106 protein-coding genes, 6 tRNA genes, 1 other RNA gene, 1 pseudogene and 1 riboswitch (1 of these 115 running past the window's edge) are annotated in these 114,205 nt (G+C 73.3%); of the genes and pseudogenes, 61 read left to right on the plus strand and 53 right to left on the minus strand.

All coding sequences use genetic code 11. The features are described from left to right. Positions 1-71: 71 nt before the first annotated feature. A complete protein-coding gene (locus ACRYR2_RS03715; RefSeq protein ID WP_432561480.1) occupies positions 72-539 on the minus strand; it encodes a GatB/YqeY domain-containing protein in 468 nt (155 codons plus the stop codon). Between the two features lie 58 nt (positions 540-597). Here ACRYR2_RS03715 and ACRYR2_RS03720 point away from each other — a divergent pair, with 58 nt between their 5' ends. The 4 genes from ACRYR2_RS03720 (at position 598) to ACRYR2_RS03735 (ending at position 3,969) form a co-directional block, all read left to right on the plus strand. Then, positions 598-1,524 carry a metallophosphoesterase gene (locus tag ACRYR2_RS03720; RefSeq protein WP_432561481.1) on the plus strand — a complete coding sequence of 309 codons (927 nt, stop codon included), beginning with the start codon at positions 598-600 and terminating at the stop codon, positions 1,522-1,524. A 66-nt stretch (positions 1,525-1,590) separates the two neighbouring features. Beyond that, positions 1,591-1,664, plus strand: a tRNA-Pro gene (locus ACRYR2_RS03725). Between the two features lie 353 nt (positions 1,665-2,017). Next, entirely contained in the window at positions 2,018-2,581 is a 564-nt protein-coding gene (locus tag ACRYR2_RS03730) for a hypothetical protein (protein ID WP_432561482.1), read from the plus strand. Beyond that, a complete protein-coding gene (locus ACRYR2_RS03735) occupies positions 2,578-3,969 on the plus strand; it encodes a hypothetical protein (protein ID WP_432561483.1) in 1,392 nt (463 codons plus the stop codon). Before ACRYR2_RS03730 ends, ACRYR2_RS03735 begins: the two co-directional genes overlap by 4 nt. A 77-nt stretch (positions 3,970-4,046) precedes the next feature. On the opposite strand, the gene ACRYR2_RS03740 is transcribed toward ACRYR2_RS03735, so the two are convergent. The 6 genes from ACRYR2_RS03740 to ACRYR2_RS03765 are packed head-to-tail and all read right to left on the minus strand — an operon-like array spanning position 4,047 to position 9,149. Continuing rightward, the gene (locus ACRYR2_RS03740; protein WP_432561484.1) at positions 4,047-5,210 is read right to left on the minus strand and encodes a site-specific integrase; all 1,164 of its coding nucleotides are present in this window, start codon (positions 5,208-5,210) and stop codon (positions 4,047-4,049) included. Then, entirely contained in the window at positions 5,210-5,410 is a 201-nt protein-coding gene (locus ACRYR2_RS03745) for a helix-turn-helix domain-containing protein (RefSeq protein ID WP_432561485.1), read from the minus strand. Before ACRYR2_RS03745 ends, ACRYR2_RS03740 begins: the two co-directional genes overlap by 1 nt. Before the next feature lie 31 nt (positions 5,411-5,441). Beyond that, entirely contained in the window at positions 5,442-6,932 is a 1,491-nt protein-coding gene (locus ACRYR2_RS03750; RefSeq protein WP_432561486.1) for a replication initiator, read from the minus strand. Next, on the minus strand, positions 6,929-8,428 hold the full coding sequence (locus ACRYR2_RS03755; protein WP_432561487.1) for a hypothetical protein: 1,500 nt from the start codon (positions 8,426-8,428) through the stop codon (positions 6,929-6,931). Before ACRYR2_RS03755 ends, ACRYR2_RS03750 begins: the two co-directional genes overlap by 4 nt. Then, positions 8,428-8,727 (minus strand): hypothetical protein, encoded by a 300-nt coding sequence (locus ACRYR2_RS03760; RefSeq protein WP_432561488.1) that lies wholly within the window; start codon positions 8,725-8,727, stop codon positions 8,428-8,430. Before ACRYR2_RS03760 ends, ACRYR2_RS03755 begins: the two co-directional genes overlap by 1 nt. After that, positions 8,727-9,149, minus strand: a complete 423-nt coding sequence (locus ACRYR2_RS03765; RefSeq protein WP_432561489.1) for a plasmid replication, integration and excision activator — start codon at positions 9,147-9,149, stop codon at positions 8,727-8,729. Before ACRYR2_RS03765 ends, ACRYR2_RS03760 begins: the two co-directional genes overlap by 1 nt. A gap of 144 nt (positions 9,150-9,293) precedes the next feature. Here ACRYR2_RS03765 and ACRYR2_RS03770 point away from each other — a divergent pair, with 144 nt between their 5' ends. Next, positions 9,294-10,028: a DUF5919 domain-containing protein gene (locus tag ACRYR2_RS03770; protein ID WP_432561490.1), complete on the plus strand. Its 735-nt coding sequence runs from the start codon at positions 9,294-9,296 to the stop codon at positions 10,026-10,028. 22 nt (positions 10,029-10,050) lie between these two features. Beyond that, positions 10,051-10,527, plus strand: coding sequence for an NUDIX domain-containing protein (locus ACRYR2_RS03775; RefSeq protein WP_432561491.1), 477 nt, complete (start codon positions 10,051-10,053; stop codon positions 10,525-10,527). On the opposite strand, the gene ACRYR2_RS03780 is transcribed toward ACRYR2_RS03775, so the two are convergent. The 8 genes from ACRYR2_RS03780 to ACRYR2_RS03815 form a co-directional block, all read right to left on the minus strand. Next, positions 10,515-11,078 carry an HD domain-containing protein gene (locus tag ACRYR2_RS03780; RefSeq protein ID WP_432561492.1) on the minus strand — a complete coding sequence of 188 codons (564 nt, stop codon included), beginning with the start codon at positions 11,076-11,078 and terminating at the stop codon, positions 10,515-10,517. The genes ACRYR2_RS03775 and ACRYR2_RS03780 overlap by 13 nt on opposite strands. 359 nt (positions 11,079-11,437) lie before the next feature. Beyond that, positions 11,438-12,598 carry a class I SAM-dependent methyltransferase gene (locus ACRYR2_RS03785; RefSeq protein ID WP_432561493.1) on the minus strand — a complete coding sequence of 387 codons (1,161 nt, stop codon included), beginning with the start codon at positions 12,596-12,598 and terminating at the stop codon, positions 11,438-11,440. A gap of 322 nt (positions 12,599-12,920) precedes the next feature. Continuing rightward, on the minus strand, positions 12,921-13,631 hold the full coding sequence (locus ACRYR2_RS03790) for a restriction endonuclease (protein ID WP_432561494.1): 711 nt from the start codon (positions 13,629-13,631) through the stop codon (positions 12,921-12,923). Between the two features lie 302 nt (positions 13,632-13,933). Continuing rightward, a complete protein-coding gene (locus ACRYR2_RS03795; RefSeq protein ID WP_432561495.1) occupies positions 13,934-14,293 on the minus strand; it encodes a hypothetical protein in 360 nt (119 codons plus the stop codon). Continuing rightward, positions 14,290-15,069 (minus strand): sporulation protein, encoded by a 780-nt coding sequence (locus tag ACRYR2_RS03800; protein WP_432561496.1) that lies wholly within the window; start codon positions 15,067-15,069, stop codon positions 14,290-14,292. The genes ACRYR2_RS03795 and ACRYR2_RS03800 overlap by 4 nt, the downstream gene beginning before the upstream one ends. A gap of 132 nt (positions 15,070-15,201) precedes the next feature. Next, positions 15,202-16,005 carry an ABC transporter permease gene (locus ACRYR2_RS03805; protein ID WP_432561497.1) on the minus strand — a complete coding sequence of 268 codons (804 nt, stop codon included), beginning with the start codon at positions 16,003-16,005 and terminating at the stop codon, positions 15,202-15,204. Further along, positions 16,002-17,030: an aliphatic sulfonate ABC transporter substrate-binding protein gene (locus ACRYR2_RS03810; RefSeq protein WP_432561498.1), complete on the minus strand. Its 1,029-nt coding sequence runs from the start codon at positions 17,028-17,030 to the stop codon at positions 16,002-16,004. Before ACRYR2_RS03810 ends, ACRYR2_RS03805 begins: the two co-directional genes overlap by 4 nt. An 89-nt stretch (positions 17,031-17,119) precedes the next feature. Beyond that, positions 17,120-17,860: an ABC transporter ATP-binding protein gene (locus ACRYR2_RS03815; RefSeq protein ID WP_432561613.1), complete on the minus strand. Its 741-nt coding sequence runs from the start codon at positions 17,858-17,860 to the stop codon at positions 17,120-17,122. Positions 17,861-17,923: 63 nt separating this feature from the next. Next, positions 17,924-18,013: riboswitch (SAM riboswitch) on the minus strand. Between the two features lie 95 nt (positions 18,014-18,108). Between ACRYR2_RS03815 and ACRYR2_RS03820 the strand changes: the two are divergent. The 4 genes and pseudogenes from ACRYR2_RS03820 to ACRYR2_RS03835 all read left to right on the plus strand — a co-directional run bounded on the left by ACRYR2_RS03820 (position 18,109) and on the right by ACRYR2_RS03835 (position 23,091). Continuing rightward, positions 18,109-18,779 (plus strand): annotated as a pseudogene (locus ACRYR2_RS03820) (YqjF family protein). A gap of 151 nt (positions 18,780-18,930) precedes the next feature. Next, the gene (locus ACRYR2_RS03825; RefSeq protein ID WP_432561499.1) at positions 18,931-20,286 is read left to right on the plus strand and encodes a hemolysin family protein; all 1,356 of its coding nucleotides are present in this window, start codon (positions 18,931-18,933) and stop codon (positions 20,284-20,286) included. After that, positions 20,279-21,289, plus strand: coding sequence for a hemolysin family protein (locus ACRYR2_RS03830; protein ID WP_432561500.1), 1,011 nt, complete (start codon positions 20,279-20,281; stop codon positions 21,287-21,289). The genes ACRYR2_RS03825 and ACRYR2_RS03830 overlap by 8 nt, the downstream gene beginning before the upstream one ends. A 23-nt stretch (positions 21,290-21,312) precedes the next feature. After that, positions 21,313-23,091 (plus strand): prolyl oligopeptidase family serine peptidase, encoded by a 1,779-nt coding sequence (locus tag ACRYR2_RS03835; RefSeq protein ID WP_432561501.1) that lies wholly within the window; start codon positions 21,313-21,315, stop codon positions 23,089-23,091. Positions 23,092-23,099: 8 nt separating this feature from the next. Here the strand turns inward: ACRYR2_RS03835 and ACRYR2_RS03840 are convergent, their stop codons facing one another. Then, a complete protein-coding gene (locus ACRYR2_RS03840; RefSeq protein ID WP_432561502.1) occupies positions 23,100-23,366 on the minus strand; it encodes a hypothetical protein in 267 nt (88 codons plus the stop codon). A gap of 51 nt (positions 23,367-23,417) precedes the next feature. On the opposite strand from ACRYR2_RS03840, the gene ACRYR2_RS03845 reads away from it, so the two are divergent. Then, positions 23,418-23,777, plus strand: a complete 360-nt coding sequence (locus ACRYR2_RS03845; protein WP_432561503.1) for a hypothetical protein — start codon at positions 23,418-23,420, stop codon at positions 23,775-23,777. Positions 23,778-23,781: 4 nt separating this feature from the next. Here ACRYR2_RS03845 and ACRYR2_RS03850 read toward each other — a convergent pair whose 3' ends face one another. Next, complete coding sequence (locus ACRYR2_RS03850) at positions 23,782-24,327, minus strand: TetR/AcrR family transcriptional regulator (protein ID WP_432561504.1); 546 nt, start codon at positions 24,325-24,327, stop codon at positions 23,782-23,784. A gap of 82 nt (positions 24,328-24,409) precedes the next feature. Here ACRYR2_RS03850 and ACRYR2_RS03855 point away from each other — a divergent pair, with 82 nt between their 5' ends. Then, positions 24,410-25,450, plus strand: a complete 1,041-nt coding sequence (locus tag ACRYR2_RS03855) for an aldo/keto reductase (RefSeq protein WP_432561505.1) — start codon at positions 24,410-24,412, stop codon at positions 25,448-25,450. Here the strand turns inward: ACRYR2_RS03855 and ACRYR2_RS03860 are convergent. The 3 genes from ACRYR2_RS03860 to ACRYR2_RS03870 all read right to left on the minus strand — a co-directional run bounded on the left by ACRYR2_RS03860 (position 25,429) and on the right by ACRYR2_RS03870 (position 28,513). Further along, the gene (locus tag ACRYR2_RS03860) at positions 25,429-26,682 is read right to left on the minus strand and encodes an Nramp family divalent metal transporter (protein ID WP_432561506.1); all 1,254 of its coding nucleotides are present in this window, start codon (positions 26,680-26,682) and stop codon (positions 25,429-25,431) included. The genes ACRYR2_RS03855 and ACRYR2_RS03860 overlap by 22 nt on opposite strands. A gap of 152 nt (positions 26,683-26,834) precedes the next feature. Beyond that, positions 26,835-27,299: a GNAT family N-acetyltransferase gene (locus ACRYR2_RS03865; RefSeq protein WP_432561507.1), complete on the minus strand. Its 465-nt coding sequence runs from the start codon at positions 27,297-27,299 to the stop codon at positions 26,835-26,837. Then, complete coding sequence (locus tag ACRYR2_RS03870) at positions 27,296-28,513, minus strand: MFS transporter (protein ID WP_432561508.1); 1,218 nt, start codon at positions 28,511-28,513, stop codon at positions 27,296-27,298. The genes ACRYR2_RS03865 and ACRYR2_RS03870 overlap by 4 nt, the downstream gene beginning before the upstream one ends. Before the next feature lie 216 nt (positions 28,514-28,729). Between ACRYR2_RS03870 and ACRYR2_RS03875 the strand changes: the two genes are divergently transcribed. Continuing rightward, complete coding sequence (locus ACRYR2_RS03875; protein WP_432561509.1) at positions 28,730-30,271, plus strand: apiosidase-like domain-containing protein; 1,542 nt, start codon at positions 28,730-28,732, stop codon at positions 30,269-30,271. Position 30,272: 1 nt separating this feature from the next. Here ACRYR2_RS03875 and ACRYR2_RS03880 read toward each other — a convergent pair whose 3' ends face one another. Both ACRYR2_RS03880 and ACRYR2_RS03885 read right to left on the minus strand, forming a co-directional pair. Further along, complete coding sequence (locus tag ACRYR2_RS03880) at positions 30,273-31,835, minus strand: alanine/glycine:cation symporter family protein (RefSeq protein ID WP_432561510.1); 1,563 nt, start codon at positions 31,833-31,835, stop codon at positions 30,273-30,275. Positions 31,836-31,913: 78 nt separating this feature from the next. Beyond that, positions 31,914-33,548, minus strand: a complete 1,635-nt coding sequence (locus tag ACRYR2_RS03885; protein ID WP_432561511.1) for an ABC-F family ATP-binding cassette domain-containing protein — start codon at positions 33,546-33,548, stop codon at positions 31,914-31,916. Between the two features lie 33 nt (positions 33,549-33,581). Between ACRYR2_RS03885 and ACRYR2_RS03890 the strand changes: the two genes are divergently transcribed. From ACRYR2_RS03890 to ACRYR2_RS03910, 5 genes are all read left to right on the plus strand, one after another. Next, positions 33,582-34,346, plus strand: a complete 765-nt coding sequence (locus ACRYR2_RS03890; RefSeq protein ID WP_432561512.1) for a class I SAM-dependent methyltransferase — start codon at positions 33,582-33,584, stop codon at positions 34,344-34,346. Positions 34,347-34,444: 98 nt separating this feature from the next. After that, entirely contained in the window at positions 34,445-34,783 is a 339-nt protein-coding gene (locus tag ACRYR2_RS03895; protein ID WP_432561513.1) for a hypothetical protein, read from the plus strand. A gap of 59 nt (positions 34,784-34,842) precedes the next feature. Next, on the plus strand, positions 34,843-36,531 hold the full coding sequence (locus ACRYR2_RS03900; protein ID WP_432561514.1) for an NAD(P)/FAD-dependent oxidoreductase: 1,689 nt from the start codon (positions 34,843-34,845) through the stop codon (positions 36,529-36,531). 20 nt (positions 36,532-36,551) lie between these two features. Next, positions 36,552-37,919, plus strand: coding sequence for an ATP-binding protein (locus tag ACRYR2_RS03905; RefSeq protein ID WP_432561515.1), 1,368 nt, complete (start codon positions 36,552-36,554; stop codon positions 37,917-37,919). Further along, positions 37,916-38,266, plus strand: a complete 351-nt coding sequence (locus ACRYR2_RS03910) for a UBP-type zinc finger domain-containing protein (RefSeq protein WP_432561516.1) — start codon at positions 37,916-37,918, stop codon at positions 38,264-38,266. Before ACRYR2_RS03905 ends, ACRYR2_RS03910 begins: the two co-directional genes overlap by 4 nt. Positions 38,267-38,269: 3 nt before the next feature. Here ACRYR2_RS03910 and ACRYR2_RS03915 read toward each other — a convergent pair whose 3' ends face one another. Next, entirely contained in the window at positions 38,270-39,703 is a 1,434-nt protein-coding gene (locus ACRYR2_RS03915) for a GntP family permease (RefSeq protein WP_432561517.1), read from the minus strand. A 129-nt stretch (positions 39,704-39,832) separates the two neighbouring features. Between ACRYR2_RS03915 and ACRYR2_RS03920 the strand changes: the two genes are divergently transcribed. Continuing rightward, positions 39,833-39,973, plus strand: a complete 141-nt coding sequence (locus ACRYR2_RS03920) for a hypothetical protein (protein ID WP_432561518.1) — start codon at positions 39,833-39,835, stop codon at positions 39,971-39,973. Here the strand turns inward: ACRYR2_RS03920 and ACRYR2_RS03925 are convergent. Continuing rightward, a complete protein-coding gene (locus tag ACRYR2_RS03925) occupies positions 39,939-40,520 on the minus strand; it encodes a hypothetical protein (RefSeq protein ID WP_432561519.1) in 582 nt (193 codons plus the stop codon). The two genes, ACRYR2_RS03920 and ACRYR2_RS03925, sit on opposite strands and share 35 nt — an antisense overlap. Positions 40,521-40,575: 55 nt before the next feature. Between ACRYR2_RS03925 and ACRYR2_RS03930 the strand changes: the two genes are divergently transcribed. Then, entirely contained in the window at positions 40,576-41,850 is a 1,275-nt protein-coding gene (locus ACRYR2_RS03930) for a uracil-xanthine permease family protein (RefSeq protein WP_432561520.1), read from the plus strand. On the opposite strand, the gene ACRYR2_RS03935 is transcribed toward ACRYR2_RS03930, so the two are convergent. The 7 genes from ACRYR2_RS03935 to ffs all read right to left on the minus strand — a co-directional run bounded on the left by ACRYR2_RS03935 (position 41,843) and on the right by ffs (position 49,367). Beyond that, the gene (locus ACRYR2_RS03935; protein WP_432561521.1) at positions 41,843-42,850 is read right to left on the minus strand and encodes a potassium channel family protein; all 1,008 of its coding nucleotides are present in this window, start codon (positions 42,848-42,850) and stop codon (positions 41,843-41,845) included. The two genes, ACRYR2_RS03930 and ACRYR2_RS03935, sit on opposite strands and share 8 nt — an antisense overlap. A gap of 369 nt (positions 42,851-43,219) precedes the next feature. Next, entirely contained in the window at positions 43,220-44,293 is a 1,074-nt protein-coding gene (locus ACRYR2_RS03940; protein WP_432561522.1) for an aspartate-semialdehyde dehydrogenase, read from the minus strand. Continuing rightward, a complete protein-coding gene (locus tag ACRYR2_RS03945; protein WP_432561523.1) occupies positions 44,290-45,582 on the minus strand; it encodes an aspartate kinase in 1,293 nt (430 codons plus the stop codon). The genes ACRYR2_RS03940 and ACRYR2_RS03945 overlap by 4 nt, the downstream gene beginning before the upstream one ends. Before the next feature lie 82 nt (positions 45,583-45,664). Further along, a complete protein-coding gene (locus ACRYR2_RS03950) occupies positions 45,665-46,258 on the minus strand; it encodes a DUF5063 domain-containing protein (RefSeq protein WP_432561524.1) in 594 nt (197 codons plus the stop codon). Beyond that, the gene (recR, locus tag ACRYR2_RS03955) at positions 46,251-46,850 is read right to left on the minus strand and encodes a recombination mediator RecR (protein WP_432561525.1); all 600 of its coding nucleotides are present in this window, start codon (positions 46,848-46,850) and stop codon (positions 46,251-46,253) included. Before recR ends, ACRYR2_RS03950 begins: the two co-directional genes overlap by 8 nt. A 47-nt stretch (positions 46,851-46,897) precedes the next feature. Next, positions 46,898-49,084, minus strand: coding sequence for a DNA polymerase III subunit gamma and tau (locus tag ACRYR2_RS03960; protein WP_432561526.1), 2,187 nt, complete (start codon positions 49,082-49,084; stop codon positions 46,898-46,900). Between the two features lie 186 nt (positions 49,085-49,270). Then, positions 49,271-49,367, minus strand: an RNA gene (gene ffs / locus ACRYR2_RS03965) — signal recognition particle sRNA small type. A gap of 131 nt (positions 49,368-49,498) precedes the next feature. Here ffs and ACRYR2_RS03970 point away from each other — a divergent pair. From ACRYR2_RS03970 to ACRYR2_RS04000, 7 genes are all read left to right on the plus strand, one after another. Then, positions 49,499-49,583 (plus strand) — tRNA-Ser (locus ACRYR2_RS03970). 130 nt (positions 49,584-49,713) lie between these two features. Continuing rightward, entirely contained in the window at positions 49,714-50,013 is a 300-nt protein-coding gene (locus tag ACRYR2_RS03975) for a type II toxin-antitoxin system VapB family antitoxin (protein ID WP_432561527.1), read from the plus strand. A gap of 41 nt (positions 50,014-50,054) precedes the next feature. Next, complete coding sequence (locus tag ACRYR2_RS03980; RefSeq protein WP_432561528.1) at positions 50,055-50,690, plus strand: LytR C-terminal domain-containing protein; 636 nt, start codon at positions 50,055-50,057, stop codon at positions 50,688-50,690. A gap of 70 nt (positions 50,691-50,760) precedes the next feature. Continuing rightward, positions 50,761-51,324, plus strand: a complete 564-nt coding sequence (locus ACRYR2_RS03985; protein ID WP_432561529.1) for a toxin-antitoxin system HicB family antitoxin — start codon at positions 50,761-50,763, stop codon at positions 51,322-51,324. Then, complete coding sequence (locus ACRYR2_RS03990; protein ID WP_432561530.1) at positions 51,321-52,175, plus strand: DUF4097 family beta strand repeat-containing protein; 855 nt, start codon at positions 51,321-51,323, stop codon at positions 52,173-52,175. Before ACRYR2_RS03985 ends, ACRYR2_RS03990 begins: the two co-directional genes overlap by 4 nt. 54 nt (positions 52,176-52,229) lie before the next feature. Further along, a complete protein-coding gene (locus ACRYR2_RS03995; RefSeq protein ID WP_432561531.1) occupies positions 52,230-53,201 on the plus strand; it encodes an ATP-binding cassette domain-containing protein in 972 nt (323 codons plus the stop codon). Beyond that, positions 53,198-54,022 (plus strand): ABC transporter permease, encoded by an 825-nt coding sequence (locus ACRYR2_RS04000; RefSeq protein WP_432561532.1) that lies wholly within the window; start codon positions 53,198-53,200, stop codon positions 54,020-54,022. The genes ACRYR2_RS03995 and ACRYR2_RS04000 overlap by 4 nt, the downstream gene beginning before the upstream one ends. A 54-nt stretch (positions 54,023-54,076) precedes the next feature. On the opposite strand, the gene ACRYR2_RS04005 is transcribed toward ACRYR2_RS04000, so the two are convergent. From ACRYR2_RS04005 to ACRYR2_RS04015, 3 genes are all read right to left on the minus strand, one after another. Continuing rightward, positions 54,077-54,163: transfer RNA gene (locus ACRYR2_RS04005), tRNA-Ser, on the minus strand. Positions 54,164-54,191: 28 nt separating this feature from the next. Beyond that, positions 54,192-54,641 (minus strand): tRNA adenosine(34) deaminase TadA, encoded by a 450-nt coding sequence (tadA, locus tag ACRYR2_RS04010; RefSeq protein WP_432561533.1) that lies wholly within the window; start codon positions 54,639-54,641, stop codon positions 54,192-54,194. 35 nt (positions 54,642-54,676) lie between these two features. Beyond that, on the minus strand, positions 54,677-55,216 hold the full coding sequence (locus tag ACRYR2_RS04015) for a tRNA adenosine deaminase-associated protein (RefSeq protein WP_432561534.1): 540 nt from the start codon (positions 55,214-55,216) through the stop codon (positions 54,677-54,679). A gap of 116 nt (positions 55,217-55,332) precedes the next feature. Here ACRYR2_RS04015 and upp point away from each other — a divergent pair, with 116 nt between their 5' ends. The 3 genes from upp to ACRYR2_RS04030 all read left to right on the plus strand — a co-directional run bounded on the left by upp (position 55,333) and on the right by ACRYR2_RS04030 (position 57,107). Continuing rightward, entirely contained in the window at positions 55,333-55,968 is a 636-nt protein-coding gene (gene upp / locus ACRYR2_RS04020) for a uracil phosphoribosyltransferase (protein ID WP_432561535.1), read from the plus strand. Between the two features lie 183 nt (positions 55,969-56,151). Next, on the plus strand, positions 56,152-56,313 hold the full coding sequence (locus ACRYR2_RS04025) for a hypothetical protein (protein WP_432561536.1): 162 nt from the start codon (positions 56,152-56,154) through the stop codon (positions 56,311-56,313). A 56-nt stretch (positions 56,314-56,369) separates the two neighbouring features. Continuing rightward, on the plus strand, positions 56,370-57,107 hold the full coding sequence (locus ACRYR2_RS04030) for a PH domain-containing protein (RefSeq protein ID WP_432561537.1): 738 nt from the start codon (positions 56,370-56,372) through the stop codon (positions 57,105-57,107). A gap of 96 nt (positions 57,108-57,203) precedes the next feature. Here ACRYR2_RS04030 and ACRYR2_RS04035 read toward each other — a convergent pair whose 3' ends face one another. The 3 genes from ACRYR2_RS04035 to ACRYR2_RS04045 form a co-directional block, all read right to left on the minus strand. Next, positions 57,204-57,725 carry an Lsr2 family DNA-binding protein gene (locus tag ACRYR2_RS04035; protein WP_432561538.1) on the minus strand — a complete coding sequence of 174 codons (522 nt, stop codon included), beginning with the start codon at positions 57,723-57,725 and terminating at the stop codon, positions 57,204-57,206. A gap of 627 nt (positions 57,726-58,352) precedes the next feature. After that, positions 58,353-58,425, minus strand: a tRNA-Arg gene (locus tag ACRYR2_RS04040). A gap of 168 nt (positions 58,426-58,593) precedes the next feature. Further along, a tRNA-Ser gene (locus tag ACRYR2_RS04045) sits at positions 58,594-58,684 on the minus strand. 46 nt (positions 58,685-58,730) lie between these two features. Here ACRYR2_RS04045 and ACRYR2_RS04050 point away from each other — a divergent pair. The 8 genes from ACRYR2_RS04050 (at position 58,731) to ACRYR2_RS04085 (ending at position 65,840) form a co-directional block, all read left to right on the plus strand. After that, positions 58,731-60,806 carry a penicillin-binding transpeptidase domain-containing protein gene (locus tag ACRYR2_RS04050; protein ID WP_432561539.1) on the plus strand — a complete coding sequence of 692 codons (2,076 nt, stop codon included), beginning with the start codon at positions 58,731-58,733 and terminating at the stop codon, positions 60,804-60,806. Positions 60,807-61,252: 446 nt separating this feature from the next. Further along, positions 61,253-62,395: a septum site-determining protein Ssd gene (gene ssd / locus ACRYR2_RS04055; RefSeq protein WP_432561540.1), complete on the plus strand. Its 1,143-nt coding sequence runs from the start codon at positions 61,253-61,255 to the stop codon at positions 62,393-62,395. Further along, positions 62,392-63,570, plus strand: coding sequence for a TadA family conjugal transfer-associated ATPase (locus ACRYR2_RS04060; RefSeq protein WP_432561541.1), 1,179 nt, complete (start codon positions 62,392-62,394; stop codon positions 63,568-63,570). Before ssd ends, ACRYR2_RS04060 begins: the two co-directional genes overlap by 4 nt. After that, positions 63,567-64,166 carry a hypothetical protein gene (locus tag ACRYR2_RS04065; protein ID WP_432561542.1) on the plus strand — a complete coding sequence of 200 codons (600 nt, stop codon included), beginning with the start codon at positions 63,567-63,569 and terminating at the stop codon, positions 64,164-64,166. Before ACRYR2_RS04060 ends, ACRYR2_RS04065 begins: the two co-directional genes overlap by 4 nt. Next, the gene (locus ACRYR2_RS04070; protein ID WP_432561543.1) at positions 64,163-64,780 is read left to right on the plus strand and encodes a type II secretion system F family protein; all 618 of its coding nucleotides are present in this window, start codon (positions 64,163-64,165) and stop codon (positions 64,778-64,780) included. Before ACRYR2_RS04065 ends, ACRYR2_RS04070 begins: the two co-directional genes overlap by 4 nt. Before the next feature lie 153 nt (positions 64,781-64,933). Further along, positions 64,934-65,128: a DUF4244 domain-containing protein gene (locus tag ACRYR2_RS04075; RefSeq protein WP_432561544.1), complete on the plus strand. Its 195-nt coding sequence runs from the start codon at positions 64,934-64,936 to the stop codon at positions 65,126-65,128. After that, the gene (locus tag ACRYR2_RS04080; RefSeq protein WP_432561545.1) at positions 65,125-65,472 is read left to right on the plus strand and encodes a TadE family type IV pilus minor pilin; all 348 of its coding nucleotides are present in this window, start codon (positions 65,125-65,127) and stop codon (positions 65,470-65,472) included. The genes ACRYR2_RS04075 and ACRYR2_RS04080 overlap by 4 nt, the downstream gene beginning before the upstream one ends. Continuing rightward, entirely contained in the window at positions 65,469-65,840 is a 372-nt protein-coding gene (locus ACRYR2_RS04085; protein ID WP_432561546.1) for an Rv3654c family TadE-like protein, read from the plus strand. The genes ACRYR2_RS04080 and ACRYR2_RS04085 overlap by 4 nt, the downstream gene beginning before the upstream one ends. On the opposite strand, the gene ACRYR2_RS04090 is transcribed toward ACRYR2_RS04085, so the two are convergent. Continuing rightward, on the minus strand, positions 65,804-68,200 hold the full coding sequence (locus tag ACRYR2_RS04090; protein ID WP_432561547.1) for a DEAD/DEAH box helicase: 2,397 nt from the start codon (positions 68,198-68,200) through the stop codon (positions 65,804-65,806). The two genes, ACRYR2_RS04085 and ACRYR2_RS04090, sit on opposite strands and share 37 nt — an antisense overlap. A gap of 201 nt (positions 68,201-68,401) precedes the next feature. On the opposite strand from ACRYR2_RS04090, the gene ACRYR2_RS04095 reads away from it, so the two are divergent. The 9 genes from ACRYR2_RS04095 (at position 68,402) to ACRYR2_RS04135 (ending at position 82,540) form a co-directional block, all read left to right on the plus strand. Further along, the gene (locus ACRYR2_RS04095) at positions 68,402-68,770 is read left to right on the plus strand and encodes an STAS domain-containing protein (RefSeq protein ID WP_432561548.1); all 369 of its coding nucleotides are present in this window, start codon (positions 68,402-68,404) and stop codon (positions 68,768-68,770) included. 31 nt (positions 68,771-68,801) lie between these two features. Continuing rightward, a complete protein-coding gene (locus tag ACRYR2_RS04100) occupies positions 68,802-69,230 on the plus strand; it encodes an ATP-binding protein (protein ID WP_432561549.1) in 429 nt (142 codons plus the stop codon). A 103-nt stretch (positions 69,231-69,333) separates the two neighbouring features. After that, positions 69,334-71,694: a sodium-translocating pyrophosphatase gene (locus ACRYR2_RS04105; protein ID WP_432561550.1), complete on the plus strand. Its 2,361-nt coding sequence runs from the start codon at positions 69,334-69,336 to the stop codon at positions 71,692-71,694. A 27-nt stretch (positions 71,695-71,721) separates the two neighbouring features. Next, positions 71,722-73,230 carry a DUF7059 domain-containing protein gene (locus ACRYR2_RS04110; RefSeq protein WP_432561551.1) on the plus strand — a complete coding sequence of 503 codons (1,509 nt, stop codon included), beginning with the start codon at positions 71,722-71,724 and terminating at the stop codon, positions 73,228-73,230. 196 nt (positions 73,231-73,426) lie between these two features. Further along, positions 73,427-76,282, plus strand: coding sequence for a type I DNA topoisomerase (gene topA / locus ACRYR2_RS04115; RefSeq protein ID WP_432561552.1), 2,856 nt, complete (start codon positions 73,427-73,429; stop codon positions 76,280-76,282). Between the two features lie 338 nt (positions 76,283-76,620). Next, a complete protein-coding gene (tmk, locus tag ACRYR2_RS04120) occupies positions 76,621-78,675 on the plus strand; it encodes a dTMP kinase (RefSeq protein ID WP_432561553.1) in 2,055 nt (684 codons plus the stop codon). Then, the gene (locus ACRYR2_RS04125; RefSeq protein WP_432561554.1) at positions 78,672-79,841 is read left to right on the plus strand and encodes a DNA polymerase III subunit delta'; all 1,170 of its coding nucleotides are present in this window, start codon (positions 78,672-78,674) and stop codon (positions 79,839-79,841) included. The genes tmk and ACRYR2_RS04125 overlap by 4 nt, the downstream gene beginning before the upstream one ends. Positions 79,842-79,853: 12 nt before the next feature. Then, positions 79,854-81,392, plus strand: coding sequence for an alpha/beta hydrolase (locus ACRYR2_RS04130; RefSeq protein ID WP_432561555.1), 1,539 nt, complete (start codon positions 79,854-79,856; stop codon positions 81,390-81,392). A 5-nt stretch (positions 81,393-81,397) separates the two neighbouring features. Beyond that, positions 81,398-82,540, plus strand: a complete 1,143-nt coding sequence (locus tag ACRYR2_RS04135) for a sensor histidine kinase (RefSeq protein ID WP_432561614.1) — start codon at positions 81,398-81,400, stop codon at positions 82,538-82,540. Between the two features lie 9 nt (positions 82,541-82,549). Here the strand turns inward: ACRYR2_RS04135 and ACRYR2_RS04140 are convergent, their stop codons facing one another. Next, complete coding sequence (locus ACRYR2_RS04140) at positions 82,550-83,536, minus strand: helix-turn-helix transcriptional regulator (RefSeq protein ID WP_432561556.1); 987 nt, start codon at positions 83,534-83,536, stop codon at positions 82,550-82,552. 230 nt (positions 83,537-83,766) lie between these two features. Here ACRYR2_RS04140 and ACRYR2_RS04145 point away from each other — a divergent pair, with 230 nt between their 5' ends. Further along, positions 83,767-83,997, plus strand: a complete 231-nt coding sequence (locus tag ACRYR2_RS04145) for a hypothetical protein (RefSeq protein ID WP_432561557.1) — start codon at positions 83,767-83,769, stop codon at positions 83,995-83,997. Positions 83,998-84,004: 7 nt separating this feature from the next. Here the strand turns inward: ACRYR2_RS04145 and ACRYR2_RS04150 are convergent, their stop codons facing one another. Next, positions 84,005-84,565: a helix-turn-helix domain-containing protein gene (locus ACRYR2_RS04150; protein ID WP_432561558.1), complete on the minus strand. Its 561-nt coding sequence runs from the start codon at positions 84,563-84,565 to the stop codon at positions 84,005-84,007. Positions 84,566-84,613: 48 nt separating this feature from the next. Here ACRYR2_RS04150 and ACRYR2_RS04155 point away from each other — a divergent pair, with 48 nt between their 5' ends. The 3 genes from ACRYR2_RS04155 to ACRYR2_RS04165 are packed head-to-tail and all read left to right on the plus strand — an operon-like array spanning position 84,614 to position 87,075. After that, complete coding sequence (locus tag ACRYR2_RS04155) at positions 84,614-85,339, plus strand: class I SAM-dependent methyltransferase (protein ID WP_432561559.1); 726 nt, start codon at positions 84,614-84,616, stop codon at positions 85,337-85,339. Beyond that, positions 85,336-86,259: an NAD(P)/FAD-dependent oxidoreductase gene (locus ACRYR2_RS04160; RefSeq protein WP_432561560.1), complete on the plus strand. Its 924-nt coding sequence runs from the start codon at positions 85,336-85,338 to the stop codon at positions 86,257-86,259. The genes ACRYR2_RS04155 and ACRYR2_RS04160 overlap by 4 nt, the downstream gene beginning before the upstream one ends. Positions 86,260-86,301: 42 nt before the next feature. Beyond that, a complete protein-coding gene (locus tag ACRYR2_RS04165; protein ID WP_432561561.1) occupies positions 86,302-87,075 on the plus strand; it encodes an alpha/beta fold hydrolase in 774 nt (257 codons plus the stop codon). Here the strand turns inward: ACRYR2_RS04165 and ACRYR2_RS04170 are convergent. Both ACRYR2_RS04170 and ACRYR2_RS04175 read right to left on the minus strand, forming a co-directional pair. After that, on the minus strand, positions 87,058-88,104 hold the full coding sequence (locus tag ACRYR2_RS04170; protein WP_432561562.1) for an alpha/beta fold hydrolase: 1,047 nt from the start codon (positions 88,102-88,104) through the stop codon (positions 87,058-87,060). The genes ACRYR2_RS04165 and ACRYR2_RS04170 overlap by 18 nt on opposite strands. A gap of 54 nt (positions 88,105-88,158) precedes the next feature. Beyond that, positions 88,159-88,235, minus strand: a tRNA-Thr gene (locus tag ACRYR2_RS04175). 141 nt (positions 88,236-88,376) lie between these two features. On the opposite strand from ACRYR2_RS04175, the gene ACRYR2_RS04180 reads away from it, so the two are divergent. Then, on the plus strand, positions 88,377-88,970 hold the full coding sequence (locus ACRYR2_RS04180) for a DedA family protein (RefSeq protein WP_432561563.1): 594 nt from the start codon (positions 88,377-88,379) through the stop codon (positions 88,968-88,970). On the opposite strand, the gene ACRYR2_RS04185 is transcribed toward ACRYR2_RS04180, so the two are convergent. From ACRYR2_RS04185 to ACRYR2_RS04195, 3 genes are all read right to left on the minus strand, one after another. After that, positions 88,939-91,590 (minus strand): putative bifunctional diguanylate cyclase/phosphodiesterase, encoded by a 2,652-nt coding sequence (locus ACRYR2_RS04185; RefSeq protein ID WP_432561564.1) that lies wholly within the window; start codon positions 91,588-91,590, stop codon positions 88,939-88,941. The genes ACRYR2_RS04180 and ACRYR2_RS04185 overlap by 32 nt on opposite strands. 125 nt (positions 91,591-91,715) lie before the next feature. Beyond that, the gene (locus tag ACRYR2_RS04190) at positions 91,716-94,313 is read right to left on the minus strand and encodes a putative bifunctional diguanylate cyclase/phosphodiesterase (RefSeq protein WP_432561565.1); all 2,598 of its coding nucleotides are present in this window, start codon (positions 94,311-94,313) and stop codon (positions 91,716-91,718) included. Positions 94,314-94,415: 102 nt separating this feature from the next. Next, positions 94,416-95,432: a zinc-dependent alcohol dehydrogenase gene (locus ACRYR2_RS04195; protein WP_432561566.1), complete on the minus strand. Its 1,017-nt coding sequence runs from the start codon at positions 95,430-95,432 to the stop codon at positions 94,416-94,418. 185 nt (positions 95,433-95,617) lie between these two features. Between ACRYR2_RS04195 and ACRYR2_RS04200 the strand changes: the two genes are divergently transcribed. Further along, a complete protein-coding gene (locus ACRYR2_RS04200; RefSeq protein WP_432561567.1) occupies positions 95,618-96,796 on the plus strand; it encodes an acyltransferase family protein in 1,179 nt (392 codons plus the stop codon). Here the strand turns inward: ACRYR2_RS04200 and ACRYR2_RS04205 are convergent. Next, a complete protein-coding gene (locus ACRYR2_RS04205) occupies positions 96,765-97,112 on the minus strand; it encodes a hypothetical protein (RefSeq protein WP_432561568.1) in 348 nt (115 codons plus the stop codon). The genes ACRYR2_RS04200 and ACRYR2_RS04205 overlap by 32 nt on opposite strands. 327 nt (positions 97,113-97,439) lie before the next feature. Between ACRYR2_RS04205 and ACRYR2_RS04210 the strand changes: the two genes are divergently transcribed. The 3 genes from ACRYR2_RS04210 to ACRYR2_RS04220 all read left to right on the plus strand — a co-directional run bounded on the left by ACRYR2_RS04210 (position 97,440) and on the right by ACRYR2_RS04220 (position 101,766). Then, a complete protein-coding gene (locus tag ACRYR2_RS04210) occupies positions 97,440-98,777 on the plus strand; it encodes a bifunctional o-acetylhomoserine/o-acetylserine sulfhydrylase (RefSeq protein WP_432561569.1) in 1,338 nt (445 codons plus the stop codon). Positions 98,778-98,881: 104 nt separating this feature from the next. Next, complete coding sequence (gene metX, locus ACRYR2_RS04215) at positions 98,882-100,048, plus strand: homoserine O-acetyltransferase MetX (protein WP_432561615.1); 1,167 nt, start codon at positions 98,882-98,884, stop codon at positions 100,046-100,048. 146 nt (positions 100,049-100,194) lie between these two features. Continuing rightward, positions 100,195-101,766, plus strand: coding sequence for a methyl-accepting chemotaxis protein (locus tag ACRYR2_RS04220; protein ID WP_432561570.1), 1,572 nt, complete (start codon positions 100,195-100,197; stop codon positions 101,764-101,766). 10 nt (positions 101,767-101,776) lie between these two features. On the opposite strand, the gene ACRYR2_RS04225 is transcribed toward ACRYR2_RS04220, so the two are convergent. From ACRYR2_RS04225 to ACRYR2_RS04240, 4 genes are all read right to left on the minus strand, one after another. Beyond that, positions 101,777-102,469, minus strand: a complete 693-nt coding sequence (locus tag ACRYR2_RS04225) for a DivIVA domain-containing protein (protein ID WP_432561571.1) — start codon at positions 102,467-102,469, stop codon at positions 101,777-101,779. After that, positions 102,466-103,575, minus strand: a complete 1,110-nt coding sequence (locus ACRYR2_RS04230; RefSeq protein ID WP_432561572.1) for a globin domain-containing protein — start codon at positions 103,573-103,575, stop codon at positions 102,466-102,468. The genes ACRYR2_RS04225 and ACRYR2_RS04230 overlap by 4 nt, the downstream gene beginning before the upstream one ends. 8 nt (positions 103,576-103,583) lie before the next feature. Beyond that, positions 103,584-104,273: a globin domain-containing protein gene (locus tag ACRYR2_RS04235; protein WP_432561573.1), complete on the minus strand. Its 690-nt coding sequence runs from the start codon at positions 104,271-104,273 to the stop codon at positions 103,584-103,586. A 177-nt stretch (positions 104,274-104,450) separates the two neighbouring features. Further along, a complete protein-coding gene (locus ACRYR2_RS04240) occupies positions 104,451-105,827 on the minus strand; it encodes a cation:dicarboxylate symporter family transporter (protein ID WP_432561574.1) in 1,377 nt (458 codons plus the stop codon). Positions 105,828-105,945: 118 nt separating this feature from the next. On the opposite strand from ACRYR2_RS04240, the gene ACRYR2_RS04245 reads away from it, so the two are divergent. Together ACRYR2_RS04245 and ACRYR2_RS04250 are read left to right on the plus strand one after the other, a co-directional pair. Then, positions 105,946-107,487, plus strand: a complete 1,542-nt coding sequence (locus tag ACRYR2_RS04245; protein ID WP_432561575.1) for a sensor histidine kinase — start codon at positions 105,946-105,948, stop codon at positions 107,485-107,487. Beyond that, entirely contained in the window at positions 107,484-108,182 is a 699-nt protein-coding gene (locus ACRYR2_RS04250) for a response regulator (protein WP_432561576.1), read from the plus strand. The genes ACRYR2_RS04245 and ACRYR2_RS04250 overlap by 4 nt, the downstream gene beginning before the upstream one ends. 138 nt (positions 108,183-108,320) lie before the next feature. Here ACRYR2_RS04250 and ACRYR2_RS04255 read toward each other — a convergent pair whose 3' ends face one another. Next, positions 108,321-110,093, minus strand: coding sequence for a putative bifunctional diguanylate cyclase/phosphodiesterase (locus tag ACRYR2_RS04255; RefSeq protein ID WP_432561577.1), 1,773 nt, complete (start codon positions 110,091-110,093; stop codon positions 108,321-108,323). Positions 110,094-110,188: 95 nt separating this feature from the next. On the opposite strand from ACRYR2_RS04255, the gene ACRYR2_RS04260 reads away from it, so the two are divergent. Further along, positions 110,189-111,061, plus strand: a complete 873-nt coding sequence (locus ACRYR2_RS04260; RefSeq protein WP_432561578.1) for an SMP-30/gluconolactonase/LRE family protein — start codon at positions 110,189-110,191, stop codon at positions 111,059-111,061. Positions 111,062-111,139: 78 nt separating this feature from the next. Here the strand turns inward: ACRYR2_RS04260 and ACRYR2_RS04265 are convergent, their stop codons facing one another. Continuing rightward, positions 111,140-111,583 carry a MerR family transcriptional regulator gene (locus ACRYR2_RS04265; protein WP_432561579.1) on the minus strand — a complete coding sequence of 148 codons (444 nt, stop codon included), beginning with the start codon at positions 111,581-111,583 and terminating at the stop codon, positions 111,140-111,142. A 196-nt stretch (positions 111,584-111,779) separates the two neighbouring features. Here ACRYR2_RS04265 and ACRYR2_RS04270 point away from each other — a divergent pair, with 196 nt between their 5' ends. Further along, positions 111,780-113,075, plus strand: a complete 1,296-nt coding sequence (locus tag ACRYR2_RS04270) for a C40 family peptidase (protein WP_432561580.1) — start codon at positions 111,780-111,782, stop codon at positions 113,073-113,075. A gap of 81 nt (positions 113,076-113,156) precedes the next feature. Here ACRYR2_RS04270 and ACRYR2_RS04275 read toward each other — a convergent pair whose 3' ends face one another. Continuing rightward, on the minus strand, positions 113,157-113,678 hold the full coding sequence (locus tag ACRYR2_RS04275) for an inorganic diphosphatase (protein WP_432561581.1): 522 nt from the start codon (positions 113,676-113,678) through the stop codon (positions 113,157-113,159). Positions 113,679-113,886: 208 nt separating this feature from the next. Here ACRYR2_RS04275 and dacB point away from each other — a divergent pair, with 208 nt between their 5' ends. Further along, positions 113,887-114,205, plus strand: the beginning of a protein-coding gene (gene dacB / locus ACRYR2_RS04280; protein ID WP_432561582.1) for a D-alanyl-D-alanine carboxypeptidase/D-alanyl-D-alanine endopeptidase. It continues 1,115 nt past the right edge of the window; the window shows 319 of its 1,434 coding nt (coding positions 1-319); the start codon lies at positions 113,887-113,889; its stop codon lies beyond the right edge, outside the window.

The raw sequence follows: 114,205 nt of genomic DNA on the forward strand, positions 1-114,205 counted from the left end.
GCGACCGACCACGCGGCCCGCGGCGCACGACGCGCCGCGGGCCGCGGTCGTGAACGGCCGCCCGCGGTGCCTCAGGCCTGCAGGCGCGCCCGCACCACTCCCGACAGCCGCTTGCCGTCGGCGCGGCCGGCGACCTTCGGCTTCAGCTGGGACATCACCGCACCCATGGCGCCCATGCCCGTCAGACCCTCGCCGGTGGCGACGAGGACGGCCTCGTCGACGAGCTCGGCCAGCTCCTCGTCGGTCAGCGGGGTCGGCAGGTACGTCTCGATGATCTCCAGCTCGCCGCGTTCGCGCTGCGCCTGCTCGCCCCGGCCGGCGGCGTCGTAGGCCTCGGCGGCCTCGCGGCGCTTCTTCGCCTCGCGCTGCAGGACGGTGACGACCTCCTCGTCGGTCAGCGTGCGGGCGGACTTGCCGGCGACCTCCTCGCCGCGGACCGCGGTCAGGACCATCCGCAGCGTGGCCGAACGCAGCTCGTCGCGGGCCTTCATGGCCGTCGTCAGGTCGGTCTGCAGGGAGTCCTTGAGGGTGTCGCTCATGCGGGCGATCCTGCCACCCCCGTCGAGCGGTTTCCGGACCGCGCGCGAGGATGAGCGGATGCCCACTGCAGCGCGCGTCGTGAAAGCCCTCGCCGGCACCGCCGGGGTCGCGGCCCTGGCCGGTGCGGCCGGGATCGGGTACGCGGCCGGCTACGAGGTGCGCGCCTTCGCACTGCGCCACGCCGTCGTGCCGGTCCTGCCGCCGGGGAAGGCGCCGGTGCGGGTCCTGCACCTGTCCGACCTGCACCTGGTGCCGCACCAGCACCGCAAGCGGGCGTGGGTGGCGGCGCTGGCCGACCTCGAGCCCGACCTCGTCGTCGTCACGGGGGACAACCTCGCCGCCCAGGACGCCGTCCCCGCCGTCCTGGAGACCTACGCGGGCCTGCTGCCCCGGCCCGGCGTCTTCGTGCTGGGCTCCAACGACTACTGGGCGCCGAAGCCGCGCAACTGGTCGCGCTACCTGCTCGGGCCCTCGCAGGCGCACGCGAGCGACGAGGCGGTCCCGCTGCCCACGGCCGACCTCGTGCGCGGCTTCACCGACGCCGGCTGGGTCGACCTGGACAATGCCCGCGCGCGGATGGGCGTGGCCGGGCTGGACGTGGAGTTCGTCGGCGTCGACGACCCGCACCTGGGCTACGACCGCTACGACGACGTCGCCGGGCCCGCCGCGACCGACGCCGACCTGACCGTCGGCGTCACCCACGCCCCCTACCGGCGCACCCTCGACGCCATGACGGCCGACGGCGCGGGCCTGCTGATCGCCGGGCACACCCACGGCGGGCAGCTGTGCGTGCCCGGCGTCGGCGCCCTGGTCACCAACTGCGACCTGCCGCGGGCGCAGGCCTCGGGGCTGTCCCGGTGGTCGTCGGCCGGGCACGACGCCTGGCTGCACGTCTCGGCCGGGCTGGGCACCTCGCCGTACGCGCCGCTGCGCTTCGCGTGCCGGCCGGAGGCGACGCTGCTGGAGCTGGTGCCCCGCCGCTGAGGCTGGTCCGGACCACCCCCGGCGGTGGGCTATCCTTCTGGAGGTCGATCCGCGAGGAACGGCCATCGGGGTGTGGCGCAGCTTGGTAGCGCGCTTCGTTCGGGACGAAGAGGCCGCAGGTTCAAATCCTGTCACCCCGACCGGCAAGACCGCAGGTCAGAGGCCCGGAACCGCGAGAGCGGGACCGGGCCTCTGACGTTGTGAGTGACTGACTGAGTGACTACCTACGGTCCGCGCGACTGAGACAGCAGCAGCCTTCCCAGGACGGATGCTGTGTGCAGCGACGAGGGTGCGCCTCGGAGAGCAGGCTCCGCGGCTGCGAGTAGCCGACCGTTGTCGTGGGTGTGCGAGCAACAGGTGGGTAGCGCTTATGCCGTGGAACGTGTCAGGGTCGTTCCCATCACAGGCCAGGGCTACGAGGTGAAGATCACTCCGTCGGGACCGAGCGTGTGTTGAAGCAGGACTGTCATCTGACACCCGCTAGGTTGGAAGTATGGCGAAGGAGACAGCGCAGGAGCGTGGGCGAAGAGGGGCAAAGACCGCGCAGCGCTGGCTCGAAGCCACGACCTTTCTCGAGCTTCCTCTTAACTCTTACAAGAACGAACGTCAGTGCACGGTGACGTGTTTGGATGGCACGGAAAAAACATTCGACCTCACGGGGTACTTCTACGATGAGGACCATACCCCGGTTTCAGTCGAGGTCAAGAATGTTACTGGGGACGATCATTTACGTGAGCAATTCGAGGAATTCCTTACGGTTGCGTATAGTTCGACCGCTAAACACGATGAAGGTCGAAATTTCATGTGGGTGTCATGGCACCCGTTTGGTCCCATGAGTCGCTGGGCGCACCTGACGTCAATGAGCGAAATCCAGAACGCCATCAAGAACAACGACAGTCTCTTGAACGGCAATTCGATTGATCTCGACGTCTTGCGGAAGGTCTCTGAACGCACCTGGGTGCTGACGTTCAACGATCGCCAGGAGCAGCTATCCCTTGACGCTGACGAGCTCGCGCACGTGCAAGCATTGCTCAAGAGGAAGAAGTCGACGCTATGACTTTCACTGAGGCGCTCAGTGCGGCAATGGACGTCACTGATGGCCGTGAGTACATCAGTAGAGTTAAGCGCGTAGTGCGAGAACGCCTCGAAGATCTGGATCAGACGGCCGTCGTCGAGGATACACATTACTTCAACCATTCTGCCATTCCAGATTTCTCCTTGTCTTGGCCGGGGGAAAGTGGTCAGCGCAGCGTATTTCTGCGCGACTCCTATGACTCCATCGCCGCCGGTAATGATGAGAGATACCTTGCTTCTCTCGAGCCGGTTCTGCTGTCGCTCGATGCGACTCCTAGCGCTATTTCCGACGCGCCGGTCCTCGATGATCCCTCTTTGTCGTCTCAAGTCAACGAGCGGCGAGAAAGCTCCCCGCAAACTTTGGTAACTGATGTAGCGGCGGTGGACGTCCTAGTCGAGGAGTCGAGCGACGCTTCACCCCTTGGCGCATTGGTGCGCTCGAATTTTGTTCGAGGGGCTCGGGGGCATATCGACAAGGCTCGCGCCAGTGAACTGGTGAACACTGGCTCTCCGGATCTCGTCACTGACCGCTCGTCGTTGATCCGTGACTCATTCAGTGCTGACGCTGCGCTGCGCATCACAAGAACCGCACGACTCATTGACCGTGCGCTGGGTCAAGAAGGCTCGGTGGGGGACCTCGCAGGGGAACCAATCAGTGGCCGCCTCTCTCTAGCGGAACTCCGGTCGTTGTTGCCCTGGCTCCTCTCGCAGCCTCGCGCTGTTGAAAACCGAGGCTTCTGGCGTGAGCTTGGCGGGCTCATGGATTTTTCCGACCTCGAGCGCATGCGGAACGATTTGGGTGCGTTGGACGTCACCCCTTTGATTAGAGCGAACAGTGACGTGTGGCTCGCAAAGTGGGCGTACCTTGGCCTTGCGGTGCCGACTACCGAGCAGATTGAGCGTGCGCAGCCCCTGTGGTCTTTCGCCGGAGGTCGTCTCGGCGTTGACATTGGCGATGAGCGACTCCACCTGGCAAGTAATGGCACAGGACTTGGCTCCCGTCCCAGCTCGTCGGCGGCTCGGTGGGAAGACGTAGCAGGTCAATTGGAGAGTTTTCGACTCAGTGGCGTGACCCTGCAAGGTATCAGGCGGTCTGTCGCTATCGAGGCTGGTCAAACGGACGACATTCGGCGTGACGTCGATGAAGTCACCACATCGCTAGATGATCAATATCATCTGACGCGGGTTCGCGTCAGTATCCCTCCGGCAACTGACGGCCACGAGGCTGCGGAGATCGAAGTTGATTTCGGTGGTCAAGTTGCTAAATCCACCGGGGGCGCCAGCATCCAGAGCATCTTCTCAGTGGTGGGCAAAATTCTCAAATTCCGCGACCCGATCCCGGAGGAATTAATCCGACGCTTAACCTCTTGAAGGCGATCGTGAGGCGTGGCGATGCCCTAAGGGCTGTTCCGGGTCGTCTGACATGTGCTCACCTGAGATGCGAGGAGTCAGTCAGGAGAAGATGCGAATAGTTGATCCATGATGACCGCCCCTGACTGCATCACTGGACGAATCTGCTTGCGGTAAACCAGCTCAGTAACGGCCGTGCTGCTGTGCCCGACAAGCCGAGAGATCTCCTCCAGCGGTACCCCGCTGTCCGATAGTAGCGACACGAAGCTGTGCCGGAGCTCTCGCGGCGTCCAATCAGCGGCGTCTACATTCGTGGCGGTCGCAATGGCCGACCGAAAGTCACGACGAATGTGCGCTGGGTCGAGAGGTGTCCCAATCTTGGACGTGAAAACCAGCCCGGTCTCGACCCACCGCGTCCCGGCCATGACTCGATCCCGCTCTTGCTGAGCACGCTGAGCGTGCAGGGCCTCGATGCACCGCTGCGGAAGAGCAAGCGTCCGCCGCGACTTGCGAGTCTTGGTGTCCCCACCGGCCCGCACCGAGCGCCACACTGCGACGTGCGCCGGGACGGGCGGGGTACCGTCGGGTCGGCCGACGAGGTCGACGTGGTCCCAGCGAAGCGCCCTCAGCTCCTCGGTGCGGGCCCCCGTCAGCATCGACACGATGACGTACCCTCGGAGCCGCGTCGGCTCCACAGCTCGCAGCACTGCCTCTGCTTGGGCCATCGTTAGGGCCTTCGACGGCCGGCCACCCCGCCCCTGTGGCACGCTGCAAAGGGCAACGACGTTCCGCTTGACTTTGTCTCGCGCCATCGCCCGCTTCACCGCCCGGTTCAGCACCGAATGGATCCCCTGCAATGTGCGGGTGCTGAGTGTCTGCGCCTTCCGGGCCAACCAGCGGTCAACGTCCTCCGCGCTAAGGTCGCGAAGCCGACGAGCGCCCATCTCTGGGATGACGTGGGTCCGTGCGAGGATCCGGTTCGTCGTGATGGTCGTCTCCGACCGCCCATGTAGGCCGTAGGTGAGCCAGTCCTCGACAGCCTGGGCCACGGTGTAGTCGTTCGGGGCGATGGCCAAGCCGTCGTCACGGTCGCGCAGCACCTCCTTTAACTTTGCCCGGGCTTCGGTCTTCGTCCGGCCACTGCCACGCTTGACGATGCGCTTCCCCGCGGGCGTAAAGCCGAGGCTAATGCTGGCGATCCAGCGCTGACGCTTCTCGTCCCAGTGGAGCCCGCCCTCACCCCGGCCACGACGGGTAGGCATCAGGCTGCATCCTCGAGGGAGGCGATGTACTCGACCAGTGCCTCGTGAGGAATGAGCCGGGTGCGCCCCTCGTGCACGGAACGGAGACGACCGGAACGCAGGAGCTCAAAGACGACGCTGCGACTCAAGCTGAGCGCGTCGGCAGCGTCCTGCACGCGGTAGAGAAGGCGGATAGGAGGGGTGCGCTGCTCGTGGTTCATCGTGGGCCTTCCGAGTGTTGTGGGGTGAAGGTCAGAGCCGCAAGGCGCGGCGGGCGCGGGCTCGGCCATCGGCCGACTCACGGGCTTGCGCGGCGGCGGTGGCGGCCAGGGCGGCATCTCCAGCGGTCAGCCAGCCGATGCCGTCCAAGGACCAGGAGCTGACGACCAGCGTCGAGTCCTCAACCTCAGGTGGTTCCACTGCGGCGTCCCGTCCCAGCGACGGGGCAGTACGGCCCGTGAGACCGTTGCGCAGCTGCTGCATCGACCACCGTTTCCGCGCCGACCGGAGCCGACCCAAGGTGGTGGAGTAGCGGCGGGACTTCGTCGAGAAGTGCCCGCGGAACCCAAGCATGGCTCCCCACTTGGCCAGCGGCAGGTACTTCGGACCGCCGCTCTGGGCGAGTTGCTGCACCTCGGCGAGCAGGCGGCAGACGTGCTCGACGATGCCCATCCGTCGTGCCGCGTCGGCGTCACGCAGGCCGGGCGGTAGCCCGAAGTCGTCGCACGCCTTGGTGGCGTACTTGGCGATGTAGGCCGCGACGGTTTCGGGGTGCAGACCGTCGTCGGGGTGGTTGGCGCGGCCCGTCTCGCGGGTCGCCGAAGTGGTGATCGCGCGGGCATCGACCTGCGTCCCGAACCGCAACCGGCGCAGCTCCCCACGGGCTTCGGTGGCGGGAGCGTCGAACCAGACCCGTGCGGCAGCGATGTGAACGAGTTTGCACAACTGCTGCGGGCTCACGTGGATCAGCGGACGAGGGAACTCCTGCGTCGCAGTCGGCGGCCCGTCGAGCCGGATGAGGGCGTGGAAGTGCACGACTCCGCGGCGCTGGAACTCGGCGACCTTGGCGAACGAGAGCCGCACCAAGGCGTGCGTCTCTTTCTGCGTCAGCCCCAGGTGCGCGGCCAGCGCCCGGCGCAGCGTGATGGTGAACCGCCGCCACAGTTCCGGAGACCACCACTGCCACACCACGTGCCCGGTGTAGTCGTAGCACTCCGGGCACAACGGCTGACCGAGGCGGCGGTCACCGTCGGCGTGGACGGTGCGGCAGCCCACAGGGTTTCCGTGTTCACACACCGCGTACGTCGAGCGGGGCCGGCACACGCTCGGACGACCGTTCTTGCGACGCAGGCCGTGAACCGCGCCGAAGGACGGGGCGGTGAGGGTGACGAACACCAGCGGGTGCGTGGCCACCGACTCCGGAACACCCTTCATCCCTCCCGCAGCACCGGCAGCGAGCAGGTGCCACATGTCACCCTTGTACTCGTGAGAGCACGACGGGCAGACGCTGGCGCGACGGTTGCCGCAACGGGTGTAGAGCACCCCGTCCGGTTCGTTCGCGGAGTCGTATGTCGACAACACCTCCCCGGTCGCGCGGTCCACGGTGGTGGCCTGCCCACGCAGGCGGACGGGGCGGGCGCAGTGCCCGCAGTTCGCGGCCTGCTCGGCCCACCGGTCGAAACCAGAAGACAGCAGTCGCCGTCCGACTTCCGCCTCCGTGGTGGGAGACAGCACGTCGTTCACGCCGCACCCTCCTGACGACTCCGGTCGGTCGTGTCCTCAGTGGAGTCGACGACCGAGAACACCGGGCGCGACGTGGGCGTCCCGCGGGGGGCGTACGAGCGGGCGAGCTTGGTGATGGCCTGGTCGTCGTAGTACGCGGCGCGGACCCGGACAGGTTCACGGACGCCGTCGACCTTGACGTAGGCCACGCCGGGGGAGGTGTCGGGGATCTGGTGGCACACGGCCCCGGACTCCCGCGCACCCTCGCCCAAGACCATGTCGACCTGAGCCTTCTCATCCAGGCGCATCGCGACCTTGGTCGGGAACAGGTTGCGCAGGCCCAGGACCTCCTTGCGGGGGTCCTGCAACGCCGCGACCAGCACGACACCCGGTGCCCGTCCCTGGGTGGCGATGACGGCCAACGCCTTCTCGGCCCGGTCGCGGAGTTTTCGATCGGGGGTGTACGCGGTGAGCAGCGCGACCTCGTCGACTAGGACGACGAGCAGAGGTTCGCGGGTCGTCGGCTCGTGGCGGCGGGAGGTGCCGGCCATCCGGGCGGCCCGCTCGGACATGAGCACCGCGGCGTCCTCGAGCAGTTGCACGCCGTCCTCGACGGTGGTCGCGAACCGGGTGAACAGGTCCCGGCCCGCCTGCAGTTCCATCCCCGCCTTGCCGTCGACCGCCCACACCTGCACCAGCCCGTCACGGATGCCCCCGGCGATGCCGCCGAGCAGTGACCACACCACCGAGCCCTTGCCGGCTCCGGTGACGCCGACCACGAGGACATGCGTGCCGGCCAGTCGCAGCAGCCACAACTGGCCGTCCTCACGCAGCCCGACCGGAACGGCGGAGGCGTCGAGGACGTCGGGGACGGGCAACGGGTCGACGACCCGGGCGAGGGGGTCGCCGTAGAGCCAAGTGATAGTGCCAGCGCGCGGACCGGTTCTGCGGACCCGGCACGACCACGCCCCACACGCCGCGCCCAGATTCTCCGCTGCGCCGGCGAGGTCGTCGACGGTCTGCCCGGCTACAACCTGCACCCGCCCGGTCAGGACCAGGTGCTCCTGAGAGGCCCACCGCAGCCGGGACAAGCCGGGCGTCCACGACTGCCGCAGCCCCGAGCGGCGGTCGGTGACAGTCATCGCCAGGCCCACCCGTTCACACAGCGCCGGCCAGTCGCGCTGGATGGTCCGTCGCTTGCGCCGCCGCCACATGGGTTGGGCGACGAGGTGGGAGTACGAGCGAGGCCAGGCGAGCCGCCACACCCCCAGCGCCACCACGAGGACCGCGACGACGATCCCGACCAGGAGCAGGTGGTCGCGGGTGTACGCCCACCACCCCGTCACCAAGACGGCAGCGACCAGCGGGAAGCGCCACACGAGCTGGGCGACCGTGGTGACCATCCACCAGGCCAGGGACAGCAACGACAGGATCAGTTCCACGAGCCAGTCGTCCAATCCCGTGCTGCTCTGCTGGGACGGCCGGTGGGTCACGACCCCCTGCGGACGGCCACCCATCACGCCACCTCCGGGGTGCGCAGCCGGGCACGGCCCGCGGGGTGCCGGGACACCGACCGCAGTCGGGCGGCTTCCTCAGCCGCGACGGTGGCCAGGTAGCGGCACTCGGCCGCTTCTTGGGGATCAACCGGTCCGTAGTGCTCGGCGAGCTGCCCGAACAGGTCGGCCTTGCGCGCGAACCACGCTGCCCGCTGCGCCAGGGGCGTCTGCGAGCCGGGACGAGCGCGCAGGAGCGCTCCGATCTGGGTGGCGATGCTGTCGCGGCTGCTCTGCTCCTGCTGGAGCTGTTCGGGGCGCATCAGGCGGCCTGGCCAGCGTCGGGCTTCGCCGCGGTCTTGCCGGGGGCGGTCATGCCCGTCGCCTTCAGCGACCACGCCAGGCGGGGACGAGCGCGGTTGGTGTCGATGTAGGGAGTCGCGGTCAGACCGGTGAACACCACGGGCCGGAAGGGCAGGCCCGGCAGCGGGGCCGGCGGGACGGGCTGGTGCTCGGCCATGACCTTGACCACGACTTCGGCCTGTCCGCGGCGAGCTTCGGGGTCGGCGTCGACGACGCGGACCGCCCACAGCCGTTCCCCGGTGTTCTTGTCGCGAGATTGGAAGTCGACCTCCCCGGCCTGGCGGCGGTCGAAGTCCTGGACCTGCTCGACCTCGCCCACGACGTACGCGCCGTGCGGGAAGACCAGGTCCTGGCCCAGCGGAATCGCGCCTTGGATAGCCATGTCCTTCTCCTCGTGATCGTTGCTTGTCACGGCTGTTCGCCGTAATCACGAGTTCACCGGTGTTGGCAGGACGCTTGTACGTCCCTAAGGGACGTTTTGGGACGTCTTGGGATAGTCTCAAAACGTCCCGATGAGGAGGAGGACATGGAGAACGAGCGTCTGCGCAGCGCTATGGTGCGAGCGACCGTCACAGTGGAGGACGTCCACCGCAAGACTGGAGTCGACGAAAAGACTGTGCAGAGGTGGCTCAAGGGCCGGGTGCCGCACCAGCGTCACCGCTGGACGCTCGCCAAGCTCGTGGGCGAGGACGAGGCGTACCTCTGGCCAAGCAGCGAGACGCGCTTGGACGGGGGAGCCGGGAGCACCGCAGAAGTCGTGGCGGCCTACGCCCACCGCGCGGATGCCCCGAGTGCCCTGTGGACGCGGTTGATCGACGACGCCAGGAGGTCGGTGGACATCCTCGGCTACGCGGTCCAGTTCTTGCCCGAGCTCTACCCGGCCCTGGGTACACGGCTCGTCGCCAAGGCCGGCGACGGCTGCCGGGTCCGCATTGCCGTCGCTGACCCGGACAGCGCGGAAGTCGCCGCCCGCGATGCCGAGGAGCAGCTGGGAGGAGGGATTGCGCCGCGCATCCGGTCCTCTTTGCGACACCTGGACGCCTGCGTCCGGTCGGAGCTAACAGACGTCCGCTACCACCGCACCGTCATGTACAACTCGATCTTCCGCTTCGACGACGAGCTCCTCTACACGCCGCACGTCTTCGGACGCCCCGGCTACGAAGCACCCCTGTTCCACCTTCGCCGGGTCGGCCAAGGCGGAGTCTTCGACAACCTCGTGCAGCACATGGACGACGTGTGGGGCACCGCGACGCCCATCTAATGGCCCCACCTACCCTTTCCGGATGCCTCGTGTGGACCACTACCAAGACCCCGACGCCCCTCGTCCGAACAGCCTGGTGCCGGCCGCCAGTGTGGTCGTCGTCCAGGACGGCAAGGTGCTGATGCACCGGCGGCGGGACACCGACCGGTGGTCGATCCCCGGTGGAGGGATGGAGCCGGGGGAGAGCATCAAGGACACGGCCATCCGGGAAGCGCGGGAGGAGACCGGCTACGACGTGGAGGTCGATCGGCTCGTCGGCGTCTTCTCCGACCCAGGCCATGTCGTCGCCTTCGACGACGGGGAGGTCCGTCAGCAGTTTTCCGTCTGCTTCGCCGGCCACGTCGTTGGTGGCAGCCCACGACTGAGCGATGAGACGCGCGAAGTCGGCTGGCACGAACCCGGCGCTCTACGGTCGATGACCGACGCTCAGCTCCACCCGTCGATCCTGCTTCGCATCGAGGTCGCTTTGCGAAAGGACGAGGCCGCCTACATCGGCTGAGAGACCCCGATCAGCGCCTCGGCAGCGCGGTATTGCCGCCGTAGCTCCGGCTCGGCTCTCCTGAGGGCGCGAGTAACGATCGCCTCTGGGCCGTAGCGAGCTTCAACGTCGTTCAAGCGGGCCGCCAGCGTTATCGACTGCCCAGCCGGGCCCGTCGTCATGTCGCAATAGGTGAGCAGGTCACGCACGGGCGTCGCCTCGTCGGGGTAGCTGTCCATAAGCCCCGAGAGGCCTCGAAGCTCAGCCTCGAAGGACGCGCAGGAGTGGTGAGCCACCAGGCCCGCGACACGCTCGTGGCCCTGCGCACGCAGCCACGCGGCACCGTCCAACGAGTGGAAGCCCGTGTCGACCAACGGCTCCGCATAGCCGATGTCGTGGAGCCAGGCTGTGACGGCGAACAGCTCCCGATCGTCCTCCGGGAGCGCCTGGGCCACGCGAGCCGCCTGAAGGCCCACCGCCTGCACATGTGCCCACCGACGGGGGCTCGTACCAAGCAGCTCTTCCGCGACCTCGCGCGCTCGCCCGGGTGACAAAGGCAGCTTCTGCGACACCCCATCACACTAGGCAATGGGCTGGAGAACGTGGCGGCTCTGCCGTTGCTGTGAGAATTTTCTCTACTCCGTCAAGGCGGGCTCCGCCCGCCGCCGAGGCTGCGACCACGAGTGCCCTCACCACACTGCGCGCGGCCTGGCGGCCGTGCTCGCGTGGCTCGCGCACCCGGGTCAGCGTCGGGCAGCCAGGACGTCGTGCGTGACTCCCGCAGTGGCGAGGTCTGGCCGGCTGCGTAGTACCAAGGGCTCCCGCCCCTGGACCCCGGTTGCGCTGCACAGACGCGCGGACAGGTAGGCCGCATGGTCACCTTGGCACCCGCGCATCTGCACACCGCTCTGAACGCGCGGGGCCACGCACATCACTGCACTGGGTGCTTATCCAAGATTGCGACAATTTGCTGTTCCTCGACGGCTAGATGCAACTGCTTCATCGCAGTCACCGCCGCATGTAGAACGGCCTGGCGATCTGCGGCCAGTCGCCATACATCTAAGCGAGCGAGGAGCTTTTTAGTAATCGGCCTCTTGGAATCCCAAAATACGAGTGACTCGATGAAAGCCTGGCCCTGATCGCTACTGAGAAGCGCCCAGACTAATGCCGCCTCGGCGGGGTCTTGAAACGGCAGAAAGTAGCAGGTGTCGTCTAATACAACAGGCTTTTCGGCCATTGGGCCGACCAGTCGAAAGACCGGCTCCTTGTGTAGGCCAGAGACAGCAACCTTGTATGGGGCATATGTGTAGTCGCCATGACCAAATACAGAGAAGCGTGGCCTGTTTCGGTAGATGGATGATTTGCGACCGTCCAGGAGGGGGCCGTGTGAATCTAGGTACTCCCAAAGACGAGGAGCATCCTTCCGTAGAGTCTCGGTCTCGTCTCCAAACTTCTTCTGTGGAACGATAACCCACTTAGAAAGCTGTTCGTGACGGCCTCGAAAGATATCTGTACTTTTAAGAAGAGGATAGAGAAACTCTTCTTCGACGTCGACGCTCTGGCCAGTCTTTGACTTGGGTTCGGGAGTGGCCACCAGCTCGAAGACCGCCGAGGCATCGTGCTTCATCCCTGAACGCCACTCATACGTGCACTTAGTGTCGGCTGCTGCATTCTCCGTGTAGGCGTCAACGTCGGACACCCATTTACCGTCGACGACGCCGAATGAGTGACTCTTGGCGTCACTGTCAAGCGACTTGAAAACGTCTGCGACGTAGTTGCGGGACTCGACAGAGGTGTCTACTTCTACGACGAACCAGCACGCATCTACGCTGGCACCGAACCAACGCATTGCGTCAATTTCGTACAAAGCCGCCTTCGAGACGGGGATCGATGTACGCCACGCGTGCTCGATGACATTTCTTGCGACATGTGTCTTACAAAGCATTCCCAGCGTGACGCGAGTCTGGGACAGCTCCCGTAGAACCTTCAAGATGATGTATTCGCAGACGTCAAAGTTCGATCCGCCGAGCAGGGCGTCCAGCCCTTTGGCCCCCTTGAAGTTTTCCTTGGCCGGGACGTTTCCGCTGTCCATGCGGTTCAGCTCGGCAGAAGTCACCCAAGGGGGGTTCCCGATGACGGCTAGTGGCCCGGAGGTGGTCCATGAGATGTCATGGATTAGGTCTGTCTCAAAGATGTTTTGGTGCAGTGTTCGACCGTAACTTGAGGCAGAGTGCAAGTAGTCCTGCTGAATGTCGATTCCGAGTCGCTCGCTGGCAGGCAAAAGCTCTGCGGCCGCCTTAAGGAAGGATCCGTAACCGCAGGTCGGCTCCAAGATCCGAGACTGAGGATCTAGTTGCAGGCTTGCTAGGCATCTCTTGGCGAGGTCTTCGGGCGTTTGGAAGTCGCCGAACTCATTATTTGGCATTCAGGTCCTCCACGCCCGGCAGGGCGCCACTGGTAGCCAGGTTGATGGCTCGCGAATACTGCAACCGCCACTGTAGTGCATTGGAGATAGTAAGACTTCCCTGCTGAGGAGGTTCTTCCAGTAGGCGCTCAGCGAGCTGCCGGCGACTTACGTCATCTAGTGGCAGGTTCTTGTCCTGCAGCACCGCATCAATCTCCTCGACCTTAGCGTCACGGGCGAGCTCCGATCCGTCATCTGGACGGTTGATGATCTCAAGGAGCAAACGCGTAATTGTAGAGTCTGCGGTACGGATAGATTCGATAAAGATGACGTGCTGAATATCGAGGAAGGCATTCGCCGTAGTGCTATCGTCCCTCTTCTCGTAAACAAAGACCAGGAGGTCATAGCCTAGTCCGTAAATTTTTTGTGTGGCGTCATTGAAGGGACAGGAGGATTGCGGTTGGGCTCGCGACGTAACCTTGAGGTCAACGTTGATGCCTGGAAAATCAATGCCGCGTGCCGCATTGCCGACTTGATGTGTGTACTTGGCGGTCAAGTAGACCTTAAATTCTGCTTCAACGAACGTTCCAACCCGCTTGCCGTCTGTGACGCCGTACAGGGAAGGCAAGGGCGTCTTGCTTAGCTGGGCGGCGAAGAGCGCGGCGGACTTTTTGAAGTCCGTCAGCGAAAGGTTAGGCAGCTCAATTGGGATGGAACTCACGGTAACCTCCAGGGCGGACAGTTCGTAGAGCCTACCTAGTCCGAGGTCGTGACCATGGCTTCGCCACGTGATCTGCTCGTACAGGTCCAAGGAGTCTGCGCGTAAGGCCTTGCCCTAGTCCCCTGCAGCATCAGCGAGTGAGTGTCTAGGTGAGTGACAACCGGCTCGGGCGACCATGGACAAGCCTGGCCTGTAAGGGATCGATATAGCGCGAAGCTGGGGGCGAGCCGCGCTAAGGATCAGCTTCGGGACGAAGAGGCCGCAGGTTCAAATCCTGTCACCCCGACCAGCAAGACCGCAGGTCAGAGGCCCGGAACCGCGAGAGCGGGGCCGGGCCTCTGGCGTTGTGCGCAACTGTCCTCCAGCTGGGACGACAGAAGCAAGAGCCGGCCTCGCGACTGGACCTGGCCGCGATCTTCAACCCGGTCCCCGCCGCGTTCGTGGTGTTCGACACCGACCTCCGCTTCCTGACGGTCGACCAGGCCTTCCTGGAGTCGTCCGGCCGCACCCGGCCCGAGCTGATCGGCCGCGATCGCCACCCGGAAGTCCCGTCGCACGTGCCCCGGGCCCAGCGGGGTGCCGACCTTCGACGTGACGACCAGGCCGGTCTCGACCCACCGCGCACCCGAGCCGGTGTTCTGGCTGGGCCGCCCGGGGTTCACCAGCCCCAGCCGCGCCGGGCGCCCAGCTCGTGCACGGCGCGGTCCAGCGTCGCGGCCACCCGGGTCCGGTCGGTGTCGCCGTGCGACAACCGCAACCGGCTCACGACGTCGCGGCCCTCGGTGAGCAGACCACCGCGGCGGTCGGCCTCCAGGACGACGTCCAGGCCGTGGGCGTCGGCGAGGAAGGTGACCTCCAGCTCGTTCACCTTCCGCACGTGAACGGGCGGGGCGAACTCCAGCTCCTGGTAGAAGGGCAGGTCGGAGCCGCGCACGCGGCCCTTCTCCACGTCGGCGTGCTTGAACCGCCAGCCGAGGGAACCGAGGGCGTCGACCACGGCCTGCTGCACCGGCAGCGGCGCCACGGTGAGGCCGTCGAGGTCCCCGGGGTCGACGGCCCCGGCGATGACGAGCCGGGTCGCCACGCCGACGGCCACCCCGCGCAGGTGCCAGCCGCCGATCGCGGTGATCGGCGTCTGCCACGGCAGGGTCAGCGCGAACGGCAGCTCGGCCCGCTGCCCGGGCACGGTGGTGAACCCCGCGCCGACGCGGGCGCTGCCGAAGGCGACGTCCTCGCGCCACTCGGTGTCGCCGCTCTCGACCTCCACCCGGGCCTGCAGGACGACGACGACCTCCTGCACGTCCTGGGGCACCTTGCCGCCGGTCACGACGACCCGGCCCCGCACGGGCCCTCCCGGCCGCGCGACGTCGTCCTCCAGCACCGTGTCCACCGTCGCCGCACCCGCGCCGAAGCGTGCGGCCAGGTCGCGCAGAGCCATCTCGTCCTCCGTCCCCGGGCCGCCGGCCGGCCCCACCCGCAGGACGGCCGGGACGCGCGCTGCGTTCCCGGGGCGGGGACGACGGGGGCCCGGCCCCGCCGCAGCGGAACCGGGCCCCGGGGGAAGGGCGGGTCAGTCCCGCGACGCCTTGACCCGTCCCTCGACGAACCCGAGCACCACGTCGGACGCCTTGCCCAGCAGCGCGAGCAGGATGATCGCCAGCAGCACCTGGTCGGTGCGGGACGTGTTCTGCCCGTTGGTCATCTGGTAGCCGAGGCCGATGGAGGAGGAGATGAGCTCGGCGGCGACGAGGAACAGCCAGCTCTGGGCCAGCCCCAGCCGCAACCCGGACAGCAGCGCGGGCGCGGTGGCGGGCAGCAGGATCGAGGTGAACAACCCGATCCCGCGGCGGCCGTAGGCGCGGCCGACCTCGACGAGCGCGGGGTCGAGGTGGGTCAGGGAGGAGACCACGGTCGTGTAGACGGGGAAGAACGCCCCGATCGCGACGAGGGTGATCTTGGGGGGCTCCCCGAGCCCGATCCACAACCCCAGCAGCGGGACCCACGCCAGCGACGGCACCGCGCGCAGCGCCCCGAGGGTGGGGGACAGCAGGCGGTACGCCAGCCGGGACGAACCCGTCAGCCCGCCGAGGACGAGGCCCGCGGCGGCGCCGAGCACGAACCCGACGAGCACCCGCTGCACGCTGATGGCGATGTTCGTCTGGAGCTGACCGGTGGTCCACAACTGCTGCGCGGCGGTGAGGACGTCACCGGGCGGCGGGAGCTGGCTGGGCAGGAACATCCCGGCCGCGGTGGTCGCCCACCAGGCCGCCACGAGGGCCACGGGCACGACGGCCCCCAGCCACCAGCCGGGCCGGATCCGGCGCGCCGGGGCGTCCGGGGCGGTGGCGGTGGTGGTGGTGGTGGACGTGCTCACGACGCGGTGGCCTTCTGCGCGAACTCGGGCACGAGCAGCGTGTCCAGCGCCTCGTTCGCGGCGTCCTCGGAGGGCACGTCGCCGGTGGCGGCCATGAGCGGGACGATCCCGGCCAGCACCGTCCGCTGCGCCTCGCCGGGAACCCCGTCGAGGTCGAGCGTCGTGCGTTCCAGGACGCGGGCGGCGACCTCGGGCGACAGCTGCGCGGCGGTCGCGTACAGCGTCGCGAGGTCGGCGGGGTTCGCCAGCGCCCACGCGCGGGCCGTCGCGTAGGCGTCGACGACCTGCTGGACGAGGTCGGGGGAGTTCTGGATGAACTCCTCGCGGGCGTTGAGCACGCCGTAGGTGTTGAAGTCGACGTTGCGGTACAGCAGCTTCGACCCGGTCTGGATCTCGGTGGCCGCCATGTTCGGGTCCAGCCCCGCCCACGCGTCGACGTCGCCGCGTTCGAGGGCGGCGCGGCCGTCGGCGTGCTGGACGTTGAGGATCTCGACGTCGGAGCCGGACAACCCGGCCTGGGCGAGCGCCTGCTGGAGGAAGAAGTACGGGTCGGTGCCGGTGGTCGCCGCGATCTTCCTGCCGCGCAACCCGGCGACGTCGGTGACGGTGGAGTCCTTCCCGACGACGAGCGCGGTCCACTCCGGCTGGGAGTACACCTCGACGGTCTGCACGGGCGAGCCGTTGGTGCGGGCCTGCAGGACGGCCGAGCCGGCGGTGGAGGCCAGGTCGAGGTTGCCGTTGCGGAGGAACTCGTTGGCCTTGTTGCTCCCCTGCGACTGCTCCCACTGCACGGTCAGGCCGGCGTCCTCGAGGATCTTCTGCTCGCGCACGACGAGGCTGAGGGGGTTGTAGAGGGCGTAGTCGAGGCGGACCCGGTCGCCGCCGCCGGAGCCGCTGCCCGCGGTGGGGGCGGCGCTGCCGGAGGACGACTCGCCCTGCACGCAGCCGGCCGCGGTGAGGGCGAGGGAACCCAGGCCCAGACCGAGCAGGGCGCGACGGGTGGTGGTGCGGGGCAGCGTGGACACGGTTCTCCCGGGGGTGCGGTGGTGGCGGGTGCGCGGAGGGTCGAGGTGGGGCGGGGCCGGGCGGCGCGAGGGGTTCGGGCAGCGCGGGGTCAGGCGGTGCGGGGGACGCCGAGCAGGTCGAGCAGCTCGACGCGCAGCCGGGCGGTGGCGGCGTCACCGCGGTCGCGCGGACGGGCAGCGGGGACGGGCAGGTCGCGGACGATCCCCGCGCCCTCGCCACCGGTCCGTCCCAGGACGAGGACGCGGTCGGCCAGGTGCAGGGCCTCGTCGACGTCGTGGGTGACGAACAGCACGGTCGCGCCGGTCTCGCGCTGGACCTCGTCGAGCAGGTCCTGCATGCGCAGCCGGGTCAGCGCGTCGAGCGCGGCGAACGGCTCGTCGAGCAGCAGGACGCCGGGACGGCGCACGAGCGCACGCGCCAGCGCGGCGCGCTGGGCCATGCCGCCGGAGACCCGGCGCGGCCGGTGACCGGCGAAGTCGGCCAGGCCCACGACGTCCAGCCAGCGCAGCACCTCGGCCCGCCCGGCGGCGCGGGACGTCCCGCGGGGCAGCCCGAAGGCGACGTTGCCGGCCAGGTCGCGCCAGGGCAGCAACCGCGGTTCCTGGAAGACCACCGCGGTGCGCGGGTGGACGCCGCGCACGGGTTCGCCGGCGACCTCCACGGTGCCGACGGTGGGCGTGTCCAGGCCCGCGACCAGCCGCAGCAGCGTGGACTTCCCGCTGCCGGAGGCGCCCAGCAGGGCGACGGTGCTGCCGGCCTCGAGCGCGACGTCGATCGGGGCGAGGACCTCGTGGGCGCCGAAGCTGCGGCCCACGCCGCGCAACGTCACGGGGGCGGCGTCGACACGGGTGGCGGCCGCGGTGGACACAGGGGCGATCGACACGAGAGCTCTCCTCCATCGGCCCCGGCATGAGCACCACACCCCGAAGGGCGGTTGCTGCGGCGTCGACGAGCCAGGTCTCTCGGCCGCTCTGGATGGTGCATCCAGCCTAGAGCACAGTTGAGCGCGTGACCGACCAGCCCGGCATCGACCGCCTCCCGCCCACCGACGCCCCGCCGCTGACCGGGCCGGTGGTGATGCACCAGCACTGGGACGACGTCGCCTTCCTGCACTGGGCGGTCGAGCCGGCCGCCGTCGCGCCGCACCTGCCGCCGGGCACCCGGCCGGACGTCCTGGACGGCGCCACCTACGTGGGCCTCATCCCGTTCACGCTGCGCGGGGCGGGCCCCGGGCGGGGCCGGCCGTCCCGTACGCCGGGACGTTCCTGGAGACGAACGTGCGGATGTACTCCGTCGACGACGCCGGCCGGCGCGGGGTGGTCTTCGCCAGCCTCGACGCGGCGCGGCTGGCCGTCGTGCTGGGAGCGCAGGCGGTGTTCGGGCTGCCCTACCGGTGGTCGTCGATGCGGCACGCCGTCCGCGAGCGGGACGGGGCCAGGGAGCTGGTGTGGACGTGCCGGACGCGGGCGGGCGTGCGCAGCCGGATCGCCGTGCGGGAGGGGACGCCGACGGCCGACGACGAGCTGGGGACGTTCCTCACCGCGCGGTACGGACTGCACGTCGCCCGCCGGGGGACGACGCGCTGGATCCCCAACGAGCACGAGGCCTGGCCGCTGCGGACGGCCGAGCTGCTCGCGCTGGACGACGGCCTGGTCGGCGCGGCCGGGTTCGCCGTGGCGGGCGTGCCGGACCACGTCGCGTTCGCCCGGCGGGTGACGACGCGCTTCGGGACACCCGTCCGGCTGTGAGGGAACCCCCGGCCGGCAGCGTGCGTTCACCACTGCACACCGTTCCCGAGAACACGAGAGGACCGCCGCCGCCGATGTGCGACGACGATCACGACGACCCTTCAAGTACCAGCGCGAGCACCTGCACGCCCGACCACGGTGAGGTGGTCCGGTGACGGACGTGCTCGCCCTGCTCCTCGGGATCCTGGTGGTGTTCGGCATCACCGTGGCCACGGGGTACTTCGTGGCGCAGGAGTTCGCCTACATGTCGGTGGACCGTTCGGGCCTGGGCGCCCGCGCGGAAGCCGGCGACGCCGGTGCGGGCCGGGCCCTGGAGGTCACCCGCCGCACCTCCTTCATGCTCTCCGGAGCCCAGCTGGGCATCACCGTCACGGGCCTGCTCGTCGGGTACGTGGCCGAACCCCTCATCGGTGAGTCCCTCGGGGCGCTCCTGGGTGGGGTCGGCATCCCGACCGCGGTCAGTGTCGGCATCGGCGGTGTCATCGCCATCGTCTTCTCGACGTTCGTCCAGATGCTCTTCGGTGAGCTGTACCCGAAGAACCTGGCGATCGCGAAGCCCGAGCCGCTGGCCGTCCGGCTGAGCCGTTCGACGCTGGTCTACCTGCGCGTCTTCGGCGTGCTGATCAAGTTCTTCGACGCCTCCTCCAACGCCCTGCTGCGGGCGCTGAAGATCGAGCCGGTCCACGACGTCGAGCACGCCGCGACGGCCAAAGACCTCGAGGCCATCGTCGAGGAGTCGCGCGAGAGCGGCGACCTGCCGCCCGAGCTGGCGGTCCTGCTGGACCGGATCCTCGACTTCCCGCAGCGCGACGTCGAGCACGCGATGATCCCGCGCTCGCGGGTCGACACGGTCGACGAGGCCGACGACCTGGGGCTGGTGCGCGCGCTGATGGCGGTGGGCCACTCCCGCTACCCGGTGCTGTCCACCGGGGCCGGCGACGTCGTCGGGGTCGTGCACCTGGCCGACCTGCTCACCACGACGGAGGCCGACAGCGCCCACGTCACCCGGATCATGCGGCCCCCGCTGGTCGTCTCGACGTTCACGACGCTGCCCGACGTGCTGCGCCAGCTGGGCGAGACGAAGAACCAGCTCGCCTGCGTCGTCGACGAGTACGGCGGTTTCGCCGGCGTCATCACCGTGGAGGACCTCGCCGAGGAACTCGTCGGCGAGATCACCGACGAGCACGACGAGGACGACCCCGGGTACGTGCCCGTGGAGGGCGACGGCGTCTGGGAGATGTCCGGGGAGGTGCACGTCGACGAGGTCGAACGCTCGCTCGGGGTGGACCTGCCGCGCGGCGACTACGAGACGATCGCCGGGCTGGTCATGGCCACCCACGGCGGCCTGCCCGACGAGGGCGCCGAACTGGTCCTGGACCTGCCGGCCGACCCCGGTGAACCCGAGGCCGAACCCCGCACGCTGTCCGTCCGCGTCCTGACCGTCGAGCGGCACGTGCCCGCCCGGGTGCGGCTGGAACTGTCCGAGGAGGTCGTGGCCGGTGACTGACAACTGGCTCGTCGTCGTTCCGGCGACCGTGCTGATCGTCGCCGCGAGCGCGTTCTTCGTCGCGGTGGAGTTCGCCCTGCTGGGCGCCAAGCGGCACCGGCTGGAGGAGGCCGCCGGGACCGCTGCCGGCCGCGCCGCCCTGAAGAGCTCGCACGAGCTGACCGTGCTGCTGGCCGGGTCCCAGCTGGGCATCACGGCCTGCGTCCTGCTGCTGGGGGCCATCAGCAAACCGGCCGTGCACCACTGGCTGACCCCGGCCTTCGAGGCCCTCGGGATCCCGACGGTCGCGGCCGACGTCCTCGGTTTCGTCCTCGCGCTGTTCGTGGTGACGTTCGTCCACCTCGTGGTGGGGGAGATGGCCCCGAAGTCCTGGGCCATCGCGCACCCCGAGCGCTCGGCGATGCTGCTCGCCATCCCGATGCGCGCCTTCATGTGGGTGTTCCGGCCGGTCCTGAGGCTGCTCAACGCGGCCGCGAACGTCCTGGTCCGCCGGTCCGGCATCGAACCCGTCGACGAGAAGGCCACCGCGCACACGCCGGAGACGCTGCGGCACCTGCTGGAGCACTCGACGAACGTCGGGGCGCTCGACGCGAGGTTCTCGGCGCAGCTGTCCGGGGCGCTGGACCTCGAACGGCTGACGGTGCGCGACCTGCTGCGCGTGGGGGCGGTCCCGGCGTGCGTGCCGGCCGACGCGACGGTGGAGGACGTGCGGGAACTGACCCGGCGCACCGGGCACCTGCGCATCCTCGTCGGCGCCCCGCAGGCGATCACGGGGGTGGTGCACGTGCGCGACACCCTCACCGAACCCGCCGACGCCCCGCTGGCCCCGTTCGCCCGTGACGTCTTCACGCTGGACGCCGCGACGACGGTGCACGCGGCGCTGAAGCAGATGCGCGAGACGAGCAACCACCTCGCCCTCGTCACCGACGGCGCGCGCGTGGAGGGGGTCGTGACGATGGCCGACGTGCTGCGCCGGCTGTTCCCCCGCACCGTCGCGGCGTAGTTCGGCCGTGGCACGATCGGCCGGTGACTGAACCTGAGGTCCCCACCTGGGAGAAGCGGTTCCGCGCCGGCCGCGTCGGCCTGCCGGAGTGGGCCGAGGACGCCCCGGCCCGGTGCGTGGTCTACGCCACCGTGGCCGGGGTGCTCGAGGTGCACTCCTTCGACGCGGACTCGGGGGAGCTGCACCGGCTGACCGACCGGCCCGAGGGCACCTCCAGCGCCACCATCGACCACGCCGGGGAGTTCGTCTGGTGGTTCGACGACACCGCCGGCGACGAGTACGGCGTGTGGCGGCGGCAACCGTTCGCCTCCGCCCCCGGTGAGGGCGTGGAGGACCCGCTGGGGCTGCCGGCCGCCTACCCGGCGGGACTGTCGCTGGGCCGCAGCGGCATCGTCGTGGTGGGTTCGCAGGACGACGGGTACGGCACCCGGATCGACGTGGTCTCCGCCGAGGGCACGAGGCGGCTGTACGAGCACCGCGAGGACGCCTGGGCCGGTGACCTCTCACCCGACGAGCAGTGGGTGGCGATCGCGCACTCCGAGCACGGCGACTCCCGGCACCCCGACCTGCGGGTCCTGTCGCTGGCCGACGGCTCCACCGTCGCCGAACTGTCCGACGGACCCGGCAAGGGCGTCGCGCCGCTGGGTTTCTCCCCCGTGCGCGGGGACGCCCGGTTGCTCGTGGAGCACGAGCGGGCCGGCCGCGCCGAGCTGCTGGTGCTCGACCTGCGCACCGGCCGGGAGATCCAGATCGTGCTGGGCGTGCCGGGGGAGGTCGCCGGGGCGGAGTGGACGCGGGACGCGACCGGGCTGGTGGTGCTGGTCGACCACGAGGCGCGGACCCTGGCCCACCGGGTGGACCTGGGAACCGGTGTGGTGCAGCAGATCGGGCCCACGTCCGGCAGCGTCGGGGGCGCGACTGCCCGGCCCGACGGGGACGTGTGGCTGACGTGGTCGTCCTCGGCGCAGCCGTCGGTGGTGCGCACCCTGTCCGGTGAGGTGCTGCTGCGTGCGCCGGGTGAACCGGCGCCGCCGTCGGTCGACGTGCGGGACGTGTGGGTCGACGGTCCCGGGGGCCGGATCCACGCGCTGCTGCGGACTCCGGCCGGCGCGCAGGGCCCGTGGCCGACGGTGGTGGAGGTGCACGGCGGTCCCACCGCGCACGACACCGACTCCTTCCGGCCGTACTGCGCGGCCTGGGTGGACGAGGGTTTCGCCGTCGTGCAGGTGAACTACCGCGGGTCGACGGGGTACGGGTCGGCGTGGCGCGACGCGCTGGAGGCCCGCGTCGGCCACGTGGAACTCGAGGACATCGCCGCGGTCGCCGACCACCTCGTGGCGTCCGGGGTCTGCGATCCCTCGAAGCTGGTGCTGGCCGGGGCGTCGTGGGGCGGTTTCCTCACGCTGCTGGGGCTGGGGACGCAACCGGACCGCTGGGCCGTGGGGCTCGCGGGGGTTCCCGTCGCCGACTACGTCGCGGCCTACGAGGACGAGATGGAGGGGCTGAAGGCGTTCGACCGGTCACTGTTCGGCGGGTCGCCGGCCGAGGTTCCGGACAAGTACGCCGACTCCTCGCCCCTCACCTACGTCGACGCCGTGCGCGCCCCGGTGCTCGTGCTCGCCGGCCGCAACGACCCGCGTTGCCCGATCCGGCAGATCGACAACTACCTCGAACGCCTCGCGGCCCGGGGGGCGACCCACGAGGTGTACCGGTACGACGCCGGGCACGGGTCGCTGCTGGACGACGAGCGGGTGCGGCAGATGCGGGTCGAACTCGACTTCGTGCGGCGGCACCTGCCCTGACGAACGGGTCAGCGGGTTCCCTCCGGGCCGTCGTCACCGGGAACGGCCTGTGCGGCGTCGTCCTCGGAGATCCGCACGCCGGCCGTCGGGTCGCCCTGGCCCGTCCCGTCCGCGACGTCGTCCTGCAGGCCCAGCGGGTCCTGCGGGTCGCGGGCGGGGCTGGGCACCGGCCCCGAGCCGGTGGCCCGGGCGTTCTCCCGGCTGCCGCTGTCCTGCACGCGGCGGACCTCGGCGTTGTCCCGGGGGTCCACGTGGTCGGTGGTCTCATCGCTCATGCGCCCACCCTGCGGGTCCGGGAACGGGTCCGCCACCTCTAGGGTGAGCGCGTGAACACGACGTGGTGGCGCACCCATCCGGTGGCCCACCGGCTGCTGGCCGTGCTGGTCTGCGAACTCCTCCTGGCGGCCGTTCCCGGGCGGGGGTTCGGCGCGCTGCTGTGGCTGGCCGTCGACGTCTGGCTCGTGACACGCGTCCGGCGCAGCAGCTGGACCGCCTGGATCGTCCTGCTGGCGTTGTCGGTCCTGGCCGCCGGGTTCGGGATCGCCTCGGCGGTGCTGACCGGTCCCGCGTTGTCCGTGCTCGCGGTCGTGGGGCTGAACGTCGCGGTCTGCGCCCTGCTGCTCACCCCCACGGTGCGGGGGTGGGTGGGCCGGTCCGGGCTGCTGTCCCTGCCGGGGGAGCACTGACGCGTCAGGCGCGGTAGCGCATCCCGTCCAGCAGCAGGTCGATCGTCCGCTCGGTGAACTCCGGGTCCGGCGTCGACAACCGCGACAGCGTCGTGAGCAGTTCCGCGGGGGTGAGGCGGGCGGTGATCTCGCCGGCCTGCACGGCCGCGTCGAGCAGGGATCCCAGCGCCGGCTCGAACCGGCCCGAGAAGTACGCGGGCAGCGGTTCGAAGGCCGGGTCGCCGGAGTGCAGGGCCGCGGCGAGCCCGCGTTTGGCGGCGACGAAGCCGGTGAAGCGCAGCAGCCACCGCCGCAGCGCCTCGAACGGCGGGTGCTCGGCCGCGAGCAGCGGGGCCTGTTCGGCGCAGGCGTCGACCTCGTGCCGGAACACGGCGGTCACCAGGTCCGAGCGCTGCGGGAAGTGCCGGTAGACCGTCCCGACGCCCACGCCCGCCTTCGCGGCGATCTCGCGCACGGGCGCGTCAACACCGACGGCGGCGAAGACGTCGCGGGCCGCCACGAGCAGGGCGTCGAGGTTGCGTTGCGCGTCGGCGCGCACCTTCCGTTCCACTGCAGCCTCCCCTTGCGTAAGCGGAACATCGTTCCGTACAGTTCCGGACGATCGTTCCGCTTCATCTTCCCACGGAGGAACCGTGCAACACCGCCCTCTCGGCCGCACCGGCATCCAGGTCAGTCCCTACGCGCTGGGCGCCATGATGTTCGGCGCCGTCGGCAACCCCGACCACGAGGTGTCGATCCGGATCGTCCACCGCGCCCTCGACGCCGGGATCAACGTCGTCGACACCGCCGACGCCTACTCCCGCGGCGAGTCCGAGGAGATCGTCGGCAAGGCGCTGAAGGGCCGCCGCGACGACGTCGTGCTGGCCACCAAGTTCCACCTGCCCATGGGGGAGGACCCCAACGCGCGGGGGAACTCCCGGCGCTGGATCACCCGCGCCGTCGAGGACTCGCTGCGCCGGCTCGGCACCGACCGCATCGACCTGTACCAGGTCCACCGACCCGACCCGGACACCGACGTCGAGGAGACCCTGTCGGCGCTGACGGACCTCGTGCGCGCGGGCAAGGTCCGCGCGATCGGGACGTCGAGCTTCCCCGCCTCCGAGATCGTCGAGGCGCAGTGGGTGTCGGAGCGCCGGGGGCTGGAACGCTTCCGCACCGAGCAGCCGACCTACTCGATCCTGAACCGCGGCATCGAGAACGAGGTCCTGCCCGTCGCCCAGCGGTACGGCATGGGCACGCTCGTCTACTCGCCGCTGTCGGGCGGGATGCTCACCGGCCGCTACCGCAAGGGGCAGCGGGCGGACACGCCGCGCGCGAACAGGTTCCGCTACTTCTCCGACGAGCGCCGGCTCGACGTCGTCGAGGAGCTCATCGCCCTGGCCGACGAGGTCGGGGTGGCGCTGACCCACCTCGCCCTGGCGTTCGTCCTCGCGCACCCGGGCGTCACCTCGGCGATCCTCGGCCCGCGCACGCCGGAGCAGTTGGAGGACCTGCTCGCCGGTGCCGAGCTGGCGCTCGAGGACGCCGTGCTCGACCGGATCGACGCGATCGTCCCGCCGGGCACCGACGTCGGCCTGCTGGACATGCAGTACCGGACGCCGCCGATCCTCGACGCGGCCCTGCGCCGGCGCCCCCCTGCGCAGCGGTCGGCTCAGCCGAGGAACGTCAGGTAGAGCAGCGCGAGGTTCAGCGCCACGACGAGCCCGACGGCGACGGTGGCGAACACGCGGGTCCCCGGCCGGTTCACGTGCTCGCCCATGAGGTCCTTCGAACTCGTGAGCGCGACCAGCGGGATCAGCGCGAACGGGATCCCGAAGCTCAGGACGACCTGGGACACGATGAGCGCGCGGGTCGGGTCCACGCCGATGCCCAGGCAGACCAGCGCGGGGATCAGCGTCACCGCACGGCGCAGCAGCAGCGGCACGTCGATCCGCAGCAGACCCTGCATGATCACCGCGCCGGCGTAGGCGCCGACGGACGTCGAGGCCAGCCCGGAGGCCAGCAGGCCGATCGCGAACAGCAGTGCGGCCCCGGTGCCGAGGTGGGCCGAGACCGCGGCGTGCGCGCCCTCGAGGGTGTCGGTGCCCTCGACCCCGCGCAGCGCCGAGGCGGCCAGCAGCAGCATCGAGATGTTGACCAGCCCGGCCACGACCAGGGCCGCCACGACGTCGATCCGGGTGGCGCCCAGGACCCGGCGGCGCTGGGCGGGGGCGACGGCGCCGTGGTGGTCGCGGGCCATGGCCGAGTGCAGGTACACCGCGTGCGGCATGACGGTCGCGCCGAGCATGCTCGCGGCCAGCAGCACCGTCTCGGCGCCGTCGAAGCGGGGGATCAACCCCGCGGCCGCCTCGGCCGGGTCCGGCGGGGAGAGCACGACACCGGAGACGAACCCGACGACGATGACCGCCAGCATCCCGATGATGACGGCCTCGAAGCGGCGGACCCCGCGCCGGTTCTGCAGGGCCAGCACCGCCAGCGACACCGCGCCGGTGATGATCCCGCCGACCAGCAGCGGGGTGCCGAACAGCAGGTGCAGGGCCACCGCGCCGCCGATCACCTCGGCCAGGTCGGTGGCCACCGCGACCAGCTCGGCCTGCGCCCAGTACGCCAGGCGGGACCTGCGTCCCAGCCTGTCCCGCAACGCCTCCGGCAACGTCCGGCCGCTGACGACGGCGAGCTTGGCGGACAGGTACTGCACGAGCACCGCCATCGCGTTGGCGACGACGAGCACCCACAGCAGCAGGTAGCCGTACCCGGCACCCGCGGTGAGGTTCGCCGCGACGTTGCCGGGGTCGACGTAGGCGATGGCGGCCACGAACGCCGGGCCGAGCAGGCGCAGGAGGTTGCGGCGGCCGCCACGCGGTGCTCGGCCAGCGGGCGCGTCAGCGCGGGCGTCCGTCGTCATGGCGCCATCATGCACCAGAGTTCGGCGCACCGAACTTCGAAGTTGGCGGAACCCCCACCCCTCCGCGATCAAGGATTCAGCATCGCCGATCAAGGATTCAACGGCGAGTCGAATCCTTGATCGACGATGCTGAATCCTTGATCGCGGGGTGGTCAGAGGGGTTTGGTGTAGCAGACGCTGAGCGGGCTGTCGGCCCACGGCCCGAAGTTCTGCGCCGAGCGCGCGTACCCCAGCGCCTCGTACAGCGCCATCGCCTCGGGCTGCTTCGTCCCGGTCTCCAGGCGCACCAGCCGCGCGCCGGCGTCCCGGGCGGACGCCTCGTAGGCGGCCACCAGCGCCCGGGCCACCCCGCGCCCCCGGAAGCGTTCGTGCACGAAGACCCGCTTCATCTCGACCGTGGCCACCCACCCCGGCTCGTCGACGTCCTCGCGGGCGATGCACCCGGCCGGCTCGCCGTCCACCACGGCGACGTGGCAGACGGCGGCGGGGTCCAGCGGGTACTCGTCGTCGGGTTCACCGGGCTCGCGGTAGCGCCGGTTGAGCTCGGCGACCGCCGCCTCGACCAGGGCGTCGAGGTCGGGATCGCCGAGCTTCCGTTCGTGGATCTGGAAGGTCACCCGCCCACGGTGTCACGCACCTGGCGGCGCCGCTGCGAGGGGAGCGCGGCCACGAGCGGGTCGATCGGCGCGCGGCCGTTCTTGTCGACGCGGGTGGCCTCGGCCAGGATCAGCAGGCCCAGCAGGGCCAGGACCAGGGCGACCAGCGCGGGGGAGGCGTACCCGAACCCGGCGTCGATGACGAGGCCGCCGAGGAAGGCGCCCATCGCGTTGCCGATGTTGAACGCGGCCTGCATCGCGGCCGAGGCCATCGACGCCCCACCGCCGGCGGCCAGGATGCCGCGGGTCTGGATCGGCGCCGACATGACGAACCCGACGAAGGCGAACAGGAACACCCCGGCCGCCGCGACGACCCCGCTGTCCGCGAACAGGAACAGCAGGCCGAAGACGACCATCTGGGCGACGAACCCGGCCGCCAGCGTCCGGTACGGACGCCAGTCGGCCAGCCGGCCGCCGACGAGGTTGCCCAGCGTCGCGCCCAGGCCGAACAGCACCAGCACCCAGGAGACCGACCCCTCGGAGAACCCGGCGACGTCGGTCAGCAGCGGCGAGACGTAGCTGAGGACCGTGAACAGGCTGGCGAAGCCGACGGTCGTGATGAGCAGCGTCCACCACACCTGGCGGCGGCGGAACGCGGCGAACTCCGAGCGCAGCGAGCCCGTACGGGTCTCCACCTCCGGCACGATCGCCAGGATCGAGGCGATCGTCACCAGGCCGATGACCCCCACGAGCGCGAACGTCAGCCGCCAGCCCAGCTGCTGACCCACGTACGTGCCGGCCGGGACGCCGACGACGTTCGCGACGGTCAGCCCCGTGAAGACCAGCGCGAGAGCCTGGCCCTGCCGGCCCGCCGGGGCGATCTTGCGGGCCACGACGGCCGAGGCGCCGAAGAACGCCCCGTGCCCCAGGCCCGACAGGAACCGGGCGCCGACGAGGGTCTCGAAGCTGGGGGCGAGCGAGGTCGCGGCGTGGCCGAGGACGAACAGCACCATGAGGCCCGTCAGGACCTTCTTGCGCGCCCAGGAGTGGGTGAGGGCGGTGAGCGTCGGGGCGCCCACGACGACACCGAGCGCGTAGGCCGTGATCAGCCAGCCGCCGGTGGCGATGGACACGTCGAAGGTGTCGGCCATCTGCGGCAGCAGGCCCATGGCGACGAACTCGGTGGTTCCGATCGCGAAGGCGCCGATGGCGAGGGCCAGGAGGGCGAGAGGCACGGGCGTTCTTCCTCTGGAGCGGAGTGTGCGGGGGACTTCGAGCAGAGCGCCGTGGCCTGTCGACACCTCGATCATCGCGGTCGGTCCGGCCGTTGTTCCAACCGAACGGGGCTTCGCCCCGGAATCGTTGCCGGACAGGTGGTCCCGGGCGTGGCGAGATCACCTCACGGAGCCCTCAGCGAGCTGCGTGACCGCGCCGACCGGCACACTGCGGTCGTGACGACACCGTGGTCCCCGATCGAGCTGACCCTCACCGCGGAACGGGCGCACCCCGACCCGTACACCGGGGTCGACGTCGACGTGACGTTCACGCACACCTCGGGCCGGGTCGTGCGGCGCCCGGCGTTCTGGGACGGCGGGACGACCTGGCGGGTCCGGTTCGCCTCCCCCGGTCCGACGGGGCGGTGGTCGTGGACGTCGTCGGCGTCCGTCCCCGACGCAGGGCTCGCCGCCTCCGGGTCGCTGGTGGTCGAGGGGGCGGGCCGGGGGGTGTTCGGCCGGCACGGTTTCTGGCGCACCTCGGACGAGGGCCGGCACCTCGTCCACGCCGACGGCACCCCGGCGTTCCTGGTCGGCGACACGGCCTGGGCGCTGCCCTGGCGCGCCACCCTCGAGCAGGCCGAGGTCTACGCCGCCGACCGCGCCGCCAAGGGGTTCAACGCGGTGCTGCTCATGAGCGTCCAACCCGACACCGGCGCTCGCGGGCCGCAGGACCGCACGGCCGACGAGGGTTTCGCCGTCGCCTTCGACGACCTGCCCGACGGGACGCTGCGCCGGCTGCGGCCGGACTACTTCCAGTACCTCGACGCTCTGGCCGAGGTGCTGGCGCGCCACGGGCTGGTCCCGGTCTGGCAGCCGGTGTTCCAGGGGTTCGGCTGGAAGGGGCTGAGGACGGCCGGTGCGCTCGTCCCGCCGGTGGACTACGCGCGCTACTGCCGCTACCTCGTCGCCCGCTACGGCGCCCGGCCGGCCGTGTGGCTCGTCGGGGCCGACCGGTTCGGCACCGAGCCGCAGGTGCTCGCCGGTGGCCGGGAGGTCCAGGCGTGCGACGACTACGCCCAGCCCACCGGCATCCACTACAGCCCGTTCGCGGACAACCGTGCCCACCAGGACGCCGACTGGCTCGACTTCCAGTGGTGCCAGACCGGTCACCTCGGTGACCACGTCCCCGAACGTGTCGCCGACATGGCCCGCAACCGGCCCGCCAAGGCCGTCGCCAACGGTGAGCCGTCCTACGAGAACACCCGGCGCACGGGGTTCGCGGCCGGCTGGTGGCAGGGGCACGAGGCGTGGAGCAACTTCTGCGCCGGCGCCACGATGGGTGTCGTCTACGGGGCGGGCAGCCTGTGGCAGTGGCAGTTGCACCCCTCGGAGGAGGGACAGTCGCCGAGGTTCTCGGCACCCGGGGCGGGCTGGCGCGAGGCCCTCGACTTCGAGGGCTCGCGCTACCCGGGCGTGCTGAACCGCGTGCTGCACGGGTTGCCGTTCACCGGCGCCCGGCCGGACTGGTCGCGGACGGCCAACCCCCGCAACGTGCTCGTGCCGGGCGTGTTCTTCCTGGCCTACTGCCACGACGGGGGCGACCTGCGCATCGCGTTCCCCGACGGCGTCCCGCGCACCTACCGGGTCGTCGACCCCCGCACCGGTGAGGTGCTGGCGCGAGGGGAGCTGGGGGAGGACCACACCGTCCCCGACCCCGGTGGGGCGCCGCGCGTCGTGGTGTTCTGCGACGACTTCACGGGGTCGGGGATCGGGTGACCTACCCGATGAGCTGCTCGGCCTCGCGTTCCAGCGTTCCGTCGGCGCGCTTGGCCAGGTAGTCGCGCACCTCGGCCTTGACGACGGGGGCGAGCAGGTACAGGCCCAGGATGTTCACCAGGGCGCAGACGAACAGCATCGCGTCGGCCAGGTCCAGGACCGAACCGAAGGTGAGCACGGTGCCCAGGACGGTGAACAGGCAGTAGACGACCTTGAAGGTCAGCTCGCTGCCCCGGCTGCGGCCGAAGAAGTGGCACCACGCCTTCTGGCTGTAGTAGGCCCAGGTGATCAGGGTGGAGAAGGCGAACAGCGCGACGGCGAACGCCAGCACGTACGGGAACCACGGGATGACCGTCGCGAACGCGTCGGAGGTCAGGACGACCCCGTCGGCGCCCGTCTCCCCGGTCGAGGCGACCTCGGCGCGGGCGTCCAGCCAGCTCTGCGGCTGGGCGATGATGATGGTCAACGCCGTCATGGTGCAGATGACGACGGTGTCGCAGAACGGTTCGAGCAGGGCGACGAACCCCTCCGACACCGGGTGCTTGGTCTTGACCGCCGAGTGTGCGGTCGCGGCCGACCCGACCCCGGCCTCGTTGGAGAACGCCGCACGCTGGAAACCGACGATGAGGGCGCCCAGGACCCCACCGGCGACCCCCTCGGGGGCGAAGGCGCCGGTGAAGATCGACCCGACGGCGGCCGGGACGAGGTTCGCGTTGCCGACGATGACGATCAAGCAGGCGGTGACGTAGAGGATCGCCATGGCCGGGACCAGCTTGGAGGTCACCTTGCCGATCGAGGTGATGCCGCCCAGGATCACCGCGCCGACCAGGACGGCCAGCACGATGCCGAACACGAAGGCGGCGCCGGAGGAGGCCAGCGGCGAGTCGTCGCCGCCGGTGATGTTCACGAACTGGGCGTAGGTCTGGTTGGCCTGGAACATGTTCCCGCCGGCCACGCCGAAGAAGAAGATCGCCACGGCGAAGACGCCGGTCAGCACCACCCCGACCCAGGTCACCTTCAACTTGGCGAACGCGACCCTGAGGTAGCGGAACGGGCCGCCGGTGACGGTCCCGTCCTCGTGGATCTCGCGGTACTTCACCCCCAGGGTGCACTCGGTGAACTTCGTCGCCATCCCCAGCAACCCGCAGCAGATCATCCAGAACGTCGCCCCGGGGCCGCCGATGCTGACCGCGACGGCCACCCCGGCGATGTTCCCGAGGCCGACGGTCCCGGACAGGGCACTGGTCAGGGCCTGGAAGTGGCTGACCTCGCCGGGGTCGTCGTCGCGGCCGAACTTGCCCCGCACCACCTGCACGGCGACCTTGAACCCGCGGATCTGGACGAAGCCGAAGTAGACGGTGAAGACGATCCCGGCCAGGACGAGCCAGCCGACGATCAGCGGGAACCCGGTGCCGGCGACGGGCACCTGGTAGAAGATCACGCTCGAGACCGCCTCGGTGACGGGGGCGACGACACCGTCGATGGTGTCCTCGATCTCGGCCAGCGTTCCGGAGTCGGTCTCGGCGGTCGTGGCCGGCAGGGCGGCGAGGGCTGGACTGGACATCTCCCGTGGGTAGCGCTTCCGGACTGCGGCGGCAACCGCTACCCGCGGTGCCGGCCCAGATGTCACCGGACCGAGACGCTAGAGCTCGCGCACGCGCCCGTCCTCCACGACGAGCCGCCGCGTCACCTGCACGGCCTCCAGCAACCGGCGGTCGTGGCTGACCAGCAGCAGCGTCCCGCGGTAGCTCGCCAGCGCCTCCTCCAGCTGCTCGATGGCGGGCAGGTCGAGGTGGTTGGTGGGTTCGTCCAGGACCAGCAGGTTCACCCCGCGCGCCTGCAGCAGCGCCAGCGCCGCGCGGGTGCGTTCACCCGGCGACAGGCTCGCGGCGCTGCGGCCCACGTGGTGGGCGCCGAGGCCGAACTTGGCCAGCAGCGTCCGCACCTCCGCGTCGGGCTGGTCCGGGACCTCGTCGCCGAACGCGCGCGCGAGCGTCCGCTCGTCCAGGAACGCCCCGCGGGCCTGGTCGATCTCCCCGACCTGCACGCCCGAACCCGTGACCGCCGTGCCGCTGTCGGGTTCGACGCGGCCCAGCAGCAGGTTCAGCAACGTCGACTTGCCGGCCCCGTTCGGGCCCGTCACCGCGACCCGGTCACCGGCGTCGACCGCCAGGTCCACCGGACCGAGCGTGAACCCCCCACGTCGCACGACGGCCTCGCGCAGCGTCGCGACGACCGATCCCGACCGCGGCGCGGCCGCGATCGACATCTGCAGCTTCCACTCCTTGCGGGGTTCCTCGACGACCTCGAGCCGTTCGATCATCCGGTCGGTCTGCCGGGCCTTGGCGGCCTGCTTCTCGCTGCCCTCGCGCATCTTGGCGCGGATGTTCTTGTCCGGGTCGCCCTTGCGGACGGCGTTGCGCACACCCTGGGCCATCCAGCCGCGCTGCATCCGCGCCCGGTCCTCCAGGCCTGACCTCGTCTCGGCGTACTCGTCGTAGGCCTCGCGGGCGTGCCGGCGCTGCACCTCGCGCTCGGCCAGGAACGCCTCGTACCCGCCGCCGACGACCCGCACCAGCTGCTGGGCCAGGTCCAGTTCCACGACGCGGTCCACGGTGCGGGCGAGGAACTCGCGGTCGTGGCTGACGACGACGGCCGGCGCGCGCAGCCCGGTGACGAAGCGCTCCAGGCGGGCCAGGCCGTCCAGGTCGAGGTCGTTGGTGGGCTCGTCGAGCAGGAAGACGTCGTAGCGCGACAGCAGCAGCGCCGCCAGGCCCGCCCGCGCGGCCTGCCCGCCGGACAGCGACGTCATGTGGGCGTCGGCCGACACCGTCAGGCCCAGGTCGGCGAGGACCTCCTCGCGCCGTTCGTCGAGGTCGGCACCGCCGAGGTTCAGCCAGCGGTCCAGGGCGTCGGCGTAGCGGTCGTCCGCGCCCCCGGCCCCCTCGGCGAGTTCGGCTGCGGCGGAGTCCATCTCCTCCTGCGCAGCCGTCACGCCCGTGCGGCGGCCGAGGAACTGCGCCACCGTCTCACCCGGCCGGCGGTCCGGTTCCTGCGGCAGGTAGCCGACGGTCGCGGTCGGCGGGGACAGTGAGACCGTGCCCGTCTCGGGCCGGTCCAGCCCCGCCATGAGCTTGAGCAGCGTCGACTTCCCGGCCCCGTTGGCCCCCACGAGGCCGACGACGTCGCCCGGGGCGACGACGAGGTCCAGGCCGGAGAACAACGCCCTCGTTCCGTGGGCGGCGGACAGGTCCTTGGCGACGAGGGTGGCACTCACGTCCCCATTCTCGCCCCGCGGCAGGATGGGGCCGTGACGCACGACGGGAACCACGACGGGGACCACGACGGCGCAGCGCACGCCCGCTCCTTCGGCGCCGCCGCCGGCGCCTACGCCCGCGCGCGCCCGGGGTACCCCGACGACGCCGTCGACTTCCTCGTCGGCGGCGCCCGCCGGGTCCTCGACCTCGGCGCCGGAACCGGCAAGTTCACCGCCTCCCTCGTCGCCCGCGGGATCGACGTCGTCGCCGTCGAACCCTCGACGCGGATGCTGGCCGAACTCACCGCGACGCTGGACGTCGAGGCGCACGAGGGCAGCGCGGAGGCGACGGGACTGCCGGACGCCTCGGTCGACGCCGTCGTCGTGGCGCAGGCCTGGCACTGGGTCGACCCGGCGCGCGCGGTGCCGGAGGTCGCGCGGGTGCTGCGGCCGGGCGGAACCCTCGGGCTGGTCTGGAACGTGCGCGACGAGTCGGTGGACTGGGTGGCCCGGGTCTGGGCGGTCGCCCAGCGCGGCAGCGAGTACGAGATGCGCGCCAGCGCCGAGTCCGTCGGCGCGCCGTTCGGGCCCGGCGAGGTCTTCACGACGCGGTTCCAGCACCTCACCGACCGCGCGGGGATCCTCGACCTCGTGGCCTCGCGCAGCTACGTCATCGTGCTGCCGCAGGAGGAGAAGGCCGAGCTGCTGGCCGAGGTGGGACGGCTCCTGGACGCCGACTTCCCCGGGGAGCGCGAGATCCGCCTGCCCTACCTGACGCACTGCACGCGGTTCACGCTGCCCTCGTCGGCGGACCACTAGATACCCCGAACGCCCTGCGGATCACCGCCGGTCACGGCAGACTCGCCCCCGGTGCCGGGGGGCACCGCAGAGGAAGCACCGAGCCGGGGGGCCGCAGCATGACCGTCGCGAAGTTCGAGGGCCCCGGGAAGGACCGGGGGGTGGTCGGTCCGGCGCCGGGCGGCTCCAGGCGTGAGCTCGCCGCCGTCGCGCTGTCCGTCCTGTGGCCCGGGTTCGGGCACGCCTTCCTGGGCCGGACGACGCCGGCCGTCGGGTTCGGCGCCACGCAGGTGCTGCTCGTGGTGCTCATGGTCCTGCCCTGGACGTGGCGCCTCGGCGTCCTGGCGTGGGCCGTGCTCGTCGTGGCCGCGGCGACCTCGGCCTGGGTGTCGGCCTCGCGCTCGGCGCGCGCCGTCCGGGCATCCGTCGACCGACTGCTCCCGGACCGGACCCCTTGACCTGACCCCTTGACCTGACCCCTTGACCTGACCGGGGTGGCCTGGAAGCTTCCCGACCCGTGGAGAACACACGGGTGCGCCCGGTGCTGCTGACCGTCGACGACGACCCCGCCGTCTCGCGGGCCGTCGCGCGGGACCTGCGCCGCCGCTACGGCCAGGAGTACCGGGTCCTGCGGGCCGAGTCCGGGGCCGAGGCGCTCGGCGCGGTGCGCGAGGTCAAGCTGCGCGGGGAGCCGGTGGCCGCCGTCCTGGCCGACTACCGGATGCCGCAGATGGACGGCGTGGAACTCCTGGAGTCCGTGATGGACCTGTTCCCGCGCGCCCGGCGCGTCCTGCTGACGGCCTACGCCGACACCTCCGCCGCGATCCGGGCCATCAACGACGTCGACCTGGACCACTACCTGCTCAAGCCGTGGGACCCGCCGGAGGAGAAGCTCTACCCGGTCCTGGACGAGCTGCTCGCCCGCTGGCAGGCCGAGCCGGTCCGGCCACCGGACGAGGTCGTCGTCATCGGCGACCGCTGGTCGGCGCGCTCGTTCGCGGTGCGGGACTTCCTGGCGCGCAACGAGGTCCCGTACCGCTGGCTGCTGGCCGGGCAACCCGAGGCCGACCGGTTGCTGGCCGCGATGCCGACCGGAGGGGGTACCGCGCGGCTGCCCGTGGTGCTCGCGCCGGGAGCGGGGGAGGGGCCGGAGGTGCTCGTCGACCCCGACGACACCACGCTGGCCGACCGGGTCGGCCTGACCACCCGCCCGCAACGCGACTTCTACGACCTGGCCATCGTCGGCGGTGGCCCGGCGGGGCTGGGCGCGGCCGTCTACGGCGCCTCGGAGGGGTTGCGGACGGTCCTCGTCGAGGAGCACGCCACCGGTGGGCAGGCCGGGCAGAGTTCGCGCATCGAGAACTACCTCGGGTTCCCCGACGGCCTGTCCGGTGCGCAGCTGGCCGACCGGGCCCGCCGTCAGGTCGCCCGGTTCGGGGCCGAGACGCTCTCGGCGCGCACCGTCACCGGACTGGAGGCGGCCGGTGGCACCCGCGTCGTCCGGTTCGGCGACGGGACGAGCCTGGCCGCGCACACCGTGCTGCTGGCCACGGGCGTCTCCTACCGCACGCTCGAGGGACCCGGCCTGGCCGAGTTCACCGGCCGCGGCGTCTACTACGGCGCCGCGCTCAGCGAGGTGTCCTCGTGCGCCGACCAGGACGTGTTCGTCGTCGGCGGTGCGAACTCGGCCGGTCAGTCGGCGGTCAACCTCGCCCGGTCGGCGAAGTCGGTGACGATGCTCGTGCGGGGGCCGTCGCTGCGGGCGTCGATGTCGGCCTACCTGATCGAGCAGCTCGAGGCGCTGGACAACGTCGAGGTCGTGACGTGCACCGAGGTCGTGGGGGCGGCGGGAACCGAGCACCTGGAGTCGATCCGCCTGCAGGACAGGCAGAGCGGGGCCGAGCGGGAGGTGCCGGCCCGGTTCGTGTTCGTCTTCATCGGCGCGGCTCCGCGCACCGGGTGGCTCGACGGTTCCGTGCAACGCGACGCGCGGGGCTTCGTCCTGGCCGGGCCCGACCTCGACTGCGAGGGCGACCGGCCGCCGGGGTGGACGCTGGAGCGCGCGCCCTACCACCTGGAGACCTCGATGCCGGGGGTGTTCGTGGCCGGCGACGCCCGGGCCGAGTCGGTCAAACGCGTCGCCTCGGCCGTCGGGGAGGGGGCGATGGCCGTCATGCTCGTCCACCGCTACCTCGCGCAGCAGTGAGCGCGGCGGGGAGCGCGGCGGTGACACCGGACGAGCTGAGGACCCTGTTCCTCTTCGAGGCGCTGTCGGACGACCAGCTGGGGAAACTGGCGGCCTCCGGCGACGTCGTCGAGGCCGAACCCGGCTGGCTGTACCGCGAGGGTGAGGCCGCGAAGTGCTTCTACGTCCTGCTGACCGGGGCGGTGGCCCTGCACCACCGCGGCGGGGGCGACGACCTGGAGGTCGGCCGCACCCGGCAGCGCGGCGCCTACGCCGGGGCGTGGGAGGCCTACATGGGCGAGGCCGCGCCCGAGGGGTACACCTCCTCGCTGCGGGTCCTGGAGCCGTCGACGTTCTTCGTGCTGCCCGCCGCGAAGTTCGGCCGGGTGGTGCGGGAGTGGTTCCCGATGGCGGTGCACCTGCTCGAAGGCGTGCGGATCGGTCTGGCGGAGACGCAGCAGCTGGCCAGCGCCCGCGACCGGCTGCTGGCGCTGGGCTCGCTGACCGCGGGCCTGACCCACGAACTGGGCAACCCGGCCGCGGCGCTGGCGCGCACCCTGGCGCAGCTGCAGGAGGGGCTGGCCGCGGTCGAGGTGGCCGTCGCCCGGCTGGTGCCGGGGCTGCCGGCCGTCCCACGACGTGGACCCGTCGCGGTGCCGACCGAACCGCTGGGACGGGCCGAGGCGGAGGACGCGGTGCTGGACGTGCTCGAGGAGCACGACGTCGACGGTGACCTCGCCGCCGTCCTCGTCGAGCAGGGGTTCGGCCCGGACGACCTCGCGCTGGAACCGCCCGAGGCGGTCGCCTGGTTCGCCCGCAGCGTCGAGGTGCGTTCACTCGTCGCCGAGGCCGCGGCGGCCTCGGCCCGGATCAGCACGCTGCTGGCCTCGGCGGGGAACTACGCCCAGCTGGACCGGGCCCCCGAACGCTGGGTGGACGTCCGCGAACTGCTCGACGCCGCGATCTCGATGCTGGGCGCCGGGGCGGGCCGGGCGGCGGGGACGTCCCGGATCGTCACCGACTACGCCGACGTCCCGCAGGTCCTCGGCCACACCGGCGAACTCACCCAGGTGTGGACGAACCTGCTCGACAACGCCCTCGACGCCCTCGACGCCCTCGGCACCACCGGGGCCGGTGGCGGCACCGTGACGGTGCGGGTGCGTCCCGACGACGGCGGGGTGTGCGTGGAGGTGGCCGACGACGGCCCGGGCATCCCCGCCGACCTGCTGCCGCGCGTCTTCGAGCCGTTCGTCACGACCAAGGACGTCGGGCAGGGCACCGGGCTGGGGCTGGACATCGCCTGGCGGGTCGTCGTGCACCGTCACCACGGCCGGCTGAACGTCACGAGCGAACCCGGGAACACCGTGTTCCGGGTGTGGTTGCCGACCGATCCCCAGGAGGACCAGTGACAGACCTCGTCGATCCCGCCGCGGCCCCCAGCGGTCCCGGCTGCGCCGACTGCGACAGCGCGCAGCCGCAGGGCTGGTGGTTCCACCTGCGGCGCTGCGCGGCGTGCGGGCACGTGGGGTGCTGCGACTCCTCACCCGGCCAGCACGCCCGCGGGCACGCCACGGCCAGCGGGCACAGCGTCGTGCGCAGCTACGAACCGGGGGAGGGCTGGTTCTACGACTTCGCCACCGACGAGACGTTCGCCTCCGGTCCCGACCTCGCACCCCCGCTGCACCGCCCCGCCGACCAGCCCGCCCCGGGGCCGCGCGGACGCGTCCCCGGGAACTGGGTCAGCCTGTTGCACTGAGGGTCAGGAGACGATGGCGTAGAGGATCCAGACCAGGCCGAACGCCATGAACCCGATGCCGGTGGAGACCACGCTCCAGGTCTTCAGCGTCGTCGCGGTGCTCAGCCCCAGGAACCGGCCCACGAGCCAGAACCCCGAGTCGTTGACGTGCGAGAAGGTGATCGCACCGGCGGCCAGGGCCACCGTCAGGCACGCCAGCTGCAGGGCGGACAGCGACCCGTCCGCGGCGACGGCAGGAGCCAGCAGGCCGGCCGCCGTCGTGCCGGCGACCGTGGCCGATCCCTGGGCGATGCGCAGCGCGACGGCGATGAGGAAGCCGGCGACGATGAGCGGCAGTCCCGCGGCGTCGAGTTCGGCGGCGAGCGCGCCGCCGATCCCGGTGTCGGTGAGCACGCGGCCGAACATGCCACCGGCGCCGGTGATCAGGATGATCGAGCAGACCGGGGCCAGCGCGTCGTCGACGACGTCCTCGAGGCGTCCCCCGACCTTGCCGCGGTTGGGGCGGACGACGAGCAGCAGCATCGCCAGCAGGCTCGTGATGAGCAGCGCGATCGGCGTCGCGCCGATGAGCTGCAGCACCACCACCAGGGCGTTGTCCTCGTCGACGCCGTAGTTCGTCACGGCGGTGTTGGACGCCGTACCGCCGAAGATGAGGACCAGAGGCAGCAGCAGCACCAGGAGGATGACCCCGAAGCTGGGCCGGGGCTGGTCACCGCCGTCGTTCGGGCGGCCGAGCAGTTCGGGGACCGGGAGGAAGTCGGTGCGCTTGGCCAGGAAGTACGCGAGGCGGTAACCCATGACGTACCAGGTGGGCAGGGCCACGACCATGCCGACCAGCAGCACGAGACCGACGTCGGCGCCGAGCAGGCTGGAGGCCGCGACCGGTCCGGGGTGCGGAGGCACCAGCGCGTGCATGGTGAGGAAGGCGCCGGCTGCCGGCAGCGCGTAGAGCATGAGCGAACCGCCGAGCCGTCGCGCGACGGTGTAGATGATCGGCAGCATGACGACGAACCCGGCGTCGAGGAAGATGGGGAAGCCGTAGAACAGCGACGCGACCGACAGCGCCAGGGGCGCGCGCCTCTCGCCGAACCGGGCCACGAGGGTGTCGGCCAGCACCCGGGCGCCACCGGAGATCTCGACGATGCGCCCCAGCACGGCGCCGAAGCCGACGAGGAGCGCGACGGTCGACAACGTGTTGCCGAAGCCGCCGGTGAGGGTGCTGACGAGGTCGGCGGCCGGGATGCCGGCGACGATCGCGGTCAGCAGGCTGACGATGACCAGGGCGTAGAAGGCGTGCAGCTTGACCTTGATGATGAGGACGAGCAGCACGGCGATCGCGACGACGGCCGTGATCAGCAGGAAGGGCGTCGACCGCGTCGTCTCGACGGCGGTCGCGGTGGCGAACGCGGCCGTAGCGGCGGGGGCGCTGGCGAACATCTGTGGTGGGCCTCTCCTCGGCGAGTGGTGCGCGACGCGACCCTACGTCCCGTTCCCGGTCCGACATCGAGCGGCTGGGTCGTGCCCGGACGGGCGGTGCGCCCGGCGCCCGGCGCTTAGGGTCGGGGCATGAAGTGGGTGCTGGTCCTCATCGTCCTCGTCGTCGTGACCGTTGTCCTGGCGCGCAAGTTGCGCGGTTCCCGGGCGTCGCTGCGGGACGCGGATCCCCGCAAGCTCAGGGACGAGTTCCGGAGGAACTCCGGGGACTGAGCCCCAGCAGCACCAGGGCCACCGCCGAGCCGGTGGTGCCCAGCACCATGTCGCCGAGGGTGTCCTCGTAGGCCGTGGCGAGTTCGGTGCCGTGCCGGATGAACGTGTACCACTCACCCACCTCCCACAGCAGGGCCAGCAGTGCGCCGCCACCCACGGCGGTCACGGCGCGGGCCCACCGCGGCCGCACGTCGCGCAGCCGCAGCACGATCCCCAGCCCCAGCGTCAGCAGGCACCAGTTGAGGAAGTGCAGGGCGTCGTCCCACCACACGACGGTGTCGTACAGGTCCAGCGTGTTGCCGGTGACGTCCACGCAGAACGGCAGCACCACCAGCGTGAACCCGGCCCACGGGACCGACCGCGATCCCCGGTGCGTCGCCAGCCAGATCGCCGGCACGAGCAGCATCATCAGCGGGTAGAGGACCAGCCGTGCCCCGAACGCCTTGCCGGCGAACTGCGGCAGGTCCCGCGCGAACGTCGCGACGAGCAGCTGCCCGACGGTCGCGACCAGCACGAGTACCGCAGGTGTCCACCGGGGTGCGCGCATCCCCTTAGTCTTCCGCGGGGTCCGACACGGGTCGGCCGGGACGAGGGGAACGCGCATGGCGGGTACGGGCTGGCGGCTGCACGGCGACGGACGGTCCGTCCGGCCGGGTGAGGTGGTCGCCCCCGACGAACGGCTGGCGTGGCCGCGGACCGTCGGGATCGGTCTGCAGCACGTCGTGGCGATGTTCGGGTCGACGGTCCTCGTTCCCGCCCTCACCGGGTTCCCGGTCGCCACCACGCTGTTCTTCTCCGCCGTCGGCACGGCGCTGTTCCTGCTCGTCACCCGCAACCGGCTGCCCAGCTACCTGGGCTCCTCCTTCGCGTTCATCGCGCCGATCCTGGGCAGCTCGGCGGGGTCGGCGACCGGCGGGATCCTCGTGACGGGGCTGCTGCTCGCGGTCGTGGGCCTCGTCGTGCACCTCGCGGGGTCGCGGTGGATCGACCTGGTCATGCCGCCCGTGGTGACCGGCACGATCGTCGCCCTCATCGGCCTGAACCTCGCGCCGGCGGCGTGGGGGACGACCGAGGACTCCGGGTTCCGCGCCGACCCGGTGACGGGCGTCATCACGTTGCTGGCGATCGCGCTGACCAGCGTGCTGTTCCGCGGACTGCTGGGCCGGCTGTCGATCCTCGTCGGCGTCGTCGTCGGGTACGTCGTCGCGGCCGCGCGCGGGCTGGTGTCGTTCGAGGCCGTGGAGAGCGCGGCCTGGTTCGGGCTGCCCACGTTCACCGCCCCGCACGTGGACGTCTCCGACCTCGCGCTGTTCCTGCCCGTCGTCTTCGTCCTGGTCGCCGAGAACGTCGGCCACGTGAAGTCGGTCGCCGCGATGACCGGCCGGGACATGGACCCGCTCGCCGGTCGCGCGCTGTTCGCCGACGGCCTGGCCACGACCCTGGCCGGTCTCGGCGGCGGGTCCGGGACGACGACCTACGCGGAGAACATCGGCGTCATGGCCGCCACGAAGGTGTACTCCACGGCCGCCTACTGGGTGGCCGCCGTGACCGCGCTGGTGCTGTCGTTCTCGCCGAAGTTCGGTGCGCTGATCGGCTCGATCCCGGCCGGTGTCCTGGGTGGGGCGGCGACGTTGCTGTACGGGATGATCGGCATCCTCGGCGCTCGCATCTGGGTGCAGAACAAGGTCGACTTCTCCGACCCGGTGAACCTCACGACGGCCGCCGTCGCCCTCATCGTCGGCATCGCGAACTACACGTTCACCACCAGCGGCGGGCTGTCGTTCGAGGGGATCGCGCTCGGCACGGTCGCCGCGATCGGCATCCACCACCTCATGCGCGTCGTCGGCCGCGCCCGGGGGACCACCGCGGTCAGCTGACCGGGCCGGTGACGTGCAGCACCCGGTCCCCGGCCTGCAGCGCGCTCACCTCGTGGAAGCGCAGGACGCGCCCCTCGCGCACCACCGCGAGCACCGGCACGTCGAGGGTGCCCGGCGCCCGTCCGACCTCCTCGGGCCGGACGGGCCGGTCCTGCAGGTCCAGCCCGGTGCCGAACGAGACCAGGTCCTCCACGACCTCCACCGAGGCGGGGCTTCCGGCGGCCAGCCCCAGCAGCCGCCCCGACGTCTCCGACGTCACCACGACGGAGTCCGCCCCGGACTGCCGCAGCAGGTCGGCGTGCTCGACCTCGCGGGCCGTGGCCACGACGGTGGCGTGCGAGTTGAGCCGGCGCAGCGCGAGCGTGGCCAGGATCGCGGTGTCGTCGCGGTCGACGGCCACGACGACGGTGCGGGCCCGCTCGGCCAGCGCGATGCCGAAGGTGTCCGAGCGCGTCACGTCCCCCGTCACCGACAGGTAGCCGTCACGGGCGGCGTCGGCCGTGGCGGCGGGCTGGCGGTCGACGACGAGGATGCGGTCGGCCGGCGTCCCCTTGAGCCGCAGCTCCCGCACCGCGTTGCGGCCCTTCGTGCCGTAGCCCAGGACGATGACGTGGTCGCGCATGCGTGCCCTCCACCGCGCGAGGCGGATCTCCTTGCGGGAGCGCTCGGTGAGCGCGTGGATGGTGGTGCCGACGAGGATGACGACGAACAGGATCCGCACCGGCGTCACGAACAGCGCGTTGACGAGGCGGGCGCTGTCGGTCACCGGGACGATGTCGCCGTAACCGGTCGTCGAGAGCGTGACGGTCGTGTAGTACAGCGCGTCCAGCGCCGAGAGGTGGCCGTCGGCCCCGTCGCGGTAGCCGCCGCGTTCGAGCCACACCACCCCCCAGCACAGCAGGACCAGCAGCAGCGCCAGCCCGAAGCGCAGTGCGATGGCGCGCAGCGGCGGCACCGGGCGCCCCAGGGGCAGGCGCAGGCGTGCGTCACGTTCGGCCACGGTCCGAGTCTGCTGGATCACCGTCCGTCCGCCACCCAGCCCCCGCGCCCGCACCCATCGGTGTCACCACGTGGAGTGAGCCGTGGGTGTCCCGATCCGGTCGCCTGGACGACGTCCTGGGGACACCCACGGGTTCACTCAGGGGTCGTCGGCCGGCTGCGCCGTCCAACGGTGCAGCTCGGTGGCGACGTGGTGCTCGAGGGTGATCGTCGGGGCTGTTCAGCCGGGGACGAACGCGTCCTCGCCGGCCCGGACGGCGTGCTCCTGCCCGCGTGCCGGCACGGGGTTCCGACACCGGGCCCGAGGTGTCCACAGGACGGCGAAGGGCCCGCCCGGACATCCGGACGGGCCCTTCGGGCGTGCGAGTTCTCAGGCGGTCAGTTCCGCCGCGACGAGCTCGGCGATCTGCGCGGTGTTCAGCGCAGCGCCCTTGCGGAGGTTGTCGCCGCAGATGAACAGGTCGAGCGTGTTCGGGAAGTCCAGCGCCTGCCGGATGCGGCCCACGACGGTCGGGTCGCCGCCGACGGTGCCGGCCGGGGTCGGGAAGACGCCGTGGGCGAGGTCGTCCTGGACGTCGACGCTCGGCGCCGCCTCCAGGGCCGCGGTGGCCTCGGCCACCGTGATCGGCCGCGCGAACGTCGCGTGGACGGCGAGGGAGTGCGTGGTCTGCACCGGCACGCGCACGCAGGTCGCCGAGACCTTCAGGTCCGGGATCCCGAGGATCTTGCGGGACTCGTTGCGGACCTTCAGCTCCTCGCTGGTCCAGCCGTCGTCCTTCAGCGACCCCGCGACGGGGATGACGTTGAGCGCGAGGTGGGTCTGGAACGGGGAGTCGTCGCCGAGCTTCTCGCTGATGGCCCTGGCGGTGTCGCCGGCCTTCGAGCCCAGCGTGCGCTGACCCGCGATCACCTCGATCTCGTCGTACAGCCGGTCCACGCCGGGCTGACCCGCGCCGGAGGCGGCCTGGTAGCTGGCGACGACGAGTTCGGTGAGCTGCCACTCCTCGTGCAGCGCGCCGAGGGCGTCCATCATCGTCAGCGTCGTGCAGTTGGGGTTGGCGATGATCCCCTTGGGGCGGTTGCGCGCGGCGGTGCCGTTGACCTCCGGCACGACGAGGGGAACCTCGTCGTCCATGCGGAACGCGCCGGAGTTGTCGACGGCGACGGCGCCGCGCTCGGCGGCGATGGGCGCCCAGACCGCGGAGACCTCGTCGGGGACGTCGAACATCGCGACGTCGACGCCGTCGAAGACCTCGGGGGTGAGCTCCTGCACGACGACGTCCTCGCCGCGCACCTGCAGGACCTTGCCGGCCGAGCGGGCCGAGGCGACGAGGCGGATCTCGCCCCAGACGTCGGGACGCTCGGACAGGATGCCGAGCATCACGGTGCCGACGGCGCCGGTGGCGCCGACGACGGCCAGGGTGGGCTTGCGGGTTTCGCTCATCGTCCGGTTCCTCCGTAGACCACGGCTTCGGCTTCGGCGTCCAGACCGAACGCGGTGTGCACGGCGCGCACGGCGTCGTCGAGCTGGTCGGCGCGGGTGACGACGGAGACGCGGATCTCCGAGGTCGAGATCATCTCCATGTTGATGTTCTTGCTGCCCAGGGCGTCGAAGAACGTGGCCGAGACGCCCGGGTGCGAGCGCATCCCGACGCCGATGAGCGAGACCTTGCCGATCTGGTCGTCGTACTCCAGGCGCTCGAAGCCGATCGCGGCCTTGACCTTCTCCAGCGCGGCCGTCGCCGTGGCGCCCTCGGCCTTGGGGAGGGTGAAGGAGACGTCGGTGCGGCCCGAGGCCCCCACCGAGACGTTCTGCACGATCATGTCGATGTTGATCTCGGCCTGCGCGACGGCCTTGAAGATCGCGGCCGCGGTGCCCGGGTTGTCCGGGACCCCGACGACGGTGATCTTGGCTTCGCTGCGGTCGTGCGCGACGCCGGAGATGATCGGCTGTTCCACGGGTTCCTCCGAGGCGTTCTGACTCAGGTCGGCGGGGATGGGGGAGTCGGTGACCCAGGTCCCCTCGTGCGGGCTGAACGAGCTGCGGACGTGGATCGGCAGGTCGTAGTTCCGGGCGTACTCCACGCAGCGGAGCATGAGGATCTTGGCGCCGCAGGCCGCCATCTCCAGCATCTCCTCGCTGGCGATGCGGCTGATCTTGCGGGCGGACGGCACGATGCGCGGGTCGGCGGTGAACACGCCGTCGACGTCGGTGTAGATCTCGCAGACGTCGGCCTTCAGCGCCGCGGCCAGCGCGACGGCGGTGGTGTCCGATCCGCCGCGGCCCAGGGTGGTGATGTCCTTGGTGTCCTGGGACACGCCCTGGAAGCCGGCGACGATCGCGATCGCCCCCTCGTCCAGCGCCGAGCGGATGCGGCCGGGGGTGACGTCGATGATGCGCGCCTTGCCGTGCACGGAGTCGGTGATGACCCCGGCCTGGGAGCCGGTGAAGGAGCGCGCCTCCAGGCCCAGGTTCGAGATCGCCATGGCCAGCACGGCCATCGAGATCCGCTCGCCGGAGGTCAGCAGCATGTCCAGCTCGCGCGCGGGCGGCAGCGGGCTGACCTGCTCGGCGAGGTCGATGAGCTCGTCGGTGGTGTCGCCCATGGCCGAGACCACCACGACGACCTCGTGGCCGGCGCGCTTGGTCGCGGCGATGCGCTTCGCGACGCGCTTGATGCCGTCGGCATCAGCGACCGAGGAACCGCCGAACTTCTGCACCACGAGAGCCACGACGAGCGATTCTACGGAGTCCCGGCGGGTGCTCCGGGCCGTGCTCAACCGCGCGCGGGACGGCTGGGCAACGTGTCCAGTCTCAGGGGTGCAGAGCGTCGAACTCCGCGTCCGAGGCGGTCTCGGGGTCGACGTCCAGGCGCAGGTGGGCCAGCAGCGACTGCAGCACGCGCAGCGCCGCGGTGGCCCGCAGGCCCCACGAGGACAGGTAGGAGAACTGCCACCACCACAGGGCCTCGCTGATGTCGCCGCGCTCGTGGTGGCGCAGGCCGTGCTCGAGGTCGGCGGCCACGGAGGCGAGGTCGTCGGACAGGGCGCCGCGCACGAGCTTGGCGTTGGTCAGCGGGTCCACGACGTCGGCGTAGTCGTCCAGGCCGTCCAGGACGTTCGCCAGCCCCGCGCGGACGGGGTCGACGTCGGGGTCGGGCCCGGCGTCGGGTTCGTAGCGGCGGGCCGGCACGACGTCGTCGACCGCCCCGAGGCGGGCGCCGGTGACCAGCGCCTGGCTGACGGCCAGCAGCAGCACCGACAGCGCGGTGGAGTCCATCCGGCCGGTGGCGACCTCGGTCACCGTGGACAGGTAGGCGCGGGCCTCGGCGGCCGTCGTGGCGGCGAGCTCGGCGAGCTCGTCGCCGACCGGTTCCACGCTGCCCCGCCTCGTGCCGTCCTCATCCATCGAGGGACCTCCGTCCAGCGAACGCTCGTCCAAGGGTCACTTCGTCTGCGTACTCGAGGTCACCGCCCACGGGCAGGCCCGAGGCGAGCCGGGTGACCTTCAGGCCCATCGGTTTGAGCAGCCGGGCGAGGTAGGTGGCCGTGGCCTCGCCCTCCAGGTTCGGATCCGTCGCGATGATGGTCTCGGTGACCTGCCCGTCGGACAACCGGGACAGCAGTTCGCGCATCCGCAGGTCGTCGGGGCCGATGCCCTCCATGGGGCTGATCGCGCCGCCGAGGACGTGGTAGCGACCGCGGAACTCCCGGGTCCGCTCGATGGCGACGACGTCCTTGGACTCCTCCACCACGCAGATGACGCTGGGGTCCCGGCGCGGGTCGCGGCACACCCGGCACAGCTGCTCCTGGGCGACGTTCCCGCAGACCTCGCAGAACCGGACCCGGCTCTTGACCTCGGTGAGGACGTCGGCGAGGCGCTTCACGTCGGCCGCGTCGGCGGCCAGGAGGTGGAAGGCGATGCGCTGCGCGCTCTTCGGGCCCACGCCAGGCAGCCGTCCGAGCTCGTCGATCAGGTCCTGGACGACTCCTTCGTACACGCGACGAGCCTACGTGCCCGTCACGACACGGGCTGTCACGCGGGCGCTCACTCGTCGGTGGACAGGACCTTCCCGCCGAGGATCTGCTCGACCACGGCGATGCCGACGAGGGTGGAGTCCTCGGCGTCCTCGTCGTCGCGGCTGGGGGTGTCCTCAGCCAGCGACGGGGCAGGTGAGGGGGCCGCCGGTCCGGGTGGAGGCGGGGCGGTCACCACCCGGCGGCTGGGGCGGGACAACTGCTCCTCGCCCGGGTCGTCGATCGGTTCCTCGGGCGGCGGGACGTCGGCGTAGTAGTCGTTCCCGGCCGCCGCCGGGCGCGAGGGTGCGGACGGCGCCGGTGTGGACCGCGCGGCGGGGGCGTGGCCGACCGGGTCCTGACGCTGCACGGCCTGGCGGGCGGCCTGCTGCGGTGTCTGCTGCGGGGACGCCTGCTGCTGGGGTGCCTGCTGCGGTGCCGGGCCGGGTGCCGGGGCCTGGCGCTGCGGTTCGGCGGGCTGCTGGCGAGCGGGCGTGGACCATCCGCCGCGGGAGGGCCGCGACTGGTTGCCCCGGGCCGGGCCGGGATCGCCGCCGCCCGCGGCCTGGACCTTGGCCTCGATGCCGGTGACCTCGAACAGCGCCTCGGCCACGAACCCCGCGTCGTTGCCGCGGGCGAAGCGGGCGGCCAGCGCCGGCGTCTTGAACTGCAGGGTCAGCACGCCGCCGCGCACGTCCGCGACGGTGGCGTTCTCGGCGACCAGCGACCAGGTCAGGCGCTTGATCGTGAACAGCTTGCTCAGGACGTCGGTCCAGAGCCGGCGGACCGTCTCGGCGTCGCCGCCGGCCGTGGGTGCCGACGGCGGCGGGGCCACGGCCTGCACCGGCTGGACGGTGGGCACCTCGGGGGGCGCGGGACGGCCGCGGGGCGCCTCGGTGCCGGGCGTGCGGGCGGCCGGCCAGCCACCGGCCGCCGGTTCCGGGGCGGGGTCGGTGGGGGTGGGAGTCGGGGCGGGCTGCGGGGCGGGTTCGGGTGCCCGCTCCGGGGCGGCCTGCGCAGGGGCGGCGTGCGCCGGTGCTGCGACCGGGATCGGGGCTCCACCGGCACCCAGGCGGCGTTCGATGCGGTCCAGGCGCGTGCCCAGACCGCCGTCGGCGTCGGCGCCGGGCAGCAGCAGCCGCGCGCAGAGCAGTTCGAGCTGCAGCCGCGGCGAGGTGGCTCCCGTCATCTGCTCCAGCCCGGCCGCGACCACGTCGGCGGCACGGGACAGCTCGGCGCGGCCGAGGTGCGCAGCCTGGGCCTTGAGCCGTTCCAGGGCGTCCTCGGGGACGGCGAGCGCGTCGCCGGCCGACTCGCCGACGGCGGCGACGATGACGAGGTCGCGCAGCCGCTGGAGCAGGTCGTCGGCGAAGCGGCGCGGCTCCTGGCCGGTGTCGACGACGCGTTCGACGGCGCGGAAGACCGTCGCGCCGTCACCCGCGGCGATGGCCTCGACCACGTCGTCGAGCAGCGAGGCGTGGGTGTACCCGAGCAGCGCGACGGCGAGGTCGTAGGTGACGCCGTCGTCGCCGGCGCCGGCGATGAGCTGGTCGAGCACGGACAGGGTGTCGCGGACCGATCCGCCGCCGGCGCGCACGACCAGCGGCAGGACGCCCTTGCCGATGGCGACGCCCTCGCGTTCGGCCAGTTCACCGAGGTAGGTCGTCAGCTGGCCCGGCGGGACCAGCCGGAAGGGGTAGTGGTGGGTGCGCGAGCGGATGGTGGTGAGGACCTTGTCCGGCTCGGTCGTGGCGAAGACGAACTTCACGTGCGGCGGCGGTTCCTCGACGGTCTTGAGCAGCGCGTTGAAGCCCTGCGGGGAGACCATGTGCGCCTCGTCGAGGATGTAGACCTTGAAACGGTCGCGGGCCGGGGCGAAGGACACCCGTTCGCGCAGGTCGCGGGCGTCGTCGACGCCGTTGTGGCTGGCCGCGTCGATCTCGACGACGTCGATGCTGCCGGGCCCGCCGTTGGCCAGGTCCCGGCACGAGTCGCACTGCCCGCACGGTGTCGGCGTCGGCCCCTGCGCGCAGTTCAGGCAGCGGGCCAGGATGCGCGCGCTCGTCGTCTTGCCGCACCCGCGCGGTCCGGAGAACAGGTAGGCGTGCGTGACGCGCCCCTTGGCGAGTGCCTGCATGAGGGGGGCGGTGACGTGTTCCTGGCCGATGACCTCGGAGAAGGCCTCGGGCCGGTAGCGGCGGTACAGCGCGGTCGTCACGTGCCCGAGGCTAACCCGCCCCCCGGACACGAAGAACCGCACGGGAGAAGCGCTGTGGGCACGTGCGAGAGCCCCGGTGAGGCGACCGCCGGCGGTGACCGGCTACGACGGCGGAGCAGGAAGAGGGGCCGCTCGGGTGTGCGCTCGACGCGAACACCGTGGCCCCCTCGCCCTGCGAGCCAGGAGAAGAGGGACCCCCCGCACACCCGCCAGAGCCCACCTACCCTTGCTGCCTTCCGGCCCTGGGGGGGTTCAGCGGGATGACGCCGTACGAGGGGTCTGCCGCCACTGTACGAGACGCTCCGGGGTGGGTCCAACCGCGGCCCGCGCGGGGGGTCGTTCGTGCGGCGGGTCGGGGATCCGGTGGGGGTCCGGTCGGAAGCACTGGTCACGGCGCGCTACGCTGTTGGCACTGGAGGATTCGCCTAGTGGCCTATGGCGCACGCTTGGAAAGCGTGTTGGGTTAACGCCCTCAGGGGTTCAAATCCCCTATCCTCCGCCGTACGAGGCCCGCTCCCGGTCCACCGGGAGCGGGCCTTCGTCGTTCCTGGTCTCCCGTTCTCCCGGTGGACGGTCCGTCCGGCGCGCGTCCCCCTCAGCCACCCAGCCGGCGCCTAGACTCCTCGACCGTGATCTTCCAGGCCGTCGGCGAGGGACGCCCGTACCCGCAGCACGGGTGCGAGACGACGACGCAGTGGTCGGGCGTGCCGCCGCGGCAGGTCCGGCTGGCCGAGCTGACGACGACGAAGCGCACGCTGGACCTCGACGCCCTGCTGGCCGAGGACTCGACGTTCTACGGCGACCTGTTCGCGCACGTGGTGTCCTGGCGGGGCCGGTTGTACCTCGAGGACGGGTTGCACCGGGCGGTGCGGGCCGCGTTGCACCAGCGCCAGGTCCTGCACGCCCGGGTGCTCGTGCTGCCCGACTGAACACCGCACCGCAAGCGTCGTCGGGGATCGAGGGGGGAACGGTGGCAGGGCACGACGAGGACGACCTGCGGGACGGCCGGCTGCGCGAGGAGCGGCCGCACGACGGGGTGCTGCCGGAGGTCGACGAGATCGACGACGGCCTGGACGAGGAGTCGTTCCGCCGGCTCAGCGGCCGGCGCCACAGCCGGCTGGTCCGGCAGCGGATCGTCTTCGCGGTCGTGGTGGTCCTGGTGCTGGCGGTCGGCGGGGGTGCCTACCTGGTGTGGAGCGACCGCTGGCAGCCCGGCGGCGCGGCCACGCCGACGGCCGCGGCTCCCGCTCCCACGTGCACGCCGCAGGCGGTGGAGCTGCTGCCGCCCGCCGAGGTGTCCCTGACCGTGCTCAACGGCACCGACCGGCGCGGCCTGGCGGCCTCGGTGGCCGGGGAGCTGCGCAGTCGCGGGTTCGTCGTGACCGAGGTCGGCAACGCGCCCGCCGCGACCGGGCCGGTCACGGCCGTGGTGACCTTCCCCGCGGGGCAGCGCCAGCAGGCCACGACGCTGGGTGCGCGCTTCCCCGAGGTCCAGCTGGTCGAGGACCCGGCGGCGGCCGCGGTGTCGGTGAGCCTGGGTGACGGGTACCAGCAGCTGGTGGGCGAGGAGGCCGTCGTCGCGCCGGTGACCGAGCCGGTCTGCTGACGCCACGATGGCGCAACACTGACGCCATCGAACGTTGACGTGACGTCATCGGCGACGCCACCATGGCGTCATGGATCTCGTCCCCTACCTCGTGCGACTCCGCCAGGACCTGGCCACCGCGGCCGATCCCGGCTCCGAGGAGGCGGTGGCCGCCGCCGAGCGGCTCGCCGTCGTCCTCGAACCGTCGCTGCAGCTGCTGCTGCTCGACGTCCTCGTCGAAGCCGCCGGTGAGCTGACCGGCGGCCTGTCCCGCTCGGCCCAGCCGGCCAGCGGCGTCGAGGTGCGGCTGCGTGGTCGTGAGGTGGAGTTCGTCACGACCTTCGCCCCGGCCGCCGCTCCCACCTCGGCCCCCGACGGCTCCGCCGACGTCGCTCCTGACGCCACGCGCGACGTCCCCGAGGACGCCGGCACGGCCCGCCTCAGCCTGCGGGTGCCCGAACGCCTCAAGACGCGCATCGAGCTGGCCGCCGACGCCGAGGGGCAGTCGGTCAACGCCTGGCTCGTCCGCTCGATCGGCGACGTCCTGGACCGGCGCCGCGGACCGGGCGGCACCGGCCGTGCGGCCGGCCCGGCGTGGACCCAGCCGCCCACCCCGCCCCACAGCGGGGAGCGCCTGACGGGGTGGGCCCGGTGAGCGGGCAGGTCTTCGCCGCGACCGGGCCGGTGCGCGTCGTCGTCGACGTCTCGGGCGTCGACCTGTCCGTCCGGGCCACCGAGACCACGGACGTCTCGGTCGCCGTCGAACCGCACTCGTCGCGGGCCTCGGACGCCGACCTCGCCGAACGCACGAGCGTCGGGTTCTCCGACGACCGGCTCGTCCTGCGCTCCGAGCGCACGACCGCGTCCCGGCTGCGGAGCCTGTTCGGCACCGGGCCCCGCGTCGACGTCTACATCGTCGTGCCGACCGGCTCCTCGCTGGAGGTGCGCGGCTGGGGCGATGTGGCGGGCATCGGCGTCCTGGGCTCCGTCGACGTCGACACGGCCATGGGGGACGTCGACCTGGACGAGGTCGGCTCGCTGCGGGTGAAGGTCTCCGCCGGCGACGTCCGCGTCCGCGACCTCACCGGCCGCGGCGACCTGCGGACCTCGGCCGGGGCCATCCGCGTCGGGACCGCCCACGACGACGTCGGGGCGCGCACCTCGGCCGGTGACGTCGTCGTCGACCGCGGGTTCGGCTCGCTGCGGCTGTCCACCTCGGCCGGCGACGTCCGCGTCGGCGACGCCTCGACGTCGGTCACCGCGCGCACCTCGGCCGGCGACATCCGGCTGGACCGGGTGCGGTCGGGGGCCGTCGACGCCGAGTCCACCTACGGACAGCTGACCATCGGGGTGCCGGAGGGAACGGCGGCCTGGCTCGACGTCCAGGCCCGGCACGGCGTCGTGCGCAGCGACCTGGTCGCCAGCGACGGCCCGGGCGATGCCGCCGCGACCGTGGAGGTCCGCGCCGTCGCCGGCTACGGCGACGTCGTCCTGCACCGCGTCTGACCACTCCAGCAGCACCACCCCAGCAGCACCAACCCAGCGAGAGGGAGGGAAGCGATGGGCACCACCGAACCGGCAGTCCTCGTCCGCGGCCTGTGCAAGTTCTTCGAGGGCGCCCGGGGCGGCCCCCCGCACCGCGTCCTGACCGGCGTCGACCTGACCGTGGCGGCGGGCACCGTGCTGGCCCTGCTCGGACCGAACGGGGCCGGCAAGACGACCGTCGTGAACGTCCTGACGACGCTGCTGCGGCCGGACGCCGGCGAGGTCCGGGTGGCCGGCCACGACGTGCGGCGCGACCCCGACCGGGTCCGGGCGGCCGTCGGCCTCACCGGCCAGTTCGCGGCCGTGGACGACCTGCTGACGGGGGAGGAGAACCTGCGGCTGATGGCGCGGCTGCACCAGCTCTCCCGCGCCCAGGTCCGCGCCCGCACCGACGAACTGCTCCAACGGTTCGGCCTCACCGACGTCGCCCGCCGCCGGGCCAGGACGTACTCCGGGGGCACGCGCCGCCGGCTCGACCTGGCCATGGGGCTGGTCGGCCGCCCGCAGGTCGTCGTCCTGGACGAACCCACGACCGGGCTGGACCCGCGCAGCAGGCGCGAGGTGTGGGAACTCGTGCGGGAACTGGTCGTCGACGGTTCCACGCTGGTGCTGACGACGCAGTACCTCGACGAGGCCGACCGCCTCGCCGACCGGATCGCGCTGCTCGACGGCGGCGTCGTCGTGGCCGAGGGCACCTCCAGCGACCTGAAGGCCCGCGTTCCCGGTGGACGCATCACGCTGCGCTTCCCCGACCGCGGAACCCTGGACCGCGCCGGAACGGTCGTGCCCGTCCTGGAGGTCCGTCCCGACGCGCTCAGCTGCGACGTGGCCGGTTCCGGGGACGGGCACACGGTGCGGAACCTGTTGCAACGGCTGGACTCCGCCGGCATCGCCGTCGAGCAGGTCGCGACCCGCGGGCCCGACCTCGACGACGTCTTCCTCGCCCTGACCGGTTCCACCCCCCGCGCCCAGGAGGCCCTGCGATGACCACCAGCCCGGACGTCACGGTGCGCGGCCCGCTCGCCCGGCCGCTGCACGACGCCGCCGTCCTGCTCGACCGCCAGCTGCGCCACGTCGTGCGCTACCCCGAGCTGAGCGTGCTCGTCATGGGCGTACCGGTCGTCCTGCTGCTGCTGTTCGTGCTGGTCTTCGGCGGGAGCCTGGCCACGGGCATCGCCCCCGGCGGGGACCGCGGTGACTACGCGGCGTTCGTCACCCCCGGGATGATGGCCATCGCGGCGATCACGATCGCCCAGGGCACCTCGACCGAGGTGGCGATGGACGCCTCCGGCGGAGTGCTCGCCCGGCTGCGCACGCTGTCCGTCCGCCCGGGCTCGGTGCTGGCCGGGCACGCCCTGGGAGCGACGCTGCAGATGCTCGTCGCCATGACGCTCATCGTGCTGGTCGCCGTCGCGCTGGGGTTCCGGCCCGGCGCCGGCCCGCTGGGCTGGCTGGGAGTGCTCGCGCTCACGACCGCGCTGTCGCTGGCGGTGGCCTGGCTGGCGGTGGCCGCGGGCCTGGCGGCCCGCTCGGTGGAGGTGGCCAGCAACTACGCGCTGCCCCTGATGCTGCTGCCGTTCCTGGGCAGCGGTTTCGTGCCGGTGGACTCGCTGCCCGGATGGCTGGAGTGGTTCGCCCGCCACCAGCCGCTGACTCCGGTGGTGGACGTGCTGCGGAACCTGCTGGCCGGGACACCGGCCGACCGCGGCTCGGTCCTGCTGGCCACGGGCTGGTGCCTCGTGCTCGTCGCGGTGGGGATCTGGTCGGCCGGCCGGTTGTTCACGCGGCCGCGCAGCGCACCGCACTGAGGCGCGGAACGACGAAGGGCCCCCGATCGCTCGGGGGCCCTTCGGCCGTGACAGCGGTGACGGTGGGATTTGAACCCACGGAGGAGTTGCCCCCTCACACGCTTTCGAGGCGTGCTCCTTAGGCCGCTCGGACACATCACCTTGGTGCTGCACGTCAACCTTACACGGCTCAGCCGGTGCTCCCGTCACCTCGCCGGAGCGCGAAGAAGTCGTCGAGCAGCGAGCGGCACTCCACCTCGCCGACCCCGCCGGCCACCTCGACGACGTGGTTCAGGCGCGGGTCGCGCACGACGTCCCGCAACGAACCGGCCGCGCCGAAGCGGGGGTCCCAGGCACCGAACACCAGCCGCTCCACCCGGGACAGGACCGTCGCACCCGCGCACATGACGCACGGTTCGAGGGTCACCACGAGGGTGCAGCCGGACAGCCGCCACTCCCCGCGGTTGCGCGCCGCGGCCCGCAGCGCGAGGACCTCGGCGTGCGCCGTCGGGTCGGCGGCCGCCTCCCGCTCGTTGCGGCCGCGCCCCAGCACGGCTCCGTCGGCGTCCACCACGACCGCGCCGACGGGCACGTCACCGGTCGCCAGGCACGCCCGCGCCTCCTGCAGCGCCGCCGACATCCACGCCGACCACGGCGGCGGGACGGCGAGTCCGCTCAGCGCAGCGATTCCAGGACGTCGGCGAAGCCGAGGAGCTCACCGATCTCCACGGTCGCCGCCGACGGGTCCGCCCCGGAGGTGGCCAGGCGCAGCAGCACCGGGGCGGGGCAGCCGAGGTCGGCCAGCAGTTCGGGGTCCCCGGCCCAGACGTCCTCGGCCACGACGGGGTCGGGGCGCGTCGTCGCCGGCTCCTCGTCCTCGTCCTCCTCGTCCTGCTCGTCCGTCCCGTCCTCGGTGGGGGCGAGGTCGGTGGCGGGCGGGAGTTCGGCGAACAACGGCGCGTAGGAGCTGTCGGCGGCTGCGACGGCGTCGGAGACGAACACCTTCACGTCGTCGCTGTCGGTCCGCACGAGCGCGAACCACTCGTCCTCGCGTTCGAGGACCGCCAGGACCGGGGCCCCGTCGTCGTCGACGGCGGCCCGCAGGACGTCGCCGAGTTCGTCGGGGGAACCCGCTTCCAGGTCGATGTCCACGGACCGCCAGTCGCGGTCGTCGCCGGAACCTTCGGGGGAGAGCACCGCGGTGAAGTACGCCACGCACCCATCGTGGCAGGGTGCGGACGGGAACGGCCACCAGTGTCGCCGTGGGGGCGGCGGGCAGCCGCCGTGGGCGCGGTGCCGGGGACGCCGCGGACCCCGTACTTTTGAGTCTCATGCGCCTGTCCGTCATCGAACACCCCCTCGTCGCCCACAAGCTGACCGCCCTGCGGGATCGCGGAACCGATTCCCCGACGTTCCGGCGGCTGGCCGACGAACTCGTGACCCTGCTCGCCTACGAGGCGACCCGCGACGTCGCGGTCGAACCCCACCCCATCTCCACGCCGGTCGGCCCGACGACGGGTGTGCGGCTGCGTTCACCCAAACCGATCGTGGTGCCCATCCTGCGCGCCGGGCTCGGGATGCTCGACGGCATGGTGCGGTTGCTGCCCACCGCCGAGGTCGGCTTCCTCGGGATGCTGCGCGACGAGTCGACCCTGGAGGCGAAGACCTACGCGAACCGGTTGCCGGACGACCTCACGGGCCGGCACTGCTTCGTGCTGGACCCGATGCTGGCGACCGGCGGAACCCTGGTCGCCTCCATCACCTACCTGCTCGAGCGCGGTGCGCGCGACGTGACGGCGCTGTGCCTGCTGGCCGCCCCGGAGGGCCTGGAGGTCGTGCGGCAGGCCTTCGACGACCACGCCTCGGTGACCGTGGTGACCGCCGCCGTGGACGAGCGGCTGGACGAGAACGGCTACATCGTTCCCGGCCTCGGCGACGCCGGCGACCGTTTGTACGGGGTCGTCTGAAGGCTCTGCCCGGGGTCGTCCCAGGCGCGTCGGGGCGGTCCCGGGCCGACACGGGACCTCCCCGCCCCCCGACGCTGCCCGTTGCGCCGGATTTCCGGCAGGATGTCGCCCGTCCCGCGCATTTTGGTTCACAGTCTGTGATGACGACGGGCGTTCGGGGGAACGCCGGAAAGGAGCCGGCCCGTGAAGTGGCGCCGAGTTCTGTGGTGGGTCCTGGTGGTCTTCGCGCTCTACGCCGTCTACCGCGCTCCGGACCAGGCGGCGGGCTTCGTGCGCGCCGTCGGTGAGTCGCTGGGCACGATCGTGGCGAGCATCGCCGACTTCTTCGACGGGTTGCTGAACTGACCCCCAGCGGCCCCCACGGGCGACCGGACCCCGACGGCGAGGCCCGGGAGCTCGTGATGTTCTCCGGGAGCCGGTTGCGCAAGAACGGGCAGGACGGCACCTGGGAGGTCGTCGAACCCGCCGAGGAGGAAGAGCTCCCCGACCCGTTGCCCGGCCCGCTGGACGTCGAGGAGCGCGAGGAGCTGGTGGAGGTCCTCGACGCCGGCCTGGAGGCCGACCCGTTGTGGGAGCAGCCGCCCGCGCGGGTCGAGCGGTACGTCCTCGGCTCCGAGAAGCGGCTGGTGTGCCTGCGGCGGCACCTGGTCGTGCTGGCCGAACCCGTCCTGAGCTGCGTCGTCGGCCTCGGACTGGTGCTGTGGCTCGTGCCGCGCGTCGGGGACGTGCCCCACCTGCCCAACGCCCTGTTCCTCGGCTGGCTGTTCCTGCTCGGCCGGGCCGTCTGGAAGTGGCTGCAGTGGCGCGGTGACTGGTTCATCGCCACGGACAAGCGGCTGTTGCTGACGTACGGCGTCGTGAAGCGCCGGGTGGCGATGATGCCGCTGTCGAAGGTGACCGACATGAGTTACAGCCGCTCGTTGCCCGGGCGCTTCCTCGGGTACGGCGAGCTGGTCATGGAATCGGCCGGTCAGGACCAGGCGCTCAGCGACGTCGACCGGTTGCCGATGCCGGACCAGGTCTACGTGCGCATCTGCGAGCAGCTGTTCGGTCAGGTGGGGGCGGTCGACGCCTCACGCCGGATGGGAGCCAGGATGCGCCGGATGGCGCGCAGAGCGCTGCCGCCCCGGTTCCGCTGAGGGGAAGTGGCCGACCGGAACACTCCGGCCCGAACGGCAGCAGGGGGCGAGGTCGTGAAGACCCCGCCCCCTGCTGCGTCCAGCGACTGCGTCAGCTCACTGAGCGGCGCGGAACTGGTCGATGATCGTGGAGGAGATCGGGCCGCGCGGGGCGACGGCGATCCCGTTGGCGGCGGCCCACTCGCGCACGGCGCGAGCGTCCACGGCGGCGCTGGAGGGAGCGGACTTCTTCGCAGCCTTCTTCGCGGTCTTCTTGGCCGGAGCGGCGGCGGGCGCCGGGGCCTCGGCCGGAGCGGCGGTTTCCTCGACCGGAGCCGGAGCGGCGGCGGTCTTCTTGGAAGCGGCCTTCTTCGCGGTGGCCTTCTTGGCCGGAGCGGCCTTCTTCGCCGGGGCGGCGGCCGGAGCGGAAGCGGCCGGGGTGCCGGCGAGGGCGGCCGGGAGGTCCTCCCACGTCACGGACGTGGCGGCCCGAGCGGTCGCAGGGTTCCAGGAGACACCGTTCGCGTTCACCGTGAAGGTGCCGATCTTGCGACCGTTGCGCTTGACGGGGATCTCGAGGTCGACGGCACCGACGGGCAGTTCGGTGGCCACCTTCAGTGCAACGTCGTGACTTGCCATGCTGGGCTCCCAGGGAAGTGGCTGGACAATACTGCAGCAATGAAACCACAGTTCTGTCGGAGTTCGCGCATCGAAGGGCGGATTCTCCGGGAAGTTCCCCTGTTCACCGGACAACACCGCCCGGAGTTGTCGCAGGGGAGTCCGTTGCCGGGTTAGTGGCGGGAGTTGGGTGCGGGAGTTGAGCCGGCCCGGTGGCGCCGGTGGGTTGCCGGGTTCCCGCAGTTCGCGCGCGTTCTCAGCACCCGTCGGGCAGGAAGTCGGGGTGGGAACAGGAACACCGGAACGGGGGCGGGACGAACGCGGGAACCGGGGGAACACCGGCTGCGGAAGTGCGGTCCGGAAGGCGCCGGACAACGCTCGCGAAGTCGCCGGGGAAGGATCCGCGGAAGGGCGGCCGGAACACCGGCGGCAACCGTCCGGGAACGCCCGGGCAGGAGAGCGGTGAACTCCGCCGCGCAGAACCGGCACTCGGTCCGGATGGGTCGGCCGTCCCCACGGCGCCGGCGACGCCACGCAGGAGGGGGCCGGGCCGGGAGCGCCCCGCGGACCGGGAGGGGCGGGGGCTGTCGAGCCGCACCGGGCCCGGACGTGCGAAAGGGCCCCGGAGGGCCCTTCGCGGTGGTGCGGTGCGCCCGAAGGGATTCGAACCCCTAACCTTCTGATCCGTAGTCAGATGCTCTATCCGTTGAGCTACGGGCGCCGGCGGCGCGCTCGGCGCGCCGTCTGGGACTACTGTAGCGGGCTTCTGGCCCGCTCACCAATCGGCTGCAGCGCAACGCTTCTGAGGGTCCTGGCCGTCGGACGCGGAGCGGCTGGGGAACGACGAAGGGCCCCGGTCGCGGTGTGCGACCGGGGCCCTTCGGCCCGGCGGAGGTGGCGGGATTTGAACCCGCGAGGGGGTTGTAGCCCCCAACCCGCTTAGCAGGCGGGCGCCATAGACCGGACTAGGCGACACCTCCAACGCACTGCAGGTTAGCAGCCCGTGACGTGACAGCATCACCGTCGATGACCGACAACGCGCACGAGTCCGGGCCGTCCTCGTCCTCGGGTGGGCCGCCGGCCGCTGCCGGCGTTCCGCCCGGCAGTCGTCCGCAGGCCGCTGACCAGCCAGGACGCTCCCGGCGCCCCTCCCGGCGCACCGTCGTCGCCGGCTCGGCGGTCGTCCTGGCGGGCGCGGGCGCGGGGGTCTGGTGGTCCGCGTCGCGCGAGGACCCCGCCGACGGCGTCCGGGCCGCCGCCGACGACCTTGCGGCGGCGTGGTCGCAGGGCCGCCTCGGTGAGCTGGACCTCGTCGCGGGCTCGGGGCAGCTGCCCGCGGACGTCCCCGCCGAGTACGCCCGGCTGACCGGCGGACTGGCCGACCCGCCGCCGGCCGTCACGGTCGCCGGCCTGGACACCTCCGCCGCCGGGGACGGCGCGGCCACCGCGACGCTCGACGTCGTCTTCGACCTCGCCGCCGGGCACGGTGGACCGGAGGGCAGCACGTTCGCCTACACGACGACCGCGCGGTTCCGGCGCACCGAGGGCGCGGAGGGCGAGCGCGTCTGGCGGGCGGTCTGGGAGCCGGCGCTGGTCCACCCCGCCCTCGCCTCGGGGGCGACGTTCGTCCTGGACCGGGAACTCCCCACCCGCGCCGACGTCCTGGGCCGCGACGGCACCCCCGTCGTCACCGCGACCCCGGTCGTGCGGGTGGGGGTGCAGCCGTCGCGCACCACCGACCCGGTGGCCACGGCCAACGCGCTCGGGGCCGCGCTGGGGATCGACGCGGCGGCGTTGGCGACCCGCATCTCCCAAGCCTCGCCCGACGCCTTCGTCGACGTGATCACGTTGCGGCGCAGCGACTACGAAGCCCAGCGTGGTGTCCTGCAACCCGTTCCGGGGGCGGTGTTCGCCGAGGCCACGCTGCCGCTGGCGCTCACCCGGGGTTTCGCCCGGGCGCTGCTGGGAACCGTCGGTGAGGCCACCGCCGAGATCGTCGAGCAGTCCGGCGGCCGGTACGCCGCAGGTGACCTGGCGGGGTTGTCCGGGATCCAGCGCACCTACGACGAGCGCCTCGCCGGTCGCGCCGGGACCGTCGTGCGGGCCGAGGGCGGCAGCGACGCGCTCTCGACCGAACTCGCCCGGTTCGACGCCCAGCCGGGACAGGCGGTGCGCACCGGTCTCGACGTCGCCGTCCAGCAGGCCGCCGACGACACCCTCGCCACCAGCCCCGCCCCCGCCGCGCTCGTGGCCGTCGACGTGGCGACCGGCGAGGTCGTCGCGGCCGCGAACTTCCCCGTCGACGGCGGGGACCGCGCGCTGACCGGGCGGTTCCCGCCGGGTTCGACGTTCAAGGTCGTCACCACCCTCGCCCTGCTGACCGGCGGCCTCGACCCGGCCGAAACGGTTCCGTGCCCCCCGACGTACACCGTGGAGGGGCGGTCGTTCTCGAACTTCGAGGACGAGGCCTTCGGGGACGTGCCCTTCCGCACCGACTTCGCGCGCTCGTGCAACACCGCCTTCGCCGGCCTGAGCCCCCGGCTCGCCGACGACGACCTGCCCCGCGCGGCGGCCGAACTCGGGGTCGGTGCCGAGTGGGCGCCGGGGGTGGACGCGTTCGCCGGGTCCGTCCCCGTCGCCGAGTCCGCCGTCGACCTCGCGGCGGCGAGCTTCGGTCAGGGCCGCACGCTCACCTCGCCGCTGGCGATGGCCGTCGCGGCGGCCTCGGTCGCCGCGGGCGAACTGCGGCGGCCGACGGTCGTCCTCGATCCGGCGCCGGCCGCCCCGTCCGCGCCGGCCACGAGCGCCGACCCCGCCCTGCTGGCCACCGTGGGTGGGCTCATGCGCGACGTCGTCACGTCCGGGACGGCGACCGTCCTGGCGGGTGTGCCCGGCGAGCCCGTGCACGCCAAGACCGGCACCGCCGAGTACGGCACCGCCGTCCCGCCCGCCACGCACGCCTGGACCATCGGCTACCAGGCGGGGCTGGCCTTCGCCGTCTTCGTCACCGACGGGGTGAGCGGAGGGTCCGTCGCGGCTCCGCTGGCCGCCGGCTTCCTCGGCCGGCTGGCCGCCGCCGGGGGGTACTCCGGCGGTTCCTGAGCCGCCCCTGTGCGGGTTCCGTGCAGAGTGCTGTCGCCCCCGCCGGGGTTCCGCACGAAATCTCCGCTCGGATTCCCCGAAGGAATTGCCAAGGTGCCCCGCCAGGGGTGAGGATGCAGCAGTACGCCCTGTGGGCTACATGCGGGCCCGGCTCATCCCCCCCGAGCCGGACCGTGGACGGCCCCCGCTCCCCCCCAGCGGGGGCCGTCGTCCATCTTCCGGGGGATCTCCCCGCACCGGCGTTGCTCCGCGAGTCCTTCCCGTGGTGTGCCGGGCGGCTCCTCCACAGCCTCTCCGCAGCCCCCTCCGCTGCTCCGGGCCCGAGGTCGCCGCGGTGTCCACAGGGGCGCCCGGGGTCCTCTCGTCCACAGGTGGGCGTCCGTCAGCGGCGGCGAGCTCGTCGGTGACCTCACGGTGGTTCCCCCGACCACCGTGAGGAGCAGCCCGTGCCCGTCCGCCACCAGACCCGGCCCAGACGCCCCCGACGCCTGATCCCCCTGGCCCCCACGACCTCCGGGTCCGGCCCCGCAGGTGCGAACGCCCCCGGCACCGTGCTGCTGCTCACCGACGACGAGGAGCTCGCCGCCGCTGTGGCCAGACTGGCCGCCGCAGCTGGGTGCGTCCTGCAGCGCGGCTGTGCGCCCGGGCAGGAACCGCGCCACCGGCTCGTCCTGGCCGGTGTCGACGCCGGCACCGAGGAGGTCCAGGCGGTCCGCGGTGCCGCGGTGACCGTCGTGGTCGTCGGCTGTGCCCCGACCCCCGCCGACTGGTGGCAGCAGGCGGCCGCGCTGGACCCCGACCACGCCGTGCTGCTGCCCGAGGCGCAGGACTGGCTGCTGGAGCGGCTGTCCGACGTCGCCGACGGCTCCGGTGCGCCGGGGCACGGCCCCGTCCTGGCCGTCGTCGGCGGCACCGGCGGGGCGGGGGCCAGCGTGCTGGCCTGCGGGATCGCCCGGGCCATGGCCGACACCACCGGCGGGTGCCTGCTCGTCGACGCCGACCCGCGCTCGGGTGGTCTGGACCTCCTCGTCGGCGGTGACGCCCTCCCCGGGCTGCGGTGGGCCGACCTGGCGGGCGTCGAGGGACGCCTGAGCCCGCAGGTCCTGCGCTCCAGCGTGGCGCTGGGCGGTGGCCTGCACGTCCTGGCCACCGACCGCCGCGGCGGCCACGGACCGGCCCCCGACCAGCTGTGGACCGTCCTGGACGCCGCCCGCCGCACCTTCCCCGCCACCGTCCTGGACCTGCCGCGGGGGAGCCTGCGCGACCTGGGCCCGGTGCTCGGAGCTTGCGACGAGGTCCTCGTCGTCACCCCCGGGACCACCCGCGGGGCCGCCGCCGCCTGCGTCGTCGTCGACGAGGTCCGCGCGGTCAGTCCCGCGGACGTGCGCCTCGTCGTCCGCGACGTCGGCGCCGGACCCGACCCGGAGGACGTGGCCCTCGCGGCCGGGGCGCCGCTGGCCGGGCTCGTACGGCCCGACCGCGACCTCGACGTCACGCTGGAGCTGGGCGAGGGGGTCCCCGGCGGCCGGCGCAGCAGCCTGCGGGTGTTCGCCATGGCGTGCGCGCGGGACTGGGCGGTCCCGTCGTGAGGCTGGCCGAGGACGAGTTCGCCGCCGTCGTCGAGCAGGTCCGGGACCGGATCTGGCGCAACGGTTCCCCCGCCGACCCCGCGGCCGTGGCCGCGGCCGCCCGGGCCGAGGGGGTCGTGCTCGGGGCCGCCGACCTGGTCCGGCTCCTGGACGGGGTCCGCGCCGCGACGGCCGGCGCGGGACGGCTGCAACCCCTGCTGGAGGCCGAGGGCACCACCGACGTGCTCGTCAACGGGGGCGGTGGGGTCTGGGTCGACGACGGTTCCGGGCTGCGGCCCGCCGCGCTCGTCCTGTCCGGGGAGGCGGAGGTGCGTGCCCTCGCGGTCCGGCTGGCCGCGGGGGCGGGACGTCGCCTCGACGAGGCCAGCCCCTTCGTCGACGCGCGGCTGCCCGACGGGACGCGGATGCACGCCGTGCTGCCCCCGCTGGCTCCCGACGGCACCCACCTGAGCCTGCGCGTCCCCGCCGTCCGCCGCTTCGGGTTGCCGGACCTGCTCGCGGCCGGCGCGGTGCCCGCGGCGTGGGAACCGGTGCTGCGCGCCGTCGTGGAGCGCCGGCTGTCCTTCCTCGTCAGCGGCGGCACCGGCAGCGGCAAGACGACCCTGCTGCAGGCCCTGCTGGGGCTGGCCGCCCCGGGGGAGCGGCTGGTGCTGGTCGAGGACTCCGGGGAGCTGCGGCCCGACCATCCGCACGTGGTGCGGCTCGAGGCCCGGCACGGCAACGTCGAGGGCCGTGGCGGGGTCGGCCTCGACGCCCTGGTCCGGCAGGCCCTGCGGATGCGACCGGACCGCCTGGTGGTCGGGGAGTGCCGGGGCGTGGAGGTCCGGGACCTGCTGGCGGCGCTGAACACCGGCCACGCCGGCGCCGGCACGGTGCACGCCAACACCGCCTCCGACGTCCCGACCCGGCTGCACGCGCTGGCCGCGACGGCCGGGCTGGCCCCCTCCGCGGTGGACGCCCAGCTGCTCGCCGGCGTCGACGTCGTCCTGCACGTCGCCCGCTCCCGCGCGGGGCGCGGAGTGGTCGAGATCGCCGTGGTGGCGCCCGAAGGTGGTGCGGCCCGTGTCGTGCCCGCCCTCGTGCGCTCGCCGGACGGCCGGCTGGGCACGGGCCCCGGCCTGGACCGGTTGCGCCGGCGGCTCGGCACCCCGGTGCCTTCCGGAGTGCCCCGGTGAACGCCGCCGACGGGTTGGTGGTCGGTGGGTTGCTGCTGGCCGCGGCCGCCGTGCGGCCCCTGCCCGGCCGCGCTGCCGGCAGGGGGCGGCGGATGCCGGCCCGCCGGCGCTCCCGGCTGCCACGGCCCTCCCGCGGCGTTCCGCACGAGGCGGCGGAGGCGGTGGCCGGCGCCCGGGTCGCCGAGCGGGCGGCGGCCCTGCTGCGCGCCGGTGTGCCACCCGTCCTGGCGTGGGACCACGCCCGGGACGGGCGGGAGGCGCCGCCCGCGGTGCGGGCCGTCTGGCGGCTGGTCACGGTGACCGGGGCGCCGGCCGCGCAGGCCCTCGAGGCCTGCGCGGAGGGGGTGCGGGCCGACGCCGCCGCCCGCGCCGCCGTGCGCACGGCCCTGGCCGGGGCACGGGTCAGCGCCCGCACGGTGTCGGCCCTGCCGCTGCTGGGGCTGGTGCTGGGCGCCGCGCTGGGCGCCCCGCCCTGGGAGGCGCTGGGCGGTTCGGTGCCCGCCCGCCTCAGCGCCGTGGTGGGCACGGCCCTGCTGCTGGCCGGCCGGTGGTGGAGCGAGCGGCTGGTCCGGGCCGCCGCACGGGCCGCGACGTGAACCCCGACGGCCCGGCCGGTCCGCTCCTGGTGGCGGCCCTGCTGGCGGCGGCCGTGCTGGCCGCCACGCGCCGCGGTGGCGACCCTCGCGCGGACGGTCCCCGATCGCCCCGCAGCGTCGTGCGCCGGTACGCCCGGGCGGTGCGGCGCCGGGACCGGACGGGAGCCTCACCGCCCGACGTCGCCCTCGTCTGCGACCTCGTCGCCGCCGCGGTCGGTGCCGGGCTGCCCCCCGGGCGGGCGCTGGAGGCCGCGCTCGACGCGCTGGCCGGCGAGGGGTACGCCGAGGACGCCGCGCTGCGCCGGGCCGCGGCGCGGTTGTCCTGGGGCGGGGACCCGGCCGAGGCCGCACAGGCCCTGGCCGACGGGTCGGCGCCGTGGGCCGACCTCGCCGAACCCCTCCTGCTGTCGGCGCGGACGGGAGCTCCGGCGGCCACGCTGCTGACGTCGGCGGCCGCGTCCGTGCGGGCGCGGCGCCGGTGGTCGGCCGAGGCCGCCGCCGCCCGGTTGTCGGCCTCGCTCGTCCTGCCGTTGGGGTTGTGCACCCTGCCGGCGTTCCTGCTGCTGGGCGTCGTCCCGGTGGTGCTGTCGCTGGCGGCCGAGGTGTTCGGGTGACGCCGCGGGATCCACAACCCGGGGGCCGGGGGTTTCGTCCACAGCCTGCCGGAGGGTTTCCGGCGGGGACGTCGCCGGACGGGAAAGGTGTTGCGGACCGGGGCATCCCGGTCCGTGGAGGAGTTCCGCGGAGTTCACGCAGAGGAGGAAGCGGTGGACCAGGTGGAGAACCGGGTGGGGCAGTGCGAGGAGGAACCGGCGCGCGATGCCGGGATGGCGACGGCGGAGTACGCGATGGCCACCCTGGCCGCCTGCGGTTTCGCCGGTCTGCTCATCGCGATCCTGCGCAGCAACGAGGTCCGGGGACTGCTCCTCGGCATCGTGCGGCAGGCGTTGTCGCTGGGGTGAACCGGTCGGGTCCGGACGCCGGTTCGGTCACGTCCGAGTTCGCCCTCGCCCTGCCGGCCGTGGTCCTGCTGCTGGCCCTGGGCCTCGGCGCGGTGCGGGTGGCCGTGACCCAGGTGCAGTGCGTCGACGCGGCCCGGGCCGCCGCCCGGGCCGCCGCTCGCGGGGAGACGCCCGAGGTGGTGCGGGCCGTCGCCCACGCCGCCGGTCCCGACGGCGCCGAGGTGTCCGTCGAGGTGTCGGCGACGGTCGTGACCGTCGAGGTCAGCCTGCAGCAGCGGCTCGCCGGTCCGGTCGGTGGCGCCGTCGTGGCCCGCGGCTCGGCCACGGCGGCGGTGGAGTCGTGAGGGACGAGGGCAGCGGCAGCGTCCTGGCCGTCGGCCTGTGCGCGGTCCTGCTGTCGGGGGTCGTGCTCGGTCTCGGGGTGGGGTCGGCCGTGGTCGCCCGGCACCGCGCCGAGGCCGCGGCCGACCTGGCGGCGCTGGCGGCGGCGGACGTCGTCCTGGGGCGCGCGGACGGCGATCCGTGCACCCGGGCGCGGGTCGTGCTCGCCGCCCACGGGGCGGGCGCGCAGGGGTGCGCGGTGGCGGCCGACGGGTCGGTGACCGTCACCGCGACGGTGCGTGCCGGGGTCCTGGGCACGGCCCGGGCCTCGGCGCGCGCCGGTCAGGCGGCTCCTCAGGCCACGGAGGAGTCCAGGGAGGGGGAGGCGTGAACCGCGGCCACCAGCACGTCCAGCAGCGCCAGCGCGCCGGCCTTGTCCAGGGGTTCGTTGCCGTTGCCGCACTTGGGCGACTGCACGCACGCGGGGCAGCCGTCCTCGCACCGGCAGGCGCGCACGGCGTCGCGGGTCGCGGCCAGCCACCGGCCGAACCGGGCGTGGCCGCGGTCGGCGAAACCGGCGCCGCCCGGCACGGCGTCGTGCACGAACACCGTGGGGGCCCCGGTGTCGGCGTGCAGCGCCGTGGACAACCCCCCGAGGTCCCAGCGGTCGCAGGTGGCCAGCAGCGGCAGCATTCCGATCGAGGCGTGCTCGGCGGCGTGCAGCGCGCCGGGCAGCCTCGTCACGTCCCCGAGCACCCCCTCGGCGACGTCGACGTCGAGGGTCCACCAGACGGCCCGGGTGCGCAGCCGCCGCTCGGGCAGTTCCAGCGGCTGTTCGCCCAGGACGGTACCGGTGCCCACGCGGCGGCGCAGGAAACCCGTCACCCGGCTGGTCACCTCGACCACACCCGAGCACACCCGCACCGGCCCGGCGGTGCGGGTGGCGTCGACGAGGAGGATCCGCACGTCGGAGGAGGACCGGGCGTGGGTCGTGAAACCCGGGTCGGGTTCGGGGTGGACGACGGCGAGGCCGTCGGAGTGGTCGAGGAGGTCGACGACGTAGGTCCGGCCCTGGTGCACGTGCACGGCGCCCTCGTGCACCTGGGAATCGGCCGAACTCGCCTCGACGGTGCCCAGCACCCGGCCGGTCCCGTCCTCCACGATCCGGACGCTGCCCCCGGCGCCCCGCAGGTCGGTGAGGTCGACGGCGCGGTCCCGGCGCGTCCAGTACCAGCCGTTCGCCCTGCGCCGCAGCACGTTCCGCCGCACGAGCAGTTCGACCACGTCGGCCGCGACGGGGCCGAACAGTTCCAGGTCGCCCTCGGTCAGCGGCAGCTCCTGGGCGGCCGCGGCCAGGTGCGGGGCCAGCACGTACGCGTTGTCCGGATCCAGCACGGTCGCCTCGACCCCGGCACCGAACAGCGCCTCGGGATGGTGCGTGAGGTAGGTGTCCAGCGGATCGTCGCGCGAGACGAAGACGCCCAGCGCGGGGTTCCCGCGCCGGCCGGCCCGGCCGACCTGCTGCCAGAACGAGGCCCGGGTGCCCGGCCAGCCGGCCACCAGCACGGCGTCCAGGCCGGCGATGTCGACGCCGAGTTCGAGCGCGTTCGTCGTGGCCATCCCCACGACGCGGCCCGTGCGCAGCCCCTCCTCCAGGGCGCGACGGTCCTCGGGCAGGTACCCGCCGCGGTAGGCCAGGACGCGGTCGGCGAGGTCGGGGGCGACGTCGGCCAGCCGGCGTCGCGCGCCCGCCGCGACGGACTCGGCGCCGGCGCGGCTGCGGACGAACGCCAGGGTGCGCACGCCCTGCAGGACGAGGTCGCCGAGCAGGTCGGCGGCCTCCGCCGTGGCGGTGCGCCGCTCGGGCCGGGCGGACCCCTCGGCGGGGTCCTCCAGGACGGGCCGCGTCGGCGGCTCCCACAGCGCCACCGAGACGGCCGGGCGGGTCGAGGTGTCCTCGGTGACGGCGTGGACGTCGACGCCGGTCAGCCGCCGGGCCGTGGTGGCCGGGTCGGCGACGGTGGCCGAGGCGAGCAGGAACGTGGGGTCGGCGCCGTAGCGCGCCGCCAGGCGCCGCAGCCGGCGCAGCACGGCGGCGGCGTGCGAGCCGAAGACCCCGCGGTAGGTGTGCAGCTCGTCGACGACGACGTAGCGCAACCGCCGCAGGAAGCTGGCCCAGTGCTCGTGCCCGGGCAGCACCGAGCGGTGCAGCATGTCGACGTTGGTCAGCACGACACCGGCGTGCTCACGGATCCAGCGGCGCACCTCCGGCGGGGTGTCGCCGTCGTAGGTGCTGGTGACCGGGGCGTCCAGGCGCAGCGCCCGCAGCCGGGCGTCCTGGTCGGCGGCCAGCGCCTTGGTGGGGGACATGTACAGCGCGGTCGCGCCCTTGCCGTTGGGGGCGGCGGCCGCGGTGGCGCGCAGGGCGGTGAGCAGCGGCAGCTGGAAGGCCAGCGACTTGCCCGAGGCGGTGCCGGCGGCCAGCACCGTCGACCGCCCGGCCCACACGGCCTCGGCGGCCAGCACCTGGTGGCGCCAGGGCAGTCCCCGCGTCCCCCGCTCGAGGGCGGCCACGACCTCGGGATCGGCCCAGGCCGGCCAGGGCGTCCGCACCCCGGCGCGCGCGGGCAGGAACTCCACGTGCTGGACCCGCCCGCTGCGCACGCCCGCGTCGAGGAGGCCTCGCCAGCCCGGGTCCTCCCGGGCCGCGTCCTGCGCCTCGCCCGCCTGCGCCCGGCCGTCCTGCACCACGCCCGACAGTGTCCTCCCTCGCGGGGCGGCCGGTGGCCGTCGCGCACGTTGGACAGGCCCCTCACGCAGCGCGATGGTTGAATGCCTGGGAGGGGGACGCTCGCGCGTCCTCCACGACAGCAGCACGAACCGAGCATGAAGCAGCACGTACCGCCTGCACGCGACCAGCGGGCAGCAGACCAGCAGCGAGGAGGGGTCCCAGTGGACCTGTCGGTGACCAGCCGCGAAGAAGGCGGCCGGACCGTCGTGGAGGTGTCCGGTGAGATCGACGTGTACACCGCGCCGACCCTGCGCGAACGCCTCAACGAACTCGTCGGAGCAGGGCACCACCACCTCGTCGTCGACATGGAGGGTGTGGAGTTCCTCGACTCCACCGGCCTCGGCGTCCTCGTGGGCGGGCTGAAGCGGGTGCGTTCGCACGACGGGTCCCTGCACCTGGTGTGCCAGCGCGAGAAGATCCTCAAGGTCTTCCGCATCACCGGCCTGACCAAGGTGTTCCCGATCCACGACACGGTGGCCGACGCGATCGCCGCCTCCGCGTCCGCCGACGAGGCCAACTCCGCGTCCTGACGCGGACCACCTGGATCGAGGAACCGTCGCCGTGCCCACCGTCACCCTGCGCTTCTCACCGCTGGCCGAGCACGTGCGCACCGCACGGCTGGTCGCCGTCTCGGTGGCGCGTCGGGCCGGCTACGACGAGAACCAGCTCGACGAGATCCGCATCGCCATCGGCGAGGCGTGCGCGCGGGCCGTCGCCGGAGACGACCTCCCGGCGACCCCCGCGCCCGGCCCCGACGGCCTGGTCGACATGCTGCTGTGCGACGACGAGGACCGGCTCGAGGTGACCGTGGTGCGCCGGGACGTGCACGGCGAACCGGCGCCGGCCGGGCCCGGGCCGCTGGCCACCGCCGACCCGCTGTCCCTGGCGCTGATGGCGGGGATGGCCGAGTCCAGCGGACAGTCCGCCGTCCCCGGCGGGGTCACGCTGAGCTGGCGGCTGCACGCCGACCAGTCCCAGCCCCAGACCTAGCGGGTTCCCCGCGCCGAGCGCGGTGGGTGATCAGATCGTGTAGCCCATCCGGGGGCGCTGCCCTACGGTGGGTGCCAAGGTCATCACTCGTCGAGGAGGACGAATGTCCCCGACCGTGCCCGAGAACCTTTCCCCCGCCGCCCAGGGCATCGCGATCGCCGTGGCGGTCGTCGCCGTGCTGGCCCTGGCCGCCGCCTACGTCTTCCGACGACAGGTCCTCGCCGCCGGCGAGGGCACCGAGCGCATGCAGGCGATCGCCGGGGCGGTGCAGTCCGGGGCCTCGGCCTACCTCCGGCGGCAGTTCCGGACCCTGGGCTGGTTCGCCGTGGCGGTCCTGCTGCTCCTGCTGGCGCTGCCGGCCGACGGGTGGGACCTGCGCGCCGCGCGCAGCGTCGCCTTCGTCGTCGGCGCCGCGTTCTCCGCCGCCATCGGGTACCTGGGGATGTCGCTGGCCGTGCGGGCCAACGTGCGGGTGGCCGCGGCCGCCCGGACCGGTCCCGGCGCCCGCGAGGAGGGCATGCGGATCGCCTTCCGCACCGGCGGCGTCGTGGGCATGACGACCGTCGGCCTGGGCCTGCTGGGCGCCGCCGTCGCCGTGCTGGTCTTCGGCGCGGACTCCCCGACGGTCCTGGAGGGGTTCGGGTTCGGCGCCGCGCTGCTGGCCATGTTCATGCGCGTCGGCGGTGGCATCTTCACCAAGGCCGCCGACGTCGGCGCCGACCTGGTCGGCAAGATCGAGAAGGGCATCCCCGAGGACGACCCGCGCAACCCCGCCACGATCGCCGACAACGTCGGCGACAACGTCGGCGACTGCGCCGGCATGGCCGCCGACCTCTTCGAGTCCTACGCGGTGACCATCGTCGCCGCCGTCATCCTCGGCAGCACCGCGATCGGCGAGGACGGTCTCGTCCTGCCGCTGCTGATCCCGGCCATCGGGGCGATCACCGCCGCCCTCGGTGTCGTGCTCGTCCGGGCCCGCCCCGGGACCAGCGGGCTGACCTCGATCCAGAACGGCTTCTACCTGTCCGCCGCGGTCGCCCTCGTCGGGACGGCCGTCGCGTCGTTCGCCTTCCTGCCCTCGACCTTCGCCGGGTTCGACGGCGCCGACGAGACGGTCGCGACGCTCAACGGCGACCCCCGGGTCATCGCCTTCGCCGCCGTCCTGCTCGGCATCCTGCTGGCCGTCCTCATCCTGTTCATCACCGGCCACTACACCGGCACCGACGCCAAGCCCACCCGCGACGTCGCGGACTCCTCGGTCACCGGCGCGGCGACCGTCGTGCTGTCCGGCATCGGCCTGGGGCTGGAGTCGGCCGTCTACACCACGATCGTCATCGCCGGCGCGGTGTTCCTGGCCTTCATCCTGGCCGGCGGCGTGCTGGCGCTGGCGATGTTCCTCGTGGCGCTCGCCGGCTGCGGTCTGCTGACGACGGTCGGGGTCATCGTCGCCATGGACACCTTCGGCCCGGTCAGCGACAACGCCCAGGGCATCGCCGAGATGAGCGGTGACGTCGACGAGGAGGGCGCCGCCGTGCTCACCGAGCTCGACGCGGTGGGCAACACGACCAAGGCCGTGACCAAGGGCATCGCGATCGCCACGGCCGTGCTGGCCGCGACGGCGCTGTTCGGCTCCTACCAGGACGCCGTCGTGACCCGCATCAACGAGGCCGCGGTCGCGATCGACGCGCCCTCGCAGTACCTGCAGCGCACCATCGGCGACTTCAGCGTCTCCACCCCCACCACGCTCGTCGGGGTCCTGCTGGGGGCGGCCGTGGTGTTCCTGTTCTCCGGGCTGGCGGTCAACGCCGTCGGCCGTTCCGCCGGCGCCGTGGTGCTGGAGGTGCGCCGGCAGTTCGCCGACCACCCCGGGATCATGGACGGCACCGAGCAGCCCGACCACGGCCGGGTCGTGGACCTGTGCACCCGGGACGCGCTGCGCGAGCTGGCCACCCCGGGTCTGCTGGCGGCGTTCGCCCCCATCGCCGTCGGGTTCGGCCTCGGGGTCGCGCCGCTGGCCGGGTTCCTCGGCGGGGCGATCGCCGCCGGCGTCCTCATGGCGGTGTTCCTGGCCAACTCCGGCGGCTCCTGGGACAACGCCAAGAAGCTCGTCGAGGACGGTCTGCACGGCGGCAAGGGGTCGGAGGCGCACGCGGCGACGGTCATCGGCGACACCGTCGGCGACCCCTTCAAGGACACCGCCGGCCCGGCGATCAACCCCCTCATCAAGGTGATGAACCTCGTCTCGCTGCTGGTCGCCCCGGCCGTGGTGACGCTGTCCATCGGTGCCGACGCCAACGCCTGGTTCCGGTACGGGATCGCGGCCGTCGCGGTGGTGGTCATCGTCGCCGCGGTGGTCGCCAGCAAGACGCGCCGCGTCGACATGGCCGCCCCCACCGGACCGGCCGTCGGCGGACCGGCCGACCTGGACCTGCGCAGCCAGGAGGGGGTCGAACGCCTGCCCTGACCGGCAGGTGGGGCAGACTCGGACCACGTGAGCGACCCTCGAGAACTCCTCGCCGGCCTGCGCGAGGACCTGCGCGCCGCGAACTACACCGTCGACGGGGTCGGTGAGCTCGTCGGGGACGTCGCCTCGGCGGCCCTGGACCGCGAGCAGCCGCTGCCGGCGCTGCGGGCCACGGCCGGCTCCTCCGAGCCGGCCGCGGTCCTGCTGCGCTGCCTGACCCTGGGCCGGCCCACCACCCGCGCCGCCCTCGACGCGGCCCTGCCGCGCGCCGGGACCGCGGGCGCGCAGGCGCTGGGGCTGGTCACCGTGGCGGGGCAGGCGCCCGACGACGAGGTCCGGCCGCTGGTGGACCTGCGCCCGTACTCCGTGGACGACGCGGCCGGGACAGCGCACTGGTGGCTGGTCAGCGACCTGGGCGAGCTGGCCACCGGCGAGGCGCTGTCGGCCGACCACGTCCTCGGCGTCGGCGGGGCGTCCCTGACCCTGGCCTCGGCGACGGTGCGGACCCCGGTGGACCGCGTCCTGGACATCGGCACCGGCTGCGGCATCCAGGCCCTGCACGCCTCCCGGCACGCCCGCCGGGTGACCGCGACGGACACCTCCGAGCGCGCCCTGGACCTCGCGGCCGTCAACGCCGCCCTCAACGAGGTGGCCCTGGACCTGCGGCAGGGGTCGCTGCTGGAGCCCGTCGAGGCCGGTGAGCAGTTCGGGCTGGTCGTGTCCAACCCGCCGTTCGTCATCACCCCGCGCACCCGGGCGGTCCCGACCTACGAGTACCGCGACGGCGGGATGCCCGGGGACTCCCTCGTCGCCCGGCTCGTCGGTGGCGTCGGCTCGGTGCTGGCCCCCGGCGGGGTGGCCCAGCTGCTCGGCAACTGGGAGCTGCACGACGGTGAGCACTGGTCGCAGCGGCTGGAGGGCTGGCTGGAGGGGACCGGGCTGGACGCGTGGGTCGTCCAGCGCGAGGTCGCCGACCCGGCGCTGTACGCCGAGACCTGGATCCGCGACGGCGGGCAGAGGCCCGGACCGCGCTTCGACGAGCTGTACACCGCGTGGCTGGACGACTTCGAGCGCCGCGGCGTGACCGGCGTCGGCTTCGGCGTCGTCACGCTGCGCCGGCCCGAACGAACCGGCGCCCCGCTGCGCCGGTTCGAGGAGAACCTGGCGCAGCTGTCCGACCCGCTGGGGGAGGTCTTCGCCGCCGGCCTGGCCGTGCACGACCGCCTGGCCGGGCTGGAGGACCTGGACGACCTGACGTTGACCGTGTCGGGCGACGTCACCGACGAGCGCTACCACTCCCCGGGCGACCCCGATCCGCGCATCGTGCTGCTGCGGCAGGGCGGTGGCCTGCGCCGCGTGGCCCAGGTGGACGGCGACCTCGCCGGGCTGGTCGGCGCCTGCGACGGGGAGCTGACGGTCGGGCAGATCACCGCCGGGCTGGCCGTGCTGGGCGAGGAGGAGGTCGGCGCCGTGCGCAGCCGCCTCCACCCCCGCGTGCGGGACCTGGTGGCGGACGGCTTCCTGCTGCTGCCCTGACCCCGCCCCGACCACCACCCCGGGGCTGCCGGTTGCACGCAGAGGCACACCTCGTGCGACATTGAGGGCGCGCGATCGGTGCACGCGCCGTCGGCACGGCGTGCGAGAGTGCACAGCAGGGCGTCACCGGCCGGGGGGTCGCACAGCGGGCGCTCCGACGGGGTGGACCGGGAATCGAAGGCGAGAGGCAGGACCAGTGGCGGGCAAGTCCCAGGCAACGAAGTCGTCCGGAGACGGGCTGCGCCGGCTGGTGATCGTCGAGTCGCCGAACAAGGTCAAGAACATCTCCAACTACCTCGGCCCCGGCTACGTGGTCGAGGCCTCCGTCGGGCACATCCGTGACCTGCCGCAGCCCTCGCAGCTGCCCGAGGACATGAAGAAGGGGCCCTTCGCCAAGTTCGCCGTCGACGTCGAGCACGGCTTCGAGCCGTACTACGTCGTCGACAACGACAAGAAGAAGAAGGTCTCCGAGCTCAAGCGCGCCCTCAAGGACGCCGACGAGCTCATCCTGGCCACCGACCGCGACCGCGAGGGCGAGGCCATCGCCTGGCACCTGGTGCAGGCGCTCGAACCGCGGATCCCGTACCGCCGGATGGTCTTCGGCGAGATCACTCGCGAGGCGATCCAGCAGGCCGTGCAGGAACTGCGCGACATCGACGACCGCCTCGTCGACGCCCAGGAGACCCGCCGCATCCTGGACCGCCTCTACGGTTACGAGCTGTCCCCGGTGCTGTGGCGCAAGGTCCGCGCCGGGCTGTCCGCCGGCCGCGTGCAGTCGGTCGCGACGCGGCTGTGCGTCGAGCGCGAACGCGAGCGGATGGCGTTCGTCGCCGCCGGCTACGCCGACATCACCGGGACGTTCCAGCCCGAGGGCGACTCCGCGTTCAGCGCCAAGCTGTCCAGCGTCCAGGGCAAGCGGGTGGCCAGCGGCCGCGACTTCGACGACACCGGCCGGCTCAAGAGCGCGGGCGTCGCGCACCTCGACGTCGCCGCCGCCGAGGCCATCGTGGCGGGCCTGGCCGAGTCCGACTTCGCCGTCCGCGGGGTGGAGGAGAAGCCGTACACCCGCCGCCCGGCCGCCCCGTTCATCACCTCCACGCTGCAGCAGGAGGCCTCCCGCAAGCTGCGGCTGAACGCCCGGCAGACCATGCGGACCGCGCAGGGCCTGTACGAGCGCGGCTACATCACCTACATGCGCACCGACTCGATCCAGCTGTCGGCGCAGGCGCTGGCCGCGGCCCGGGCGCAGGCCCGCGAGCTGTACGGCCCGGAGTACGTGCCGGACTCCCCGCGCAACTACACCTCGAAGGCGAAGAACGCGCAGGAGGGTCACGAGGCGATCCGCCCGGCGGGGGAGAACTTCCGCACCCCGGCGCAGGTCTCCGGCGAGCTGCGCGGCGACGAGTTCCGCCTCTACGACCTCATCTGGAAGCGGACCGTCGCCTCCCAGATGCACGACGCCCGCGGGACCACCGCGACCGTCCGGCTCGGGGCGAGCACGGCCGACGGCCGTGACGTCGAGTTCTCCGCCTCGGGCACGATCATCACCTTCCGCGGGTTCCTCGCCGCCTACGAGGAGGGCCGCGACGCCACCCGCGACGACGAGAACACCGGCGACGAGGACCGCCGCCTGCCGCAGGTCACCGCGGGTGACCCGCTGTCGGCCCGGGACCTGCGCGCCGACGGCCACGAGACCACCCCGCCCGCCCGGTACACCGAGGCCAGCCTCATCAAGACGCTGGAGGAGAAGGGGATCGGGCGTCCCTCGACGTTCCAGTCGATCATCTCGACGATCGTCGACCGCGGGTACGTCTGGTACAAGGGCTCGGCCCTGGTGCCGTCCTGGCTGGCGTTCGCCGTGACGCGGCTGCTGGAGGAGCACTTCCCCAAGCTCGTCGACTACGACTTCACCGCCGAGATGGAGAACGACCTCGACGCGATCTCCCGCGGCGAGGCCGAACGCGTCGACTGGCTGACGAAGTTCTACTTCGGCGCCGACGGCCCGGCCAACGGTGCCGTCGTCACCGCTCCGCAGGCCCCGGACGGCCCCGGTGACGCCACCGCCGAACTGGACGGCATCAAGGGCCTGGCCGACGACCTCGGCGCGATCGACGCCCGCGAGATCTCCACCGTGCCGATCGGGGAGGGCATCGTCCTGCGCGTCGGCCGGTACGGGCCGTACCTGGAGGGCCCCGACGCCGAGACCGGTGAACTGCTCAAGGCCTCCGTGCCCGAGGACATCGCGCCCGACGAGATGACCGTCGAGCGCGCCCGGGAACTGCTGACCTCGCAGTCCGACGGCGACAACGTCCTGGGCGAAGACCCCGAGACGGGCCGCACCATCGTCGCGCGCGTCGGCCGCTACGGGCCCTACGTCACCGAGCTCATCGAGGACGACGCTCCCGCGACGGCCGTCGAGGAGCGCGCCGAGCAGGCCGCCCCGAAGAAGCGCGCCGCGAAGAAGGCCGCGAAGGTCAAGCCGCGCACGGGCTCGCTGTTCAAGGACATGTCGGTCGACACCGTCACCCTCGAGCAGGCCCTGCAGCTGCTGTCGCTGCCGCGCGTCGTGGGCACCGACCCCGAGAACGGCGACGAGATCACCGCGCAGAACGGCCGCTACGGCCCGTACCTGAAGAAGGGCACGGACTCCCGCTCGCTGGAGACCGAGGACCAGATCTTCTCCATCACGCTGCCCGAGGCGCTGGCGATCTACTCCCAGCCCAAGATGCGGCGCGGTGCGGTCGCCAAGCCGCCGCTGAAGGAACTGGGGCCCGACCCCGAGTCCGGTTCCCCGATCGTCATCAAGGACGGCCGCTTCGGCCCGTACGCGACCGACGGCACGACCAACGCCACGCTGCGCAAGGACGACGACCCCGAGACGGTGACGCTGGAACGCGCCGCCGAGCTGCTCGCCGAGAAGCGCGCCAAGGGGCCGGCCAAGAAGACCGCGCGCAAGACGACGGCGAAGAAGACGACGGCGAAGAAGACGACGGCGAAGAAGACGACGGCCAAGAAGACGGCGGCCAAGAAGACGGCTGCGTCCGAAGCCTGACGCCGCGCCGCCGGTGCGCGACGCGGACCGGCGGGGTTTGAGCGCGGGGTCACCGCGTGCGCGGTGATCGGGTGTGAGGTCACCGCGCGCCGGACCCGGACCGGCGGGGTTTGAGCGCGGGGTCACCGCGTGCGCGGTGATCGGGTGTGAGGTCACCGCGCGCCGGATCGGGCGGGGGTGGGGGTTTGGACGCGGGGTCACCGCGTGCGCGGTGATCGGGTGTGAGGTCACCGCGCGCCGGACCCGGGTGGGGTGGGGGTTCGAGCGCGGAGTCACCGCGCGCCCAGCGGGGTGAGCGAGGCGGCGGCGGTGTCCGCGCGGGCATCTACCCTGACGACGTGAACGCGCCCGCACCAGCCCCCGACCACGACGTGCGGGCGTTGCTGCGCGACTACCCCGACTTCCGGCGCATGTGGCTCTCGCTCATGCTCTCCAGCTTCGGCGACTGGCTGGGCATGCTGGCCAAGCTCGGCACGGCCGCGGGCCTGACGGTCGGCGACGCGACGCAGACGAACGTGGCCGTCTCCACGGTCTTCATCCTGCAGCTGGCCCCCGCGGCGCTGCTCGGGCCGCTGGCCGGGGCGCTGGCCGACCGCCTCGACCGCCGCACGACCATGGTCGTCGGCGACGTCCTGCGGTTCGCGCTGTTCGCCTCCATCCCGCTCGCGCAGAGCCTGACGTGGCTGTTCGTCGCCACCCTGCTCATCGAGCTCGTCACCCTCTTCTGGGGCCCGGCCAAGGACGCCACCGTCCCCAACCTCGTCCCGAAGAACCGCCTCGAGGTGGCCAACCAGATCAGCCTCGTCGCCACCTACGGCTCGGCCCCCGTGGCCGGGCTCGCCTTCATCCTGCTGACCCTGCTGACCGGGGTCCTGGACAACGTCCTGCCCTTCCTGGCCGGCGGGCAGTCCGACCTGGCCATGTACGTCAACGCCCTGACCTTCCTGGTGGCCGCGGCCGTCATCTGGCGGCTGCGCATCCCGCCGCGCCAGGTCCGCCCGCGCGAGGGCGGGCTGGCCCCCACGCTGGGCCGGGACATCGTCGAGGGCTGGCGGTTCGTCGGGACCTCGCCGCTGCTGCGCGGTCTCGTCTTCGGCATGCTCGTCGCCTTCGCCGCCGGCGGCGTCGTCCTGAGCCTGGGCCGGGCCTTCGTCACCAGCCTCGGCGCGGGGGACCCCGGCTACGGCGTCGTCGTCATGGCCGTCTTCGCCGGGGTCGCGCTGGGCGTGTGGCAGGGACCGCGCTGGGTCGCCGGGCTCAGCCGGCGGCGGACGTTCGGGCTGGCGCTGTCGGCCGCCGGGGTCTCGCTGGTCCTCGTCGCGCTGGTGCACAACATCGTCGTCGCCTCGCTGTTCGTCGTGGCCCTGGGGCTGTTCACCGGGCTGGCGTACGTCTCGGCGTACACGCTGCTGGGGCTGGAGGTCGACGACGACGTGCGCGGCCGCACCTTCGCCTTCGTCGGTTCCAGCACCCGCGTCGTCATCGTCGCCGTCATGCTCGTCGCGCCCTGGGTGGCGCAGTTCCTCGGCGACCGGACCCTCGCGCCGAGCGACCACTGGTCGGTCACCTACGCCGGGTCCGCGCTGGCGATGGTCCTGGCCGGCGTGGTCACCGGCGTCTCCGGGATCGTCGCGTTCCGGCAGATGGACGACCGCCGCGGGACGAGCCTGCGCGCCGACCTCGTCCGCGCCTGGCACCACCGCGACGAGGTGCCCGAACCCCCGAAGGACCCCCGCCGCGGCGGCGGGTTCTTCCTGGCCCTCGAGGGCGGCGACGGCTCGGGCAAGACGACCCAGGCCCGGCTGCTGGCGCAGTGGCTGGAGGACCTGGGGCACGAGACCGTCGTCACCCGCGAACCGGGCGGCACCACCACCGGCCGGGCCCTGCGCGAGGTGCTGCTGTCCCACCGCGACCACCCGCTGAGCCCGCGCGCCGAGGCGCTGCTGTTCGCCGCCGACCGCGCCCAGCACGTCGCGCAGGTCGTCCGTCCCGGGCTGGGCCGCGGCGCCGTCGTCATCACCGACCGCTACGTCGACTCCTCCCTGGCCTACCAGGGCGCCGGCCGGGCCCTGCCCGCCGCCGAGGTCGAGCGCCTGTCGACCTGGGCGACCGAGGGGCTGCTGCCCGACCTCACCGTCGTCCTGGACGTCGACCCCGTCACGGCCGCGACCCGGCGGGCCGGCCGGGCCGCCGACGACCGCATGGAGGCCGAGTCGCAGGCCTTCCACGCCAGGGTGCGCGAGCAGTTCCTGCTGCTGGCCGACCGCGACCCCGGCCGCTACCTCGTCGTGGACGCCACCACCACCCCCGAGGTCGTCCAGGCCCGGCTGCGCGAGCACCTCGCGCCGCTGCTCCCGGCGCCCGCACGGACCGGGGCGGGAGCCGCCTCGTGAGCGTCTGGAGCGACGTCGTCGGGCAGGAACCGGCCGTGCAGGTCCTGTCCCGGGCGGCGCTGGCCGCGCGCCGGGGAACGACCGGCATGACCCACGCGTGGCTGCTCACCGGCCCGCCCGGGTCGGGCCGCTCGACCGCGGCCCGCGCCTTCGCGGCCGCGCTGACCTGCCAGGACCCGACCGAGATCGGCTGCGGCCGCTGCAGCGGCTGCCGGACGGCGCTCGCCGGCTCGCACGCCGACGTCACGCTGTTCACCACCGAGCACACCTGGATCCGGCGCGAGAACGTCGAACCGCTCATCGCCACCGCCCAGCGCCGGCCCTCGGTGGCCGGCTGGCGGGTCATCGTGGTCGAGGACGCCGACCGGCTCAACGAGACCTCCGGCAACGTGCTGCTGAAGACGATCGAGGAACCGCCCGCGCAGACGGTGTGGGTGCTGTGCGCGCCCGCGGTCGACGACGTCCTGCCCACCATCCGGTCCCGCTCGCGGCACGTGCCGCTGCGGATCCCACCGGCCGACGCGGTGGCCGAACTGCTCGTGCGCCGCGACGGCATCGACCCGGTGATGGCCGCCTTCGCCGCGCGGGCGGCCCAGAGCCACATCGGGCTGGCCCGCCGGCTGGCGCGCGACGAGGGCGCCCGGATCCGGCGGCGGGAGGTGCTGCGGCTGCCCCAGCGCGTGCGGGGGGTGGGCGACGCGGTCGTGGCGGCCGGCGAGCTCGTCGAGATCGCGGCCGAGGAGGCGAGCGCCTCGACGACCGAACGCGACGCCACCGAGAAGGCCGAGCTGCTGCGCGCCCTGGGCGCCGACGGGTCCGCGACCGTGCCCCCGGCGGTGCGGGCCCAGGTCCGCCAGCTGGAGGAGGACCAGAAGCGGCGCGCCCGCCGGCACCAGACCGACGTGCTGGACCGGGCGCTGGTGGACCTGCTCGGGCTGCTGCGCGACGTGCTCGTCGTGCAGGTGGGGGCGCCGGTGGAGCTGGTGAACTCCGACATGACCGGCGAGGTGCGCACGATGGCCGAGGCCGGTACCGCCGAGGAGACGCTGCGGCGCACCGACGCCGTGCAGCTGGCCCGGGAACGGCTGACGCAGAACGTGGCCCCGCTGCTGGCGATCGAGGCGCTCGCGCTGAGCCTGCGCCCCTCGGGCCGCGACCTCTCGTAGCCTGGCCCCACCATGCGCACCGCCCTCCGAGCCGCCAGTTCCCTCGCCGTCGTGGCGCTCGCCGTCCCGGGGTGCTCGGTGTTCGGGGGTTCCAGCCCCGATCCCGTGCCCGTCGGGACCGCCGCCGCCGTGGCCGGCGAACCGGCGAGCGACCCGGCGATGGCGAGGTTCTACGACCAGCGGTTGCAGTGGGCCGACTGCTCCGGTGGTTTCGAGTGCTCGCAGCTGACCGTTCCCGTCGACCACGCCGACCCGGCGGGCGCGACGACGACGCTGGCGGTGGTCCGCTCGCGCACGAGCGCGACGGGCGACGACCGGCTCGGGTCGGTCGTGCTGAACCCCGGCGGCCCCGGGGCCTCGGGGGTGGAGTACGCGCGCACCGCGGAGAGCGTCCTGTCCGCCGACGTTCGTGACCACTTCGACGTCGTCGGTTTCGACCCGCGCGGGGTGGGCGGGTCGAACCCGCTGCGCTGCCTGACCGACGCCCAGGTCGACACGTTCCTGTCCACCGACCCGACCCCGGACGACCCGGCCGAGGTGCAGGCGCTGTCCGAGCAGACCACGTCGCTGGGCCTGGGGTGCCAGCAGGCGGGGGAACTGGCCGCGCACGTCGACACCCGGTCGGTGGCCAAGGACATGGACGTGCTGCGCGCCGCCCTCGGCGACGACAAGCTGAACTACCTCGGCAAGAGCTACGGCACCTACCTCGGCGCCTGGTACGCCGAGCAGTTCCCGCAACGGGTCGGGCGCTTCGTCCTCGACGGGGCGCTGGACCCGCAGCTGACCGGCGAGGAGGTCAACGCCGGCCAGGCCGCGGGTTTCGAGGTCGCACTGCGCGCCTACGTCCAGGGCTGCCTCGACGGCGACGACTGCCCGCTCACGGGCGGCGTCGACGACGGTGTCGCCCAGGTCCGGCAGTTCCTCGACTCCCTCGACGCGGATCCGCTGCCCACCGGGACCGACCGGGAACTGGTGCAGGGGCTGGGGTACTTCGCGGTCGCGTGGCCGCTGTACTCCCGGTCGGCGTGGCCGCGGTTGTCCGCGGCGCTGACCCGGGCCTTCGCCGGCGACGGCTCGGCGATGCTGGCCCTGGCCGACGCCTACTCCCACCGCGGCACCGACGGCCGGTACCTGGACAACTCCAGCACCGCCATCTACGCCGTGAACTGCCTGGACCGCGACGACGCCGAGACGCTGCCGCAGGTGCAGGACACCGTCACGCACCTGGCGGCGCAGTCGCCGACGTTCGGGCCGTTCCTGGCCTGGGCCGGCCTGGCCTGCGCGAACTGGCCGATCGCACCCGTCGGTGAGGCCCGCGCGGTGCACGCCGAGGGGGCCGGCCCGATCCTCGTCGTCGGCACCACCCGGGATCCCGCGACCCCGTACGCGTGGGCGCAGAGCCTCGCCGCCGAACTGTCCTCGGGAACGTTGCTGACGTACGACGGCGACGGGCACACCGCGTACCGGACGGGTTCGCGCTGCATCGACTCCGCCGTCGACGCCTACCTCGTCAGCGGTGAGGAACCCGACGCGGACACCACCTGCTCGTGACGGGGATGCGCGCCGCACGGATCACCGGCGACGTGGTCGCGGTGCTGCTGTGCTGGACCCTCGGGCTGGCCCTGGTCGGGTTCGACCTGGAGGAGTCCCCTGGACTGCGGCCGGACGCCGTCGTCGCCCTCGACCTGCTGCTGGGTCTGCTCGGCGTGCCGCTGCTGTTCCTGCGGCGGCGCTGGCCACTCGTCGTCGCGCTCGTGCTGGCGGCGTTCTCGGTGGTCTCCTACGCCGTCGTCCTGGCCTGCGGTGTCGCGTTGTTCGCGGTCACCGTCCGGCGCCGGTGGCAGGTCGCGGTCACCGTCGCCGTCGCGTCCGGCCTCGCGGGCCTGGTGCAGATGCTGCTGTGGCCCGATCCCGACCTGCCGTGGTGGCTGGGCACGCTGCTCGAGGCCGCGGTCCTGGTCGGGATCCTGGCCTGGGGGATGTACGTGCGGGCGCGGCGGCAGCTGGCGCAGTCCTGGCGGGAGCAGGCCGAGCGCGCCCGCGCCGAGGAGGAACTGCGCGCCGACCAGGCCCGGTCGGTCGAACGGGCCCGGATCGCCCGGGAGATGCACGACGTGCTGGCCCACCGGATCTCGCTGGTGAGCATGCACGCCGGGGCGCTGGAACTGCGGCTGGAGGGGGCGGCCGATCCCGAGGTCGTCGCGTCGGCGGCCACCATCCACCGCAGCGCCCGGGCAGCGCTGGACGACCTGCGTGTCGTCCTCGGGGTCCTGCGCGCCGAGGACGGCCGCGAGCAGCCCGCCGCGCAACCCGCCCTGGCCGACGTGCCCGGCCTGGTCGAGGAGGTGCGCGCCTCCGGTGTCCGGGTCGAACTGGACATCGCTGCGCAGGACGTGCCGGACGCCCTGGGCCGCACCGTCTTCCGGGTGGTGCAGGAGGGGCTGACGAACGTCCGCAAGCACGCTCCGGGGCACCGGGTGCGGGTGCGGGTCGAGGGCCGCCGCGGTCGCCGGCTGCAGGTCGTGGTGGCCGACCGTCCCGGCGACGGTGACGCCCCGGCGCTGGACGCCCCGTCGTCGGGTTTCGGGCTGGTGGGGTTGCGCGAGCGCGTCGAGCTCGTCGGCGGGACGGTGCGGACGCACCGCACGGCGGACGGTTTCGAGCTCCTCGCTCGGCTGCCCTGGCCGCGACGTTCCTGAACCGCCTCCTCACGCGCGCAGGGTGTCACCCGGCCGCACGCCGTAGGTGGCGCGGTGGAGGGTGGCGAACCGGCCGGCGTTGGCGAAACCCCACCGGGTGGCGATGTCCGCGACCGTGTCCCCGCGGGTCGGGTCGGCGCGCTGCAGTTCCCGGTGGGCGTGCTCCAGACGCACCCGGCGCAGGTGCTCCAGGGGGGTGGTGTCCAGGTGCCGCCTGAACCCGTGCTGCAGGGCGCGCACGCTCGTGCCGGCCGCCGCGGCGATCTCGTGCAGCGGCAGCGGCAGGTGGGCGTTCGCCTCGATGTGGGCCACCGCGCGGCGCACCGTGGCCGGGGTCGTCGCGCCGGGACCCGGCACGTGCTGCCGGGTCATGGTGGTGTTCGGGAAGACGTGCAGCGCGGCGGTCGCCACGGTGCGCGCCATCTCCTCGGCCAGCAGCGGCGAGTCCAGGGGGGAGTCCGGATCGGTCAGCGCGCCGCTGACCAGGCCCACCAGGGAGCGCCAGTAGCGGTCCATCGAGGCCGAGACCGGGGTGATGCCGTGGAACCGCAGCTGGGCGGCGGGCACGCCGGTCGTGTCCTCGGCCACCCGGTCGACGCGGCCGGCCGGCAGCCGCACGGTGGTCACGTCGAAACCGCGCATGGCGAACTCGACCGGTACCCCGATCGGGTAGACCGCGGCGTTCCCGGTCGCCGCGACCGTCTCCGCGTCCCGGCTGCTGACCTGCACACTGCCGGCGTGCACGACGAAGAACACGTGGTCGTGGAACCCCTCGGCGCTGGTGCCGCGGTAGTCGATGGACGTGCGCACCCGGTCCACGCCCAGGGCGGGGACGTCGTTGGTCTGCGCCGAGAACCGCGCGCCGCCCCGGATGGGCGCGAAGCGGGAGCTGTTGTCGGCGTACGTCCGGCGGATGAAGTCGGTGACCTCCGCCTCGTCACTGGAGGCGAACGAGGACCGGCGCACGAGGCCGGGGCGGACCTGGGTCGACGACATGCAACCTCCCGGTCGAGAGGGTGATCGTTGGGCTCGACGGACACCCTACGCAACCGAAGGCCGCCGGGCGAAGCCGTTCCCCGCGCTCCGTGGTCACCGTGCCGAGGCCTGAGCGACCCTGGCCGGGCGCCCGGTCGAGCTCGGCTCCACCCGAGCGTGAGCCCCGGGCAGGGTCGGGCAGTGAACCCGTCCGGGGGCCTCGGTGATCACTGCGTGGCCGGGCGGTGTGCGTGGATCCGGAGCAGGTGCGGGAGCAGGGCCGGCAGTGGCTCCTGTCCTCGGCACTGGCGTGCGAGCGTCTGGCGGTCGTGCACGAGCAGTGCGCCGCCCTCTACGAGCAGCTGGCGCTGCGGGCCGAGGGCGACGCCTGGGCCGAGCAGCTGACCCGTGCGGCGGCGCGTGAGCGGGACCAGGCCGCGCAGGCGTGGAACCGGTCGCGCCTGCGGGGAACGGGGCGCTGAGCGGCGATCAGTCGTGCAGGTGGGCGCGCTCCCCGTCCCGGTCGAAGATCGACAGGATCTCCAGCCCCCCCGATCCGGGGAACGCGCTGATGCGGTGCGGGACCATCGTGGAGAACTCCGCGGCCTGACCGGGTTCGACGACGACGACGCGGTCGCCCAGTTCGAGGCGGGCCCGGCCGGACAGGACCGTGAACCACTCCCGCCCGGGGTGCACCTGGGCGGTGTCCGACAGCGAGTCGTCCAGCCGCATCTTCGCCACCGTCACGCCGGCGACGGCCCGTTCGCGCGAGAGCAACCACGACGTGACGCCGGGGCGGTGCTCGGGTTCGGGGCGGATGAGGACGTCGCCGTCCTCGTCGGTCGCGACCAGGTCGTCGAGGGTGGTGCCGAGGGCGCGTGCCAGGGGCACCAGCTGGTCCAGCGCGATGCGCCGGCCGCCGGTCTCGATGCGGCTCAGCGTCGAGGGGCTCATGAAGCAGCGCGCGGCGAGGTTGTCCAGCGACCAGCCCTTCGCCAGCCGCAGCCCACGGATCCGGCGGCGGATGAGTTCGTCGATGTCTTGCTCCATGCGCAAGAGTGTATGCGTCAGAAGCATGCTCCTGCCTACCCTGGAGGCATGACCCACCACCACGGCCACGAGGCGCACCACCGCGCGCTCGACCTCGACGCCGAGGTGTTCGGCGCGCAGCTGACGCAGGTGCTCGACCGGCTCGGTGACCTCACCCCCCGCCGGGTCGTCGACCTCGGCGCCGGCACGGGGGCGGGCACCCGGCTGCTGCGCGAGCGGTACCCGGACGCCACGGTCACGGCCGTCGACAACGACCCCCGGGCCCTGGACGTGCTGCGGCAGCAGGGTTTCGCGGTGCTCCAGGCCGATCTCGACGCCGGTTTCCCGCAGGTCGCGGACGTCGACCTGGTGTGGGCGGCCTCCTCGCTGCACCACGTCGCCGACCCGGCCGGGCTGCTGGCCGGCGCGCGCGCGGCGCTGGCGCCCGGGGGAACCCTGGTCGTCGTGGAGGTCGAGGGGCTGCCCGCGTTCACCGGCCACCCCGCCGAGGAGCGCGGCCGCGCCGCGGCCCTGGCCTCGGGCTGGAACCACCACCCGGACTGGACGCCGGTGCTGCAGGCCGCCGGGTTCTCCGTCACCCGCACCGACACCACCCTGCAGGCCCCCTCGAGCGCGGCCGCGCAGGAGTACGCCCGCACCTGGCTGCCGCGGTACCTGCACGTGCCGGGGCTCGCCGGGCAGGACCGGCGCGCGCTGACGGAACTCCTGGACGACCTCCCCGGCGCCGAACCCCGCGCCACCCGCGCCGTCTGGATCGCCGAGGTGGACCGGTGAGCGGGTCGACCTGCGACGTCGTCGTCCTCGGAGCCGGTGCGGCCGGCCTGTCCGGCGCCACGGCCCTGGCCCGGTCGCGGCGCTCGGTCGTCGTCGTCGACGGCGGCGATCCCCGCAACGCCGTGTCCGGGCACGCCCACAACGTCCTGGGCCGCGAGGGGATCGGGCCGCTGGACCTGCTCGCGCAGGGCCGTCGCGAGGCGCAGGGGTACGGCGTGCGGTTCGTCGAGGACCGCGCCGTCCTCGCCCGCCGCGACGAGTGGGGTTTCGTCCTCGAACTCCTCGGCGGCGCCACCGTCCGGGCCCGCCGCCTCCTGCTGGCGACCGGTCTGACGGACGAACTGCCCGACGTCCCGGGGCTGCGGCGGTTCTGGGGCCGCAGCGTCCTGCACTGCGCCTACTGCCACGGCTGGGAGGTGCGCGGGCAGCGCATCGGGGTGCTGGGCACCCGGCCCGCGAGCCTGCACCAGGCGCTGGTGTTCCGCCAGCTGTCCGAGGACGTCACGGTGTTCGTGCAGGACCTGGAGGTTCCCGCCGGGACGGCCGAGCAGTTCGACGTCCTCGGAGTCCGGCTGCTGCCCGGAACCGTGCGCGGGGTGTCCGGCGAGGACGGGAACCTGCGCGTCGACCTGGACGGGACGCAGATCGGCGTGCAGGCCCTCGTCGTCACCCCGTACCACCGGGCCCGCGCCGAACTGTTCGCCCAGCTCGGCGGGGAACTGGCCACCAACCCGGTGGGGGAGTTCGTCCCGACGCAGCAGGCCGGTGCCACCGAGGTGCCCGGGGTGTGGGCCGCGGGGAACGTCACCGACCTCGGGGCCATGGTGCAGGGCTCGTCGGCGGCGGGGGTGCTGGCCGGGATGCGCATCAACCACGACCTGGTCCTGGAGGACGTCGCGAAGCTGCTGGCCGCCCGCTGAAACCCGGTGCGGTCGACGGCGGGACCCCGGCAGACTGGCCGGGTGACCGCTCCGCTCGCCGTCGACCACCGCCCCGGCCCCGGCCCGCTCGTGGTCTTCCTGCACGCCGGCGTGGCCGACCGGCGCAGCTGGGCCGACGCCCTGCCGGCCGGAGCGAGCACCCTCACCTACGACCGCCGGGGTTTCGGCCGATCGCCGCTGCCGGGGCAGGAGTTCACCCACCTCGGCGATCTGCGCGACCTGCTGGCCACCCACGGCCCGGCCGTGCTGGTCGGCAGTTCGATGGGCGGCGGACTGGCGCTCGACGCGGCGCTGGAACTGCCGGAGCTGGTGCGCGGCCTGGTCCTGCTGGCACCCGCGGTCAGCGGCGCTCCCGAACCGCAGGAGGCCGACCCCCGGACCCTCGAACTCGACGCCGCTGCCGAGTCGGCGGCCGCCGCCGGCGACGTCGAGCGCACCGTCGAACTCGAGGCGCAGCTGTGGCTGGACGGGCCGCGCTCGGCGCCCGGCCGGGTCGGCGGCGCCGCCCGGGAACTGTTCCGCGACATGGACCGGATCGCGGTGCGGAACCAGGCCTTCGCGCACGGCCACTGCCGGGTGGAGGCCTGGTCGCGGCTGGGGGAACTGCGCGTTCCGGTGACGATCGCCACCGGCGACCTCGACTGCGGCTACCTGCTGACCCGCACCACGGAGTTGCTGGAACGCGTCCCGGGCGCCCGGCGCGCCGACCTGCCCGGCACCGCGCACCTGCCGTACCTGGAGCGGCCCGACCTGGTGCGGAACCTGGTGGAGGAGTTCCTACAGCACCTTGCGTAGACCGGCGACGAAGTCGGCGGGCCGTTCCCACGCCCCGAAGTGCCCGCCGGCCTCGACGACCTCCCAGGACCGGACGTCGAAGCTGCGCTCGCCGTACTCGCGGGGCGCGCGGACCAGGTCGTGCGCGAACTGGGTCACCGCGGTCGGCGTGTCCACCGGCCCGACCAGCGAACGCGGCTCGACGTAGGGCCCGAAGGAGGTCCCGATCGTCCCGGTGACCCAGTACGCGGTGATCCACGTCAGCGCGTCGTCGTACCCGAAACCGTCCGCGGCGCCCAGGCCGTGCTGGCTCCAGGAGTGCAGCTTCTCCCCGATCCAGGCGGCCAGCCCGGCGGGGGAGTCGCCCAGGCCGACGGCCAGGGTGTGCGGTTTCGTCGACTGCTCGGCGCTGTACCCGCCCTCGGTGGCCCGCCACCGCCGGACGACCTCGAGGTAGTCGCGCTCGGGAGCGGACAGGTCGGCGGGATCGAGGGCGAACAGCGTGCCGAGCGGGATGTCGGTCAGGTGCAGCGCGGCGACGTGCTCGGGGTGGCGGGCGGCCAGCTGGTGCGCCACCCGGCTGCCGATGTCGCCGCCGGAGACGACGTACCGCTCGTAGCCGAGGTCGGCCATCGTCGCGGCCACCAGGTCGGCCATCACCTCCGTCGTCGTGCCCGGCTCGGTGAGCGGGTCGGAGAACGGGAAGCCGGGCAGCGCCGGCACGACGACGTCGGCGCCGGTCAGCAGCGGCAGGACCCGCTCGTAGCGCAGCACCGAGTCCGGCCACCCGTGCAGCAGGACCACCGCCGGGCCACCCGAGCGCTGCACGACCGCCCGCAGCGCCGAGGACACCCAGGGCCAGGACCGGATGCGCTCCTCGGGACCACGCCAGTCGAAGTCGGCCCAGCGGGCCAGCAGCTCGTCGAGCGCCTCGGTGTCGGTGCCGCGGCTCCACGCCGCGACCTCGGGCACGCGGACGCGGCGGGTCGCGCGGAGCCGCCGCCGCAGGTCCTCCAGCACGGCGTCGTCGACGCGCTCCGGTGCGCTCACCCCACCAGTCTGGAGAACGACGGAGGGCCCGTCCATCTGGACGGGCCCTCCCGGTGGAGCCGCCTCGGGGAATCGAACCCCGGACCTACGCATTACGAGTGCGTCGCTCTGGCCGACTGAGCTAAGGCGGCACGGCTGGTCGTGCTGGTGCGCTCTTGCGAGCACGGTCAGTGAGCTTACAGGACGCGGACGGGTGCCCCCACCCGTGCCCACCTGTCCGCCGGCCGGGAGGCGTCGCCGCGCCCGGGCTGCGGGGGCGAGGATGAGGTCCCGTGGCGCACCTCCTGGACCCGACCGCCCACGCCGACAACTGGTTGTGGGCGTTGTGCGTGCTGCTGGCGGCCGTCGTCGTCGGGGCGCTGCTGCCGGTGCTGCCGACGGGAGCGGTGGTCAGCGCGATGGCGGCGCTGGGGCACCACCGTTCGTGGGTCTCCTTCACCGAGGTGGTCCTGGTCGGGGCGGCCGCGGCCTACGTGGCCGACCTGGTCCTGTACGCGCTGCTGCTGCGCGGGTCGCACACCCGGTGGGGCCGGACGCTGCAGCGCCGCGCCGAACGCCAGGGGCACCTGGACGACCTGGGCCGGCGGCTGTCCCGGCACGACGTCGGCACGCTCACGACGTCCCGGCTGCTGCCGGGGGCGCGGGTGCCGGTGATGGCCGCGGCCGCGGCGACCGACTACCCCCTCGTGCGCTTCGCCGTGGCCGACGTGCTGCCCGTGGCGTGCTGGGCGGTGGCCTACGCCGGGCTCGGGCTGGCCGGGCGCAGCGTCAGCGACCGGCCGTGGGTGGGGGCCCTGGCGGCGGTGGCGTTCGGGGTCGCGGCCTCGGGGGCCGTCACGCTCGTGCGGCGGTGGCGAGCGCGCTGACGTCGGCCGCGGGCAGGGGCCGGGCGAACAGGTACCCCTGGGCGGCGTCGCAGTCGGCCGCCAGCAGCGCCGCCAGCTGCTCGTCGTCCTCCACGCCCTCGGCCACCACGCCCAGGGAGAAGCTGTGCGCCGCGCCGATGACGAGCCGGACCAGGTCGGCGTGCGCGCTGTCCTGGGAGGCCACGAAGCTGCGGTCGATCTTCAGCACGTCCACCGGCAGCCGGGACAGCTGGCCGATCGAGGTGTAGCCGGTGCCGAAGTCGTCGAGGGCGACCTTGACGCCCAGGGCCCGCAGGGCGCGCAGGTGCTCGCGGGCGGTGGGCTCGTCGACCAGCACGGTCTCGGTGATCTCGATCACCAGGCGTTCGGGGACGATCCCGGCGCGGGCCAGGGCCACGGCCACGTCACCCAGCAGCCGGGGCTGGGCCAGGTGCCGGCCGGAGACGTTGACGGCGGCGGTGATGCCGGCCAGCGGTCCGCCCTCGGCGTCCCAGGCGGCCAGCTGTGCGGCCGCCTCGGTCAGCGCCCAGCGGCCGAGGTCGCAGACGAGGTCGGAGTCCTCGGCGACGGGGATGAAGGCGTCGGGGTCGACGGGGCCGTGACCGGGCCGGTGCCAGCGCACGAGCGCCTCGACGCCGGTGACCGCCGAGGTCGTCAGGTCCAGCACGGGCTGGTAGTGCAGGACGAGCTCACCGTCCTCGAGCCCGGCGCGCAGCGCCTCCTCCAGGTCGCTGCGCCGGGCCAGCTCGGTGCGCAGGGCCTCGTCGAAGACGGCGACGGTCCCGCGGCCGGCGGCCTTGGCGCGGTAGGCGGCGACGTCGGCCTCGAGCAGGAGCCGTTCGGCCGAGCCGCCGCCGGCGGGGCTGAGGGCCACCCCGACGCTGGCCCCGACGCGCACCCGGACGCCGGCGTGCCGGCCGGACAGGTCGACCGGGGCGCAGACGGCGTCGATGAGGCGGTTGCCGAGGTCGACCAGACCGGCGTGCCCGTCGTCCTCGTCCCCCGGCCGGTCCACGACGACGACGAACTCGTCCCCGCCGAGCCGCGCGAGGGCGTCCCCCTGCCGCAGGCAGTCCGTCATGCGGGCGCTGACCACCTGCAGCAGTTCGTCCCCGGCCGCGTGGCCGTGGGTGTCGTTGACGGCCTTGAAGTGGTCGAGGTCGACGAACAGCAGCCCGGTCCGGCCACCCACCTGCGCCGTCCGGTGCAGGGAGGCGTCGATGAGCTCGGCCGCCCGGACCCGGTTGGGCAGGGCGGTGAGCGCGTCGTGGGAGGCCTGGTGGGCCAGGACGGCCTGCAGCTGTTCCCGTTCGTGCAGGGCGCTGACCATGCGCCGCACCGAGGCGTGCACGACCTCGCCCAGCGGGCCGTGCACCGGCCGGCGCACGACGTCGGCGTCCAGGGCGCCGTCGGCCACGGCCTGCGCCTGGTCGCGCACCCGGCGCAGGTTGTCGACGGCCACGGCCAGGCCGCGGGCCACCGTGCGCACCTCCACGGGGCCGCTCTCCTCGACGTCGAGGAGGTCGCCGTCGCTGACGGCGCGGGCCTGCTCGGCCAGCCGGCGCAGCGGTGCGGCGATCCAGCGCCGGATCAGCACGGCCGCGGCCAGGGTGCCCAGGACGACGAGGGAGCACACGGCCAGGAGGATCCACAGCGTGCGGCTGGCCCGTTCGGCCGGTCCGCCGGCGGCGTCCACGGCCTGGGCGCCGATCTCGTCGACGACCCGGCGCAGCGACTCGTCGCGGCTGCCGTTGGCCGAGGCCAGCCCCACGAACTGCTCCACGCTGAGGGTCTGCTCCTGCAGCGCGCCGGCCTGCAGGAGCAGGTCCACGTCGCGCGCGCCGGGCTCCCCGGTGGCCTGGGCCCACCGCTGGACCACCTCGGGGGAGCCCTGCGCGACGACCTCGGCGGCGGCGGTGCGGAAACCGCCCCAGGCGGACAGGAACGCGGTCTCGTTCGCCCCGCCGGTGGTGGCGGCGGCGAAGTAGAGGGGAACCTCGACGCTGGCCAGGGCCGAGGCGCGGGAGACCAGCTGCAGGTCGGCCAGCGTGCTGGTGCCGGCGGCGTCGAGGCCCTCGGACCGGGCGGCCTGCAGGAGCGCGCTGACCTGCCCGGCCAGGTCCTGCGCGACCCTCTGGTAGCCGGCGAAGACGTCGGCCAGGTTCGTGCCGCCGGTGGACTCCTCCCGCAGCCGCGCCACGGTGGCCGCCGCGGCCTGGGCCTGCCGTGCCGCCCCGGTGCCGCGGGCCTGCGCGACGGCCTCGTCGGTGCCCCGGCGGGCGGTGGCCAGCTGGGTCTGCAGCGCCGGGCCGGCGAGGGTGGCGACGGAGGACAGCTGGCCGGAGTCGACCCCGACGGAGGTCGCGGTGCCCGGGTCGTCCAGGACGGCCTTGCCCAGGACGGGGACGACCTCGCGTGCCACGGCGGCGCGCAGGGCGTCCAGGGCGACGGCGCTGCTGACGTCGTCGGCGGCGGCCGCGGCGGCCTGCGCGCGGCCGGCCTGGTCGTCGACGGTGTAGGCCATGATCCCGACCAGGCCGACGACGGGGACCAGGACGAGGCCGATGAGGCTGCGCTGCAGCGAACCGGGTCTTCGTCGCCGAGGGCGGGGCAGTGGCACGGAACGCTCCTCGACGGTCCTGCAGGTGCTGGTCCCGCGCCACAGTAGTTGTGACGGTGCGTCGACCGGTAGTCACTCCGAGGTCGACGGTGGCGGCGCCGGGCGGGCGGACACCCGCGCGTGCCTCACGTCACGAGGATCGACGCCGCCGGCAGGTCCGCGGCCGGGACCGGCCGGGCGAACAGGTAGCCCTGCGCCGCGTCGCAGGAGGCCGCCAGCAGCGCCGAGAGCTGGGTGTCCTCCTCCACGCCCTCGGCCACCACGCCCAGGGAGAAGCTGTGCGCGGCGCTGATGAGCAACCGGACGAGGTCGGCGTGCCCGGCGTCGGGGGAGGACACGAAGCTGCGGTCGATCTTCAGCACGTCCACCGGCAGCCGGGACAGCTGGCCGATCGAGGTGTAACCGGTGCCGAAGTCGTCGATGGCGACCCGGACGCCGATCTCGCGCAGCGAGCGCAGGTGCTCCAGCGCCAGCGGCTCGTCGACCAGGACGGTCTCGGTGATCTCGATCGTCAGCCGCGAGGGGACGACGCCGCTGGCGGTCAGGGCGTCGGTGACGTCGTCCAGCAGGTGGGCCTGGGCCAGGTGCCGGCCGGAGATGTTCACCGCCACGCCGAGGCCGGTGCGCTCGCCGCCCTCGCGGTCCCAGCGGACCAGCTGCGCGGTGGCCTCGGCCAGCGCCCACCGGCCCAGGTCGCAGATCAGCGAGGAGGCCTCGGCGACGGGGATGAACGCGTCCGGCGGGACGAGCCCGTGCCCGGGCCGCTGCCAGCGCACGAGCGCCTCGACGCTCCTGGTCCGGCCGGTCTCCAGGTCCAGCACCGGCTGGTAGTACAGGACGAGTTCGCCGGTCTCCAGGCCGTGCCGCAGCGCCGTCTCCAGCTCCGAGCGGGCCGACAGCTCGGCGCGCAGTTCGTCGTCGAAGACCTCCACGATCCCGCGGCCGGCGTTCTTGGCGCGGTAGACGGCCGCGTCGGCGTCCTGCACGAGCCGTTCGGCGTCCAGGGCGCCGGGGGCGCTGACCGCCACGCCGATGCTGGCGCCGACGCGCACGTGCTGGGCCTGGGGCAGCCCGGCCAGGGCGACGGGGGCGCTGACGGCGGCGATGAGACGCTGCCCGAGGTCGACCAGGCCCTTCTCGTCCTCCACCCCCTCGACCAGGACGACGAACTCGTCCCCGCCGAGCCGGCACACGACGTCGCCGCCGCGGACGGTGTCGTGCATGCGCGTGGCCACGGTGCGCAGGAGCTCGTCGCCGGCGGCGTGGCCGAAGCTGTCGTTGACGGCCTTGAAGTGGTCGAGGTCGACGAACAGCAGCCCGACCCGGCCCCCGTTGCCGTGCTGGCGGGCCGCGCGGTGCAGGGCGCGGCCGGCGAGTTCGAGGGTCTGGGCGCGGTTGGGCAGTTCGGTCAGCGCGTCGTGGGCGGCCTGGTGGGCCAGGTCCGCCTGCAGCCGCTCGCGTTCGTGGAAGGCGGCCAGGACCTGGGTGACCGAGGCGTGCACGACCTCGCCCAGCGGGCCGGGCACCGGGGTGCGGACGACCTCGGAGTCCAGGTCGCCCGCCGCGATGGCCCGGGCCTGGGCGCGGACCTGCCGCAGGCTGTCGACCGCCGCGGACAGGCCCTGGGCCACCACGCGGACCTCGGTGGGGCCGTTCTCGGAGACGTCGACCAGCTCGCCGGCGGCCACGGCGCGGGCCTGCCCGGCCAGCCGGCCCAGCGGCCCGGCGATGACCCGGCGCACGACCAGGGTGCCGGTCAGGGTCGCCGCCACGACCAGCCCGCACAGGACGAGCAGCCGCTGCAGCTGGCCGCGGGCCTCGTCGGACTGCCGCTGGGCCTGGTCGACGACGTTCGCGGCGGCCCCGGTCAGGACCTCACGCAGGTCCTCGTCGCGCTGGGCCGCGTCGAGGGCGAGGGCGGTCAGGTCGGCCGGGTCGGGTGGTGCGCCACCGGAGGTCCCGTCGAGGGCTGCGCTGTCGAGCACCTCGGCCAGCTGCCGGGCCGCCTGCGTCCCGGTGGCCGCCCGCCAGGCCGCGACCACGGCCGGCTCGGACAGGGTCGAGACGTCGGCCGCGGCCTGCCGGTAGGCGCCCCAGACCTTCAGGAACTGCGCGCGGTCGACGGTCTGCGCCCGGGCGACGGTGGCCAGGTAGGAGGAGATCTCCAGGCTGGCCAGGCCGGTGGCCCGGGAGGTGCGCTGCAGGTCGGCCAGGGCGGTGGCCAGCTCACCGTCCAGCCCCAGCGCGCGGGCGGTGCGCAGGTGCCCGTTGACCTCGCCGGCCAGGTCGGCCAGCAGGTCGTCGTAGCGGGAGTAGCCGGCGTCGAGGTCGGTCCGGATCGTCTCGCGGGCGGCGTGCAGGGCGAGGGCGGCCTCGCGGGCGGTGTCGGCGGCGAGCCCGGAGGCGGCGGTCGTGACGGCCGTGTCCGTGGCGACCGTGCTGTCGACGGCGGCGGCCTGGCCGCCGACGACGCCGAGGTTGGCCCCCAGGACCGGGACGACCTCCTGGGCCACGGCGCTGCGCAGGCCGTCGAGCGCGACGGCGGCCTGCACCTCGGCCAGGGCGGTCTCGGCGTCGCGGGCGTGCCCCAGCCGGTCGTCGACCGAGACCGCGGCGACGGCGGACAGCCCCAGGACGGGGACGAGCACGAGGCCGAGCAGGGTGGACTGCAACGGGCGCGACTTCCTCGTCGTGCGGGCCCGGGCCGGGTGCGATGCGGTCACGTCAGCGCTTCGGCCCGGCCGCCGGAGCTGTTGAGCGCCGGCGGCCACAACCACCCGGTTGCCACGAAACCCCTGGAACGGCAAGGGGTTCGCTTCTAGAAGTCAGGGCTTGAGCAGCACCTTCAGTGCCCCGGAACGGGCGGCGAGGACGTCGAGCGCCTGCTGGGCCTCGGCGAGGTCGAACTCGTGGGTGATCAGCGGGGCCGGGTCCAGGACGCCGGCGGAGAACGCGCGCACGGCGTAGGCCCAGGCACGGGTCGGGGCGCCGAAGACGGTCAGGACGTGCACGTTGCGCGAGACCAGGTCCAGGGAGGACAGGTCGTCGGCGTCCTGCGCGGGGATGCCGGTCAGGACCACCCGGCCGCCGCGCCGGGTCAGCCGGACCGACGTTCGGGCGACGCCGGGAACGCCCGCGGCCTCGATGACGGCGTCGAAGGTCCCGTCCGCCAGCGTGCCCGCGTCGGGGGTGTAGTGCGCCGCGCCGCAGGTCGCCGCCAGCTCGCGGCGGTCCTCGTTGTGGTGCACCACGGTCACCTGGCAGCCGGCGCCCGCGAGCAGCTGCACGCACAGCAGGCCCAGCGTGCCGGCGCCCACGACGGCGACCTTGGAGCCGGCGCTGACGTCGGCCAGCAGGACGGCCTCGGCCACGCAGGCCGCCGGCTCGATGCCGGCCGCGGCGCGCAGGTCGGCGCCCTCGGGCAGCAGGTGCAGGTAGCGGGCCGGGATCGTCAGCCAGGTCGACCAGCCGCCGGGCAGGGTGAACCCGGTCTCCTCGTACGCCTGCGCCCAGCCCTCGGTGTCGCCCTCGACCGAGCTCGGGGTGCCCTCGGCCGTGCGGATGCCCTGGCCGACGACACCACGGCCGACGATGCCCTCGGGCACCCCCGGCCCCACCTCGCGCACCGTGCCGGACCACTCGTGGCCGGGGACGACGGGGTAGCGGACGAACTCGGCGGGACGGGTGCCGGCGAAGACCTCGCGGTCGGAGCCGCAGATGCCGCAGTAGGCGATCTCCACCAGCGCCTCACCCGGTCCGGGGGCGGGGACGTCGACGTCGTCGAGGAGTTCGAGGTAGCCGGGCTCGGTGATGCGGACCGCTCGGCCGCTGCGCTGCGTCATGGCCGCAACGTAGCCGGTGGCCCGGTGCGGGGCGGGAATGGGCCGTCCGGGGGACCGGATCGGGCCGGACGGGTGGTCGTGCCGGGCCGAACGGGGGGACCTGGTTGAGCCGAACAGGGGACCGGACTGGGCCGAACGGGGGAGGTGGTGACCGCGGGCACAGGTGTCTGCCAGGATCCGGCACCATGTCCAGCAACCTGACCCCACCGTCTCTGCCGGTGCAGGAAGGGGCGGCGCCGGCGACGGTGACCCTCCGGCGGCAACGGGTCTCCACGCACTCGGTGCACGCCGTCCGGGCGCTGGCCGCCGTCCTCGTCGTGGTCGCCCACCTCACCGGGCCGGTGGGGTTCGAGGGCAAGGTCTTCGACGGCGGGCCGGGCGCCTTCGCCTGGCTGCGCGAGGCGACCGTCGGCATCGGGGTCGACGTCTTCCTCACCCTCAGCGGGTTCTTCCTCGTGCTGACCGCGGCCGGGCCGCGGCTGGGCGAGCGCAGCGTCGGGACGTCGCTGTGGCGCCGGCTCGTCCGCGTCCTGCCGCTGTACTGGCTGGCCACGCTGGGGGTCCTGGCCATCGCCGTGGTGATGCCGGGGGAGGTCAACGGCAACCAGGAGCACGCCCCCGACGTCCTGGCCTCCTTCCTGCTGCTGCCGCAGCCGGGACTGCCGCTGCTGCTGGTCGGCTGGACGCTGACCCACATCGTGGCGTTCTACCTGGTCTTCCACCTCGGTCTGCTGACCCGCAGCTCCCGCGGGCTGTGGAGCGTCCTGGCCGCGTGGGCGGTCGTGGTGCTGGTGGTCAACGTGGTGCTGCGGGTGTCGCCCGAGGGCACCGGTGGCCCGGCACTGGCCGCGCTGGGCAGCCTGTTCAACCTGCACCCGCTGCTGGGGGCGCTGCTGGCGCAGCTGCTGCTGTCCGGGGTCCGCGCCCACGGTCGCGCGGCCCTGGCGGTGGGGGCGCTGGCGCTGGCGGCCCTCACCGGGCTGCGGCTGGTGCCGGGGTTCGACGGGACGAGCCAGGACTACCGGTTCTTCGGCACGACGGTGGCGGTCTGCGTGTTCCTGTACGGCCTGGTCGTGCTGGAGCAGCGCCGCGGGTGGCGCAGCCCGCGGTTCCTGACGTCGGTGGCGACGTCCTCGTACTCGCTGTACCTCGTGCACGTCCCGCTGCTGGGGGCGCTGGCCGCGGTGCTGGCCCGGTTCGGGCTGCCCGGCGCCGTGCCCCTGCGCGTGCTGGTCGTGCTCGCCGTCCTGGCGGCGTGCCTGGGCGTCGCGCACCTGGTGCACCGCTGGATCGAGGCGCCGATGACGCGCTGGCTCGGCGACCGGGCGCCGGTCAGGGCGCGGGGCGCTCGGCCCGCTCGATGACCTCGGTCAGCGCGGCGACGAGGCGGTGGGCCTCGGGCAGGGACAGCTGGGCGATGTCGCCGATGAACACGCGCGGGCCGAAGCGGCGCAGGACGGTCTGCCCGCCTTCGGCGTAGGCCAGGTCGGTGGACTCCAGCCGCACCGGGCAGGGGCGCTCGGCGCCCTCGTCACCTTCGAGCGGGACGACCCGCGCCTCGAAGCTGTGCAGCCAGCCGCCTTCGACCTCCAGTCCTCTGGAGGCCCACGCCGGAGCGTCCCAGCGGATGACCTGGATCGAGTCGTCCGCCACCTGCGCGGTCGTGCGCTGGTCGTCCATCGGCGCTCCAGACTGAGTAGTAGTGCTGACGGTGAGCAAGTGGTTGCACACAGTTCCACCGCCAGCCTGCCAGACCTGTGAAGATTCCGCGCCGTGTTCGGCAGAACACTCTCAGTTGATCATGGAAGGTGCTGGCGCCGCCCGCCGCGGAGGCGCCCGCCAGGGAGTTGCCGAAGCGTTCACCGCGGCGGCACCATCGGGACGTGCTCCCACCGCTGGTCGTGCTCGACCCGTTCTGGCCGAGCCGACGCGAGTACCTGTTCGACGGGTGGTGTCGGCGGTCCTGACCCGCCCCGACCCCCGTCCCGCCTGCACGAAGGACCTCGCGTGAGCACCGAACAGACCCCTGCCGTCGACCCCGCCTCCTGGAGCTTCGAGACCCTCCAGGTCCACGCCGGGCAGACCCCGGACCCGACCACCGGCGCCCGCGCGCTGCCGATCTACCAGACGACCAGCTACGCCTTCCGGGACACCGACCACGCCGCGGCGCTGTTCGGGCTCACCGAGCTCGGCAACATCTACACGCGGATCATGAACCCGACGCAGGACACCGTCGAGCAGCGCATCGCCGCGCTCGAAGGCGGCATCGGCGCCCTCCTCGTCGCCTCCGGCCAGGCCGCCGAGACGCTGGCGATCCTCAACATCGCCTCCGCCGGCGACCACGTCGTCTCCTCCCCCCGGCTGTACGGGGGGACCTACAACCTCTTCCACCACACGCTGCCCAAGATGGGCATCTCGGTCAGCTTCGTGGACGACCCCGACGACGCCGCCTCGTGGGCGGCGGCCGTGCGCCCGGAGACCAAGCTGTTCTACGGCGAGACGATCTCCAACCCCGCCGGTGACGTCCTCGACCTCGAGGTCGTCGCCGGTGTGGCGCACGAGCACGGCGTCCCGCTCGTCGTCGACAACACCATCGCCACGCCCTACCTGGTCCGCCCCTTCGAGCACGGCGCCGACGTCGTCGTGCACTCGGCGACGAAGTACCTCGGCGGCCACGGCACGGCCGTCGCCGGCGTCGTCGTCGACTCCGGCCGCTTCGACTGGGCCGCCTCGGGCCGCTTCCCCGGCCTCACCACGCCCGACCCGAGCTACCACGGCGTCGTGTTCACCGACGCCGTCGGCCCGGCCGCCTTCCTCACCAAGCTGCGGGTGCAGCTGCTGCGCGACCTCGGCCCGGCGATCGCCCCGTTCAACGCCTTCCTCATCGCCCAGGGCCTGGAGACGCTGTCGCTGCGGGTCGAGCGGCACGTGCAGAACGCCCAGGCGGTGGCGCGCTTCCTGCAGGGGCGCGACGACGTGCTCCGCGTCAACTACGCCTCGCTGGAGTCCTCGCCCTGGCACGCGCAGGCCCGCAAGTACGCGCCCAAGGGTTCCGGGGCGGTGCTGGCGTTCGAGATCGCCGGCGGCCTGGCCGCCGGCAAGGCGTTCGTCGACGCGCTCGTGCTGCACAGCCACGTCGCCAACATCGGCGACGTGCGCTCCCTCGTGGTGCACCCGGCCTCGACGACGCACAGCCAGCTGACCGAGGCCGAGCAGCTGGCCTCCGGGGTCACCCCGGGGCTGGTGCGGCTGGCCGTCGGCATCGAGAACCTCGACGACATCCTCGCCGACCTGCGGGTCGGGTTCGCGGCCGCGGCCTCCGTCGCGGCCGCCGTGTCCGCCTGAGCCCCACGCATCGGGGACACTGGGTGGTCGAGGTCGAGGGGTTGAGCGCAGGAGTGGTGGTCGTCGACGTGGTGGGTGCCCGGCAGCTGGACGTCCCGGAGCAGGTGTCGCGCGCGCTGGCACCCCCGGCCCCGCCGGCGTCGGGGGGCTGGCGCGAGGGCGACCCGGTCGGCCGCCGGCGCTTCGCCGACGTCGGTGACCTCCCGCTGCAGCTGGGGGGCGTGCTCCCGGGCGTGCGGATCGCCTACGAGACCTGGGGGACGCTGAACGCCGACGGCTCCAACGCCGTGCTCGTCGAGCACGCCCTGACCGGTGACACCCACGTCACCGGCGAGGCCGGCCCCGGGCACCCCACGGCCGGCTGGTGGTCGGCGCTCGTCGGCCCGGGCAAGGCGCTGGACACCGACGAGTGGTTCGTCGTGGCCGCCAACGTCCTCGGCGGCTGCCAGGGGTCGACGGGTCCCTCCTCGTTCCGGCCCGGCACCACGCTGCCGTGGGGGTCGGCGTTCCCGCGCATCACCGTCGGCGACCAGGTCGCGGCCGAGGTGCGGCTGGCCGACCAGCTCGGCATCGCCCGCTTCGCCGCCGTCCTCGGCGGGTCGATGGGCGGCATGCGGTCGCTGGAATGGGCTGCGGCCCGACCCGACCGGGTCGGTGCGGCGCTCGTGCTGGCCTCGGCGGCCGCCGCCACGGCCGACCAGATCGGCGGCCAGAGCGCCCAGATCACCGCCATCGTCTCCGACCCGGGCTGGTGCGGCGGGGACTACCACTCCCGCCCCGACGGGCAGGGCCCGCACACCGGGCTCGGGCTGGCCCGGCGCCTGGCGCACCTGTCCTACCGCACGGCCGCCGAGCTCGACGTCCGCTTCGGCCGCGCGGCCCAGTTCGGCGAGGACCCGCTGTCACCGACCGCGCCGGGCCGCTACGCCGTGCAGAGCTACCTCGACCACCACGCCGACAAGCTCGTGCGCCGCTTCGACGCCGGCTCCTACGTCGCGCTGACCGACGCCATGAACACCTGGGACGTCGGCTTCGGCCGCGGCGGGACGCAGGCCGCGCTGGCCGCGATCACCGTGCCGCTGGTCGTCGTGGCCGTCGACTCCGACCGGCTCTACCCCGTCGCCGACTCCCGGCGCATCGTCGAGGCTGCGCCCGCGGTGGTCGGCGGGTTGCGGCTGGTGACGTCGGCCTCCGGTCACGACGGCTTCCTGCTCGAAGCCGACCAGATCGCACCGCTGGTCACCGAGACCCTGGCGCGCGGCGCCCGCTGACGCACCGCAGTGCTCGATCACCGCAGTGCTTGATCACGGTGGGGGTGCCGCCGTCCAGGCCTCCCGTGATCGAGCACTGCGGTGATCAGGCACTCTGCTGCGCAGGCGGTGGGTCAGACTGGTCGTGATCTTGCCGATGGGGAGTCGTGCGCGCAGTCGACGACCTCCCCGTCCGGATCAAGATCACCGCGGTCATCGCCGTCATGGCCGTCGTCTCCCTCGTCATCGGGGCCGTCGGCGTCAGCCGCGTCCTGGAGCTGCGCTCGGCGATGGAGGCCAACCAGCGCCTGCACGTCGCCCCGCGCACCGACCTCGCCGACGCCCAGCGCTGGTTCCAGGCCACCAAGACCCGCGTCATCGAGTACGGGCCCGTGGCCGAGGCCGACCGCGCCAAGATCCTGACCCAGCAGGACGAGTACAAGGCCAAGCTCGAGGCGTCGCTGGCCGCCTACGAGCCGTTCGTCGTCGACGAGGCCGCCATGGCCGACGCGCAGGAGACGCTCGACGCCTACTGGGCCGCCTTCGAGGCGATCAAGCCCGTCGCCGCCCAGGGCCCGCAGGCCTACGAGGCCGCCTACGTCGACCAGGTCCGCGACCTGACGACCCGGTTCCTCGACGACATCTCCGCCGAGAACGACGAGCAGACCCAGCTCGGCGCCGCCGCCGTCGCCGAGGCCCGGGACGCGGCCACCTCCACCGTCACGGTCATCGTCGTGGTCGGTCTGGTGGGCCTGGCCCTGGCCACCGTGCTGGCGCTGGTCGTGGGCTCGACGATCGTGCGCCGCGTGCAGCGGCTGCGGGACTCGGCGCTCGCGCTGGCCGACGGCGACCTGACCCACGACGTCGAGGTCGACTCCACCGACGAGCTCGGTGACACCGCCCGCGCGCTGAACACCGCGCTGGCCAACCTGCGCTCGCTGCTGGCCGCCGTCGGCGAGTCCTCCACCGCGGTCTCCGCGGCCACCGAGGAGATGACCGCCACCTCGGCCAGCATCGCCGAGTCCGCCCACCGCACCTCGGCCCAGGCCCAGCTCGTGGCCGCCGCCGCGGGCGAGGTGTCCGGGAACCTGCAGACCGTCGCCGCCAGCGCCGAGGAGATGGGCGCCTCCATCTCGGAGATCGCGGGCGGCACCACCGACGTCGCCCGCGTCGCCGGGACCGCCGTCGGCCTGGCCGACGCGACCAACACCACGGTCTCGGCGCTGGGGGAGAGTTCGCGCGAGATCGGTGACGTCGTGCGCGCCATCACCGCCATCGCCGAGCAGACCAACCTGCTCGCGCTCAACGCGACCATCGAGGCCGCCCGCGCCGGGGACGCCGGCAAGGGGTTCGCCGTCGTCGCCGGCGAGGTCAAGGAACTGTCCGTCCAGACCGCGCAGGCCACCGAGGACATCGCCCGCCGCGTGCAGCGCATCCAGGAGGACGCCTCCTCGGCCGCCGCGGCCATCGCCGAGATCGCCGGCGTCATCAACCAGATCTCCGACCACCAGAGCACCATCGCCTCGGCCGTGGAGGAGCAGACCGCCACGACCTCGGAGATGAACCGCAACGTCGCCGACGCCGCCGCCGGGTCCGGTCAGATCGCCGAGAACGTCGGCTCGGTGGCCGAGGCCGCCGCCGTCACCAGCGAGGGCGCCGCCCAGACCCGGGTGGCCGTGCAGGAACTGGCGACGACGGCCGTGCAGCTGCGCGAGCAGGTCGGCCGGTTCCGCGTCTGAACCGGACGGCCTAGACCGTCACGTCGGCCACCTGCCCGTCCACGACGGGTGGGTGGCCGTCCTGCTGCGAAGGCCGGTCCGTCGGCTCGTGGTGGGCCGCGGCCGCGTTCGGGTCGGCGCGGCCCCACTCCCGCTCCACGTCGTCGATCAGCGCCTCCAGGTAGGACCGCAGCTGCGTGCGGCAGGCCTGGCCGAACGCCTGCAGGTAGGCCACCTCCTCCTCGAGCCGGCGCGCGTCCGGTGCCTGCTGCGGGGCGGCGGTGCGCGCGACGGCGGCCAGCGCCGCCGCCTCCCGCAGCACGGTGTCGGCCTCGGTGCGGGCCTGCGCCACCACCTGCTCGTACCGCTCGCGCGCCTCCCCGGTCACGCGGCGGCTGAACTCCTCGGCCTCCGCGACGTACTGGTCGGCCGTCTGCTGGGCCGCGGCCAGGATGTGCACGGCCTGGACCGACACCTCCTCCTCCCGCGGCGGCCGCGGCTCCTGCGCGCGGGCCCGCGCCTGCTCGAGCTCGCGGCGCAGGGCGTGCACCTGGCCGTCCAGGTCGGCCTTCTCCGCCGCCAGCCGCGTCAGCTCCTGCTCGACCAGCCGGCGGAACGCGTCGACCTCACCGTCCGCGTACCCCGGGTCCCGCCGGCTGGCGCGGGTGAAGGCGGCACCGTGCACGGCGGCGGCGGTGAGCCGCTCACCTCCCTGCTGGCTCACGAGGAGACCTCCCCTTCGGCGCGGGAACTCGGACGGCTGGGGCTGAACGTCTCGGTGTGCAGCCGCTCCGGTGGCAGGCCCTGCCCGGTCAGGGCCGCGGCGACCGCGCGCACCAGGGCCCCCGGCCCCGCCACGAAGACCTCCCGGCTCGTCCACGGGCCCCGGGACTCCAGGACGTCGGCGAGCTCGCCGTCCTCGTCCGGCACGGCGGGGGTGAGGGTCAGCCACGGGAACTTCTCGGCCAGCTCCAGCAGCGCCGGCAGGTCGTACGGCTCACCGGCCAGGACGAGGTCGGCCCGGCGTGCCGGGCCGGTGCGGGCGACCTCGTCGAGCAGGGCCTTCAGCGGTGCCAGCCCCGTTCCACCGCCGACCAGCAGCAGGTCGCGGTCCGAGGCCGCCGGCAGCGTGAACCGCCCCAGCGCCGGACCCAGCCGCAGCACGTCACCGGGGGCCAGCTGCCAGGCCAGCGCCGTGCTGACCGGCCCGCCGTCGTGCGCCTCGACGTGCAGCTCCAGGACCCCGTCGGGACGGGGCGCGTTCGCCGGCGCGTAGTACCGCCACAGCCGTGGCCGCAGCCCCGTCTCCACCGAGATCGACTGACCCGCCCGGAACGGCAGCTCCTGGCGCGGGCGGACCTGCAGGACCGTGACGCCCAGCGTGCGGCGCTCGCAGGTCAGGACGTCGGCCTCCCACCAGGGCGGGGCGTCCGAGGCCTGCTCGGCGGCCTCGACCATCACCCGGGCCACCAGCTCGTAGGCGGCGGCCCAGTCGGCGGCGAGGGCGTCGTCCCACTCGTCGTCGAAGTGCGCCAGCGTGGCCAGCAGGCTGGCGCCCACCGCCGGGTAGTGCGCGGCGACGGTGCCGAACTTGCGGTGGTCCCGGCCCAGGCCCTGCAGCACCGGGACGAGCGTGTCGAGGTCGTCGACGAGGGCGACGACCTGCCCGAGGGCGGCGAACAGGCGGTCGCGCTGGGTCGCCATCGAGACCGGGAACAGCGCCCGCGTCTCGGGGTGGGTGACGAACAGGTGGGAGTAGAACCACAGCGGGGCATCGTCGCCGGCCTGCTCGGCCTTGCGGAAGCTGCGCCGCATCCGGGGGACGTCCACCGTCGTCCTCAGTCGACGCCGACGGGACTCGTGCCGTCCTGCGCGGGGTCCTGCGCGCGGTCCTGCACGATGTCGCCGCGGTGGGCGGTGAGCGCCGCACCCACCGCCTCCACGTCGGCGGGCGCCACCCCCAGGTCGGTGAGGGTGCCGGCCAGGTGCTCCACCACGCGGTCGAAGTCCCCGGCGGTGATCCCGAGCCGGGCGTGCGCCCGGGACAGGTCCCGGCCCGCGTAGTGCGCCGGTCCACCCGTCACCTGCGACAGCAGCGCCGTCTGGTGGCGCCGCAACGTCGCCATGTCCGTGCCGGCGAAGTAGGGGGCCAGCTGCGGGTCGGCCACGACGCGCTCGTAGAACGCCTCCACGGCCGCGCCGATCCCGGCGGTACCGCCGAGCCGCTCGTACAGGGACGGCTCCGGCTGCGTCGCCGCGGGCACCTCCAGGGCGCCGGCCAGCTGGTCGCGCAGTCGCGCCACTCCCGCGCGGACCTCCGCCTCGGCGCCCTGCAGCCGCGCGACCTCGGCCCGGGCCAGGTCCAGCTGCTCGCGACCGGCCCGTTCCAGGGCCTCGGCGTGCGCCCGGGCCTCGGCGACCAGGCGGGCGGCGGTCTCCTGCGCCTCGGCGATCGCGGTGTCGGCGCACCGCTGGGCGATCTGCAGGAGCCGCGCGGCCTGCTCGTGGGCGGGGGCCTCGGCGGTCACCGCGGGCTCCTGGACGGACCGGACATTCGGCACTCCTGGGGATCGGGGGTGTGCCGGAACGTAGGCGGCACCCCGTTCCCCGGGGAAGCAGCCCGGTCACGGATGTCAGGTTCACGACGTGAGCACACGAGGACCCCCCGACAGGGGGGTGTCGGGGGGTCCGGATCGCGAGGTGCCTCAGGGGGTCGTCGCGGCGACCCGCTCCCTCTCGCGCACGTCGGTGCCGTGGCCGGGGTCCATCGACGCCTCGTCGAAGGGCGCCCGGCCGGCCAGGACCTCGGTGATCCGCTCGGTGTCCAGCGTCCGGCTCCAGGTCGCGATGACCAGGGTGCCGACGGTGTTGCCGATGAAGTTGGTCACCGCACGGGCCTCGGACATGAACCGGTCGATGCCGACGATGAGCCCGACCCCGTCCAGCAGGGCGGGCTTGTGCGAGGCCAGGCCGCCGGCCAGCGTCGCCAGCCCGGCGCCGGAGACGCCCGCGGCGCCCTTGGAGGCGATGACCATGAACACCAGCAGCGAGATCTGCTCGGAGACCGACAACGGCGTGCCCAGCGAGTTGGCGATGAACAGCGAGGCCATCGTCAGGTAGATCGCGGTGCCGTCGAGGTTGAAGGAGTACCCCGTCGGGACGGTGATGCCGACGGTCGACCTGCTGACGCCGGCGTGCTCCATCTTCGCGATGAGCCGCGGCAGGGCCGTTTCCGAGCTCGACGTGGAGACGATGAGCAGGAGCTCGCGGGCCACGTACTTCAGGACCTTGAAGATGTTCAGCTTCGAGACGAACCGCAGCAGCAGCCCGAGCACGACGAAGATGAACAGCGCACAGGTGACGTAGAACCCGACCATCACCACGGCCAGCGCCTTGAGGGCGTCGACGCCGGTGGAGCCGACGACGGCCGCGATCGCGCCGAAGGCACCGATCGGGGCGACCCACATGACCATCGCCAGCACCTTGAAGACGACCTTCTGCGCGACCTCGATCGCCCGCAGCGCCTTCTGGCCGGCCTCGCCCAGGCCCTGGATCGCGAACCCGACCAGCAGCGCCACGAACAGCGCCTCGAGCACCGACCCGTCGGTGAGGGAGGCCACCAGCGAGGTCGGGATGATGCCCAGCAGGAAGTCGACGGTGCTGCCGCCCTCCTCGGCCGCCTCGGCCCGCTCGGCGCCCTCGCTGCGCAGTTCGTCGGTCAGCTGCAGGTCGGTGACCGGCAGCAGGTTGCCGACGACCAGGCCGATGACCAGGGCGAAGGCGCTCATCACGACGAAGTACAGCAGCGCCGTGCCGCCGACCTTGCCGACCTGCGCGGCCGCGCGCACCGAGCCGATCCCCAGCACGATCGTGCAGAAGATCACCGGGGCGATCATCATCTTGACGAGGTTGACGAACCCGTCGCCGAGCGGCTTCAGCGCCACCCCGGCGTCGGGGAAGATCAGGCCGACCGCGATGCCGAGGGCGACCGCGACGATCACGGCGATGTACAGGAAGTGGGTCCGGTCGCGCTTCTTCGCGACCGGCCCGCCGGCTGACTGGCTCTGAGCGCCTGTGCTCATGGGACCCTCTCGCTGGGTTCTCTCGACGGGGGGAACGGTTCTGGAGGTGATGGTGGTCACACCCTCGGGCGGACGACCCGCTTCCGGTCGTTTCGTTCACTGGACCCTGGCGTCCCGGGTGCTCCTCCTCCAGCTCCTCGTGGCCTGCCTCGTCCTGCTCGGCGCGACCGCGGCCTTCGGCTGGCAGCTGCGCACCGACACCCGCCGTGACGCCACCGTCGAGGTCACCGACGTCGCCGTCGCCGTCGCGGTCTCGCCCGAGGTGCGCGACGGGCTCTCGGACCCCGCGACGGCGGACCGGGCCGCCATCGCCACCTACGTCGAGGCCGTCCGGCAGGGCACCGGCGTCGACTTCATCACCGTCATGGACCGCGACCGCGTCCGCTGGACGCACCCCGACCCCGACCGGATCGGCGGGCAGTTCCTCGGCCACACCGACGAGGCGTTCGCCGGCGGCCGCGTCGTGGAGACCTACACCGGGACGCTGGGACCCTCGGTGCGGGCCGTGCTGCCCGTGCGCGGGCCCGGCGACGCCGTCGTGGGCGCCGTCGCCGTCGGGGTCACCACGCGCTCGGTCACCGGCGACCTGCTCGACCGGCTGCCCGTGCTGCTGGCCGCCCTCGCGCTGGCCTTCGCGCTGTCCGCCGCCGGCAGCTGGGCCCTGTCGCGCTGGGTCCGCCGCCGCACCCACGGCCTGGAACCGGCCGACCTGACCCGGCTGTGGGAGGTCAACGACGCCGTCCTGCACTCCCTGCGCGAGGGCCTCGTCGTCCTCGACCCGGCCGGGCGCGTGCAGGTCGTCAACGACGAGGCCCGGCGGCTGCTGCCCGGAACCCGGTTCCCGCCCGCGCTGCAGCGGCTGCTCGACGCCGACCAGGACGTCGTCGACGACGTCCAGGTCACCGACGACCGGGTGCTGGTCGTCAACCGGCTCGACGCGCACTGGGAGGGCCGACGCGTCGGCACCGTCGTCACCCTGCGCGACCACACCGAGCTGCAGGCCCTGATCCGCGACCTCGACGCCGTCCGCGGCCTGGCCGAGGCGCTGCGCTCGCAGGCGCACGAGGCCGCCAACCGGCTGCACGTCGTCGTGACCCTCGTCGAAGCGGGCCAGCCCGCCCGGGCTGTCGAGTTCGCCACCGCCGAACTGGCTGCGGCGCAGCAGCTCACCGACCTCGTCGTCGCCGACGTCGCCGACCCGGCCGTCGCCGCGCTGCTCATCGGCAAGTCCGCGCAGGCCGCCGAACGCGGCGTCGAGCTCGAGGTCGAACCCGACACCGCCCTGGCGGACGGGCTGCTGCCGGCGCGCGACCTGGTCACGGTCGTGGGCAACCTCGTCGACAACGCCGTCGAGGCCGCGCTGGAAGGTGCCGAGCCGCGGTGGGTGCGGGTGCTGATCACGGGGTCGGGAGGAGCGGTGGAGGTGCGGGTGACGGACTCGGGGGAGGGGCTGCCCGCGGGGTGGCTGGAGCAGGCCATGCAGCGCGGGTGGTCGCGCAAGGAGCAACGGCTCGCCCCCGGGGGTGCGCACGGGCTGGGCCTGGCGCTGGTCGGGCAGGTCGTGCGCCGGCACGGCGGGACGATCGCGGTGGAGGAACCCGTGACGCTCGACGACGGCGGCGGCACCGTCGTGGTGCGGCTGCCCGTGGTGGCCCCGTGATCCGGGTGCTGGTCGTCGAGGACGACCCGCTGCTCGCGGCCGGGCACGCCGAGAAGGTGTCCAGCGTCCCCGGGTTCGAGGTCGTCGCCGCCGTCAACTCCGGCCGCGAGGCGCTCGCGGCCGTCGGCGCGGCCGGGGCGCGGACGCCCGTCGACCTGGTGCTGCTGGACATGACGCTGCCCGACGTCGACGGTCTGCAGGTGCTGCGCGCGTTGCGCGCGGCCGCCGTCCCCGCCGACGTCATCGCCGTCACCGCCGCCCGCGACCCCGGCGTCGTGCGGCAGGCGCTGTCGATGGGTGTCGTGCAGTACCTGCTCAAACCCTTCTCGTCCGCGGCGCTGGAGGACCGGCTGCGCGCCTACGCCCGGTTCCGCGCCGACGTCGCCGCCGCCTCCGGCGAGCACGGCATCGACCAGCAGGCCATCGACGAGGCGCTGTCGCAGCTGCGCACCGCGAGCACCCCCGGTCGAGGCGTCGCCGCGCCGACGCTGCAGACCGTCGTCGCCGCGTTGCGCGAAGCGCCGGCGGCGCAGGGCCTGTCGGCCGCGGAAGTGGCGGCGGTGACCGGGTTGTCGCGGGTCAGCGCGCGGCGCTACCTCGAGCACCTGTCCGCCGCCGGCCGGGTGCGCCGCGAACCCCGGTACGGCGGTTCGGGCCGTCCCGAGCTGGCCTACCTGCCCACCTCCGCGTTGTGACCGCGGAGCCCGCCGAGGTCGACTCCCCTCCGGGTCGACCTCGGCGCGGACTCCCCACCCGCGCAGGGCGCGTCCCGTCGCCGGGACACCGTGGCGATCGTACCGACCACCCGGCCTGCACCGGCCCGGCCACGGCTCTCAGCGGGGGGCGTCGAGCGCGGCGAGCCACTCCTCCGCCGGGCCCACCGGGTCCGGCGGCGCGGCGGCGAGGTCGGCGGGCGGGACGGGGCGGCCGAACAACCAGCCCTGCGCGAGCGTGCCACCCATCCCGACCACCAGGTCGGCCTGCTCCCGGGTCTCCACGCCCTCGGCGACGACCTGCAGCCCCAGGGTGTGCGCCAGCGAGATCAGGGCCTGCAGCATGCCGGCCCGCCGCGGGGAGGAGGTGATGTCGGCCATGAAGACGTTGTCGAGCTTGAGGTAGTCGGCCGGCAGCGTGTCGAGCCGGCTGAACGCCGAGTAGCCCGTCCCGAAGTCGTCGATGGCGACCGACACCCCGTGCGCGCGCAGGTCCTCGAGGGCCGCGAGCGCCTGGCCCGAGGACCCGTCCAGCAGGCTCTCGGTGACCTCGACGACGAGCAGGTCGGCCGACCAGCCGCTGGCGCGGACGATCTCCAGGACCCGCTGGGGGTAGTTCTCCGAGGTCAGTTCGCGGCCGGAGACGTTGACGGTCAGGAGCAGGTCGCGCCCCCAGGCGTCGCTGACCTCGCGGGCCCCGCGGCAGGCGTCGGCCAGCACGGCCAGGCCCATGTCGAAGATCAGCCCGGTGGTCTCGGCGACGGGGACGAATTCGGCGGGGGAGACGATCTCGCGGTCGGGGTGCACCCAGCGGGCCAGCGCCTCGACGCCGACGACGTCACCGGTCGAGGGCGAGACGATCGGCTGGAACCAGGCCCGCACGTGCCCGGCGCCGATCGCGACGGCCAGTTCGCGGGCCAGCTCCACCGAGGCGTCGTCGTGCAGCCGGGACCGGCCGCGGCCGGCGGTCTTCGCCCCGTACAGCGCCGCGTCGGCGTGCCGCAGGAGGTCGGCGGCGGCCTGCCCGGGCAGGAGTTCGGCGATCCCGGCCGACAGCTGCGCCGTGCAGGAGCGGCGGGCACGTTCGACCACCTCCAGCGCCCGGGTGCCGCTGTGCCCCGGCAGCAGCAGGGCGAACTCGTCCCCGCCGTACCGGGCCAGCACCGCTCCCTCCGGCAGCTCGCCCTGCAGTTCGCGCGCGAGCGTCTGCAGCAGGTGGTCGCCCGCGGCGTGCCCGCGCCGGTCGTTGACCGTCTTGAAGTGGTCGACGTCCAGCAGCACGGCCGCCAGGGGTTCCCCGCGGTGGCCGGTGAGGGCCGTGTCGAGCGCCCGGTCGAACCCGCGGCGGTTCAGCAGCCCGGTCAGCGCGTCGTGGTTGGCGTTGGAGGCGACGCGGACCAGCAGTCCCACGACGGTGGTGACGACGGTGCAGACGACGGCCAGGGCGATGCCCACGCCCGCGGTCACCTCGGGGCGGTCGTGCAGGGCCCACCACGCCGCGGCGAACAGCGCCGCCAGGTGTGCCGAACCCTGCAGCCAGCCGAAGAAGAACACGACGTCGAGGGCGACGAACGCGTAGACGGTCGTGACGGCCAGGGCGGTGGCCGCGGTGGGGCACAGCGGGACGGCGAGGGTGATCAGCACGGTGCCGAGCCCGACGACACCGTGGAAGGCGCCGCGCGGCAGGTACCGGCCGACGGCCAGCAGCAGCGCACCGCCGACCAGGGCCCCGGCCGCCAGCAGCAGCAGGACGTCGCGCGGACCGCGCTGCGGGAAGTCCGCGCAGAGGATGACGGCCAGCGCGGCGAAACCGCCGGCGGTGTAGAAGGCGCCGGCGGTCAACCCCATGACCCGTGTGGTCGCCAGGAGCGGCGCGGTCGTCGAGCGGAACACCCCTCCTGCGTCGGATCCGCCCGGGTGCTTCTAGAGGACGGCCCACCCGGGCGGGTGAACGGGCGCCGCCGGCCGGGCGCACTAGGGTTCACCGCGTGGCAGCAGCGGAGCGCATCACGGACCGGCTCGTGGGACACGGCGAAGGGCCGTGCTGGTCACCGACGTGGGGAGGGCTGCGGTTCGTCGACCTCTACGAGGGCGACATCCTCACCCTCGACGCGTCCGGGGCGACCAGCCGACGGCACTACGGGAAGGTCGTGGCCATCACGCGGCCCCGGGTGGGCGGCGGCGCCGTCGTCGCGGTCGAGCGCGGCCTGGTGCTCGAGGACGCCGACGGCACGCTGAACCCGTTGCCGGAGCTGTGGCCGGACGAGGCCCGGATCCGGATGAACGAGGGCGGCTGCGACCCCGACGGCCGGTTCTACGCCGGGACGATGGCCTACGACCAGGCCGACGGGGCCGGCACGGGCCGCGGCACCGTCTTCCGGCTCGACGCCGACGGCACCACCACCCCGGTCATCGAGGGCGTGACCATCTCCAACGGCCTGGGCTGGAGCCCGGACGGCACGCTGGCCTACTACAACGACACCCCGACGGGGAAGACCGACGTCTTCGACTACTCCCGCGACGGCGGGCTGACCAACCGGCGCACGTTCGCCCAGGTCAACGACGAGTCCGGCCGCAACCGGCCCGACGGGCTGACCGTCGACGCCGAGGGTGGTGTGTGGATGGGGCTGTTCGGCGGCTCGGCCGTGCGCCGGTACGCCCCGGACGGGACGCTGGACGCGGTCGTCGAGGTGGGCGCGCGTCAGGTGACGGCCTGCACGTTCGGTGGTGAGGACTACAGCGAGCTGTTCATCACGACCTCGCGCGAGGGCCTCGCGGACGACGACGACCCGGCCGCCGGGAGCATCTTCCGGTACGTGCCCGGGGTGAAGGGGATGCCGGCGCTGCCCTACGCGGGCTGACAGCCGCGCCGCGTGACGCGGACCAGGTCGCGTCGACGCACTCGCCGGGTCTCAGGTGGCGTCCTCGCCCGGGGCCCCTCAGGGGGTGCTGGCCTCGCGCACGGGCGGTTCGGGGGCGGGGGAGCCGCCGTCGGTGCGGCCGGCGGCCTCGTCGCGCAGCCGCTGGGCGAACTCCTCGGCCATCATCAGCCGGTCGCGCAGCTTCTCCACGCGGGCGTCGGCGGCGGCGCGGAACTCGTCGAGCTTGGCGAACAGCTCCTCGCGGGGGGTGTCGGAGGCGATGCGGCCGTCGAGGGCGTCGAGGATCGAGAGCAGTTCGCGCATCTCGTCGAGGGAGAAGTCCAGCGGCTTCATGCGCTTGAGGACCAGCAGCCGGTAGACGTCCATCTCGGTGTAGAGCCGGAAGCCGCCGGGGGTGCGCTGGGTGGGGGAGACCAGGCCCATCTCGTCGTAGTAGCGGATGGTGCGGAAGCTGTAGCCGACCCGCTCGACGACCTCGCCGATCTGCATGAGCTCGGACATGGATCTCCCTGATCGACGGTGGGGTGTCGCCGGAACGACAGTCGATCGTAACGGTCCGGTCGCGGCGGGACGGTCCCCTCGAGCGCCCCTTGGCCCGTTCGAGGGGACCGGCCACCGGGTCGACAGGTGTTCCGGACGGGGTGGTCCGTGGTTACTCTTCACTCCGTGAAGGAATTGACTACGGTGAGTTACGCCCGTGGGTGAGCGGACGACGCGCCGGACCCTGCTGTTCGGCCTCGCGACGGCCCCGCTGCTCGCCGTGGGAGGTACGGCCGTCGCCGACCCCGTCTACCCCAGCCAGGGCGACGTCGACGCCGCCCAGGCCGCCGCCGCCGCCAAGGCCGCCCAGGTCGCCGACCTGCAGGCCCAGCTGGCCGGTCAGCAGTCCGCCCTGGAGGACGCGCGGACGACGCTGTCGGTCGCGGCCGAGGACTACGACGAGGCCCGCGCCCTGCTGCAGCAGCGCACTGCCGAGGCCACCGCCGCGACCGCTGCGGCCGAGCGCGCGAAGGCCGCCTACGACCGGGCGCGGGTCGCCGTGGGGCGGGTCGCCTCCCAGCAGTACCGCGGGACCTCCGACGGCTACTCCCCGCTGGCCACCGTGCTGGCCTCGGGATCCATCGACGACTACGTCGACTCCCGGACCACCTTGGACCACCTCGCCGGCCGGCGAGTCGACGTCCAGGCCGAGGCCGCCGACGCCAAGCTCGTCGCCGACTCCAGCGCCCAGCGGGCCGCCGAGGCCGAGCAGGCGCAGGAGCAGGCCACCGGCGCGGCCGAACGGGCCCGCACCGCCGCGCAGCAGGCCGCCGACGCCGCCGACGCCGTCGTCGCCACCACGCAGGCGAAGAACACCGAACTCATCGCGCAACTGGCTGCGCTGCAGCAGACGTCGGTGGAGCTGGAACAGCAGCGGCAGGCCGGTCTGGAGGCCGAACGCCGGGCCGCCGCCGAGGCCGCGGCGCGGGCGGCGGCCCAGGCCGCGGCTCAGGAGGCGGCACGCCGAGCGGCGGAGGAGGCGGCTCGCGCGTCGTCGTCGTCGTCGTCCTCGTCGGCGGCGTCCTCGAGGGCGGCGGGAACTGCTCGTCCGTCGGCCCCGGTGCGCCGGGCGCAGGGGCCCACCGCGGGCGCGGACGGCGCGGTGGACTGGGCGCTGTCGCAGCTGGGCAAGCCCTACCTGTGGGCCGGTGACGGCCCCGACTCCTTCGACTGCTCCGGCCTGACGATGCGGGCCTGGGAGTCGGCGGGCGTCGCGCTGCCGCACTCCTCGCGGCTGCAGTACTCCGGCCAAGCCAAGGTCGCCCTGGACGACCTGGCCCCCGGCGACCTGGTCTTCTACGCCACGAACACGTCGAACGCCGCGACGATCCACCACGTCGGGATGGTGGTCTCGCCCGGCACGATGGTCGAGGCCCCGCACACCGGCGCGACCGTCCGGACGTCCTCGATCTACCGCCGCGGCCTCATGCCCTACGGCACCCGGCCGGCCTGACGGGGGGCGCGGGAGTGGACCGTTGACGCAGGGGGCCGGACCTACCGGCCCGATGCGTCAACGGTCCCCACCCGCCGGGCGTCAGTGCGCGGACGCGCCCAGCTCGTAGGACGTGCCCTTGGCCCGCTCGATGCTGGCCTGGATCTCGTTCTCGGCCGCCTCGCGACCGGTCCAGTTGGCGCCCTCGACGCTCTTGCCCGGCTCGAGGTCCTTGTAGGTCTCGAAGAAGTGCTGGATCTCCAGGCGGTCGAACTCGCTGATGTCCTCCAGGTCCTGGATGTTCTCCCAGCGCGGGTCACCCGCCGGGACGGCGAGGACCTTGTCGTCGCCGCCGGCCTCGTCGCGCATGTGGAACATGCCGATGGCGCGGCAGGTGATCAGGCAGCCGGGGAAGGTCGGCTCCTCGAGGATGACCAGGACGTCCAGCGGGTCCCCGTCCTCACCCAGCGTGCCCTCGATGAACCCGTAGTCGTGCGGGTAGCGGGTCGAGGTGAACAACATGCGGTCCAGCCGGATGCGGCCGCTCTCGTGGTCGACCTCGTACTTGTTCCGCTGACCCTTCGGGATCTCGATGGTCGCGTCGAACTCGACTGGGGTGCTCACGTGGCTCCTCTCACCAGGGGCCGGTCGGGCCCCTTGCTGCGGCTTGCTCTGCGGTCGACCGGTGGGTCACCGGCCGACGGAACCGCGCTAGTGTCGCGCAGACGGGCCCTGACGATCCACCAGGGGGACGCACACGGGGTGGCCCGCCCGTGACGGACTGCAGTCGCACGTCCGGGCCCCGGCCGGACTCGACGGGGGAACCACCAGCGTGCGCAAGGCCGCCGCAACGCTCGTCACCGCTGCCACCGTGCTCGTCCTGGGCGGCGGGTACGCCGGGCTCGACGCCGTCGACGCCGTCCCCGGGCCGCTGACGACGACCGCCCCGCCGACCGCGCCGACGCTGCCGACGGCCCCGGCCGCCACCCGCCCGGCCCAACCGGCCGACGACGTCCTGCCCGCCCTGGACCCCGCCGCCCCCGTGCCCGACCCGGCCGTCCTGGGCGGCGAACTCGCCCCGCTGCTGGCCGACCCCGCCCTCGGCGCCTCCGTCTCGGCCAGCGTCGTCGACGCCCTGACCGGCCAGGACC

It is taken from the genome of Kineococcus deserti (assembly GCF_050871945.1).
GTDB lineage: Bacteria > Actinomycetota > Actinomycetes > Actinomycetales > Kineococcaceae > Kineococcus.

Coding starts and splice junctions, on each gene's coding strand:
- ACRYR2_RS04195 (WP_432561566.1), bottom strand. CDS start 95,432: ATGACGCAGCGCAGCGGCCGAGCGGTCCGCATCACCGAGCCCGGCTAC.
- ACRYR2_RS03760 (WP_432561488.1), bottom strand. CDS start 8,727: ATGCGCCCCGAACAGCTCCAGCAGGAGCAGAGCAGCCGCGACAGCATC.
- ACRYR2_RS03920 (WP_432561518.1), top strand. CDS start 39,833: ATGAAGTGGGTGCTGGTCCTCATCGTCCTCGTCGTCGTGACCGTTGTC.
- ACRYR2_RS04155 (WP_432561559.1), top strand. CDS start 84,614: ATGACCCACCACCACGGCCACGAGGCGCACCACCGCGCGCTCGACCTC.
- ACRYR2_RS03740 (WP_432561484.1), bottom strand. CDS start 5,210: ATGCCTACCCGTCGTGGCCGGGGTGAGGGCGGGCTCCACTGGGACGAG.
- ACRYR2_RS04000 (WP_432561532.1), top strand. CDS start 53,198: ATGACCACCAGCCCGGACGTCACGGTGCGCGGCCCGCTCGCCCGGCCG.
- ACRYR2_RS03770 (WP_432561490.1), top strand. CDS start 9,294: ATGGAGAACGAGCGTCTGCGCAGCGCTATGGTGCGAGCGACCGTCACA.
- ACRYR2_RS04030 (WP_432561537.1), top strand. CDS start 56,370: ATGTTCTCCGGGAGCCGGTTGCGCAAGAACGGGCAGGACGGCACCTGG.
- ACRYR2_RS03775 (WP_432561491.1), top strand. CDS start 10,051: ATGCCTCGTGTGGACCACTACCAAGACCCCGACGCCCCTCGTCCGAAC.
- ACRYR2_RS03840 (WP_432561502.1), bottom strand. CDS start 23,366: ATGAGCGATGAGACCACCGACCACGTGGACCCCCGGGACAACGCCGAG.
- ACRYR2_RS03730 (WP_432561482.1), top strand. CDS start 2,018: ATGGCGAAGGAGACAGCGCAGGAGCGTGGGCGAAGAGGGGCAAAGACC.
- ACRYR2_RS04135 (WP_432561614.1), top strand. CDS start 81,398: ATGCGCGCCGCACGGATCACCGGCGACGTGGTCGCGGTGCTGCTGTGC.
- ACRYR2_RS03950 (WP_432561524.1), bottom strand. CDS start 46,258: ATGGATGAGGACGGCACGAGGCGGGGCAGCGTGGAACCGGTCGGCGAC.
- ACRYR2_RS03985 (WP_432561529.1), top strand. CDS start 50,761: ATGGATCTCGTCCCCTACCTCGTGCGACTCCGCCAGGACCTGGCCACC.
- ACRYR2_RS03880 (WP_432561510.1), bottom strand. CDS start 31,835: ATGTCCAGTCCAGCCCTCGCCGCCCTGCCGGCCACGACCGCCGAGACC.
- ACRYR2_RS03765 (WP_432561489.1), bottom strand. CDS start 9,149: ATGGCTATCCAAGGCGCGATTCCGCTGGGCCAGGACCTGGTCTTCCCG.
- ACRYR2_RS04240 (WP_432561574.1), bottom strand. CDS start 105,827: ATGAGCACAGGCGCTCAGAGCCAGTCAGCCGGCGGGCCGGTCGCGAAG.
- ACRYR2_RS03925 (WP_432561519.1), bottom strand. CDS start 40,520: ATGCGCGCACCCCGGTGGACACCTGCGGTACTCGTGCTGGTCGCGACC.
- ACRYR2_RS04140 (WP_432561556.1), bottom strand. CDS start 83,536: ATGTCGTCGACCCAGGTCCGCCCCGGCCTCGTGCGCCGGTCCTCGTTC.
- ACRYR2_RS04265 (WP_432561579.1), bottom strand. CDS start 111,583: ATGTCCGAGCTCATGCAGATCGGCGAGGTCGTCGAGCGGGTCGGCTAC.
- ACRYR2_RS03720 (WP_432561481.1), top strand. CDS start 598: ATGCCCACTGCAGCGCGCGTCGTGAAAGCCCTCGCCGGCACCGCCGGG.
- ACRYR2_RS03895 (WP_432561513.1), top strand. CDS start 34,445: ATGACCGTCGCGAAGTTCGAGGGCCCCGGGAAGGACCGGGGGGTGGTC.
- ACRYR2_RS03860 (WP_432561506.1), bottom strand. CDS start 26,682: ATGACGACGGACGCCCGCGCTGACGCGCCCGCTGGCCGAGCACCGCGT.
- ACRYR2_RS04130 (WP_432561555.1), top strand. CDS start 79,854: ATGCGCACCGCCCTCCGAGCCGCCAGTTCCCTCGCCGTCGTGGCGCTC.
- ACRYR2_RS03915 (WP_432561517.1), bottom strand. CDS start 39,703: ATGTTCGCCAGCGCCCCCGCCGCTACGGCCGCGTTCGCCACCGCGACC.
- ACRYR2_RS04205 (WP_432561568.1), bottom strand. CDS start 97,112: ATGGACGACCAGCGCACGACCGCGCAGGTGGCGGACGACTCGATCCAG.
- ACRYR2_RS04200 (WP_432561567.1), top strand. CDS start 95,618: ATGTCCAGCAACCTGACCCCACCGTCTCTGCCGGTGCAGGAAGGGGCG.
- ACRYR2_RS03745 (WP_432561485.1), bottom strand. CDS start 5,410: ATGAACCACGAGCAGCGCACCCCTCCTATCCGCCTTCTCTACCGCGTG.
- ACRYR2_RS03755 (WP_432561487.1), bottom strand. CDS start 8,428: ATGGGTGGCCGTCCGCAGGGGGTCGTGACCCACCGGCCGTCCCAGCAG.
- ACRYR2_RS03930 (WP_432561520.1), top strand. CDS start 40,576: ATGGCGGGTACGGGCTGGCGGCTGCACGGCGACGGACGGTCCGTCCGG.
- ACRYR2_RS03800 (WP_432561496.1), bottom strand. CDS start 15,069: ATGGCTCTGCGCGACCTGGCCGCACGCTTCGGCGCGGGTGCGGCGACG.
- ACRYR2_RS03940 (WP_432561522.1), bottom strand. CDS start 44,293: ATGAGCGAAACCCGCAAGCCCACCCTGGCCGTCGTCGGCGCCACCGGC.
- tadA (WP_432561533.1), bottom strand. CDS start 54,641: ATGTCGGCGGCGCTGCAGGAGGCGCGGGCGTGCCTGGCGACCGGTGAC.
- ACRYR2_RS03715 (WP_432561480.1), bottom strand. CDS start 539: ATGAGCGACACCCTCAAGGACTCCCTGCAGACCGACCTGACGACGGCC.
- ACRYR2_RS03995 (WP_432561531.1), top strand. CDS start 52,230: ATGGGCACCACCGAACCGGCAGTCCTCGTCCGCGGCCTGTGCAAGTTC.
- ACRYR2_RS04105 (WP_432561550.1), top strand. CDS start 69,334: ATGTCCCCGACCGTGCCCGAGAACCTTTCCCCCGCCGCCCAGGGCATC.
- upp (WP_432561535.1), top strand. CDS start 55,333: ATGCGCCTGTCCGTCATCGAACACCCCCTCGTCGCCCACAAGCTGACC.
- ACRYR2_RS04150 (WP_432561558.1), bottom strand. CDS start 84,565: ATGGAGCAAGACATCGACGAACTCATCCGCCGCCGGATCCGTGGGCTG.
- ACRYR2_RS04050 (WP_432561539.1), top strand. CDS start 58,731: ATGACCGACAACGCGCACGAGTCCGGGCCGTCCTCGTCCTCGGGTGGG.
- ACRYR2_RS03735 (WP_432561483.1), top strand. CDS start 2,578: ATGACTTTCACTGAGGCGCTCAGTGCGGCAATGGACGTCACTGATGGC.
- ACRYR2_RS04035 (WP_432561538.1), bottom strand. CDS start 57,725: ATGGCAAGTCACGACGTTGCACTGAAGGTGGCCACCGAACTGCCCGTC.
- ACRYR2_RS03785 (WP_432561493.1), bottom strand. CDS start 12,598: ATGGACAGCGGAAACGTCCCGGCCAAGGAAAACTTCAAGGGGGCCAAA.